Annotated in this window: 101 protein-coding genes and 1 tRNA gene (2 of these 102 running past the window's edge); 30 read left to right on the plus strand and 72 right to left on the minus strand. The window is 68.2% G+C overall.

Annotation, left to right across the window (positions count from 1 at the left end; all coding sequences use genetic code 11):
• The 5 genes from HNR24_RS04150 to HNR24_RS04170 form a co-directional block, all read right to left on the minus strand.
• Positions 1-171, minus strand: partial view of a shikimate kinase gene (locus tag HNR24_RS04150; protein ID WP_058889333.1) — the start only. It extends 387 nt beyond the left edge of the window; only the first 171 of its 558 coding nucleotides appear in the window; its start codon is at positions 169-171; the stop codon falls past the left edge of the window.
• Entirely contained in the window at positions 171-1,418 is a 1,248-nt protein-coding gene (aroC, locus tag HNR24_RS04155; RefSeq protein ID WP_182495094.1) for a chorismate synthase, read from the minus strand. The genes HNR24_RS04150 and aroC overlap by 1 nt, the downstream gene beginning before the upstream one ends.
• Before the next feature lie 8 nt (positions 1,419-1,426).
• Positions 1,427-2,449, minus strand: a complete 1,023-nt coding sequence (locus HNR24_RS04160; RefSeq protein ID WP_182495095.1) for a shikimate dehydrogenase family protein — start codon at positions 2,447-2,449, stop codon at positions 1,427-1,429.
• Positions 2,446-4,311: an endolytic transglycosylase MltG gene (locus HNR24_RS04165; protein ID WP_182495096.1), complete on the minus strand. Its 1,866-nt coding sequence runs from the start codon at positions 4,309-4,311 to the stop codon at positions 2,446-2,448. Before HNR24_RS04165 ends, HNR24_RS04160 begins: the two co-directional genes overlap by 4 nt.
• A 95-nt stretch (positions 4,312-4,406) precedes the next feature.
• Positions 4,407-5,837, minus strand: a complete 1,431-nt coding sequence (locus HNR24_RS04170; protein ID WP_058889337.1) for a DUF349 domain-containing protein — start codon at positions 5,835-5,837, stop codon at positions 4,407-4,409.
• 91 nt (positions 5,838-5,928) lie between these two features.
• Between HNR24_RS04170 and hisS the strand changes: the two genes are divergently transcribed.
• From hisS to HNR24_RS04185, 3 genes are all read left to right on the plus strand, one after another.
• A complete protein-coding gene (hisS, locus tag HNR24_RS04175) occupies positions 5,929-7,269 on the plus strand; it encodes a histidine--tRNA ligase (RefSeq protein WP_058889338.1) in 1,341 nt (446 codons plus the stop codon).
• 53 nt (positions 7,270-7,322) lie between these two features.
• Positions 7,323-9,167, plus strand: a complete 1,845-nt coding sequence (gene aspS, locus HNR24_RS04180) for an aspartate--tRNA ligase (protein ID WP_182495097.1) — start codon at positions 7,323-7,325, stop codon at positions 9,165-9,167.
• 67 nt (positions 9,168-9,234) lie between these two features.
• The gene (locus tag HNR24_RS04185) at positions 9,235-10,749 is read left to right on the plus strand and encodes a replication-associated recombination protein A (RefSeq protein ID WP_310735385.1); all 1,515 of its coding nucleotides are present in this window, start codon (positions 9,235-9,237) and stop codon (positions 10,747-10,749) included.
• A 234-nt stretch (positions 10,750-10,983) separates the two neighbouring features.
• On the opposite strand, the gene qcrB is transcribed toward HNR24_RS04185, so the two are convergent.
• From qcrB to ctaE, 4 genes are all read right to left on the minus strand, one after another.
• Positions 10,984-12,711: a cytochrome bc1 complex cytochrome b subunit gene (gene qcrB / locus HNR24_RS04190; RefSeq protein ID WP_058889341.1), complete on the minus strand. Its 1,728-nt coding sequence runs from the start codon at positions 12,709-12,711 to the stop codon at positions 10,984-10,986.
• A 5-nt stretch (positions 12,712-12,716) separates the two neighbouring features.
• The gene (gene qcrA, locus HNR24_RS04195; protein WP_058889342.1) at positions 12,717-13,769 is read right to left on the minus strand and encodes a cytochrome bc1 complex Rieske iron-sulfur subunit; all 1,053 of its coding nucleotides are present in this window, start codon (positions 13,767-13,769) and stop codon (positions 12,717-12,719) included.
• A 62-nt stretch (positions 13,770-13,831) separates the two neighbouring features.
• On the minus strand, positions 13,832-14,629 hold the full coding sequence (gene qcrC / locus HNR24_RS04200) for a cytochrome bc1 complex diheme cytochrome c subunit (protein ID WP_058889343.1): 798 nt from the start codon (positions 14,627-14,629) through the stop codon (positions 13,832-13,834).
• Between the two features lie 59 nt (positions 14,630-14,688).
• Positions 14,689-15,336: an aa3-type cytochrome oxidase subunit III gene (ctaE, locus tag HNR24_RS04205; RefSeq protein WP_058889344.1), complete on the minus strand. Its 648-nt coding sequence runs from the start codon at positions 15,334-15,336 to the stop codon at positions 14,689-14,691.
• A 200-nt stretch (positions 15,337-15,536) separates the two neighbouring features.
• Here ctaE and trpD point away from each other — a divergent pair, with 200 nt between their 5' ends.
• Entirely contained in the window at positions 15,537-16,619 is a 1,083-nt protein-coding gene (trpD, locus tag HNR24_RS04210) for an anthranilate phosphoribosyltransferase (RefSeq protein WP_058889345.1), read from the plus strand.
• A 36-nt stretch (positions 16,620-16,655) separates the two neighbouring features.
• Here the strand turns inward: trpD and def are convergent, their stop codons facing one another.
• From def to HNR24_RS04235, 5 genes are all read right to left on the minus strand, one after another.
• Entirely contained in the window at positions 16,656-17,279 is a 624-nt protein-coding gene (def, locus tag HNR24_RS04215) for a peptide deformylase (RefSeq protein WP_058889346.1), read from the minus strand.
• Positions 17,280-17,396: 117 nt separating this feature from the next.
• On the minus strand, positions 17,397-17,798 hold the full coding sequence (locus HNR24_RS04220) for a cytochrome c oxidase subunit 4 (RefSeq protein ID WP_182495098.1): 402 nt from the start codon (positions 17,796-17,798) through the stop codon (positions 17,397-17,399).
• A complete protein-coding gene (ctaD, locus tag HNR24_RS04225) occupies positions 17,798-19,522 on the minus strand; it encodes an aa3-type cytochrome oxidase subunit I (protein WP_058889348.1) in 1,725 nt (574 codons plus the stop codon). The genes HNR24_RS04220 and ctaD overlap by 1 nt, the downstream gene beginning before the upstream one ends.
• 2 nt (positions 19,523-19,524) lie before the next feature.
• Entirely contained in the window at positions 19,525-20,400 is an 876-nt protein-coding gene (gene ctaC, locus HNR24_RS04230) for an aa3-type cytochrome oxidase subunit II (RefSeq protein WP_058889349.1), read from the minus strand.
• A 424-nt stretch (positions 20,401-20,824) separates the two neighbouring features.
• Complete coding sequence (locus tag HNR24_RS04235; protein WP_058889350.1) at positions 20,825-21,241, minus strand: HesB/IscA family protein; 417 nt, start codon at positions 21,239-21,241, stop codon at positions 20,825-20,827.
• Between the two features lie 130 nt (positions 21,242-21,371).
• Between HNR24_RS04235 and HNR24_RS04240 the strand changes: the two genes are divergently transcribed.
• The gene (locus HNR24_RS04240) at positions 21,372-21,986 is read left to right on the plus strand and encodes a DUF3043 domain-containing protein (RefSeq protein ID WP_058889351.1); all 615 of its coding nucleotides are present in this window, start codon (positions 21,372-21,374) and stop codon (positions 21,984-21,986) included.
• Positions 21,987-22,134: 148 nt separating this feature from the next.
• On the opposite strand, the gene HNR24_RS04245 is transcribed toward HNR24_RS04240, so the two are convergent.
• The gene (locus HNR24_RS04245) at positions 22,135-23,208 is read right to left on the minus strand and encodes a quinone-dependent dihydroorotate dehydrogenase (RefSeq protein ID WP_182495100.1); all 1,074 of its coding nucleotides are present in this window, start codon (positions 23,206-23,208) and stop codon (positions 22,135-22,137) included.
• 54 nt (positions 23,209-23,262) lie between these two features.
• On the opposite strand from HNR24_RS04245, the gene HNR24_RS04250 reads away from it, so the two are divergent.
• On the plus strand, positions 23,263-24,366 hold the full coding sequence (locus HNR24_RS04250) for an alpha/beta hydrolase (RefSeq protein ID WP_182495101.1): 1,104 nt from the start codon (positions 23,263-23,265) through the stop codon (positions 24,364-24,366).
• Here HNR24_RS04250 and HNR24_RS04255 read toward each other — a convergent pair.
• From HNR24_RS04255 to hrcA, 9 genes are all read right to left on the minus strand, one after another.
• Positions 24,312-25,127, minus strand: coding sequence for an isoprenyl transferase (locus HNR24_RS04255; RefSeq protein ID WP_083504967.1), 816 nt, complete (start codon positions 25,125-25,127; stop codon positions 24,312-24,314). The two genes, HNR24_RS04250 and HNR24_RS04255, sit on opposite strands and share 55 nt — an antisense overlap.
• A 127-nt stretch (positions 25,128-25,254) precedes the next feature.
• Positions 25,255-26,001: a DNA repair protein RecO gene (gene recO / locus HNR24_RS04260; RefSeq protein ID WP_058889355.1), complete on the minus strand. Its 747-nt coding sequence runs from the start codon at positions 25,999-26,001 to the stop codon at positions 25,255-25,257.
• A 164-nt stretch (positions 26,002-26,165) separates the two neighbouring features.
• Positions 26,166-27,926, minus strand: a complete 1,761-nt coding sequence (leuA, locus tag HNR24_RS04265; protein ID WP_182495102.1) for a 2-isopropylmalate synthase — start codon at positions 27,924-27,926, stop codon at positions 26,166-26,168.
• A 312-nt stretch (positions 27,927-28,238) separates the two neighbouring features.
• A complete protein-coding gene (gene era, locus HNR24_RS04270) occupies positions 28,239-29,225 on the minus strand; it encodes a GTPase Era (RefSeq protein WP_375139260.1) in 987 nt (328 codons plus the stop codon).
• Between the two features lie 96 nt (positions 29,226-29,321).
• Positions 29,322-29,813, minus strand: a complete 492-nt coding sequence (gene ybeY / locus HNR24_RS04275) for an rRNA maturation RNase YbeY (protein ID WP_058889358.1) — start codon at positions 29,811-29,813, stop codon at positions 29,322-29,324.
• Positions 29,810-30,877 carry a PhoH family protein gene (locus HNR24_RS04280; protein WP_058889359.1) on the minus strand — a complete coding sequence of 356 codons (1,068 nt, stop codon included), beginning with the start codon at positions 30,875-30,877 and terminating at the stop codon, positions 29,810-29,812. Before HNR24_RS04280 ends, ybeY begins: the two co-directional genes overlap by 4 nt.
• 11 nt (positions 30,878-30,888) lie before the next feature.
• Positions 30,889-31,716 carry a 16S rRNA (uracil(1498)-N(3))-methyltransferase gene (locus tag HNR24_RS04285; protein ID WP_058889360.1) on the minus strand — a complete coding sequence of 276 codons (828 nt, stop codon included), beginning with the start codon at positions 31,714-31,716 and terminating at the stop codon, positions 30,889-30,891.
• 30 nt (positions 31,717-31,746) lie between these two features.
• Complete coding sequence (gene dnaJ / locus HNR24_RS04290; RefSeq protein WP_182495103.1) at positions 31,747-32,868, minus strand: molecular chaperone DnaJ; 1,122 nt, start codon at positions 32,866-32,868, stop codon at positions 31,747-31,749.
• Positions 32,869-32,880: 12 nt separating this feature from the next.
• On the minus strand, positions 32,881-33,906 hold the full coding sequence (gene hrcA / locus HNR24_RS04295; protein WP_058889362.1) for a heat-inducible transcriptional repressor HrcA: 1,026 nt from the start codon (positions 33,904-33,906) through the stop codon (positions 32,881-32,883).
• Positions 33,907-33,974: 68 nt separating this feature from the next.
• Between hrcA and HNR24_RS04300 the strand changes: the two genes are divergently transcribed.
• Entirely contained in the window at positions 33,975-34,865 is an 891-nt protein-coding gene (locus HNR24_RS04300; protein ID WP_058889363.1) for a DUF3097 domain-containing protein, read from the plus strand.
• Between the two features lie 223 nt (positions 34,866-35,088).
• Complete coding sequence (locus HNR24_RS04305) at positions 35,089-35,469, plus strand: DUF4870 domain-containing protein (RefSeq protein ID WP_083505006.1); 381 nt, start codon at positions 35,089-35,091, stop codon at positions 35,467-35,469.
• 57 nt (positions 35,470-35,526) lie between these two features.
• On the opposite strand, the gene hemW is transcribed toward HNR24_RS04305, so the two are convergent.
• From hemW to HNR24_RS04345, 8 genes are all read right to left on the minus strand, one after another.
• Positions 35,527-36,813, minus strand: a complete 1,287-nt coding sequence (hemW, locus tag HNR24_RS04310) for a radical SAM family heme chaperone HemW (RefSeq protein WP_182495104.1) — start codon at positions 36,811-36,813, stop codon at positions 35,527-35,529.
• 3 nt (positions 36,814-36,816) lie between these two features.
• Complete coding sequence (gene lepA / locus HNR24_RS04315; RefSeq protein WP_182495105.1) at positions 36,817-38,679, minus strand: translation elongation factor 4; 1,863 nt, start codon at positions 38,677-38,679, stop codon at positions 36,817-36,819.
• 184 nt (positions 38,680-38,863) lie between these two features.
• Positions 38,864-39,124: a 30S ribosomal protein S20 gene (gene rpsT / locus HNR24_RS04320; RefSeq protein ID WP_036475968.1), complete on the minus strand. Its 261-nt coding sequence runs from the start codon at positions 39,122-39,124 to the stop codon at positions 38,864-38,866.
• Positions 39,125-39,410: 286 nt separating this feature from the next.
• Positions 39,411-40,439 carry a DNA polymerase III subunit delta gene (gene holA / locus HNR24_RS04325; protein ID WP_058889367.1) on the minus strand — a complete coding sequence of 343 codons (1,029 nt, stop codon included), beginning with the start codon at positions 40,437-40,439 and terminating at the stop codon, positions 39,411-39,413.
• A 131-nt stretch (positions 40,440-40,570) separates the two neighbouring features.
• Complete coding sequence (locus HNR24_RS04330) at positions 40,571-40,768, minus strand: hypothetical protein (RefSeq protein ID WP_157075491.1); 198 nt, start codon at positions 40,766-40,768, stop codon at positions 40,571-40,573.
• A gap of 169 nt (positions 40,769-40,937) precedes the next feature.
• Positions 40,938-41,936, minus strand: a complete 999-nt coding sequence (locus HNR24_RS04335; protein WP_058889369.1) for a MaoC/PaaZ C-terminal domain-containing protein — start codon at positions 41,934-41,936, stop codon at positions 40,938-40,940.
• Between the two features lie 3 nt (positions 41,937-41,939).
• Positions 41,940-43,301: a 3-oxoacyl-ACP reductase gene (locus tag HNR24_RS04340; protein WP_058889370.1), complete on the minus strand. Its 1,362-nt coding sequence runs from the start codon at positions 43,299-43,301 to the stop codon at positions 41,940-41,942.
• Positions 43,302-43,308: 7 nt separating this feature from the next.
• Positions 43,309-44,601, minus strand: coding sequence for an acetyl-CoA C-acetyltransferase (locus HNR24_RS04345; protein ID WP_182495106.1), 1,293 nt, complete (start codon positions 44,599-44,601; stop codon positions 43,309-43,311).
• A gap of 196 nt (positions 44,602-44,797) precedes the next feature.
• Between HNR24_RS04345 and HNR24_RS04350 the strand changes: the two genes are divergently transcribed.
• From HNR24_RS04350 to HNR24_RS04360, 3 genes are all read left to right on the plus strand, one after another.
• Positions 44,798-46,861 carry an acyl-CoA dehydrogenase family protein gene (locus HNR24_RS04350; RefSeq protein ID WP_157075492.1) on the plus strand — a complete coding sequence of 688 codons (2,064 nt, stop codon included), beginning with the start codon at positions 44,798-44,800 and terminating at the stop codon, positions 46,859-46,861.
• Positions 46,862-46,969: 108 nt separating this feature from the next.
• Positions 46,970-49,672: an aminopeptidase N gene (pepN, locus tag HNR24_RS04355; protein WP_182495107.1), complete on the plus strand. Its 2,703-nt coding sequence runs from the start codon at positions 46,970-46,972 to the stop codon at positions 49,670-49,672.
• Between the two features lie 311 nt (positions 49,673-49,983).
• Complete coding sequence (locus tag HNR24_RS04360; RefSeq protein WP_182495108.1) at positions 49,984-51,015, plus strand: sugar-transfer associated ATP-grasp domain-containing protein; 1,032 nt, start codon at positions 49,984-49,986, stop codon at positions 51,013-51,015.
• A 21-nt stretch (positions 51,016-51,036) separates the two neighbouring features.
• Here the strand turns inward: HNR24_RS04360 and tatC are convergent, their stop codons facing one another.
• The 12 genes from tatC to HNR24_RS04420 form a co-directional block, all read right to left on the minus strand.
• Complete coding sequence (gene tatC, locus HNR24_RS04365) at positions 51,037-51,840, minus strand: twin-arginine translocase subunit TatC (RefSeq protein WP_246310383.1); 804 nt, start codon at positions 51,838-51,840, stop codon at positions 51,037-51,039.
• Between the two features lie 5 nt (positions 51,841-51,845).
• Complete coding sequence (tatA, locus tag HNR24_RS04370) at positions 51,846-52,160, minus strand: Sec-independent protein translocase subunit TatA (protein ID WP_058889375.1); 315 nt, start codon at positions 52,158-52,160, stop codon at positions 51,846-51,848.
• Between the two features lie 37 nt (positions 52,161-52,197).
• Positions 52,198-54,240: a helix-turn-helix transcriptional regulator gene (locus HNR24_RS04375; RefSeq protein ID WP_182495109.1), complete on the minus strand. Its 2,043-nt coding sequence runs from the start codon at positions 54,238-54,240 to the stop codon at positions 52,198-52,200.
• A gap of 9 nt (positions 54,241-54,249) precedes the next feature.
• Positions 54,250-54,654 (minus strand): FKBP-type peptidyl-prolyl cis-trans isomerase, encoded by a 405-nt coding sequence (locus HNR24_RS04380; RefSeq protein WP_058889377.1) that lies wholly within the window; start codon positions 54,652-54,654, stop codon positions 54,250-54,252.
• Positions 54,654-55,802, minus strand: a complete 1,149-nt coding sequence (locus HNR24_RS04385; protein ID WP_157075494.1) for an FKBP-type peptidyl-prolyl cis-trans isomerase — start codon at positions 55,800-55,802, stop codon at positions 54,654-54,656. The genes HNR24_RS04380 and HNR24_RS04385 overlap by 1 nt, the downstream gene beginning before the upstream one ends.
• 78 nt (positions 55,803-55,880) lie before the next feature.
• Positions 55,881-57,374, minus strand: a complete 1,494-nt coding sequence (pafA, locus tag HNR24_RS04390) for a Pup--protein ligase (RefSeq protein WP_179442180.1) — start codon at positions 57,372-57,374, stop codon at positions 55,881-55,883.
• A 6-nt stretch (positions 57,375-57,380) separates the two neighbouring features.
• Positions 57,381-57,578, minus strand: a complete 198-nt coding sequence (locus tag HNR24_RS04395) for a ubiquitin-like protein Pup (RefSeq protein ID WP_182495110.1) — start codon at positions 57,576-57,578, stop codon at positions 57,381-57,383.
• A gap of 43 nt (positions 57,579-57,621) precedes the next feature.
• The gene (gene dop / locus HNR24_RS04400) at positions 57,622-59,361 is read right to left on the minus strand and encodes a depupylase/deamidase Dop (RefSeq protein WP_182495111.1); all 1,740 of its coding nucleotides are present in this window, start codon (positions 59,359-59,361) and stop codon (positions 57,622-57,624) included.
• Entirely contained in the window at positions 59,358-61,277 is a 1,920-nt protein-coding gene (gene arc, locus HNR24_RS04405) for a proteasome ATPase (protein ID WP_310735387.1), read from the minus strand. The genes dop and arc overlap by 4 nt, the downstream gene beginning before the upstream one ends.
• Positions 61,270-62,274, minus strand: a complete 1,005-nt coding sequence (locus HNR24_RS04410; protein ID WP_182496089.1) for a tRNA (adenine-N1)-methyltransferase — start codon at positions 62,272-62,274, stop codon at positions 61,270-61,272. Before HNR24_RS04410 ends, arc begins: the two co-directional genes overlap by 8 nt.
• 179 nt (positions 62,275-62,453) lie before the next feature.
• Positions 62,454-63,212 carry a site-2 protease family protein gene (locus tag HNR24_RS04415; protein ID WP_182495112.1) on the minus strand — a complete coding sequence of 253 codons (759 nt, stop codon included), beginning with the start codon at positions 63,210-63,212 and terminating at the stop codon, positions 62,454-62,456.
• Positions 63,209-63,958, minus strand: a complete 750-nt coding sequence (locus HNR24_RS04420; RefSeq protein WP_259392402.1) for an HAD family hydrolase — start codon at positions 63,956-63,958, stop codon at positions 63,209-63,211. The genes HNR24_RS04415 and HNR24_RS04420 overlap by 4 nt, the downstream gene beginning before the upstream one ends.
• Before the next feature lie 52 nt (positions 63,959-64,010).
• Between HNR24_RS04420 and HNR24_RS04425 the strand changes: the two genes are divergently transcribed.
• Positions 64,011-64,994 (plus strand): PAC2 family protein, encoded by a 984-nt coding sequence (locus HNR24_RS04425; protein ID WP_232301809.1) that lies wholly within the window; start codon positions 64,011-64,013, stop codon positions 64,992-64,994.
• Positions 64,995-65,121: 127 nt separating this feature from the next.
• Here HNR24_RS04425 and mshC read toward each other — a convergent pair whose 3' ends face one another.
• The 3 genes from mshC to HNR24_RS04440 all read right to left on the minus strand — a co-directional run bounded on the left by mshC (position 65,122) and on the right by HNR24_RS04440 (position 67,886).
• Positions 65,122-66,492: a cysteine--1-D-myo-inosityl 2-amino-2-deoxy-alpha-D-glucopyranoside ligase gene (gene mshC / locus HNR24_RS04430; RefSeq protein WP_182495113.1), complete on the minus strand. Its 1,371-nt coding sequence runs from the start codon at positions 66,490-66,492 to the stop codon at positions 65,122-65,124.
• Positions 66,493-66,606: 114 nt separating this feature from the next.
• A complete protein-coding gene (locus HNR24_RS04435; protein WP_058889386.1) occupies positions 66,607-67,434 on the minus strand; it encodes an undecaprenyl-diphosphate phosphatase in 828 nt (275 codons plus the stop codon).
• A 143-nt stretch (positions 67,435-67,577) separates the two neighbouring features.
• The gene (locus HNR24_RS04440) at positions 67,578-67,886 is read right to left on the minus strand and encodes a primosomal protein (RefSeq protein WP_182495114.1); all 309 of its coding nucleotides are present in this window, start codon (positions 67,884-67,886) and stop codon (positions 67,578-67,580) included.
• A 143-nt stretch (positions 67,887-68,029) separates the two neighbouring features.
• On the opposite strand from HNR24_RS04440, the gene HNR24_RS04445 reads away from it, so the two are divergent.
• Both HNR24_RS04445 and HNR24_RS04450 read left to right on the plus strand, forming a co-directional pair.
• Complete coding sequence (locus HNR24_RS04445; RefSeq protein WP_058889504.1) at positions 68,030-68,248, plus strand: DUF5703 family protein; 219 nt, start codon at positions 68,030-68,032, stop codon at positions 68,246-68,248.
• Between the two features lie 70 nt (positions 68,249-68,318).
• Entirely contained in the window at positions 68,319-68,885 is a 567-nt protein-coding gene (locus HNR24_RS04450) for a P-loop NTPase family protein (protein WP_182495115.1), read from the plus strand.
• A 100-nt stretch (positions 68,886-68,985) separates the two neighbouring features.
• Here HNR24_RS04450 and HNR24_RS04455 read toward each other — a convergent pair whose 3' ends face one another.
• Together HNR24_RS04455 and HNR24_RS04460 are read right to left on the minus strand one after the other, a co-directional pair.
• Positions 68,986-70,146, minus strand: coding sequence for an acyl-CoA dehydrogenase family protein (locus tag HNR24_RS04455; protein ID WP_182495116.1), 1,161 nt, complete (start codon positions 70,144-70,146; stop codon positions 68,986-68,988).
• Between the two features lie 86 nt (positions 70,147-70,232).
• Positions 70,233-71,567, minus strand: coding sequence for a M20/M25/M40 family metallo-hydrolase (locus HNR24_RS04460; protein ID WP_182495117.1), 1,335 nt, complete (start codon positions 71,565-71,567; stop codon positions 70,233-70,235).
• A gap of 496 nt (positions 71,568-72,063) precedes the next feature.
• On the opposite strand from HNR24_RS04460, the gene HNR24_RS04465 reads away from it, so the two are divergent.
• The gene (locus HNR24_RS04465; RefSeq protein WP_310735388.1) at positions 72,064-72,633 is read left to right on the plus strand and encodes a YdeI/OmpD-associated family protein; all 570 of its coding nucleotides are present in this window, start codon (positions 72,064-72,066) and stop codon (positions 72,631-72,633) included.
• A 118-nt stretch (positions 72,634-72,751) separates the two neighbouring features.
• Positions 72,752-73,450, plus strand: a complete 699-nt coding sequence (locus HNR24_RS04470; RefSeq protein ID WP_182495118.1) for a hypothetical protein — start codon at positions 72,752-72,754, stop codon at positions 73,448-73,450.
• Between the two features lie 182 nt (positions 73,451-73,632).
• On the opposite strand, the gene HNR24_RS04475 is transcribed toward HNR24_RS04470, so the two are convergent.
• The 4 genes from HNR24_RS04475 to HNR24_RS04490 form a co-directional block, all read right to left on the minus strand.
• Positions 73,633-73,718, minus strand: a tRNA-Leu gene (locus tag HNR24_RS04475).
• A gap of 108 nt (positions 73,719-73,826) precedes the next feature.
• Entirely contained in the window at positions 73,827-74,918 is a 1,092-nt protein-coding gene (gene lplB / locus HNR24_RS04480; protein ID WP_182495119.1) for a lipoate-protein ligase small subunit, read from the minus strand.
• A 9-nt stretch (positions 74,919-74,927) separates the two neighbouring features.
• Positions 74,928-75,683 (minus strand): DUF3626 domain-containing protein, encoded by a 756-nt coding sequence (locus tag HNR24_RS04485; RefSeq protein WP_182495120.1) that lies wholly within the window; start codon positions 75,681-75,683, stop codon positions 74,928-74,930.
• Positions 75,680-76,222, minus strand: a complete 543-nt coding sequence (locus tag HNR24_RS04490; protein WP_182495121.1) for a GNAT family N-acetyltransferase — start codon at positions 76,220-76,222, stop codon at positions 75,680-75,682. Before HNR24_RS04490 ends, HNR24_RS04485 begins: the two co-directional genes overlap by 4 nt.
• Positions 76,223-76,485: 263 nt before the next feature.
• Between HNR24_RS04490 and HNR24_RS04495 the strand changes: the two genes are divergently transcribed.
• On the plus strand, positions 76,486-76,950 hold the full coding sequence (locus HNR24_RS04495; protein ID WP_182495122.1) for a hypothetical protein: 465 nt from the start codon (positions 76,486-76,488) through the stop codon (positions 76,948-76,950).
• Here HNR24_RS04495 and HNR24_RS04500 read toward each other — a convergent pair.
• The 6 genes from HNR24_RS04500 to HNR24_RS04525 form a co-directional block, all read right to left on the minus strand.
• Positions 76,947-77,417 (minus strand): hypothetical protein, encoded by a 471-nt coding sequence (locus HNR24_RS04500; protein ID WP_182495123.1) that lies wholly within the window; start codon positions 77,415-77,417, stop codon positions 76,947-76,949. The two genes, HNR24_RS04495 and HNR24_RS04500, sit on opposite strands and share 4 nt — an antisense overlap.
• A gap of 45 nt (positions 77,418-77,462) precedes the next feature.
• A complete protein-coding gene (locus HNR24_RS04505; protein ID WP_182495124.1) occupies positions 77,463-77,684 on the minus strand; it encodes a helix-turn-helix domain-containing protein in 222 nt (73 codons plus the stop codon).
• Complete coding sequence (locus HNR24_RS04510; protein ID WP_182495125.1) at positions 77,684-78,142, minus strand: DUF2975 domain-containing protein; 459 nt, start codon at positions 78,140-78,142, stop codon at positions 77,684-77,686. The genes HNR24_RS04505 and HNR24_RS04510 overlap by 1 nt, the downstream gene beginning before the upstream one ends.
• 175 nt (positions 78,143-78,317) lie before the next feature.
• On the minus strand, positions 78,318-78,575 hold the full coding sequence (locus tag HNR24_RS04515; protein ID WP_036474713.1) for a type B 50S ribosomal protein L31: 258 nt from the start codon (positions 78,573-78,575) through the stop codon (positions 78,318-78,320).
• A 168-nt stretch (positions 78,576-78,743) separates the two neighbouring features.
• Complete coding sequence (locus tag HNR24_RS04520) at positions 78,744-79,688, minus strand: sulfite exporter TauE/SafE family protein (RefSeq protein ID WP_182495126.1); 945 nt, start codon at positions 79,686-79,688, stop codon at positions 78,744-78,746.
• Entirely contained in the window at positions 79,688-80,512 is an 825-nt protein-coding gene (locus HNR24_RS04525; protein WP_058889403.1) for an ABC transporter ATP-binding protein, read from the minus strand. Before HNR24_RS04525 ends, HNR24_RS04520 begins: the two co-directional genes overlap by 1 nt.
• Before the next feature lie 48 nt (positions 80,513-80,560).
• On the opposite strand from HNR24_RS04525, the gene serB reads away from it, so the two are divergent.
• From serB to pgl, 7 genes are all read left to right on the plus strand, one after another.
• On the plus strand, positions 80,561-81,538 hold the full coding sequence (serB, locus tag HNR24_RS04530) for a phosphoserine phosphatase SerB (RefSeq protein WP_259392403.1): 978 nt from the start codon (positions 80,561-80,563) through the stop codon (positions 81,536-81,538).
• A gap of 237 nt (positions 81,539-81,775) precedes the next feature.
• Complete coding sequence (gene tkt, locus HNR24_RS04535; protein WP_182495127.1) at positions 81,776-83,887, plus strand: transketolase; 2,112 nt, start codon at positions 81,776-81,778, stop codon at positions 83,885-83,887.
• A 174-nt stretch (positions 83,888-84,061) separates the two neighbouring features.
• Positions 84,062-85,183: a transaldolase gene (tal, locus tag HNR24_RS04540; RefSeq protein WP_182495128.1), complete on the plus strand. Its 1,122-nt coding sequence runs from the start codon at positions 84,062-84,064 to the stop codon at positions 85,181-85,183.
• Between the two features lie 219 nt (positions 85,184-85,402).
• On the plus strand, positions 85,403-87,052 hold the full coding sequence (locus HNR24_RS04545) for a phosphoglucose isomerase-related protein (protein ID WP_182495129.1): 1,650 nt from the start codon (positions 85,403-85,405) through the stop codon (positions 87,050-87,052).
• Between the two features lie 179 nt (positions 87,053-87,231).
• On the plus strand, positions 87,232-88,701 hold the full coding sequence (gene zwf / locus HNR24_RS04550; RefSeq protein WP_220477358.1) for a glucose-6-phosphate dehydrogenase: 1,470 nt from the start codon (positions 87,232-87,234) through the stop codon (positions 88,699-88,701).
• A 13-nt stretch (positions 88,702-88,714) separates the two neighbouring features.
• Positions 88,715-89,674, plus strand: coding sequence for a glucose-6-phosphate dehydrogenase assembly protein OpcA (locus HNR24_RS04555; RefSeq protein ID WP_058889408.1), 960 nt, complete (start codon positions 88,715-88,717; stop codon positions 89,672-89,674).
• 56 nt (positions 89,675-89,730) lie between these two features.
• The gene (gene pgl / locus HNR24_RS04560) at positions 89,731-90,624 is read left to right on the plus strand and encodes a 6-phosphogluconolactonase (RefSeq protein WP_182495130.1); all 894 of its coding nucleotides are present in this window, start codon (positions 89,731-89,733) and stop codon (positions 90,622-90,624) included.
• 149 nt (positions 90,625-90,773) lie between these two features.
• On the opposite strand, the gene secG is transcribed toward pgl, so the two are convergent.
• The 11 genes from secG to uvrA form a co-directional block, all read right to left on the minus strand.
• Positions 90,774-91,025, minus strand: a complete 252-nt coding sequence (gene secG / locus HNR24_RS04565; protein WP_182495131.1) for a preprotein translocase subunit SecG — start codon at positions 91,023-91,025, stop codon at positions 90,774-90,776.
• Positions 91,026-91,107: 82 nt separating this feature from the next.
• Positions 91,108-91,932, minus strand: a complete 825-nt coding sequence (gene tpiA, locus HNR24_RS04570) for a triose-phosphate isomerase (RefSeq protein ID WP_182495132.1) — start codon at positions 91,930-91,932, stop codon at positions 91,108-91,110.
• Between the two features lie 78 nt (positions 91,933-92,010).
• Positions 92,011-93,237 carry a phosphoglycerate kinase gene (locus HNR24_RS04575; RefSeq protein ID WP_182495133.1) on the minus strand — a complete coding sequence of 409 codons (1,227 nt, stop codon included), beginning with the start codon at positions 93,235-93,237 and terminating at the stop codon, positions 92,011-92,013.
• Between the two features lie 225 nt (positions 93,238-93,462).
• Entirely contained in the window at positions 93,463-94,467 is a 1,005-nt protein-coding gene (gap, locus tag HNR24_RS04580; RefSeq protein ID WP_182495134.1) for a type I glyceraldehyde-3-phosphate dehydrogenase, read from the minus strand.
• Between the two features lie 273 nt (positions 94,468-94,740).
• Positions 94,741-95,364, minus strand: a complete 624-nt coding sequence (locus HNR24_RS04585) for a superoxide dismutase (RefSeq protein WP_058889413.1) — start codon at positions 95,362-95,364, stop codon at positions 94,741-94,743.
• A 243-nt stretch (positions 95,365-95,607) separates the two neighbouring features.
• On the minus strand, positions 95,608-96,588 hold the full coding sequence (gene whiA, locus HNR24_RS04590; RefSeq protein WP_179442156.1) for a DNA-binding protein WhiA: 981 nt from the start codon (positions 96,586-96,588) through the stop codon (positions 95,608-95,610).
• A gap of 108 nt (positions 96,589-96,696) precedes the next feature.
• Positions 96,697-97,725, minus strand: a complete 1,029-nt coding sequence (locus HNR24_RS04595; RefSeq protein WP_182495135.1) for a gluconeogenesis factor YvcK family protein — start codon at positions 97,723-97,725, stop codon at positions 96,697-96,699.
• A gap of 2 nt (positions 97,726-97,727) precedes the next feature.
• The gene (gene rapZ / locus HNR24_RS04600) at positions 97,728-98,621 is read right to left on the minus strand and encodes an RNase adapter RapZ (RefSeq protein ID WP_179442154.1); all 894 of its coding nucleotides are present in this window, start codon (positions 98,619-98,621) and stop codon (positions 97,728-97,730) included.
• 91 nt (positions 98,622-98,712) lie between these two features.
• On the minus strand, positions 98,713-100,806 hold the full coding sequence (uvrC, locus tag HNR24_RS04605) for an excinuclease ABC subunit UvrC (protein ID WP_182495136.1): 2,094 nt from the start codon (positions 100,804-100,806) through the stop codon (positions 98,713-98,715).
• Complete coding sequence (locus HNR24_RS04610; protein ID WP_182496094.1) at positions 100,799-101,473, minus strand: lysophospholipid acyltransferase family protein; 675 nt, start codon at positions 101,471-101,473, stop codon at positions 100,799-100,801. The genes uvrC and HNR24_RS04610 overlap by 8 nt, the downstream gene beginning before the upstream one ends.
• 114 nt (positions 101,474-101,587) lie before the next feature.
• Positions 101,588-104,491: an excinuclease ABC subunit UvrA gene (uvrA, locus tag HNR24_RS04615; RefSeq protein ID WP_310735455.1), complete on the minus strand. Its 2,904-nt coding sequence runs from the start codon at positions 104,489-104,491 to the stop codon at positions 101,588-101,590.
• Between the two features lie 291 nt (positions 104,492-104,782).
• Between uvrA and HNR24_RS04620 the strand changes: the two genes are divergently transcribed.
• From HNR24_RS04620 to HNR24_RS04640, 5 genes are all read left to right on the plus strand, one after another.
• Positions 104,783-106,312 carry an NCS1 family nucleobase:cation symporter-1 gene (locus tag HNR24_RS04620; protein ID WP_182495137.1) on the plus strand — a complete coding sequence of 510 codons (1,530 nt, stop codon included), beginning with the start codon at positions 104,783-104,785 and terminating at the stop codon, positions 106,310-106,312.
• Positions 106,313-106,503: 191 nt separating this feature from the next.
• Positions 106,504-107,340: an HAD hydrolase-like protein gene (locus HNR24_RS04625; protein ID WP_182495138.1), complete on the plus strand. Its 837-nt coding sequence runs from the start codon at positions 106,504-106,506 to the stop codon at positions 107,338-107,340.
• 5 nt (positions 107,341-107,345) lie between these two features.
• On the plus strand, positions 107,346-108,107 hold the full coding sequence (locus HNR24_RS04630; RefSeq protein WP_182495139.1) for an MBL fold metallo-hydrolase: 762 nt from the start codon (positions 107,346-107,348) through the stop codon (positions 108,105-108,107).
• A gap of 5 nt (positions 108,108-108,112) precedes the next feature.
• On the plus strand, positions 108,113-110,758 hold the full coding sequence (locus HNR24_RS04635) for a DEAD/DEAH box helicase (RefSeq protein WP_310735456.1): 2,646 nt from the start codon (positions 108,113-108,115) through the stop codon (positions 110,756-110,758).
• Positions 110,755-112,098 (plus strand): alpha/beta fold hydrolase, encoded by a 1,344-nt coding sequence (locus HNR24_RS04640; RefSeq protein WP_182495140.1) that lies wholly within the window; start codon positions 110,755-110,757, stop codon positions 112,096-112,098. Before HNR24_RS04635 ends, HNR24_RS04640 begins: the two co-directional genes overlap by 4 nt.
• Before the next feature lie 112 nt (positions 112,099-112,210).
• Here HNR24_RS04640 and HNR24_RS04645 read toward each other — a convergent pair whose 3' ends face one another.
• Entirely contained in the window at positions 112,211-113,413 is a 1,203-nt protein-coding gene (locus tag HNR24_RS04645) for a TerC family protein (protein WP_182495141.1), read from the minus strand.
• 174 nt (positions 113,414-113,587) lie between these two features.
• A complete protein-coding gene (gene rfbA, locus HNR24_RS04650; RefSeq protein ID WP_182495142.1) occupies positions 113,588-114,469 on the minus strand; it encodes a glucose-1-phosphate thymidylyltransferase RfbA in 882 nt (293 codons plus the stop codon).
• A gap of 114 nt (positions 114,470-114,583) precedes the next feature.
• Between rfbA and rfbB the strand changes: the two genes are divergently transcribed.
• Positions 114,584-114,847, plus strand: the beginning of a protein-coding gene (gene rfbB / locus HNR24_RS04655; RefSeq protein ID WP_182495143.1) for a dTDP-glucose 4,6-dehydratase. It continues 735 nt past the right edge of the window; 264 of the gene's 999 nt are visible here — the first part of the coding sequence; its start codon is at positions 114,584-114,586; the stop codon falls past the right edge of the window.

Raw genomic sequence — 114,847 nt, forward strand, 5'->3', positions numbered from 1 at the left:
GTACGCCGGGATGGCGCCGTGCCGGGCCACGAAGAAGTGGTCGCTGTCTACGTGGGGCCGGTGGAGCCTGCGCGCCAGGGCGGCGCCCACAGTGGACTTCCCCGAGCCCATGGGGCCGATCAGCACGATGTTGCGGCTCTCGCCGCGCTCGGCGGGTGCCGGTTGGCGCATCAGTCTTGCATCGCGGCGGGAGCCTGCAGCGGGTCTCCATCCGCGCCGGCGCCGGAGGGGTCGCCACCGAGTTCGGGAAGGTTCTCCAGGTAGCTGCGCAGATTGCGCTGGACCTCGGCCACCGAGTCCCCGCCGAACTTCTCCAGCACGGCCTCGGCGATGACCAGTGCCACCATGGCTTCTGCCACGACGCCGGCAGCGGGGACCGCGCAGACGTCGGAGCGCTGGTGGTGGGCGGTGGTGGCTTCCCCGGTGGCGGTGTCCACGGTGCGCAGGGCGCGCGGGACGGTGGCGATGGGCTTCATCCCGGCGCGGACCCGCAGCGGGCCGCCGATGCTCATGCCGCCCTCGATGCCGCCGGCGCGGTTGGAGGTGCGGGTGATCTGTCCGTGCTCATCCAGGGCGATCTCATCATGGGCGGCGGAGCCGCGGCGGCGGGTGGTCTCGAAGCCGTCGCCGACCTCGACCCCCTTGATCGCCTGGATGCCCATCAACGCTCCGGCCAGCCGGGAGTCCAGCCGGCGGTCCCAGTGCACGTAGCTGCCCAGCCCCGGCGGAAGCCCCTCCACGATCACTTCGACGACCCCGCCGAGGGTCTCCCCTGCGCGGTGGGCGTCGTCGACCTCGGCGACCATCCGCTCTGAGGTCTCGGCGTGGAAGCAGCGCAGCGGATCGGCGTCCAGGGCCTGGGCATCGAGTGCGCCGGGCAGCGGTGCGTCGGCCGGGATCTGCACCGGTCCGATCGCGGTGGTGTGCGAGACCGTGGTGATCCCCAGCTCGTCCAGGAAGGACTGGGCCGCGGCGCCGAGGGCCACGCGGGTGGCGGTCTCCCGCGCCGAGGCGCGCTCCAGGACCGGGCGGGCCTCCCCGAAGCCGTACTTCTGCATCCCGGCGTAGTCGGCGTGACCTGGGCGGGGACGGGTCAGCGGGGCGTTGCGAGCCAGGTTCTCCAGCTCGGCAGGATCCACCGGATCAGCCGACATCACCTTCTCCCATTTGGGCCACTCGGTGTTGCCGACCTCGATGGTCAGCGGGCCGCCGATGGTCACGCCGTGGCGCACCCCGGCCAGCAGCGCGACCTGGTCCTTCTCAAACTTCATCCGGGCACCACGCCCATAGCCCAGGCGGCGGCGGGCCAGCTTCTCCTGCACCGCCGCGGTGTCCAGCGTGACGCCGGCAGGAAGCCCTTCCAGGATTCCGACGAGGGATTTGCCGTGTGATTCTCCGGAGGTGAGCCAGCGCAACATGGGGTCCATCATAAACCGATGGAGCGCCGCATCTTCGCCACCATCTCGGCGTGGGACCCCGCTGAGAGCGCCTCGGCGGGGGTCGAGGTGCCGGAGCTGAACAGCTCGACCTGCCGCACCGCCTGGTGCAGCAGCATCACCAGACCGCTGACCACCTGGCCTCCGGCGGCCCCCCAGGCCTGCGCCAGCGCGGAGGGCCAGGGGTCGTAGGCGACGTCGAGCAGCGGCACCGGGTGTAAGAGTCGGGGAAGCGTGGCGGCGAGCTCGTCGGCGGCGCGCGGCGGCAGCGTGGAGACCACGGCCTGCAGACTTACATCGTCCGGATCCACTACGTCCGGATCCGCGACGTCGAGATTCGCGACGTCCGGATCCGCGACATCATGCCCCATCGGGTCCAGACCCGCCGCCTCGGCCGGCTCCCCCGGCTGCGCGGCGGGGACCAGGTCCCCCGGCAGGGCGGCGAGCTCGGAGACGCTGAACTGCAGACCCAGCGCCGCGGCGACCGGAGCCAGCTCCAGCGCGCGGGACCGTGAGCGTGCATAGCTGCGCACCTGGGTGAAGCCGAGTTCGGCGGCGGCGGCGAGTGCCGCGGTGGCGGTCGCCCCGGCTCCGATGATCCCGAAGGTGCCCGCCGACGACGGCCGCTGGTGCAGCCCGGCCTCACCCAGGGCCGCGACGATCCCGTCCACGTCGGTGTTGTCACCCAGCAGCAGCCCGGTGCTCTTCGGTGATGCCTCGCCGTTCGCCGCGGGGCGGTGGATGACCGTGTTGAGCACCCCGAGCGCGCGGACCCGGGCCGAGGGCCGGTCCACGACGCTGACCATGGCGGCCTTCAGCGGCATGGTCACCGACCATCCCATCCAGTCACCGGTGGCGCCCGCCCCACGCAGGAAATCCTGCAGGGACTCCTCGGGAACGTCGATGCGCCGGTACTCGGCGTCGAGCCCGAGGTGCTCATAGGCTGCGGCGTGCAGCACCGGGGAGAGTGAGTGGGCGATCGGGTGGCCCAGCACGGCGGCCTGAAGCGTCACGGAGCCGCGTTGTCCTGCGCGGGCTCCCCGTCGCAGATCCCTGGGTTGTCCTCGCAGTAGGCGTTGAACTCGTCCACGTAGCCCAGGTGCTCCTGGTAGTCCTCGGCGAACTTCGTCTCACCGGTCTCCAGGTCCACGGTGACCCAGTAGAAGTAGTCGTTCTCGTCCGGGTTCGCGGCGGCTTCCAGGGTCGCCATATTCGGAGCGGCCACCGGGCCGGGGGGCAGGCCTGGGTTCTGGTAGGTGTTGTATTCGTTGGATGCGTCGGCGCGCTCCTCCTCCGTGAAGTGCACGCTCTGGGTGCCGAGTCCGTAGATCACAGTGGCGTCGATCTGCAGCAGCCCATCGGTCTCGGAGTTGCCGGGATCCAACCGGTTCTCGATGATCCCGGCGATCTCCTCATAGTCTCCCGGCAGGCCCTCGGCGGTGAGCAGGGAGGCGACGATCACCGTGCGCCACTGCTCGTCCTCCTCGGTGATCCCGAGCTCCTCGAGCCGTTCGAAGGTGGTGTCCACCATCTGCTGCAGGATCTCCTGGGGCGCCGCCTCCAGGCTGGGCTGGTACTCCCCTGCCGCGAGGTATCCCTCGAGGGTCTCGGCCTCCTCGGGCAGGCCGTAGGCGCTGGGGTCATCGGCGGCGGCCCGGATGTCGCTCTCCGGGATCCCGGTCTGTGCGGCGATCGAGTTCAGCGCCGCGTCGATGCGGGTGTTGTCCTGCAGTGAGATGTAGTGCAGCGCCTCACCCTCTTCGAAGATCACTGCCAGAGCGTCGGCGGCCGGCATCTGTTCGCGCAGCTGGAACTCCCCGGGCTGCAGCTCGGGCGCGTCCTCAAGCTCTGCGAACGCGTCGTCGAAGGCGTCGTCGCTGGCGATGATCCCGGCCTCCAGCAGCCGGCTGCGCACCAGGGCGGGCCCGTCACCCTGCTCCACGGTGAACTCCACGACCTCCCCCGCCTGGGTCTCGAAGTCTTCTGGGCCGCCCCCGCCGAACAGGGACTGCAGCACCACCACGAAGCCGACCAGCAGCACCGCGAAGAGCCCGAAGGCCACGCTGAGGGTGAGGTTGCGGCGTCGACGCTTGCTGCGACGCTTCTCCAGCACCGCCTGAGTGGCGCCCCCCTCGACGGCGGAGACCGTCTGGTAGCCGCGGCCATGGGTGGAGGATGAGATCAGCAGCGGTGTGCCGTCGTCGTCGTGTTCGATGCGGGTGCCTTCGTAGTAGTCGTCCTCGAGCTCCTGCTCGTAGTCCTCCTCATAGTCATCCTCCAGCGGAAAGCCGGACTCGTCCTCGAGTGCCGCTTCGGAGTCCTCGTCGATCTCGTCCTCGGGGCGCACCTGGTCTGCGCCGGTCACCACCTGATCGAAGGGCTTGGAAGCTGAGGGAGCGAGGGTGCCGGGCGCGGGCTGTGCCGGAGCCGCATCCTCGGGGGTCTGCGGGGATCGGGGCGGGTGGGCTCGGTGCTGCGGGTCTTCACGCTCCAGCTTGCCCTGGGGCACGTCTTCCTGGTTGAAGATCACCGATTCCTGGCGTGGTGCGATGGCGGGGAGCCCGGTGCTGGGCAGATCAGAGGCGGGGCTGGAGGGGCTGCTGGCCGGGCGTGGGGCGGGCATGTTCTGGGACCCGGGGTTCGGCCTCGGCTCGGAACTGTGCGGGGTGTCCTGTGCGGGCACTTCAGGGTCCTCGGCGGCAGCCTCGGCGGAGGCGGCCGAGCGGGCGCGCACAGTGCGCAGCGTCTCATCCAGAGCGCGCTTCTGTGCGGCGCTCTGCCGCTCGCGCTGCGCAGCGAGTTCGCGGTCCCGCGCTTCGCGAATCTCGCGACGGCTGCGCGGGGCGACCGACTCATGCGGCTGTTGATCGCTCACGCGGGGGTCCTCACTGGATGTCGACGGCACAACGTCGGCGACCCACCTGCAAAGCCGAATGGGTCACCGAATCTTTGACGAGTGTAATCCATTCGTTACTTCAACATATCCCGCCAGCTTCTTCGGGCGTCCAATGCTTCTTTCGCTGCCGCAATCGATGCAGCGTCGCCGCTGGCCTGGGCGGTTTCCAATGCGGCCTCGAGTTCTGCAATAGCGTCGTCGAGCTGGGTGAGCATCGAATTCTGCCGTGCAATGGTCTCAGGATCGGTTTTGCGCCAGTGTGACTGCTCGGCGTCACGGAAGGCGTCCTGGACCCGTTTGAGCCGGTTCTCGGTGACCTTCATGTCCGCGCGCGGCACCCGCCCGGCCTCATCCCAGCGGTTGAGCAGACCCTGGTACTTCTCGCGGACAGCGTCCGGGTTCTCGATCGGCAGCAGCGCCTCGAACTCCTCCAGCAGCGCCAGCTTCACCGTGAGGTTCTCTGCGTACTCCGCGTCCGTCTGGGCGTTGGCCTGGTCCCGGGCGCCGAAGAACACATCTTGGGCGGCCCGAAAGCGGGCCCACTGCGCGTCGTCGGTCTTGCGAGCACCGCGGCCCAGCGCCTTCCAGTCGTCCATCAGCCGGTGGTAGGCCTTGGTGGTGGCGCCGTAGTCCTCGGAGTCCTTGAGCTTCTCGGCCTCGGCGATCAGCGCCTCCTTGGCAGTCTTGATGTCCCCGTGCTCCTTGTCCCGGGAGGCGAAGAAGGCGCGCCGGTTCTTCTCGAAGAGGTTCCGAGCGGCGCGGAACCGCTTCCAGAAGGGATCTTCCTGGGACTTGGTCAGCCGCGGCGGCTTCTTCTGCTCCGCCTTCCACGCCTCGAAGAGCTCGTTCATCCGCGCCTGGGCGCTCTTCCAGTGCTGAGTGCTCGGATCAGCCTCGGCCAGCTGTTCCACCTCGGCGACGATCTGCTCCCGGGTGGCCAGATGCGCGGCGAGCAGTGCCTCGGCCTCACGGCTCTCGGCTGCGGCGCGCTGATCGATCTCTGCGGAGATCTCCGTGGTGAGCAAGCTCAGAGCGGCGACGTCGCCGACCCAGGTGCCCTCGGTGAGTTCCTGGCGGATATGGCGAAGCGAGTCATGCAGCGCCTTGGCGGAGTCCGCACCGGCCGCGGCGCGGGCCCGCAGCAGCAGCGCCCGGTTGTAGAGCTCGTCGAACTTCCGGGTGAAGTAGTGCAGCGCCTCATCTGCGCTGGCCCCGGAGAACTGCCCGACGTAGGTCTCCCCGGGCTGAGCCTGAGAGGCCGCCGTCGAGGGCGCAACCTCGGTCTCCGAAGCAACGGGGACATCGGCAGCGCCGTCTGCCTGAGCCGGCGCGGGGACATCGGCAGCGCCGTCGGACTGAGCCGGCACGGGGACATCGGCAGCGCCGTCGGCCTCCGGCTGTGCAGGGGTCAGGGCGTAGACATGGCCTTCCTCGTCCACCCGGGCGAAGCGGCGGGCGTCATCGAGTGAGGTCTCATGGTGGTCGGGCTTGACTGCAGGACTCATGCCACCAGCCTACCGGAGCCGTTATGCTGAACGGGCCCGATTCCGGGCCGCCCATGACTCCCCCGACGATCCAAGGACTGCGCGCACACCCATGGCACGAACCACCTCTCTCTCCGGCTTCACCGAATGGCTCCCTGAGGAGCGCCTGGTGGAGCTGCACGTGCTGGACACGCTTCGTGAGGTGTTCGAACGCCACGGCTTCGCCTCCATCGAATCCCGGGCGGTGGAGACCATCGACACCCTGCTGCAGAAGGGTGAGATCGACAAGGAGATCTACGCGGTCTCCCGGCTCCAGGAGGAGGCAGGCCGGGACGCCCGGCTGGCGCTGCACTTCGACCTGACAGTGCCCTTCGCGCGCTACGTGGTGGAGAACGCCGGTCACCTCGACTTCCCGTTCCGGCGCTACCAGATTCAGAAGGTCTGGCGCGGTGAGCGCCCGCAGGATGGGCGCTACCGCGAGTTCACCCAGGCCGACATCGACCTGGTCGGCGACGGCGCGCTGCCCTTCCGCAGCGATGTCGAGATCGGCGTGGTGATGGCCAAGGGGCTCGAGGCGCTGCCGATCGGTGACTTCATGCTGCGGGTGAACAACCGCAAGCTCTCCGAGGGCTTCTATCGCTCCATCGGAGTCACCGACACCACCGCGGTGCTGCGCGCGATCGACAAGCTGGAGAAGATCGGGGCAGAGAAGGTCAGCGAGGAGCTGGTCTCCTCCGGCGCGGCCACTCCGGAACAGGCGCAGCAGGCGCTCACGCTCGCCGCGATCCGCGCCACCGACACCTCCTTCGTCGCCGCAGTGCGCGCACTGTTGGGCGAGAAGGAAGCCGATGAGCTGCTCGAGGCCGGACTGGCCGAGCTTGAAGAGGTCGTCGCGGAGCTCAACAAGCGGGTGCCTGGCCGGGTCACCGCTGATCTCTCGATCGCCCGCGGACTCGACTACTACACCGGCACGGTCTATGAGACGGTGCTCATCGGCCACGAGTCCCTGGGCTCGATCTGCTCCGGCGGCCGCTACGAATCACTGGCCTCCAAGGGCAAGCGCTCCTTCCCCGGGGTCGGGCTCTCCATCGGGGTGACCCGGCTGGTCTCGCGGATCCTGGCCGAGGGCGGGCTCTCCGCCAGCCGCAAGGTCCCAGCAGCGGTGTTCGTGGCGCTGCGCTCCGACGCCGACTGGGGTGCCGCCCAGGACGTCGCCGATGCGCTGCGCGCCCGAGGGATCAACGTCGAGGTCGCTCTGCAGGCGGAGAAGTTCGGCAAGCAGATTCGCCACGCTGATCGCCGCGGAATCCCCTACGTCTGGTTCACCGAGGACGACGGCGCCCACGAGGTCAAGGACATCCGCTCCGGCGACCAGACCTCCGCCGACCCCGAGAGCTGGGTCCCAGCGGCCCAGGACCTGCTCCCACGGATAGTAGAATCGGCCACCGACTGACTCCCCGGGCCGCTGGCCCGCATCCGAGCAACTGATCCCCCAGGAAGGACACCGTGCTTCGCACACACACCTCCGGCTCCCTCACCGCCGAGAACATAGGCCAGACCGTCACCCTCACCGGATGGGTGGCGCGACGCCGAGATCACGGCGGAGTGGCCTTCCTCGATCTGCGTGACTCCTCCGGCGTGGCCCAGGTCGTGGTGCGCGAGGAGGCCGACTTCGATCCGCTGCGCAACGAGTTCGTGCTGCAGGTGACCGGTTCCGTGGAACGCCGCCCGGCAGGCAACGAGAACCCTAACCTGCCCTCCGGTGAGGTCGAGGTCCTCGCCGAGACCGTCACCGTGCTCAACACCGCAGCGCCGCTTCCCTTCCAGATCGACGAGCATGTCGAGATCGGCGAGGAGGCGCGGCTGCGTCACCGCTACCTCGACATGCGCCGAGAGGGTCCACAGCGTGCGCTGCGACTGCGCTCGGAGGCGAACCGGGTGGCCCGTGAGCTGCTGCACGAGCAGACCTTCACCGAGATCGAGACCCCCACGCTGACCCGCTCCACACCTGAAGGGGCTCGCGACTTCCTGGTCCCGGCCCGCCTGGCTCCGGGCGCCTGGTACGCGCTGCCCCAGTCTCCGCAGCTGTTCAAGCAGCTGCTGCAGGTCGGCGGCTTCGAGAAGTACTACCAGCTCGCCCGCTGCTACCGCGACGAGGACTTCCGCGCCGACCGCCAGCCCGAGTTCACCCAGCTCGATATCGAAGCCAGCTTCGTGGACCAGGAGGACATCCTGGCTCTCTCTGAGGAGCTGGTGCGTCGGCTCTGGAAGCTCATCGACGTCGAGCTGCCCACGCAGATCCCGCACATCACCTACCACGAGGCGATGGCCCGCTACGGATCGGACAAGCCGGACCTGCGCTTCGACCTGGAGCTCACCGAGCTCACCGAGTACTTCAAGGACACCCCGTTCCGGGTCTTCAAGGCCCCCTACGTCGGTGCCGTGGTGATGCCCGGAGGCGCCTCCCAGCCCCGCCGGACCCTCGATGCCTGGCAGGAGTGGGCCAAGCAGCGCGGCGCCAAGGGCCTGGCCTATGTACTCATCGCCGAGGACGGCGAACTCGGCGGACCGGTGGCGAAGAACCTCTCGGACGCGGAGAAGGCCGGACTGGCCGCCGCCACCCGGGCCTCCCCCGGTGACTGCATCTTCTTCGCCGCCGGAGAGGTCTCCCCCTCCCGGGGACTCCTCGGTGCCGCCCGCAATGAGATCGCGCACCGTGTCGGGCTCATCGACGAATCAGCCTGGTCCTTCGTCTGGGTGGTCGACGCCCCGATGTTCGAACCCGCCGCCCAGGCCCAGGCCGCCGGCGACGTCGCAGTGGGCTCGGGTGCCTGGACCGCGGTGCACCACGCCTTCACCGCACCGAAGCCGGAGTTCGCCGAGAGCTTCGACACCGACCCGGCCTCCGCGCTGGCCAACGCCTATGACCTGGTCTGCAACGGCAACGAGATCGCGGGTGGCTCGCTGCGCGTCTATCGCCGCGACGTCCAGGAGCGGATCTTCAAGGTCATGGGGATCCCCGAGGATGAGGCCCAGGAGAAGTTCGGGTTCCTGCTCGATGCCTTCAAGTTCGGCGCTCCCCCGCACGGCGGCATCGCCTTCGGCTGGGACCGAGTGGTCTCGCTGCTCGCCGGTGAGGACTCGATCCGCGAAGTCATCGCCTTCCCCAAGTCCGGTGGCGGCTACGATCCGCTGACCGCGGCGCCTGCTCCGATCACCGCGCAGCAGCGCAAGGAGGCCGGGGTGGACGCCAAGCCGGAGCCGGCGGCGGACACCACGCCGCAGGGGAAGAACCAGGAGAAGAAGCAGGACAAGGGTGAGGCAGTGGCTGAGGGAAAGTCCCAGGGCTGAACCGCACCGGGTAATCTAGGACGGATTCCTTTCGAATCTATCTACGAACCCAGCTGAAGGAGGCGCAGTGGCCGATCCCACCACGGGGGACCTCTTCGCCTCCGACGACTTCGGTGACGACGACGCGCCCACCTCGCCCTCCACGGGTGAGGCGGGCGCGCGTCGTCGTCACACCCCGCTGGCGGTCAGGATGCGCCCGCGCACCCTGACTGAGGTCCTGGGCCAGCAGCATCTGCTGGAACAGGGGTCCCCGCTGCGGGTCCTCACCGAGGGCAACCGGGGCCCGGCCGGCGCCTCCTCGGTGATCCTCTACGGGCCCCCGGGCACGGGCAAGACCACACTGGCCCATGTGCTCGCCCGCGGCGCTTCGCGGAAGTTCGTGGAGCTCTCTGCCATTCGAGCCGGCGTCAAGGACGTCCGCCAGGTGATGGACCGCGCCCTGGAGGACCGGGACCTGCGCGGGCAGACCACGGTGCTCTTCCTCGATGAGATCCACCGGTTCAACAAGGCCCAGCAGGACGCCCTGCTGCCCGGAGTGGAGAACGGCTGGGTGATCCTGGTCGCGGCGACCACGGAGAACCCCTCCTTCTCGATCATCGCCCCGCTGCTCTCCCGCTCACTGATGCTCACCCTGCGCCCGCTGACCCAGGATGACCTCTCCGGGCTGATCACCCGAGCGCTTGAGGACACCCGAGGCCTGGACTCGGCCTTCGAGCTCGAGGACGCCGCGCGGGACCATATCCTGCGCATGGCCGGAGGTGACGCGCGCCGGGTGCTGACCACCCTGGAGGCCGCTGCCGCGGTGGCCATGGGCCGCTCCCCCGAGGATGCGACCGAGCCCGCCGCGAGAGCCCGCCACGAGACCCCCGAGGCTGCCGGGGAGGACACCTCCTCCGAGGGCGCCCTTCCCGAGACTGAGGCCCAGCCGGACTCCCCTGTGGTGATCACCGCCCGGGACGCCGAACAGGCCATGGACTTCGCCGTCCAGCGCTATGACCGGGACGGGGACCAGCACTATGACATCGTCTCGGCGTTCATCAAGTCGCTGCGCGGCTCGGACCCGGACGCGGCCCTGCACTACCTTGCCCGGATGGTGGTGGCCGGAGAAGATCCACGGTTCATCGCCCGCCGACTGGTCATCGCCGCAGGCGAGGAGGTCGGCATGGCCGACCCCACAGCGCTGCAGACCGCGATGGCCGCGGCAGACGCGGTGGCGCTCATCGGCATGCCCGAGGCGCGGATCCTGCTCGCCCAGGCCACGGTGCACATCGCCACCGCACCGAAGTCCAATGCCTCCTATAAGGCACTGGACGCCGCGATCGCCGATGTGCGGGCGGGCAGGTCTGGTGCGGTCCCGCTTCATCTGCGCGACGCACACTATGCCGGAGCGCAGCGGATGGGACATGGCAAGGGCTACGTCTACGCCCACGATGCCCCGCACCACGTCGCCGCCCAGCAGTATGTCCCCGATGAGCTGATCGGCGTGGACTACTACAAGCCCACGGGCAACGGAGCAGAGCGGGCCCTCGGCGAGCGTCTGGAGAAGCTGCGTTCGATCATCCGGGGCGCGCAGAAGGGCTAGCGGCCCCGCTACCGGCAACAGCTGAGCCAGGGTCCTGAACAAGGCTCCGGGGTCCGAGCTCCAGGCTCCCGGCTCCCGGCTCCCGGGTCTGGGTCCAGAGCCAGGGCGGCAAGCTCTGCCCCGGCAGCGCCGGGCACCACGAGAAAGCGGCCGCCTCCCGAGAGGGAGACGGCCGCTGTCTCATGCTCAGCCCTGGGTCAGCCCTGGCTGGGGCTGATCAGGACCTGCAGGTTCTCAGCGCTTCTTGGATTCGATCGCTCCGACCGAGCCGGCTGGCAGCTCGGCGGCGGTCTCGTGGTGATCGTGGGAGAGCGCCTCGAGGTACTCCTCCCGGCTCACCGGGGCCACCCGATCCTCGAAGAAGGTCCGGTTCAGTCGAACTCGGGACTTCTCCAGCAGGCCGACCTTGCCCTTGGCGTTCGGGCGGGCCGGGGTGACCTCGGGTGAGTCGTAGGAGACCAGGGTGTAGAGCTCGTAGTCGCTGACCCGGGTGTGCTTCTCGCGGAACTCACCGTGCGGCAGCATCTCGATCACGCCTGCCTCGTTGCCGTGCAGCACGATCTCGCGATCCTTGCGCTGCAGCGCCAGGCAGATCCGCTTGGTGATGATGAACGCCAGGATCGGGCCGGCGAAGAACAGCACCCGGAGCCAGATGATCACGTCGTTGAGCGAGAGCGCGAAGTGCGTGGCCATCAGGTCCGAGGACGCAGCACCCCACATCACCAGGTACCAGACCACCATGGCCACACCGAAGGCGGTGCGTCCGGGGACGTTGCGCGGTCGGTCGAGGATGTGGTGTTCCTTCTTGTCCCCGGTGATCCAGGCCTCGAGCCAGGGCCAGACGAAGATGCCCAGCAGCAGCACCGTGATCGGCAGCATCGGGATCAGCACCGGCAGCGCCACGCTGTTCCCGCCCCACGGCGTGGGTAGGACGAACTCCAGCGGGATGTCCCCGATATAGCCGGGCATCAGGCGCAGCACGCCGTCGAACCATCCGATGTACCAGTCGGGCTGGGTGCCGGCCTGGACCGGTGACGGATCGTAGGGCCCGTAGTTCCACAGCGCGTTGATCTGGAACGTGCCGGCGAGCAGCGCCAGCACACCGAAGACCACGAAGAAGAACCCGCCGGCCTTGGCTGCGTAGACCGGTCCCACCGGGTAGCCCACCACATTGCGCTCGGTGCGGCCCGGGCCGGGGTACTGGGTGTGCTTGTGAACGACCACCATGAACAGATGGACCGCGATCAGGATCAGGATCACTGCGGGAATGATGAAGATGTGCAGCGAGTACAGCCGCGGGATGACCTCGTCGCCGGGGAACTCCCCGCCGAAGAGGAAGAAGGAGATGTAGGTGCCGACCATCGGGATGGCCTTGAGCATGCCGTCGATGATCCGCAGACCGTTGCCGGAGAGGACCTCATCGGGCAGCGAGTAGCCGGTGAAGCCGGCGCCGAGACCGGCGACCAGCAGCGTGGCTCCGACGACCCAGTTCAGCTCACGGGGCTTGCGGAATGCGCCGGTGAAGAACACCCGGAGCATGTGGATCGACATCGCCATGACGAACATCAGCGCGCCCCAGTGGTGGAGCTGACGCATGAAGAGCCCGCCGCGCACATCGAAGGAGAGCTCGAGCGCCGTGGCGTAGGCGGTGGACATCTCCACGCCCTGCATCGGGGCGTAGGAGCCGTCGTACTGGGTGCTGGTCATCGAGGGATCGAACCAGAAGGTCAGGAATGCCCCGGAGATGACGGTGATGACGAAGCTGTAGAGCGCCACCTCACCGAACATGAACGTCCAGTGGTCGGGGAAGACCTTTCGGCCGAACTCCCGGACCATGCCGGTGCCGCCCACACGCTGATCGACGTAGTTCGCGATCTTTCCGGTGCGGGTCGCCGGCTGGTACTGGTCAACCTCGGAGTACTGCTCCTCGGTGTATTTGGATGCTAGAGACTGAGTGCTCATGAGATTTAGCCACGCTCCCAGTAGGTCGGGCCGACGGGTTCAGTGAAGTCGCTGCGCGCGATGAGGAAGCCCTCATCGTCCACCGTGATAGGAAGCTGGGGCAGCGGGCGGCCCGCCGGACCGAAGATGACCTTGAACTCCTCAGCGGCGTCAAAGGTCGACTGGTGGCAGGGGCACAGCAGGTGGTGGGTGTGGCGCTCGTAGAGCGCCACCGGGCAGCCCACATGTGTGCAGACCTTGGAGCAGGCGATGATTCCCTCGTACTTCCAGTCCTCACGGCCCGGAGTCACGTCCTGGAAGTCTTCTGGGTTCATCCGGATGAGCAGCACGACGGCCTTGGCCTTCTCGGCCAGGCGGTCGCCGTGCCCGGAGACCTCACGCAGGGTCTCGGGGACCACGTGGACAGCGGAGCCCACGGTGAGGTCGGAGGCGCGGATCGGGGTGCCGGTGGGGTCACGCACCAGGCGCACCCCTTCCTCCCAGAGCGAGTGACGCATCCGCTCGACGCCGAAGTCCTCGGAGCGATCCAGATCGCGGAAGACCACGACGGCGGGAAGCGGGGCCAGCAGCGCGGCACCGATGAGCGTGTTGCGCAGCAGCGGGCGACGCTTGATCTGGGTCTCGTCGACGATCTCGTTGACCGTCTGGGCAGCCTCGGCGCGCTCTGCCTCCTTGCGAAGCGGCTTGCGGTCCTCGATCACCTCGTGGTCGGGCATGAGCGCTCGGGCCCACTGCACGACGCCGAGTCCGATGCCGAGCATCGCGAAGGCCACGCCGATGCCGAGCAGGGTGTTCTGCAGCCGCAGCATCTGGAGGTCACCGTCGGTCACTCCGACCGCGAAGTAGCCGATGAAGAACATCACCGTGCCGATGATCGAGATCAGGAAGAGCGCGGAGACCTGCCGCTCAGCGCGCTTGGCGGCCTTCTCGTCCGCGTCTGTCAACCGCGGGCGGTGCGGGGGCAGGCCGGGATTGTCGATGGCATAGCCGCTCGACCTTCCGTCGCCTGCTTTGATGACGGCGCCCGAGTTCGGACCGCCGTTACCGTGCTCGCCCATATGGTTCTCGTCCTTTGCTTCAGTGTTGAGGTGTGTGGGTGCTTTTCAGCTGCCAGTGGGGTTCAGGAGGACCGTGAGGTCAGCCAGACCATGGAGCCGATCAGGAGGGCCAGGCCGAGGGTCCAGATGAGCAGACCTTCCGAGACCGGTCCCAGCGAGCCCAGCGAGAACCCGCCCGGCACGCCTTGAGATTCGTTGTTCTTCAGGAAGGCGATGATGTCGCGCTTGTCCTCAGGCGGGATGTTCGAGTCGTTGAACTCCGGCATGTTCTGCGGGCCGGTGACCATGGCCGAGTAGATGTGCCGTGCCTCCACGCCGTCCAGGGCAGGCGCGTACTTGCCCTCGGTCAGCGCGCCACCGGCAGCGGCAGCGTTGTGGCACATGGCGCAGTTGATCCGGAAGAGCTCGCCGCCACGGGCGATGTTGCCCTGCTCGACGTCGAGGTACTCCTCGGACGGAAGCGCAGGACCCGAGCCCAGGGATGCGACATAGGCGGAGAGCTGCATGGTCTGTTCGTCGTTGAACTGAGCCGGCTTCTTCTGGGCCTGCGGGCCGGACATCTGCATCGGCATGCGGCCGGTGCCGACCTGGAAGTCCACGGCGGCAGCGCCGGAGCCGATCAGCGAGGGTCCGGCGTCGGAGCCCTGTGCATTGATCCCGTGACAGGTCGCGCAGTTGGCCACGAAGAGGCGTTCGCCCTCCTCCACGTCTGAGGCGGAGTAGACGTCTGCAGTGTTGGTCGCCTGAGCCTCGTTGATGGAGGTCGCCGCGGCGTAGAGCCCTCCGGTGAGCAAGAGGCCCAGGAGGAGCAGCGCCACTGCCGCGAGCGGGTGGCGACGCTTCTGTGAGAGTGCCTTCACGTGCCGGTTCCTAACTTTTCGATGCGATACAAGCTGGTGTGCTTCAGCTGGTGCTGTGATCAGGCGAACAGCGGCAGCAGGTAGACGATGCCGAACAGCGCGATCCACACGACGTCGACGAAGTGCCAGTAGTACGAGACGACGACGGCGGCGTGAGCCTCCTTGTGGGTGAACTTCACGCTGAAGTACGCCCGCGCCACCACGTAGAGGAAGGCGATCAGACCGCCGATCACGTGAAGTCCGTGGAAGCCTGTGGTGATGTAGAAGGCCGAGCCGAAGGCGTTCGAGGAGACGGTGATCCCATGGGAGACCATCACGGCGAACTCATAGGTCTGACCACCGATGAAGATGGCGCCCATGATGAACGAGAGGATGTACCACTCGACCATGCCCCAGTGCTGGATCTGCAGTGCGCCCCCGGTGCGTCGCGGCTGGTGCCGCTCGGCGGCGAAGACACCGAACTGAGCCGTCACCGAGCTGGCAACCAGGATCACCGTGATCGTGGTGGCCAGTGGGATGTCCAGCTCGCTGGCACCCTCGGCGAACATCTCAGACTGCGTGGAACGCAGCGTGAAGAACATGGCGAACAGGCCGGCGAAGAACATGAGCTCGCTGGTGAGCCAGACCATGGTGCCCACGGACACCATGTTCGGACGGTTCGGCAGCGTGCGCGCCGGGGCGATGGGGGCTTGGGTTGCAGACGTCACGCATTCATTATGTCCTGAAACCCCAACGGTTTGCGACACCGATGACTCTTACGGCGTGGTTCCAGATCCTTGTCAGTGGGCGGATTCCGCGCCATTCCCAGGATCCGCCAAGGTGGAGCCGGTCAAAAAAGTCGACAATATTTCTACAGCGTGTCGAAATTGGACGGAACGACGGGCCGGTGGGCCGATAGTCTGGGGCTGTGAATCCCCAGAACACCGCCGCTGCACTCCCCCGTGCGACTCCCCTGCCCGCGAGCTGGCCCGAGCTGCTGGAGACCCTGCTCGGCGGCGAGCACCTCCCCTCGGAGACCTCCGCCTGGGCCATGGAGCAGCTGATGAGCGGGTCCCTGAGCGACGGGCAGATCGCCGCGTTCCTGGTGGCGCTGCGCGCCAAGGGCGAGGTCGCCGAGGAGCTGATCGGACTCAGCGCCACGATGCTGGACAAGGCCGTCCCGCTGAGCATTCCGGGTCCCACCTTGGACATCGTCGGCACCGGCGGGGACATGCTGGGCACCGTGAACATCTCGACCATGGCATCGCTGACCGCGGTGGGCGCAGGAGCCCGGGTCGTCAAACACGGCAACCGGGGCGCCTCCAGCACCGCCGGAGCCGCGGACGTGATCGAGGCGCTCGGGGTGGACCTGAGCATGAGCACCCAGGACGTCGCCCGCGCCGCCGAGGAGGTCGGGATCACCTTCCTCTTCGCGCAGAGCTTCCACCCCGCAATGCGCCATGTGGGACCGGTGCGTCGCCAGCTGGGCATCCGCACCGTGTTCAACTTCCTGGGCCCGCTCTCGAACCCGGCGCGGGTCACGGCCCAGGCGCTGGGCTGCGCGAGCCCCACCCTGGCACCCAGGATGGCAGAGGTTCTCGCCCTGCGAGGCACCCGCGGACTGGTGTTCCGTGGACGGGACGGCCGGGACAAGATCACTACCTCTGCCGCCACGGATCTCTGGGAGGTCCGCTCCGGAGAGGTCACCCACACCGTCCTGGAGCCCGAAGAGGTGGGCCTGCCCAGGGTCGCCGTTCAGGACCTGCGCGGCGGTTCCGGGACGCAGAACGCGCAGATCGTCCAGCGGATGCTCTCCGGGGAGCCAGGACCTGTCCGGGACGCCGTGGTGCTCAATGCCGCCGCCGGGCTCACCAGCCTCGATGAGCAGGCGGAGGGACCCTTGGTGGACCGGCTCGCCAGCAACATGCGCCGCGCCGAGGAGTCCATCGACTCCGGGGCCGCCGCAGAGGTGCTGCGCCGCTGGGTGGCGTTCAGCCGCAGTGTGAGCTGAGTCGCGCAGAATGCCTGGTGCCCTGAGCGCACAGGCTCAGGGGCTCTCCCGGGTCCCCACGGACTCCTCGGCAGCTTCAGACTCGTCATGGCCGAAGGGGTCCGGGTCGACTCCGGGAAGCCAGGTCAGACCGGGCTGATTCCAGCCCTCCTTCTTCACGACCTTCTTCCAGCGCCGAGCCCACTTGGGGTCCAGACGGTTGACGTAGAGGTAGCCGTCCAGGTGGTCGTATTCGTGCTGCAGGATGCGGGCGAACCAACCTGTGGCCTCGAACCGCAGCGGCTCGCCGTCGAGGTCCAGCCCGGTGATCTCCACATGCTCGCTGCGCTTGAGCGGGTAGTTGTATCCCGGTGCCGAGAGGCAGCCCTCTGACTCATCCTCGGGGTCCGCGGCCTCCTTGGAGACCTTGCCGATCAGGCGCAGCCGCGGGTTGATGATCACTCCCCGGGAGGGCTGATCACCGGAGTCGGCGAAGCTGTAGGTGAAGATGCGCAGTCCCACCCCGACCTGCGGCGCCGCCAGGCCGACGCCATGGGCGGCGTCCTGGGTCTCGACCATATCGGCCACGAGCTCACGGATGGAGTCATCGATCCTCTCCACCTCCTGCGCGCGTCGGTGCAGCACGGGTTCTCCGTGGATGGTGATGGGGCGGATCGTCATAGCAAGGATTCTACGCACCGCCAAGGTGCCCCGGGTACGCGAAAGCCCGCCGTGAGTCGATGCTCACAGCGGGCTTTCTCAGACCCTGGGATCAGTCGCTCGTTGCGAGCGGCCGGGTCAGTGCGCGTAGCGCTTGCGGTTGAACTCCAGCACCCAGCCGGTGACGAAGAACAGGCCCGGGATCAGCGCGATGAAGAACACCCACCAGTCGATGGCCAGGCCGAAGAACGCGAAGGCTGCGGAGAACCCGAGTCCAAGCGGCCACCAGCTCCACGGCGCGAACTCGCCGTAGTTGCCTGCCATGTGCTCGATCTCGCCCTCAGGGTTGTCCCCGTCGAGCACGTCGTGGTTCTTCGCGACCATCCGCAGGTAGAACCAGAGCATGAAGCCCATGCCGGCGGTGAGCAGCAGCAGCGGGAACCCGGCGAGGTCCGAGAATCCGCTCCAGAACCCGTAGACGAAGGCCACGATCAGGACGAAGACGCCCAGACCTAGGAACAAGCCGATATTTGCTTTCATCAGACGCCTTCCTTGTCCTGCTGATCCGCTGGACCGAAGATCTTCCCGGCAGGTGTCTGCAGGGTATGACGGTCAGCGAGCTCTGGGTGGTGCAGATCCAGCGCGGGGCGCTCGGAGCGGATCCGCGGCAGCGAGTAGAAGTTGTGCCGCGGCGGTGGGCAGGAGGTCGCCCACTCCAGGGAGCCTCCGAAGCCCCAGGGATCATCCACGAGCACCTTCTTGCCCTTGCGCGAGGTGATCCAGACGTTCCAGAAGAACGGGATCAGCGAGGCGCCCAGCAGCATCGAGAACACGGTGGAGAACTGGTTCATCATGGTGAACCCGTCTTCGACCATGTAGTCCGCGTAACGACGCGGCATGCCCATGACGCCGAGCCAGTGCTGGATCATGAAGGTGCCGTGGAAGCCGATGAAGAGCATCCAGAAGTTGATCTTGCCCAGACGCTCGTTGAGCATCTTGCCGGTCCACTTGGGCCACCAGAAGTAGAATCCGGCGAACATCGCGAAGACCACGGTGCCGAAGACCACGTAGTGGAAGTGCGCCACCACGAAGTAGGTGTCGGAGAGGTGGAAGTCCAGCGGCGGAGCGGCCAGGATGATGCCGGTGAGACCACCGAAGAGGAAGGTGACCAGGAAGCCCAGGCTCCAGAGCATCGGCGTCTCGAAGGTCAGCGATCCTCGCCACAGCGTGCCGATCCAGTTGAAGAACTTCACCCCTGTGGGCACCGCGATCAGCATGGTCATCAGCGCGAAGAACGGCAGCAGCACGGCACCGGTGACGTACATGTGGTGCGCCCACACGGTCACCGAGAGCGCAGCGATGGCGATCGTCGCGTAGACCAGGCCCTTATAGCCGAAGATCGGTTTGCGGCTGAACACCGGCAGGATCTCAGAGATGATGCCGAAGAACGGCAGGGCGATGATGTAGACCTCGGGGTGACCGAAGAACCAGAACAGGTGCTGCCAGAGGATCGCACCGCCAGCCTCGGGGTCGAAGATGTGACCGCCGAAGCGCCGGTCCAGGCCGAGCCCGAACAGTGCCGCCGCCAGGGGCGGGAAGGCCATCAGCACCAGGATCGAGGTGATCAGGGTGTTCCACACGAAGATCGGCATCCGCCACATGGTCATGCCAGGGGCGCGCATGCAGATGATGGTGGTGATGAAGTTCACGCCACCCATGATCGTGCCGAAGCCGGTCAGCGCCAGTCCGAACACCCAGAGGTCTCCACCGACTCCCGGTGAATATGTGGTGTCCGAAAGCGGTGCGTAGGCGAACCAGCCGAAGGAGGCCGCACCCTGGGGGGTGAGGAATCCGGCCATGGCCACGAGCGCGCCGAAGAGGAAGAACCAGAAGGCCAGCGCGTTCAGACGCGGGAAGGCCACATCTGGTGCCCCGATCTGCAGCGGCATGATCACGTTGGCGAAGCCGGCGAAGAGCGGCGTCGCAAACATCAGCAGCATCACGGTGCCGTGCATGGTGAAGAGCTGGTTGTACTGCTCCTTGGTCTGCAGCAGCTGCATGCCGGGCTCGAAGAGCTCGGCACGGATCAGCAGCGCCATCACGCCGCCCACGCAGAAGAACAGGAAGGAGGTGATCAGGTACATGTAGCCGATCACCTTGTGATCGGTGGTCGTCAGCCAGTTGACGACGACCTTCCCCTTGGAGCGGGGGACGACGCGCGAGACCTCACGCGATTCGTCGGCGGTGTATTCGAGGGTCGCCACAGTCAGTCGTCCCCTTCGGTTCCGGCCACGTTTTCGTGGAGGTTTGGATTGCGGTCGTACTCGTCACCGAGCTGACCCTCGGGCAGGGTCTGCAGGTAGTCGCGGAACTCTTCATCCGTGACCACCTCCACGTTGAAGAGCATCTCCGAGTGGTACTCGCCGCAGAGCTCGGCACACTTGCCGTCGAAGCTGCCCAGCTCCTGCGGGGTCAGGTGGATCTCATTGGTGCGCCCCGGCACCATGTCGCGCTTCTGCAGGAAGGCGGGGATCCAGAAGGAGTGGATGACGTCGCGAGCGTTGAGCTCGAAGGTCACGGGCTCATCCACCGGGAGGTAGAGGGTGGGCAGCGTCTCGCGCACGCCCTCTTCGCCGTCAAGCTCCGCCTGGACGCCGGCGAAGTAACGCTCTTCGCCTTCATAGTTGTAGTTGAAGTCCCAGGCCCACTGCTTGCCACGGACATCGATCACCAGGTTGGGATCCTCGTAGGGCTCATCGATCGAGCGCTGCACCTCATTGGTGTAGAAGAACAGCACGCCCACCATGACCAGCGGGACGATGGTGTACATGATCTCCAGCGGCACGTTGTACGCGATCTGGCGCGGGTAGCCGGTCTCACCCTTGCGGCGACGGTAGGCGATCATGCACCAGAGCATCAGCGCCCAGGTGATCAGCCCTACGATCAACGCTGCGATCCAGGAGTTGACCCACAGGTCGGTGATCTCGGCGGTGTTGCTGGTGGTGTCTCGGTTTCCCGGCAGCCAGCCCCTCGATGCTGGGTTCTCCCCGGAGCAGGCGCTGAGCGCCAGTGCCGCCACGCTGGCCAGTGCAGTAACTTTCAGTGCACGGCCTCGGCTGCCGGTTCGTTTATGCGAACTCACAGACGGCCCTTCCTCTATCTCGATGTGCGAATGTTGCACCCGTTCGTGGGCCGCTGGCCGCGCTGTGCGCAGAGTTCGGACCACCATGGACGCTTCGCGCTCAAGACTACTACGTCCTGTAGAGCACCGGGAGGACGGACACCCGCGCCGGTCGCATCTGATCTGCTTCTTCAACGGCGTCCGCAGGGTCCTAGAGACGAGAAAACTCCGCTTCTACCCCGTGTAGAAAACGGGGGAAGCGGAGTTTTGCTCGTATCAGACAGCGCCTAGATTCGCCGCCGATATGTCTGCTTTGTGACGCTGTGACTCCTCGGACCGTGCCGTGGTCCACGCCCTGACCAGCCGGGAATCCCGCAGCGCCTGATTCATTAGGCGGATACTTGAGAGGATTCCGGGTCGATCCTGAGGTGGATCGGCGGGTCGGTCAGTGGAAGGAGTCGCCGCAGGCGCAGGAACCGCCGGCGTTGGGGTTATCGATCGTGAACCCCTGCTTGGAGATGGAGTCCTCGAAGTCGATCTTCGCGCCCTCGAGGTAGGGCACGCTCATCTTGTCCACGACGACCTCGACGCCGCTGAAGTCCCGCAGCGCGTCGCCGTCGAGGACCCGCTCGTCGAAGTAGAGCTGATAGATCAGACCCGAGCAGCCTCCGGGCTGCACGGCCACACGCAGTCGCAGGTCCTCACGTCCCTCCTGCTGCAGCAGCGAGGAGACCTTCTGCGCTGCGGTCTCGCTGAGTTCGACCTGGTGGGTCTTGAAACCATCGACGGCGGAGCCGCCGATCTCCGCGGATTCGGTCTGGGCGGCGGATCCGGCGGCGGTGTCCTGGGTGGTGGTGCTCATGGCATACACCTCTCTCGTTGTAGCGGCAGGCCTGTGCTCTACGGTAACAACGCATGGGGCTGCGGGGTTCATTCCCGCACACGGAAACGCTGCCAGGCTTGGGGTCCATTATTCCCGCTACACTGGCGGGGTGCTAGGACGTAAGAAGAACAATGCCGAGAAGACCGCCCAAGCCGAAGCTGAGGCTGCGGCTGCCCGGGCCGAGGCCCAGAACACCAGGCGTCAGCCTGAGAAGAAGGGTGTGCCGACCCCGAAGCGCAGCCAGCAGCAGGCGGCCCGCAAGCGTCCCCTGGTGCAGAACGACCGCAAGGTCGCCCGTGCTGCTCAGCGGCAGCAGATGGCTGACCAGCGGGTGAAGATGCGCCGGGCGATGGAGACCGGTGAGGAGAAGTACCTCCCACCGCGTGACCGTGGACCGCAGCGCCGCTTCGTGCGTGACTACGTCGACGCCCGCTTCGGCATCGGTGAATGGATGCTCATCCTGGTGCTGGTGTTCCTCTTCGCCTCCTTCGTGATGAACGAGGAGATGCGCATCATCGTCAGCCAGATCCTGTGGCTCTTCGTGCTCGCGGTCCTGGTCGAGGCCGTCTGGGTCGGACGGCTGGTGCGCAAGAAGGTCGACGCGAAGTTCGGCGTGGAGAACCGGGAGCGAGGTCTGCCGTTCTACGCCGCGATGCGCGCGCTGCAGATCCGCCGGCTGCGCCTGCCCAAGCCTCAGGTGGCCCGCGGCCACTTCCCCGCCTGAGCAGCACCCCACCTGCTCAGCGGCTCTGCGCCGACTGAGCACCAGTCCGCTTCCACAACAGGGCCTCGCCAGAACGGCGGGGCCCTGTTCTGCATGCTCACATCCGCCGGCTCGCAGCAGTCACATCAGCCGCTTCGCAGGAGTCACCTCAGCCGCTCTGCAGGAGTTGGGCCAGGCGGTGGTTGATCCGGCGCACCCAGAACGGGCCTTGATAGACGAAGGCCGTGTAGCCCTGGACCAGGTCCGCGCCGAGCGCGAGCCGCTCCGCGACGTCGTCTCCTGAGGTCACTCCCCCGACCGAGATGATCGCTGTGGTGCGCGGCAGCGCGGCGCGCAGCCGGACCAGCACCTGCTTCGAGCGCTCTGCAAGCACCGGACCGCTGAGCCCGCCGGCCCCCGCGGCCTGAACCTGCTCGTCGTCACTGTGCAGACCCTCCCGGGAGATCGTCGTATTGGTGGCGATGACCCCGTCCAACCCCAGGTCGGTGACCAGGGCACCCACTGCGTCGACGTCGTCGTCGGCAAGGTCCGGGGCGATCTTCACCAGCAGCGGCACGTGGCGCTGCGCGGCGTCGTCGGCCGCTGCCCCGACCGCGCTCAGCAGCGGGCGCAGCGAGTCGATGTCCTGGAGTGCACGCAGCCCCGGAGTGTTCGGCGAGGACACGTTGACCACCAGATAATCCGCCACCGGCGCCAGCATCCGGGTGGAGACCAGATAGTCCTCGGTGGCGTTCTCCAGCGGGGTCAGTTTGGTCTTGCCGATGTTCACCCCGATCACCGGGGCGTGCCGGCGGTCGCGCTTCATCTGGGAGATCCGGTCTCGGATCTGCTCCAGCCGCGGGCGGACCGCCTCGGCGCCGTCGTTGTTGAAGCCCATCCGGTTGATCAGCGCGCGGTCCTTCACCAGACGGAACATCCGAGGGCTCGGATTCCCCGGCTGCGCGGCCGCGGTGACCGTGCCGATCTCGATGTGCCCGAAACCCATGGCGGCCAGCGGGAGCACGGAGGTGGCGCCCTTGTCGAAGCCCGCGGCCAGCCCGAACGGTGAGGGCCAGTCCAGTCCCAGGGCACGGACCCGCAGCGACTCCTCCGGGCGGCACAGCCGCTCCAGGACACGACCGGCACCGACCCGGTGACCGAGCCGCAGCCCGGACACGACCAGGTGATGGGCCTGCTCGGGATCGATCCGAGTGAAGACGGTCTGGAAGACGAAGCGGTACATGGCTCCCATCCTAGGATGCCGGCGCGCTCGGCGTTGCCTCATAGGATGGAGTCCATGGACGAACTGCTCGAGGACTCCCCGGTCGGGGTCTGGTCACCTGATCATCTGCCTGGCTGCAAGCGACTGACCCTGCCGCTGGGCGAGGATGATGAGGGCCCGGTGAGCGCGACTCTGGTGAGCTACTCACCAGACCCCGAGCAGCAGTCGGTCCAGGACGAGCGTCCCGGAGAGGCCGAGGCGGTCGCTGCGGCGGAGAACTCCCCCGCGGCGCCCGAGCACCCCCCGGAGCTGGCCCCGGTGCTGCACATCCACGGCTGGGCGGACTACTTCTACAACATCCCCATGGCTCGCCGCTGGCAGAGCTGGGGACGTCCCTTCTACGCCCTGGACCTGCGCAAATACGGTCGCAGCCTGCGAAGTTGGCAGACCCCGGGCTACGTCGATGACCTGGCCACCTACGACGCCGACATCGAGGCCGCGCTGGCAGAGATCCGTGCGCTGCACCCGGACGCCCCGGCACCGATTCTTCAGGCGCACTCCACCGGCGGTCTAGTCGCGGCGCTGTGGGCGCAGCGCAACCCCGGTGAGATCAGCGCGCTGGTGCTCAACAGCCCGTGGCTGGAGCTCTCCGGCGATGTGGCGGCGCGCACCGCCACCGAAGGGATCCTGGCACCGCTGGGCCAGTTCTCCCCCACCCGGGCGTTGAAGCTGCCCGCCATCGACAACTATTGGCAGACCCTCTCGGACCAGGCGCAGGGCGAGTGGACGCTGCACCCGCAGTGGCGCCCGCGCACCTCCTTCCCGATCCGGGTGGGGTGGATGCGGGCAGTGCTGGCCGGTCACCGCAGGGTCCACGAGGGACTGGGGCTGCAGCTGCCGATCCTGGTGCTGCTCTCCGGCGCCACCGCCTACCGGCGGCACTGGACCGAGGAGCTGCAGGAATCAGATTCCGTGCTCGATGTGGAGCTGCTGGCGCGGCGCTCGGTCAAGCTCGGGGATCAGGTCACGGTGGTCCGGGTGCACCGGGCGATCCACGACGTGTTCGCCTCAGAGGAGTCCGTGCGCACCCGTGCGCTGGACGAGGTGCACCGCTGGCTGCGGGCCTACGCCCCCGACGCCGAGCGCCCCAGCGAGAACCTGTCCACGGCCGCCCCGTAGCGGCGGTCCCGCCGGGCGTAGATCTCCACCGCCTCCCACAGCGTGGTGCGGTCCACGTCGGGCCAGAGCACGTCCATGAACACCAGCTCGGCGTAGGCGGACTGCCAGAGCAGGAAGTTCGAGATCCGCTGCTCCCCGGAGCTGCGCAGGAAGAGGTCGACGTCGGGAAGGTCGGGCTCGTCCAGGTGGGCTGCCACGGTCTTCTCGGTGATCTTCCGCGGGTCCATCCGGCCGGCGGCGACCTCGGCGGCGATCAGCTTCACCGCGTCGGTGATCTCCGCGCGGCCGCCGTAGTTCACACACATGGTCAGCGTGAACCGGGTGTTCCCAGCGGTGAGCTCCTCGGAGGTCTCCAGCTCCTTGATCACCGAGCGCCAGAGCCGACCAGGCTGTCCGTTCCAACGGATCCGCACGCCCCAGGAATGCAGCACGTCGCGCTGCCGGCGCAGCACCTCGCGGGAGTAGCCCATCAGGAACCGCACCTCATCGGGTGAGCGTTTCCAGTTCTCGGTGGAGAAGGCATAGACGCTGATGTGCTTCACGCCGATCTCGATGGCGCCGGCGATCACATCCATCAGCGCGGCCTCACCGGCTCGGTGACCTTCGGTGCGCGGGAGTCCGCGCTGATTCGCCCAGCGCCCGTTGCCGTCCATCACGATCCCGACGTGGTCCGGCACCAGCTCCGGGGGCAGCTGTGGTGCGGTGACGCCCTCGCGGTGCGGGGCTGGATCCTGATGACTCGACGAGGACATGGCCTTCATTCTTCCATGCCGCCCGGATCAGCGCGGTACGGCCGCGGCATCGGCCTCTCCGGCACGCTGGCCTCTCACACGGCCGGGTTCAGATCGATGCGGGTGCCGCGGGCGCGGGTCTGCGGGACGGGGCGGCTCAGAGACCCAGCGAGGTCAGTCTGCGCTCCAGGTGGTGCTGGGCGTAGCCGATCACCACGTTCGTCGCCTCATGCCGGATGTCGCTGCGGAAGGAGCGGGTCTGCTCCCAGTGGCCGTGCTGCAGCGCGTGCAGCAGCTCCACCGTGGCCGGGTCCAGGGTCCGGGTGCCCGGGGGGCGGCAGTCGACACAGACCGGTCCGCTGGCCGCCGGATGGAAGCCGGTGTGCGCGCCGGGTCTGCCGCAGGCCACGCAGGCGGTCCAGGTCACCGCCCAGCCCGCCGCGGAGAGGGCGCGCAGCAGGTAGGAGTTCAGCACGACGTCGGCCGGGTGCACCCCGCGGGCCAGCGCGGAGTACCCGCCGTGCAGCAGCCGGAACTGGGCGCCGCCGAAGCTGGGGTCTGACTCCACGTCCATCAGCCGTTCCGCGGTCTCGGCCATGGTGCTCGCCGCCATGTACTTCTCATAGTCGGCCACGATGGCCGGACCGTAGGTGTGCCGCGAGGTGGCCTGGGTGACGATGTCCAGGGAGCGGCCGTGGACGAACTGCACATCGGCCACCATGAACGGCTCGACCGTGGCGCCGAACTTCGAGGAGGTGCGACGCACTCCCTTCGCGACCGCCCGCACCAGCCCGTTCGCTGAGGTCAGCGCGGTGATGATGCGATCCGCCTCACCCAGGTTCTGGGTGCGCAGCACGATCGCGGCGTCCCGGTAGGAGCGGGACGCGAAGGTGGATCCGGCCATGCTGGCAGAGTACTACAGCGGCATGGGTGCAAGCCCGGAACTGCCCCGCGCCAGCCCGGAACTGCCCCGCGCCGGATTGGGACCGCGCCGGGACCAGGCCGCGCAACCTCGGCTCGGGACCGTCCGGGCCCGCGCTCAGAGCGGGCTCAGCCCACCAGGAGCCGTCACGCCACCGGGGCGGCGTCGCGCAGCGCGCGGTTCACCGCGGAGATCACGGCCTGCAGCGAGGCCAGGGTGGTGTTGTGATCCAGCCCCACGCCCCAGAGCACCCGCTCCCCGATCGCCAGCTCCACGAAGGACGCCGCCTGGGCGTCTCCGCCCTGGCTCATGGCGTGCTCGGTGTAGTCCAGCAGCCGCACGTCTACACCGTCTGCGGCGAGGATCTTCAGCAGCGCCGCGATGGGGCCGTTGGCGTGGGCGGACTGCGAGCTGGTGCGACCGCCGGCCTGCAGCTCCACCTCCATGTGGAAGACGCCGTCCGCGTTGGACGAGGTGTTGACCTCGTCCAGGCGGTAGTGCCCCCACTGGTGATCCGTGGTGTCCACGGGGAGGTACTCGTCCTGGAAGATCTGCCAGATCTCGTCTCCGGAGACCTCGCCGCCGCCGTCGTCGGCTCGGCGCTGGATGACTCCGGAGAACTCGACCTGGGTGCGGCGCGGAAGATCGATGCCGCGCTCGGCCTTGAGCAGGTAGGAGACCCCGCCCTTGCCGGACTGCGAGTTCACCCGGATGACCGCCTCGTAGCTGCGGCCGATGTCCTTGGGGTCGATCGGGAGGTAGGGCACGGCCCAGGTGATCTCCTCGCGGGAGGTGCCCGCCGCGCTGGCGCGGGCGTCCATATGCTCGAAGCCCTTCTTGATCGCGTCCTGGTGCGAGCCGGAGAACGCGGTGAACACCAGGTCTCCGCCGTAGGGGGAACGCTCCGGGACGCCCATCTGGTTGCAGTGCTCCACGGTGCTGCGGATCGTGCTCATGTCCCGGAAGTCCAGCTCCGGGTCCACTCCCTGGCTGAACAGGTTCATGCCCAGGGTGATCAGGTCGACGTTGCCGGTGCGCTCACCGTTGCCGAAGAGGCAGCCTTCGATCCGGTCAGCCCCGGCCATGTAGCCCAGTTCCGCGGCGGCCACGCCGGTGCCGCGGTCGTTGTGCGGGTGCAGCGAGAGCACGATCGACTCCCGGTTGCGCAGGTTCCGGTGCATCCATTCGATGGAGTCTGCGTAGACGTTCGGGGTGGCCATCTCCACGGTGGCCGGCAGGTTGATGATCACCGGCTTCTCAGGCGTGGCGCCGAAGACCTCGACCACCTCGTCCGAGATGTGCGCGGCGAAGTCGAGTTCAGTCCCGGTGAAGGACTCCGGAGAGTACTGGTAGACGATCTCGGTGGGCGTCTTGGAGGCGGCGTGCATCGCCTCCTCGTACTTCTTGCACAGCCGGGCACCCTGGGTGGCGATGTCCACGATTCCGTCCCGGTCGGCCTTGAAGACGACCTCGCGCTGGAGCACCGAGGTGGAGTTGTACAGGTGCACGATGGCGCGCGGCGCTCCGGCGATGGCTTCGAAGGTGCGCTCGATCAGCGCTTCGCGGGCCTGGGTGAGTACCTGGATGTAGACGTCATCGGGGATCTTGTCCTGCTCGATCAGCTGCCGGACGAAGTCGTAGTCGGTCTGGGAGGCCGAGGGGAACCCGACCTCGATCTCCTTGAACCCCATGTTCACCAGCAGTTCGAACATCCGGTGCTTGCGGTCCGGGGTCATCGGGTCGATCAGCGCCTGGTTTCCGTCCCGCAGGTCCACCGCGCACCAGCGCGGGGCGCTGCGGATGGTCTTGTCCGGCCAGGTGCGGTCCGGCAGCGAGACGGTGATCTGGTCCTCGAAGGGCACATACCGCTGGAAGGGCATCGGGGAGGTCTTCTGGAGCTTGCGCATGGGAGCTTCCTTGCTGTGGACGAGCTGAGGGCGAACGGTCGAGGCGGAGGAGCTCCGCAGCGGGGATTCGACCTGGAAGTGCTGCGCGGTGCTGGATCTACGAGCTGGACCGGATTCGGTGAGCTGGGATCAGGCGCGTGCGAGCTCTTCCCCGCTGCGGCGGAGAAGCTCTAGTAGTAGCGCTCGCTGGCGTATCGTCTGCACAACTCACAAACTAGCATGCGTCCCTGGCCTGTGCAGTGGGTCACCCTGATTCTCATCATGTGGACGATCCGCCCCGAGGGGGCAGGGCGTCGAGGCGCGCGCCGCGGGCTAGAAGCCGAGCCGCCCCAGCTTCTTGGGGTCGCGCTGCCACTCCTTGGTCACCTTCACGTGCAGGTCCAGGTACACCGGGGTGCCCAGCAGCTTGACGATGCCTTCCCGGGCGTCGGTGCCGATGGCCTTGAGCCGGGCGCCGCGCTTGCCGATGATGATCGCCTTCTGCGAGTCGCGCTCCACGTGGATGGAGACCCGCACGTCCAGCAGCGGCCGGTCTTCGGGGCGATCCTCGCGGGGCACCATCTCCTCGACCACTACCGCGATCGAGTGTGGCAGCTCGTCGCGGACATCTTCCAGGGCGGCCTCCCGGACCAGCTCCGCGACCATGACAGCCTCGGGCTCATCGGTGAGCTCGCCTTCGGGGTACAGCGGCGGAGACTTCGGCATCATCGCCGCGAGCTGCTCCACCACGACTTCGGTCTGCTCCCCCTCCACGGCGGAGACCGGGATGATCTCGGCGAAGCCGCCTGCCTGATTGCCCTCCTGGGCGAGGTGTTCCCGTCCGAGCTGGTCCACTGCCATGAGCTGCTCGGCGAGGTCTTCGCGGGAGACCTTGTCCACCTTGGTGACCAGCGCGATCACCCGCTTATGCGGGAGCTTGGTCAGCTGGGCGGCGATGAAGCGGTCACCGGGTCCGACCTTCTCATCGGCCGGGATGCAGAACCCGACGACGTCGACCTCGGAGAGGGTGTCGATGACCAGACCGTTGAGCCGCTTGCCCAGCAGGGTGCGCGGCCGGTGCAGCCCCGGGGTGTCGACCAGGACCAGCTGAAAGTCGCTGCGGTGCACGATCCCGCGGATGGTGTGCCGGGTGGTCTGCGGCTTCGAGGAGGTGATCGCCACCTTGTCCCCCACCAGGGCGTTGGTCAGCGTGGACTTTCCTGCGTTGGGCCGCCCGACCAGGCTGGCGAACCCTGCGCGGAAGTTCTCATCGAAGCTCGCGAAGCCCTTCTGCTGCGGCGGCATCTGTGCTGGGGTCATCGTGGGGTTCCGATCCTCTCCTGCGCCGGGGCCGCGGCTGCGGTCCGGTCGTCCTGCTGGGCTGTGCCTGGTGCGCTCTGCGTGGTGGCCTGGGTATCAGACCGTCGGCGTGGGGGCCGCGTGACCGAGGAACTCCTCCAGGAGCACCCGCTGCAGGGTGAACATCTCTTCGCGGTCGGCCGGCTCGGCGTGGTCGTGTCCGAGCAGGTGCAGCACTCCGTGGGTGGCCAGCAGCGCCAGCTCGGCGCTCAGCGGGTGCCCGTTGGCCTGCGCCTGCGTCGCCGCGACCGCGGGGCAGATCACGATGTCACCCAGCACGCCCTCGGTGACCGGGTCCTCAGCGGTGCCGGCGATCAGCTCGTCCATCGGGAAGCTCATCACATCGGTGGCGCCGGGGAGGTCCATCCAGTCCAGGTGCAGCCCCTCGATCGTGGCCTCGTCCACCAGTGTGATGGACAGCGCCACCGCTGGTCCCAGGTGCAGCCTGGCGTAGAGGAACCCGGTGAGGTCCAGCAGCTCGGCCAGGTGCTCTCCGGAGATCAGACCGGACCCGGAGCTGTCCTCCACGGTGACCTGGACCTCGGTCATCGTCGACCTCCGCGTCGGGTTCCCTGGGCGGGGGCCCGGTCCTGGTGGCGCTCATAGGCGTCCACGATCCGGCCGACCAGGGCGTGGCGGACCACGTCCTCGGAGCCGAAGCGGGCGATCTCGATGCCCTCGACGCCGTCGAGGATCTCGATCACGGTGCGCAGCCCGGAATCGGTGCCGCGCGGCAGGTCGACCTGGGTGATGTCCCCGGTGACCACGATCTTGGAGTTGAATCCGAGCCGGGTGAGGAACATCTTCATCTGCTCGGCGGTGGTGTTCTGCGCCTCATCCAGGATGATGAACGAATCATTCAGCGTGCGCCCGCGCATATACGCCAGCGGAGCCACCTCGATGATGCCGGACTCCATGAGCCGCGGGATGGAGTCCGGGTCGATCATGTCGTGCAGCGCGTCGTAGAGCGGGCGCAGGTAGGGGTCGATCTTGTCGTTGAGGCTGCCCGGCAGGAAGCCGAGCTTCTCTCCGGCCTCCACCGCGGGGCGGGTCAGGATGATCCGGTTGACCTCCCGGGCCTGCAGCGCCTGGACCGCCTTGGCCATAGCCAGGTAGGTCTTGCCGGTGCCGGCGGGTCCGATGCCGAAGACCACGGTGGACTCGTCGATGGTGTCCACGTAGCTCTGCTGGTTCTTGGTCTTGGGCCGGATGGTGCGGCCCCGGTGCGAGAGGATGTTCGTGGTCACGATCCGGGCCGAGTCCTGCGCGGCGTCGGCGCGCACCATGGTGGCGACCTGCTCGATGATCTCCTCGGTGACCGTGGTGCCGGAGGCGGCAAGGGTCTTGAGCTGGGTCAGGATCTCCACAATCCCGGTGACCTCCTCGGTGGGACCGCCCACCGTGATCAGCTGATCGCGCAGCCCGATCGAGGAAGCCGGGTAGATCCCCTGCAGGATCCGCAGCGCGAGATCCCCGGCGCCGAGGCTGCGGAACATGGTGTCGGCATCGGCGAAGTAGACCTGACGCTCGATGTTGCCCAGGGCGGCGGCGGTGGCGCCGCGGGCCGCTCCGGAGATGGTGGATGTGCTCGGGTTCTGCGAAGTCTCAGTCATTGATCCTCAGTCTATGCGCTCTCTTCGAGGGGACCAGCCCCGGTGTCCCAGTCCCAGCGCCCCAGGAGCAGCTGGGTGGCCGCCAGCGCCGCGGGGCCAGCGGTGGAGGAACGCAGCACGGTGGGTCCGAGCCGAGCGATCCGCGCGCGGGCCGCGGTGAGCAGCTCGATCTCGCGGTCGCTGATCCCGCCCTCCGGCCCGACCACCAGGTGCAGCTCCTGCAGCTGCTGCCCCGAGCTCTCCTGCCCCATACCGGCCTGCAGCGCGGCGATCGCCTCCGCCAGCGAGGTCTCCTGGGTCTCGTGCAGGACGACGACGCCGACCCCGGCGCCTGCGGACTCGACCGCGCGCAGGTAGGCCGCGGTGCTCTGCAGCGGACGGACCTCGGGAATGGTGGTGCGGCGGGTCTGTTTCGCCGCGGTGGTCACCGTGGCGACCCATTCCGCGTGCTTCTTGGCCTCGCGCCCGGCCTTCCAGCGCGCCACGGAGCGTTCCGCCTGCCAGGGGATCACCGTGTCCACGCCGAGCTCGGTGGCGGACTCCACGCCTTGGAGGTCACGGCGATCCTTGGCCAACGCCTGGACCAGCACCAGCCGGGGCAGCAGCACCGGCTCCTGGGTGACCGAGAGGATCTCCACCTGGAGCTGCCCGTCCCCGGCGGCGCGCACCAGGCCCTCGGCTCGGCGCCCCACGGTGTCGGAGAGCAGCACCGACTCCCCGGGCTGCAGCCGCATCACGGTGGCGGCGTGGTGACCCTCGCGCCCGGTGAGCGAGACCAGCTCGCCCACCCCGGCGGCGTCGAGCGCCCCCGGGGCGAGGTGGAACAGCGGTGCCGTCATCTCAGCCTGCGCATCTGATCGGCGTCATCCCTAGAGCGCGTCCCAGCGTTCGCGCAGCTTCGCGAAGACGCCGCGGTGCTCGGTGGTGGACTCCCCGCGCTCCTCGCCGCGTTCCACGGCGAGCTCGCGCAGCAGCGCAGCCTCGCGATCGGAGATCTTCGTGGGGGTCTCCACCTTCAGGTGCACCTTCAGCGCGCCGCGTCCGCCGCCGCGCAGATGGGTCACCCCGCGCTCCTTGAGCGTGAGCACCTCACCGGACTGGGTGCCCGGCTTCACGGTGAGCTCCTCGGCGCCGTCGAAGGTGTCCAGGGCGACCGTGGTGCCCAGGGCGGCGGCGGTCATCGGGATCGAGACGGTGGCGTGCAGGTCATTGCCGCGGCGGGTGAAGACCTCGTGCGGCTTGACCTCGACCTCGATGAACAGGTCACCGGAGGGACCGCCGGCCAGCCCGGCCTCGCCCTCGCCGGCCAGGTGGATCCGGTTGCCGCGGTCCACGCCTGCCGGGACCTTGACCTTCAGGGACTTCCGTTCGCGCACCCGGCCCTGGCCGTCGCACTCCTGGCAGGGGTCTTCGATGATGTTGCCGAAGCCGGCGCAGCGTGCGCAGGTCTGGGTCTGGATGACGGTGCCCAGGATGGACCGCATCGGACGCTGGACCTGGCCCTGACCGTGGCAGTCCGGGCAGGTGGTCGGCGAGGTGCCCTTGCGGGTGCAGGACCCGTCACAGACGGTGCAGGTGACCGCGGTCTCCAGCTCCACCTCCTTGGTGGTGCCGAAGACGGCGTCGCGCAGGTCGATCCGGACCCGGATCAGTGAGTCCTGACCGCGGCGGGTGCGTGAGGCGGGGCCGCCGCCTCCGCCGCCGAAGAAGGTCTCGAAGATGTCCCCGAAGCCGCCGAAGCCGCCGCCTGCTCCCCCGCCGGGGAATCCGGCGCGGCCGTTGGCGTCACCGGTGGCGTCGTAGTTCTGCCGCTTCTGCGGGTCCGAGAGCACCTCGTAGGCGTGGCCGAGCACCTTGAACTGCTCGGCGGCGTCCTCGGAGGGATTCACGTCGGGGTGAAGCTTGCGGGCCTGTTTGCGGTAGGCCTTCTTGATCTCTTCGGTGGACGCCGAGCGGCTGACGCCGAGCGCCTCGTAGTAGTCAGTCGTCATCTTCGTGGACGTTCACCCTTCGGAAAGAATTCGGGAGAGGTAACGCGCCATTGCGCGCACCGCGGACATGGTGGAGCCGTAATCCATGCGAGTCGGACCGACGACGCCGAGCTTGGCGCCCTCGGCTCCCACCTGGGAGCCGTACTGGGCTGCGACGACGGCGGTCTCCATCAGCGAATCATGGCTGGTCTCGTGACCGATACGGATGGAGAGGCCGCGCCGATCCTGCTCCATCTCTGTCAACAGCCGAAGCAGCACGACTTGTTCCTCGAGCGCCTCGAGGATAGGTCCGATGGAGGGACCCAGGTCGCGGCCCGACCTGGCGAGGTTAGCAGTCCCGGCCATGATGATGCGATCCACCCGGGAGGACTCCAGGATCGTCTCCACGGCCTGGGCGATGATCGCCATCGACGGGCGAAGCACCGGTTCCACCCTGCTGATCAAGGTGTCATTGGGCAGCGGCAGGGCCGAGATGGAGCGCTGGTGCAGCTCGGTGGAGAGGACCTGAGCGATCCGGTGCAGCGAATCATCACCGATCGCCTCGGCCAGGGTGACCATGCGCTGCTCGACCTTCCCGGAGGAGAGGATCACGATGGTCAGCACCTTGTGCGAGGACATCGAGACGACGTCGACGTGCCGGATCTTCGCCGTGGAACGCTGCGGGTGCTGCAGGACGGCGACCTGGTTGGTGAGCATCGCCAGAAGCCGCACGGTGTGCTCCAGCATCGCGTCGTGGTCGTCGGCGGTCTCCAGCAGGGTGTCCATGGCGCGGCGCTCGGCGGCTGAGAGCGGACGGACCTCGGTGATCTTGTCCACGAACCGCCGATAACCCAGGTCGGTGGGGATCCGGCCCGCTGAGGTGTGCGGAGCCGCGATCAGCCCCTCCTCCTCGAGGTGGGCCATGTCATTGCGGATCGTGGCGGGAGAGACCTCCAGGTCATGGCGCTCCACCAGGGCCCGGGATCCGACCGGCTCCCGGGTGTGGACATAGTCCTCCACGATGGCACGCAGGACCTGCAGTCGACGGGTGTCTGACATGTAAGTGTGGCGCCTCCTCACCATCTGGCACTCTTCGAGTACAAGTGCTAATTCTACAATGGGTGATCATGAGCGCTCCGCACCTTCCCGAATGGCGTCCCTCCTCCCCCTCGAGCTGGGGTGCCCAGGACCTGTCCCAGCTGCGCCAGAGCCAGCTGCGCAAGGTCTCCGCCATGCCCGCAGACCACGGCGTGGTGATCGAGGAGGTGGAGTCCGGCTGGGTCGGGGCGATCATCTCGGTGGAGGCCTCCGGCGGCGTCGCAGTGGTCAGTCTGGAGGATCGCCGCGGCAAGGTCCGCTCCTTCCCGCTGGGTCACGGATTCCTGCACGAGGGTCAGCCGGTGGAGCTGACTCCCCCCACTCCCCGCACCGCCGCGCCGAAGCCCACACGCACCGCCTCGGGCTCGGTGGCGGTCCACGACGCGCCAGCGCGGGTGGCTCGCGCCTCACGGATCTGGGTCGAGGGCACTCATGACGCGGAGCTGGTGGAGAAGGTCTGGGGCGAGGATCTGAGGATCGAGGGCATCGTGGTGGAGCCGCTGCACGGCGCCGATGACCTGCTCGGCGCCATCCGCGCGTTCCGGCCCGGTCCCCAGCGGCGCGTCGGAGTGCTGCTGGATCACCTGGTCCCGGGCTCCAAAGAGTCCCGCATCGCCCGCGAGGTCATGCAGCAGCAGGGCGCCCACGGCAATGTGGCGGTCCTGGGCCATCCCTACGTGGACGTCTGGCAGGCCGTGAAGCCACATCTGCTGGGCTTCACCCGCTGGCCGGACATCCCGCGCAGCCAGGACATCAAGGTCGGCACGCTGCAGGCGCTCGGCTGGCCGCACGCGAACCAGCGTGACATTGCCCACGGCTGGAAGCGGATCCTGGCCCAGGTCACCAGCTACGCCGACCTGGAACCCTCGCTGCTGGGACGCGTGGAGGAGCTCATCGACTTCGTCACCGTCGAACCCTGAGTCAGCTTCTGCCTAGTCGCCAGCCCCTGATTCTCATGCCCCGCGCAAGAGTCTGCCGAACCCGGTCCCCGACACGCCCGCGCGGCCGGTTCAATGTTCAGGCTCAGTCGATAGAATCGAGGCATAGGACAGCTCGGTGCTGTGTGAGCGGCGCCGCAATCATGGAGGTGCAGTGGCGCAGAATCAGAAGCCCCAGGGTGACCGCTCGAGCCAGGATGCTCGGATGGACTCCTCTGCAGGCCTGAGGGGCTCCTCCGCCGCCGCGGCACCGCTGACTCCCGCCGAGGATCGCCGCTGGGCGACGCTCTCGCACTTCGGGGCACTCATCGGCTGCCTGCCCTCCCTTGCGGTGTACCTGGTCTACCGCGACCGCGGCCCGTTCACCGCCCAGGAGTCCAAGGAAGCGCTGAACTTCACCCTGCCGCTGACCGTGGTCATGCTGGCCTGCTACATCCTTGCGCTGCTCCCGGCCATCGGCTGGGTCTTCGGGATCCTCGCCGTGCTGCTCTGGGTCTATATGACCCTCTCCGGGCTCGTCGCCGGGATCCAGTGCAATAAGGGCCGGCCCTACCGGTACCCGCTGAATCTCCGCCTCATCCACTGAGCACACCCGGCCGAGAGCCCCTGACTCAGGCGTGATCACCCCACGGGGCCGTCGGCCTCAGGGAGCGAGTCGGCGGGTGACTGCATCCGCCAGCAGCCGTCCGCGCAGGGTGAGCACCGCTCGCCCCTGCGGATACGCGGTGCCCGGCTGCGCCGCGGCGTCGTCGATGAGCCCGTCATGGACCAGGGACTGCACGCTCTTCGCGCTGATCTTCTCGCCCTGGCTGCGCCGAAGCTGCGGCAGCGCGTTGAACTCTGCCACGTCCAGTCCCTCGGCCAGCCGCAGCCGCAGCATCAGGTGCTCCAGGGTCTGGTCCTCATCGGCCAGCAGCTCCCGGCCATGGCCCGGGGTGGCGCCGCCGGAAAGACGCTGCGCGTAGGCGGCCGGGTGCTTCACGTTCCACCAGCGCAGGCCCGCCATATGCGAATGCGCACCGGGACCGGCGCCCCACCAGTCCGAGTCCAGCCAGTAGTTCAGGTTGTGCTCGGAGCGGGTGGCGCGGCTGGTGGAGAAGTTCGAGACCTCGTACCAGTCCAGCCCGGCGGCGCCGAGCACCTCATCGGTGATCAGGTACTTGTCCGCCTGGTCATCGGGGTCGATGTCGGGCAGCGCTCCGCGCTTGATCTTCGCCGCCATAGCGGTGCCCTCCTCGATGATCAGCGAGTAGGCCGAGATGTGGTCTGGCTGCAGCGCGACCGCGTGGTCCAGGCTGGCCCGCCAGTCCTCGAGGCTCTCCCCGGGCGTCCCGGAGATCAGATCCAGGCTGACCTGCAGGCCCGCGGCACGGGCGGCGTGGACGGCACGCTCCACGTTGGCCGGGTCATGAGTACGGTCCAGGGTCCCCAGCACATGCGGCACCGCGGACTGCATGCCCAAGCTGAGTCGGGTGAACCCGGCCTCGGCCAGGACCTGCGCGGTGGCCTCGGTGATGGTGTCAGGGTTCGCCTCGGTGGTGATCTCCGCGTCGACGCGGAAGCCGAAGAGCTCACGGGCACGGGTGAGGATCCGGGCCAGCTCCTCGGGAGGCAGCAGCGTAGGGGTGCCGCCGCCGAAGAACACCGTGGAGAACGGCCGTTCCGGGGCACCCATAGTGTCCAGCACCTCGCGGGCGAAGACCAGCTCCGAGATCAGCGTGTCCGGGTAGGTGACCTGCGAGGCCCCGGGACCGAGATCCTCAGCGGTGTAGGTGTTGAAGTCGCAGTAGCCGCAGCGCACGCTGCAGAACGGGATGTGCACGTAGAGGCCGAAGGGCACCTCGGCGCGTCCCGGCAGGGCCTGCTGCACAGCGGGCGGAAAGCCGCCGTCAGCGGGGACCGGGTCGCCCAGGGGAAGGGTGGAGGGCAAGGCCTACTTCTTCCCCGCCTTCTCCTTGCCGGCGTCCTCATCCGAGGACAGCGCGGCGATGAAGGCCTCCTGCGGGACCTCCACGGTGCCGACCATCTTCATCCGCTTCTTGCCCTCCTTCTGCTTCTCCAGCAGCTTGCGCTTGCGGCTGATGTCGCCGCCGTAGCACTTGGAGAGCACGTCCTTGCGGATCGCGCGGATGTTCTCACGCGCGATGATCCGGGAGCCGATCGCGGCCTGGATCGGGACCTCGAACTGCTGGCGCGGGATCAGCTCCTTGAGCCGGGAAGCCATCTTCACGCCGTAGGCGTACGCGGAGTCCCGGTGGGTGATCGCGGAGAACGCGTCCACCTGGTCGCCCTGGAGCAGGATGTCCACCTTCACCAGGTCCGCGGCCTGCTGGCCGACGCCCTGCCAGTTCAGCGAGGCGTAGCCCTTGGTGCGGGACTTCAGCTGGTCGAAGAAGTCGAACACGATCTCGGCCAGCGGCATCTTGTAGCGGATCTCCACACGCTCGGCGGAGAGGTAGTCCATGCCTTCCATGGTGCCGCGCCGGCACTGGCAGAGCTCCATGACCGGGCCGATGAACTCCGCGGGGACGATCACCGTGGCGTCCACGACCGGCTCACGGATCTCGGTGACCTTGCCCTCGGGGAACTCCGAGGGGTTGGTCACCCGGTGGATCTCGCCGTCCTCGGCGGTGACCTCGTAGACCACGTTGGGAGCGGTGGAGATCAGGTCGAGGTTGTACTCGGACTCCAGGCGCTCCCGGGTGATCTCCAGGTGCAGCAGGCCCAGGAAGCCCACGCGGAAGCCGAAGCCCAGCGCGGTGGAGGTCTCGGGCTCGAAGTTCAGGGCGGCGTCGTTGAGCTGCAGCTTCTCCAGCGCCTCGCGCAGCACCGGGAAGTCGGAGCCGTCCAGCGGGAAGAGCCCGGAGAAGACCATCGGTGAGGGGTCGTCGTAGCCGCCGATGATCTGCTCAGCAGGGCGGTTCTGCGAGGTGACGGTGTCACCGACCTTGGAGAGCCGGACGTCCTTGACCCCGGTGATCAGGTAGCCGACCTCGCCGACGCCGAGGCCCTTGGTGGCTTCGGGCTCCGGGGAGGAGACGCCGATCTCCAGGAGCTCGTGGGTGGCGCCGGTGGACATCATCTTGATCTTCTCGCGGTGTCCGAGCTTGCCGTCGACCACGCGCACGAAGGTGACCACGCCGCGGTAGGTGTCATAGACGGAGTCGAAGATCATCGCGCGGGCCGGAGCGTCGGCGTCGCCCTCTGGGGCGGGGATCTCAGCGACGATCCGGTCCAGCAGCTCTTCCACGCCGTCGCCGGTCTTGCCGGAGACGCGCAGCACGTCCTCGGGCTCACAGCCGATCAGGTAGGCGATCTCCTCGGCGTACTTCTCCGGCTGGGCCGAGGGCAGGTCGATCTTGTTCAGCACCGGGATGATCTTGAGGTCGTGCTCCATGGCCAGGTACAGGTTGGCCAGGGTCTGCGCCTCGATCCCCTGGGCGGCGTCGACCAGGAGCAGCGCGCCTTCGCAGGCGGCCAGCGAGCGGGAGACCTCATAGGAGAAGTCCACGTGCCCGGGGGTGTCGATCATGTGGAACGCGTAGGTCTGCCCGTCCAGTTCCCAGGGCATCCGCACCGCCTGGGACTTGATGGTGATGCCGCGGTCGCGCTCGATGGCCATCCGGTCCAGGTACTGGGCCTTCATGTCACGGGGCTGGACCACTCCGGTGAGCTGCAGCATCCGGTCTGCAAGCGTGGACTTGCCGTGGTCGATGTGCGCGATGATGCAGAAGTTCCTGATGACACTGGGGTCAGTGGCGGCGGGCACCTGCGAGCTGCGGGCCTTCGGTGACACGGTGGTGGGGGTCCTTTGCTTCGTCGAGACGCCGGGCGGTGTGGTGCACCTGGCACTTCATTGTTCCATGACTGCTGTTCCATGACTGCCTGGCGCGGTGGCGTATTGCGCAAACGGGGCCCCGCGCAGCGCGCAGGGCCCCGTTGCTCGCGCTCCAGGGAGCGGAGGTGTCAGAGAGTCAAGCTCAGAGAGCGTTGACGGTGGCGGCCAGACCGGACTTGCGGTTGGCGGCGTTGTTCTTGTGCAGAACACCCTTGGACACGGCCTTGTCCAGCTTGCGAGCGGCCTCGCGGTTGGCCGCGATCGCTGCGTCCTTGTCGCCGGCGGCAACAGCGTTGCGGACCTTCTTGATGGCGGTCCGCAGCTGGGACTTGACGCCCTGGTTGCGCTGGCGCGCCTTCTCGTTGGTGAGAATGCGCTTCTTCTGAGACTTGATGTTTGCCACGAGTTGTCTTTCTGTCTGAGGTCACTGGTCGTGAGGTACGTCCCTGTCGGTCGGCAGCAGACAAACTTCAGTGGCGTGGGGTTGCCATAGCGATTGCGCAGCCCTTTGAGGTAGAGGGCCCAGAACTGCGCGAGACTTGCTGCCGCAGGGGTTTGGGGCTCTTTCGAACCCTAGACACTGCCTATAGACGATAGCAGAGAAGCCGGACTCCAGCCAGCGCAGAGACCTGCCATCAGGCCCGTGTCCGGGCCCCTGACCGGGGCTGCAGGAAGGTTCGGGCAGGTGCTCAGCGACCCACCGAGGAGGCGATGGCGGTGATGGCACGTTCCACCGCGTACTCCGGGGTCCGTGAGGCTCCCTTGGCCTCGGCGTCGGCCCGGGCGATCGCCTCGATGGCCTCGGCTGCGCGCAGCGGGTGCCAGCGTCGGGCGGTCTCTGCGACCTGCTGCAGCTGCCAGGGCGCAGCACCCAGGGTGGAGGCCAGCGCGGCGGGGCTGCCGCGGTGGTCCACCAGCGCCGCGATATGCCGACCCTTGCGGGCCAGTGCGGCGGTGACCGCGATCGGTGAGACCCCGGTGGCGATGGCGTGACGGTAGAGCCGGGTGGCGGCCTCGCGGCGACCCTCGAAGGCGGCGTCGGCGACCTTGAACGCACTCGCCTCGACGCGGCCGCCGTGGTAGCGGTCCACGTCTTCCTCAGTGATGTCCCCGGAGATGTCTGCCATGAGCTGCTGGCAGGCTCCGCCGAGGTCCGAGAGCGTGGAACCCGCCGCAGCGACCAGCGCCCGGGCGCCGTCGGCGTGGATCTCGCGCCCCGCGGCGCGGAACTCACGACGCACGAAGTCGAGCTTCTCGTTGTCGTTCCGAGCCCCGGCACAGTCGACGACGACGGCGCGCTTGGCCAGCGCATCGAGCAGCTTCTTGCCCCGGTTGCCTCCGCTGTGCCGCAGCATCAGGGTCACATCCTCGGGCTTCTCCTCGAGGTAGGCCAGGGCGTCGGCGAGGAAGGTGTCATTCATCGCCGCAAGGTCCTCAGCCAGGACCAGCCGCGCCTCACCGAAGAGCGAGGGCGAGGTGAGCGTGAAGAGCTCACCAGGGGCCGCGTTGGCCACGTCGAGCCGGCTGAACTCCAGATCTGGGTGCTCGGCACGCAGGGCCTGTTTGATCCGGTCCAGCGCGCGGCTGGCGAGGTAGTCCTCGTTGCCCTTGAGCAGGATCAGCGGCGCCGGCTCCACGCCGCGGAAGTCCTGACCATCGGTCTTCTTTGCACCACGGCCGGCGCCGCCGCGCTGGGTGCCGGTCCGCTGTGAAGCCATGGGCTCATCCTAGCGGCCCGACGCAGCATCGATGACCCTGTGCACAACTCGGCAGAGGGTCCGCACGCACATCTGGCGCAGTGACGCTCAGGGGCCGAGGGCCTGGTGCTCAGGGGCCGAGCACCTGGTGCTCAAGGGCCGAAGAACAGGGTCGCCCCGAAGATCAGCGCGGCGTAGAGCGCCACACATCCGAACCCGGAGACAACCGCTGTGCCCAGGTATCCCCCGGCGGCGAAGCTGCCCGCCGACGCTGCCGCGAACACCACTGGCAGCAGCACCCGCAGCCCGGCGGGATCACCTTGGCCGCTGAGATCGAGAAGCGAGATCATCGATGCGACGCTGGCCAGGAGGAAGCCGACACCGAAGAGGAGACTCCCGCGCCTGATCAGTGGGCCAGGCTCTGCGGGAGTCTCTCTCATGGTGCTCGTCTCTGCTGGACTCGGGGGTGCTGGAGTCGGGGGTGCTTGACTCAGCAGTGTTCTGCTGAGCCGTGCTGGATCAGGGCAGCTGCAGCTCGGCGTCGAAGTGCCGCCGGGCCTTGCGCGGGTTCCACCCGGTAAAACGCATGGTGTTCGCTCCCTGCGGCTGTGCGGCGAAGGCCACGGTGCCGGGCAGGGTCACCGGAGCCTCGAAGCGGATCCACCAGCGGTGCCCGGCGTTCTCCGGCTCCCGTCCCTCCAGCATCCGTCCGGCCGAGTACATCCCATGCACGATCGCGGCGGGCATGCCCAGTGACTTGGCAGCGAGCTGGGACACGTGGATCGGGTTGTAGTCGCCTGAGACCGCGGCGTAGGCCCGGCCGGCATCCGAGCCCAGCCGCCAGGTGGCGGTCTTGGTCGGTGGGACGAAGGACTTCGGATCCTTGGAGCGGGCCACGGCGGTGGACCCGTTCTCCGTGGTCCCTGACGCCGCCGAGATCTCCGTGCCGAGCTGGGCGCCCTTGCTGAGGTAGGTCGAGACCGAGCGCCAGAGCACCGCGGACTCCGCTGTGCCGGCTGCTCCGAGGGCGGCCTGCGGGTCTGCCCCGGCTTCAAGGACGGTGACCTTGATGTCCACCTGGGTGCCGCGGCGGTGCGGACGGAGATTCTCGGCGCTCACCAGGATCTGCACGGGCTGACCCACGCGGACCGGACGCAGGTGCTCGACCTCGTTGGACACGTGCACCAGCCCGATCAGCGGCAGCGGGAACGCGTCCTGGCTCATCAGGGCCATCTGGACCGGGAACCCGATGATGTGGACCAGAACCGAGGGCAGCGAGGCGCGGTGGGCGCCGTCGAACGCCTCCCCGCCGAAGAGCCGACGGTAGCTCTCGGCCTCTTCCGCGCTGACCCCGGGATGCTGGGCCAGCAGGGTCTGCTTCGGCAGGGTGCGCGGTCCGGCGCCCTGGCGCAGCTTCGAGCGTGCGGCGCCCAGAGCGGCGCGCCCGTAGAGGCTGCTCAGGGAGGGCCTCTCGATCTCCGTGATCACAGATTCCGTATTCCGGGATTCAATCTCCATGGCTCAGGCCCCCACGAGATTCTGTCCACAGACCCGCAGGGTCAGCCCCGAGGTCCCGCCGGCCTGCGGTGAGGCCAGGAAGGAGATGGTCTCCGCCACGTCCACCGGCAGTCCTCCCTGGTTCAGCGAGTTCAGCCGCCGGGCGACCTCCCGGGTGGCGAAGGGGATCTTCGCCGTCATCTCGGTCTCGATGAAGCCCGGGGCGACGGCGTTGATGGTGCCGTGCCGGGCGGCCAGCTGATCGGCGGTCGCCGAGACCATGCCCATGACCCCGGCCTTGGAGGCGGCGTAGTTGGTCTGGCCGCGGTTCCCGGCGATCCCGGAGGTCGAGGCCAGCGAGATGATCCGCGGACCCATTGCTCCGCGAGCGTCGGAGTTGAACAGGTCCGAGGCCAGGAAGGCCCGGTTCATCCGCAGCTGCGACTCGATGTTCACCGCGATCACCGAGTTCCAGCGGGACTCGTCCATATTCGCCAGCAGCTTGTCCCGGGTGATCCCGGCGTTGTGCACCACGATGTCGAGCCGTCCATGGTGCTGCCGCGCGTGGCCGAGGATCCGTTCCCCCGCGTTCTCGGCGGTGATGTCCAGCTGCAGCGCGGTCCCGGAGACCTCATTGGCCACCGCGGCCAGCTGCTCGCCGGCCGCGGGGATGTCGACCAGGATCAGGGAGGCGCCGTCGCGGTGCAGCACCCGGGCGATGGACGCACCGATGCCGCGGGCGGCGCCGGTGACTACGGCGACCTGGCCCTGCAGCGGGCGGTCCCAGTTCTGCGGCAGTGCACCGTTGACGCTGTCCACCGAGATGAACTGACCCGAGACGAACGCGGAGCGTCCGGAGAGCAGGAAGCGCAGCGCCCCGGCGACACCCGGTGCGGAGGGGTCCAGCTCATCGGCGAGCACGATGCCGTTGGCGGTGCCCCCGGCTCGCATCTCGTGGGCCGTGGAGCGGGTCAGACCCTGGACTGCGCTGCGGGCGGCGCGGACGCTGGGGTCCGAGGTGCCCTGCGGGTCCCGGGCGACGGTGATCACCCGGCCGGAGGGCTTGAGCTGCTTGAGCAGCATCCCGATCTCCAGCACGGTCTCACTGAGGTCCGCAGGGCTGGACGCGGAGTCGAAGCAGGCGACGACGCCGGCCACCTTCTCCTTGGGCCCGAGGTTCCGGCGCACATCGAGATCCCAGCTGAGCAGCCGATCCGCGAGCGCCGAGGCGGCCTCGGAGCTGCCCAGCACCACGACGGGTCCGTCGATCAGCGGGCGGCCGGGCCGGTGCCGGCGCAGCTTCGCCGGCTGCGGCAGGCCCAGGTTCTTGGTCAGGGTGCGGCCGAAGCCGGTGTTGGCGAATTCCGTGTAGGTGTCTCGAGCCATGAAGCGTTCACCGCCCTTCGATGATCGCGGTGATGCCCTGGCCGCCGGCGGCGCAGACCGAGATGAAGCCGAGCTTGCCGGGCTTGCCGTGCAGCGCCTTGGCCAGTGAGGCGACGATCCGTCCACCGGTGGCCGCGAAGGGATGCCCGGCGGCGAGCGAGGAACCGTTGACGTTGAGCCGGCTGCGGTCGATGGTGCCCAGTGCGGAGTCCAGGCCGAGCTTGTTCTTGCAGAACTCCTCGGACTCCCAGGCCTTGATCTGGGCCAGCACGGTGGAGGCGAAGGCCTCGTGGATCTCCAGGTACTCGAAGTCGGAGAAGCTGAGGTTGTTGCGCTTGAGCATCCGGGCGGCGGCGTAGGCCGGTGCCATCAGCAGGCCTTCGGCGCCGTCGACGAAGTCCACTGCGCCCTCCTCGTAGTCGATGAAGTTCGCCAGCTTGGGCAGGTCGTGCTGGTCCGCCCATTCCTCGGAGCCCAGCAGCACCGCGGAGGCGCCGTCGGTCAGGGCGGTGGAGTTCGCCGCGGTCATGGTGGCCTCGGCGCCGAGGTCCTTGCCGAAGGCCGGGGAGAGCTTGCCCAGCTTCTCCAGGGTGGAGTCGGCGCGCATGTTGGTGTCGCGGCTGACGTTCTTGAACGGGGTGATCAGGTCGTCGAAGAAGCCGCGGTCATAGGCTGCGGCGAGATTCTTGTGGCTGGCCAGGGCGAGCTCGTCCTGCTCCGCGCGGGTGATGCCCCAGGCGTGGGCGGTGATCGCCATGTGCTCACCCATGGACATCCCGGTGCGCGGCTCGTTGACGCCGGGGGCCTGCGGGGCCAGGTGGGCCGGGCGGACCTTGGACAGCGCCTTGAGTCGCTGGCTGAGGGTCTTGGCCCGGTTGGCCTCCATCAGGATCCCGCGCAGCTCGTCGGTGACCACGATCGGGGCGTCAGAGATGGAGTCGACTCCCCCGGCGATGGCCGAGTCGATCTGGCCCAGCTTGATCTTGTTCGCCATCGAGCCGATCGCCTCCATGCCGGTGGCACATGCCATCTGCACGTCGAAGGCCGGGGTCTTGGGGTCCAGCGGGGTGCCCAGCACCGATTCGCGGGTGAGGTTGAAGTTCTTGGAGTGCTTCATCACGGCCCCGGCGGCGACGGTGCCGATCTGCTCCCTCTGCAGCCCGAAGCGGGCCACCAGGCCGTTCAGCGTGGAGGTGAGCATGTCCTGATTCCCGGCGGTGGCGTAGGCGGTGTGCGCCCGGGCGAAGGGGATGCGATTTCCACCGATGATGACGGCGTCGCGGATGTTCTGTGCACTCATGGAACTGACTCCTGGGTCGAGGGTTGCAACCCCCGGCGCGACTCCCGCTGGGTCAGCAGGTGCGCCGGGTCTTGCATTTGTTACTGGTCAGTATCATAGACTATTTTGTGTGCAGGATCACTGATCACCCCACACCGAAGAACCGGTGCCGATCACCCCGTGCGCCTGACGCTCAACACCAGTCTGAGGAGACCTCATGTCACACCACCCGGTCACCGACCCGATCGAGGCCATCGACCCCGCCGACTCCGCCCGCGTGGACAAGAAGGTGATGGAGGAGGTGCTGCTCGGTCACTGGGCAGAGACCCGGCGAGAGGCCCGGGAGCTGCTGAAGGACTCGGCGTTCCACAAGATAGAGGGCATGTCCAAGGAGGACCACCGCGAGCGGGTGTTCAAGCAGCTGGCGCTGCTGGTCGACGGCGGCGCCGTGCACCGGGCCTTCCCCACCGAGTTCGGCGGTCAGGACGCCCACGGGGCGAACATCGCCGCCTTCGAGGAACTGGTCACCGCGGACCCGTCGCTGCAGATCAAGGCCGGGGTCCAGTGGGGACTCTTCGCCGCCGCGGTGCTGCACCTGGGCTCGGAGGATCATCACCGTCGCTTCCTCCCCGCGACCATGGACCTCAGGGCCCCGGGCGCCTTCGCCATGACCGAGTTCGGCCACGGCTCCGACGTCGCCTCCATCGGCACCACCGCGACCTATGATCCGGCCACCGAAGAGTTCATCCTGCACACCCCGTTCCCCGCGGCCACCAAGCGCTACCTGGGCAATGCGGCGAACCACGCCAAGGACGCCGTCGTCTTCGCCCAGCTGATCACCAACGGGGTCAACCACGGGGTGCATTGCCTCTACACCAACATCCGCGGCGAGGACGGCAAGGCGCTGGAGGGCATCACGATCACCGATGAGGGCCAGAAGGGCGGCCTGAACGGGGTCGACAACGGCTGCTTCACCTTCAACCAGGTCCGGGTGCCCCGGACCAACCTGCTCAACCGCTACGGCGACGTCGCCGCCGACGGCACCTACAGCTCCCCGATCGACTCCCCCGGCCGGCGCTTCTTCACGATGCTCGGCACCCTGGTGCAGGGACGGGTCTCGCTCACCGGCGCTTCGGTGGCGGCCTCGAAGCTGGCGCTGATCGGTGCGATCACCTACGGCAACCAGCGCCGCCAGTTCAACGCCTCCTCCCCCATCGAGGAGGAGGTGCTGCTGGACTACCAGCTGCACCAGCGCCGGCTGCTTCCCCGCCTGGCCACCACCTTCGCGGCGAACTTCGCCCACGAGAACCTGCTGGTCAAGCTGGATGACGTGTTCTCCGGGAAGGACGATTCAGACGCCAACCGGCAGGAACTGGAGACCCTCGCCGCGGCGATCAAGTCGGTCACCACCTGGCACGCGCTGGACACCCTGCAGGAGGCCCGCGAGGCCTGCGGCGGTGCCGGGTTCATCTCGGAGAACCGGCTGGTCTCGCTGCGCGCCGACCTCGACGTCTATGTCACCTTCGAAGGGGACAACAACGTGCTGCTCCAGCTGGTGGCCAAGCGGCTGCTCAGCGACTACGCCGCCGAGTTCAAGGGCGCCGACTTCGGGGTGCTCTCGCGCTATGTGGCCAACCAGGCCCAGTCCACCGTGATGAACCGGTTCGGGCTGCGCCGTGCCGTGCAGTCCGTGCAGGACACCGGGGACGAGCGCCGCAGCGCGAACTGGTTCAAGCAGCCCGAGGTGCAGCGTCAGCTGCTCACCGAGCGTTCCCGGCAGATGGTCATCGACGTCGCCGGGGAGCTGCGCTCCGCCTCGAAGCTGCCCGCGGCGAAGCAGGCGGAGATCTTCAACGAACACCAGTACGAGATCATCAACGCCGCGAAGGCCCACGCGGACCTGCTGCTCTGGGAGTCCTTCACCGAGGCCCTGGAACGGGTCAGCGATCCCGGGACCAAGCAGATCATGACCTGGCTGCGCGACCTCTACGCGCTGACCAAGATCGAAGACACGCTGGACTGGTACCTGCTGCACGGTCGGATCTCCGCGCAGCGGGCCCGCACGCTGAGCCCCTATGTGAACCGGCTGCTGGCACGGCTGCGCCCGCACGCTCAGGACATCGTGGACTCCTTCGGCTACTCCCCCGAACACCTGCGCATGGAGATCACCTCCGGCACCGAGCAGCAGCGCCAGGATGAGTCCATGGAGTACTACCGCACGCTGCGGGCCTCTCCCGAGGCACCGGTGGAGGAGAAGCTGCTGCATTCGCGCCGGAAGTGAGCCGGGCGCGCGGGGATGGGCGGCTGGGCAGCTGATGGGCGGCTGAGCTCCCGGTGAGCGTCTGAGCCGCTGATGGGCGGCTGAGCAGGTGTCTGCTTGAATGGCAGGATGACTGCTCAGCTGCCCTTCCCCCGTGCCGATGTCGAGAACCTGACCCGCGAGGAGGCCGCCCGGCGCGGTGCCCTGCTGGAGGTCACGCACTACCGCGTCGAGGTGGATCTGCGCGGGGCCCCCGCCCCGGCAGCAGTGACCTACCCGGTGCAGACCTTGATCACGTTCTGCGCCGCCGAGGCCGGTGCCAGCACGTTCCTGGACCACCTGGGAGCCTCGGTGGAGTCCCTGGTGCTCAACGGTGTGGAGCTGGACGTGGCCAGCCACGTGGGGCCCGCCCGGATCCTGCTCCCGGAGCTGCAGGCGCAGAACACGGTGGAGATCCGGTCCACCTCGCGCTATTCCCGCTCCGGGGAGGGCCTGCACCGGTTCGTGGACCCGGTGGATGACCAGGTCTATCTCTACACCCAGTACGAGCCGGCCGACTCCCGCCGGGTGTTCCCGGTCTTCGAGCAGCCGGATCTCAAGGCCCGATTCAGCTTCTCGATCATCGGGCCCCAGGCCTGGCAGCTGCGCTCGAACAGCCCGGCGATCACCCGGGCGCCGCTGGAGACCGCGGAGACCACCACCGGTGACGACGCCGATGCTCACCGGCTGGTCCGGGTGGAGTTCGCTGAGACTCCCCGGATGTCTTCCTACATCACCGCGCTGCTGGCCGGTCCCTACCACCACGTGGAGGGCCGCTACCAGGGCGGGGTCCCGGGCGGAGAGACCCGCGAGGTGCCGCTGAGCGTGCTCTGCCGGGCATCCCTGGCCGAGCACTTCGACGCCGAAGCGCTGCTGGAGCTCACCCGCAGCGGGCTGGACTTCTTCCACGCCGAGTTCGCCTACCCCTACCCCTGGGGCAAGTACGACCAGGTCCTCGTCCCGGAGTACAACCTCGGCGCGATGGAGAACCCGGGACTGGTGACCTTCACCGAGAAGTACGTCTTCGACACCGCGGCCACCGACGCCCAGTATGAGACCCGGGCCAACACGCTGATGCATGAGATGGCGCATATGTGGTTCGGCGATCTGGTGACCATGCACTGGTGGGACGACCTGTGGCTCAAGGAGTCCTTCGCCGACTACATGGGCTCCCTGGCCGTGGACGAGGCCACCGACTGGGAGACCTCCTGGATCTCCTTCGCCAACGGGCGCAAGGCCTGGGCCTATGTGCAGGACCAGCTGCCCACCACGCACCCGATCGTCGCGGACATCGAGGACCTCGAGGCCGCCGACCAGAACTTCGACGGGATCACCTACGCCAAGGGCGCCTCGGTGCTCAAGCAGCTCGCCGCCTACGCCGGGCGGGAGGCCTTCCGGGAGGCCGCGCGGCGCTACTTCACCCGGCACGCCTTCGGCAACGCCTCACTGGGTGACTTCCTCGCCGTGTTGGAGGAGGTCACCGGGGCGAACATGGACGACTGGGCGCGGGCCTGGCTGCAGACCGCCGGGGTCCCGGTGCTCTCCGCCGAGCTCGACGAGTCCGGTCGTGTGCTGGTCCGCGAGAAGGGCATCGATCCGGCCACCGGTGAGTCGGTGTCCCGGCCGCATAAGATCCGCGTCGGTGTGCACCTGCTCGATCCCTCGAACGACACCCTGGTGCTGCACGCCGCCCAGGAGGTCTTTGTGGACCCGGCCGCGCCGAACGGCGTCACAGAGGTCCCCGAGCTCAGCGTCCCCGAGGGACACCCCCGGCTGCTGCTGCCCAATGAGGAAGATCTGACCTACGCCAAGCTCAGCCTGGACGCGGAGTCGGTGGCCGCGGTGCTGACCTATCCGGTGGCGGATCCGCTGGCGCGGGCCACCGTCTGGGCCGCGCTGTGGTCCATGGTGCGCGACGGCGAGCTGCCCGCCCGCCGGTTCCTGACCGCCGTGCAGGAGCTGGGCCTGGGCATCGAAGAGATCGTCGTCGTCCAGGGGCTGCTGCGCCAGTCGCTGACCGCGCTCCAGCGCTATACCCCGGCCGAGGACCGCGCCGGGCTGCAGCGGGACCTCGCGGCGACGCTCGCCGGGGAGCTGACCCGCCGCACCGGTGGGGACCACCAGCGAGCGATCGCCCGGTGCCTGGCCACGCTCTCACGCGAAGAAGGTTCGCAGCTGGAGCTGCTCGAGGCGCTGCTCGACGGCGCCGCCGAGGACCACGGGATCTCCGGGCTGGCGATCGACGAGGAGCTGCGCTGGGCGTTCCTGCAGGCCCTCGCCGCGCACGGCCGGGTGAGCCGGGAGCAGCTGGACGCGGAGCTGGCCGCCAAGACCACGGCCCGGGCGAAGATCGCACACCGGCTGGCCGCTGCGGCGCGTCCGGACCGGCGGATCAAGCAGGCCGCCTTCGGGCAGGCCCTGGCTGGGACCGACGACGCCGGCCAGGAGCTCTCCAACGATCACCTCACCGCCACCGTGGAAGGGTTCACCGTGGCCGGGGATCCGGAGACCGCGGCGGTGATCGAGCGGCACACCCCGGCGTACTTCGAGGCGCTGAGCGACGTGTGGGAGCGGATGAGTCAGGGCCAGGCCACCCGGGTGGTCTCCGGGCTCTACCCCGGAGCTCAGGACCTGGTTCCCGGGCAGGAGCCCGAGCAGCATCCCCTGGCGCAGCGCACCGAGGCCTGGCTCCAGGAGAACGGCGACGCCCCGGCCGCCCTGCGCCGGCTGCTGATCGAGGAGCACGATCAGCTGCTGCGCGGACTCCGCGCTCAGGCCGCAGCCCGGGGCTGAGCCGGGGCGGCCGGACAGGAGGCCGGGGCGGGGCTGGGCCGGCGCGCCCCGGGGCATTCCCCACCCTCCCTGGTTTGTCGCATCGCTATGCCATGTCCCATCGATATATCGCGCCAAAGCCATGGGACACGGCATAGGCATGCGACAGAGGGGGGCGGCCGGGCGGATTTGCGAGAGGGACTCCGGGAACCCTGGTCGGCGGAGCAGTGCCCTGTTAGATTGACGCCGGATGAACATACCGTGGGACAGCTGAACTCCGAGGAGCTGGCGTGAACCTGGATACGATTGAGCAGGCAGAGGATGGGTTGCGGATGAAAGTCCGCTCCCGTTTGAACAGTCGGACGGCGGCGAAGGTGCTCCGCTCGATCGAGACCGCCAAGGGCCCGCTTCCGAAGCAGCTCCAGTCCCAGGCCGATCAGTACGCCGTCGAGGTCCTCGGCTCCAAGAGCTATGCGCCCTGGCTCTATGTCTACTGCGCGGTGGCCGGCGAGTTCCGTCAGGGGTGGATCCCGGACAACTACTACATGTCGGTGGTCCTGCCAGCGATCGAAGGCCGCTATGGCGGGCTCTCCGACATGCGCTCGATGACCGCCTGCATCTTCGGGCAGGAGAAGGAGATCCCCGACTCCGGATACGTGGTCAAGGGCCAGCTGTACAACGCCTCCCTGGAACCGGTCGCGTCACTGCAGAAGTTCACTGACCTGGTCTTTGCCGGCGGTGAACAGGTGGCCTTCAAGGCTGACGCCAGCGATCGCGGCCGAGGCGTGCATATTTTGGACCGGGATCGCTTCCTCCAGACGGCCGCGGGTCTTCCCGACGGGGTGATCCAGCCGTTCATCGACCAGCATGAGGTCTTCGCGCAGGTCGCCGCCGGCTCCGTAGGGACGCTGCGGATGACGACTGTCCTGGAGCCTGACGGAAGGGCCTCCGTCAGGAGTGCCTATCTGCGGTTCGGACGGGACGCGGAGGACCACGTCGCATCAGAGTCGAACATCCGAGTGGTCCTGGACACGGCGACGGGCGCTTTCAGCCCGGTCGGATACTCGGTGGACTGGCTCGAGATCGACCGGCACCCTGACTCCGGCTTCGTCTTCGCCGGCCACCAGGTGCCCAGCTATGCCGCCTGCCGGGAAGCCGTGGAACGGCTGCATCGGCGCATACCGATGGTCCCCTCCATCGGGTGGGATCTGGCGGTGGCCCGCGACGGCTCGGTCCAGGTGCTGGAGTGGAACAGCGGGCACAACGACATCAAGTTCTCCGAGGCGACCTCGGGGCCATGCTTCCAGGGGCTGGGATGGGAACATCTGGGCCGGAACACCGCTGCCAGCCCGATCCTCGCCTGAGCCACGCGACGACGGCGCGGCTCAGTCGCGCAGCAGCTCGTCGATCTCGGCGTCGGTGGCGGCTTCGCGCTTGGCGCGGCGGCGGTCATTGAGCATGCACAGCAGGATCGCGATGCCGAAGAGCACAGTCAGCGGAAGGGCGAGGAAGAACATGCTCACCGCGTCGCCGCCGGGGGCCGCCAGTGCGGAGATCACGGCGATCAGCATGATCACACCGCGCCAGGCCTTGAGCACCTGCTTGCCGGTGACCAGTCCCATCATGTTGATCCCGACCAGCACCACCGGGATCACCATGGCGATCCCGAAGGCCAGGAACAGCGTCAGCACGAAGGAGAAGTAGACATCCGGGTTGATGACGTTGGAGGTGCCCTCCGGGTTCAGCGCCAGGAAGAAGCCCACCGCCTGGGGCAGCACGCTGTAGGCCGCGGCGATCCCGCCCAGGAACAAGGGCACCGAGGCGGCGATGAACCCGATGGCGTAGCGCTTCTCGGTCTTCTTCAGCCCGGGCATGATGAACGCCCAGATCTGATAGAGCCAGATCGGGGAGGAGATCACGATGCCCACGAAGAGTGAGAGCCGGATCATCAGATCCAGCGGGCCACCCACGGTGTTGAACGCGATCTCCGCGAGCTGACCCTCGGACTCGAAGGCCAGGATCGGCTCGGCGAGCACCTGGACCAGCCAGTCGTAGAGGAAGAATCCGGCGGTCGCCCCGAGCAGGATGCCGATGGCGGCCTTGATCAGGCGGTTGCGCAGCTCCCGGAGGTGATCCTTCAGCGCCATGGTGCGCTCGGGATCGCGCCGCCGCTTCTTCGAGGTGGCCATGCGGCTTAGCGGTGGTCTCCCCGCTGCTCCCGCTCAGTGCGGCGGGCCTGCTCGGCGGTGGGGTCATTGGAGTTGAGCACGCGGCCCTCGACCGGGGCACGCTCGTCCGTGCGGGGGTCTTCGCTGGGCTCGGCGGAGACGTCTGGGGCGTCCGGGTCGGTGGAGTTCCGCTTGGACTCCTCGCCCATGGTGCGCACCTCAGACCGGAAGATGCGCATCGACTGGCCCAGCGACTTGGCCAGCTTGGGCAGCTTCGGGGCCCCGAAGAGCAGGATGATCAGCAGCGCGATGATCGCGATCTGCCAGCCGGAGATATTCATGGCACAGGTCCTTTCCTTGAGGCCAATCGTACGCCACTCACTGCGTCAGGGCGGACAGCTCTTCGCGGGCCCGCGCCGTGATCTGCTCACGGATCTGGGCCGGCGCAAGTACGGTGAGATCCCCGCCGAGCTGCAGGCAGAGCCTGATCAGCGCCTCGCGGCTCTGGAACCAGGTGCTGATGAATCTCGTCCCGTCCGGCTGGGTGCGTTGCTTCCGCGGCGAGTAGCGATCCGCCAGCGCGGCGGCGGCTGGGGAGAAGCGCAGCACGACGTCGAACGCTCCGCTGTCCCGGGGCGGACGCGGCGGCTCCGCCGGGGCTTGGGCGAGCTGGCGTGCGGTCTCGCCGATCGGCTCCTGGGGCAGCGGTCGCTGTTCCCGGATCCGGGAGCTGAGGAAGTTCCGTGGCCCCTGGGCCACCCGGCACCAGGCCTGCAGGTAGGTGCGGGGACCGTCGAGATAGACGTGGGTGGGCTCGACCACCCGTTCGGTGATGGTCCCGGAGGCGTCCTCATAGCGCAGCGCCAGGCAGTAACCGCCTGACACAGCGGCCCGAAGCTCAGCGGTGGCCTCGCTGCCCACTCCGGCGCCGGCGGCGACCTTGGTCGCGGCCTCCTGCAGCCCCTCGGGCAGCACGGTGGTGATCTTCCGGCGCAGTGATTCGGCGGCGGAAACCCAGTCCTCGACGGGCCCACCAACGGTGCCGGAGGTATCGGTGCCGGCGGGCTCACCAGCGGTGCCAGAGGTGTCGGCCCCAGTGGTATCGGCGCCGGTGCGACTGGTCGCGGCGTCGCCGTAGGTGCTGGGGCTGGCCGCGCCGATCATGGTGTTCAGCGCGATCAGCAGCGAGAGGGCGCCCGGTTTGGTCAGTGTGAGCGGGCGCGCCAGCACCTCCCCGGTGCGCGCCGAGGGCATCGCCAGGGTGATCGGGGCATCCCGGGACAGGTACTCCTGGGTGAACGCGTCCAGGTTCAGCGGCGGGGACGGGTGGATGTCGATGAACTCGCCGAACTGGCCCGGGCCGAAGCTGCCCGACTGCTGGATCGAGAGCAGGTCCTTGAGCAGCTGCTTCGGTGTGATCTGATGCCGGGCGAGCAGCTCCGAGGGGCGGACCCCGTCGGCGCTGAGCAGGTAGGCCGCCATGGAGAGCACGCGTTCCACCTTGCGGTGGGCGGGATCAGCCCGGCGCGGCGCCCCGGTGGGAGCCAGCCGGGGAGGTTTCGGTGCGGGCCCCTGGTGGGCGGCGAGCACGCCGCGCAGCAGCCGGGCCGGGTCCTGATCGCCGGTGAGTCCCTGCAGCGCGGAGCTAGCATCGGCTGACTGAATCCCGGCCCGGTCGGCCTCGCTCAACGCCGGCGCCGGGCGCAGCGGGCTGATGACGCCGTGCACCCGATCCAATCGGAAGGTCCTGCGGGCGCCCCGGTCCAGGTCGTACCCGATGAGGTACCAGTGGCCGCGGGCGGCGAAGTCCAGCAGCACCACACGGCGCGGCGCGGGCTGGGCAGCTCCCCTGCCGGTGTAGTCGAAGCCGAGCACGGCCCGCGGCGGCAGGGCCGCCAGCTCGGTGAGCCGGTCGAACTCGTCGTCGCTGCCCAGGTTGAAGCTCAGCGCACCGCCGGCAGGTCCGGCCGCGGCGAAGACCGAGGACGACGCCTCGGCGGGCCCGGCAAGCGCCCAGCTGGCCTGATCCAGCCAGGATCGGGTGCGGCTTCCGGCCCAGAGCTGCCCGGCGCGGGAGAGCACCAGGGTCTCGGCCTGGCTCAGCGGCACCGGTGGCAGCCCGTAGTCCGCGGGATCGATCCGGTAGCGGTAGTCCTCCCGGTCTGTGGGAGGCTCCTCGATCGCGATGCCGCAGCTGCGCAGATGATCCTTGTCGCGGCTGAACAGCCGCTCCCAGGCGTCGGCGGACTGGCCTTCGGCCTGGGTGCGGTAGTGCTCGACCCGGTCCCGGATCTCCGCCTTGGTCAGCCCGCCGGCGCCGGCGTCGAGGATGCTCGCGGCCAGGGAGAAGGCCCGTGCCACGCCATAGTCGGCGTAGACGTCCTGCTCCGCCTCCTGCTCCTCGTCGATCTGTTCAGTCACCGAGCCGGATCAGGAGGCCTTGCGGACGCTGACCAGGTCCACCACGAAGATCAGGGTTTCGTTGGGTCCGATGGCGGCGCCGGCACCCTGCTCGCCGTAGGCCAGGTGCGGCGGGATCTCGAAGCGACGTCGAGCGCCCTCCTTCATCCCGATCAGTCCCTGGTCCCAGCCCTGGATGACCTGACCGATGCCGGCGGTGAAGTCCAGGGTCTGTCCGCGGTTCCAGGAGGCGTCGAACTCTTCGCCGGTGGACCAGGAGACTCCCACGTAGTGGCAGGAGATGGAGTCGCCGGGCTCTACGGCGTGTCCGCCGCCGGCGATGAGCTCCTCGATGACCAGTTCCTCGGGAGGGGTGTCGCCGGGGAAGTCCACCTCGGGGCGGGTGCGGTCATAGCTGCGCTGGCCGAAAGACATCAGTCGGTCTCCTCATCAGTTGCTTCGTCACTGTCTGCATCGTTGCTGTTCTCGGCACCCTCGCCGCCGGCGTCCTCGCCGCCTTCGGCGCCGTCAGCACCCTCGCCGCCACCCTGCTCGGCCTCCATCTGCTCGATCATCTCCTGGATCTCCTCCTCGGAGAGTTCGGGCTGACCGGACTGCGGGGCGGGCGCGGCGGCCTGAGGCGCCTCGGCGGAGGCGATCAGGTCGACGACGAAGATCAGGGTCTCCCCTGCCAGCTCATGCTCGGTGCCCTCTTCGGCGTCCTCTTCGCTCTCCCCGTAGCCGGACTCCGGTGGGATGACCAGCAGCACCCGGGAGCCGACCTGCTGACCCTCCAGGCCTTCGGCCCATCCGGGGACCAGGTTGCTCAGCGGGAAGCCGGCCGGCCCGGCGTCGTCCTCGTCCTCATCCTGGGGCCAGTTGGAGTCGAAGAGCTCGCCGTCGGACCACTTCCAGCCGGAGTAGCGCACCACGACCTGATCGTCGGCGGCCACCTCCTCGCCGTCGCCCTGGATGAGCACCTCGGTGCTGACCTCCTCGGGCGCGTCGCCCTCATTGCCGCCGAGCAGCTCCGGGAGCGTGCCCTCTTCGTTCTCGATCTCGGGCAGCTCGCCGTCCTGCTCCTGGACCTCGCCCTCGGCGAAGGCCGGTGACTGGCCCTCCACGCGCAGCACCAGCAGCGTGGCCTGGGCGCCGGTCTCGGCGTCGGCCGGCTCGAAGAGCGCGATCTCAGACCCGATGGTGAGGTCGGTGTCGGTGAGCGAGTCGTAGATGAACTCGCTCTGCTCCTGCATCTGCGGCAGGTAGATCATCGAGGGGTTGTCCTCGCTGAAGCTCTCCTCCTGGACCTCTCCGGTGGAGGGGTCCGCCACGGCGTGGGAGACCTCGAGGATCTGCTCCTCGTCGAGGTCCTCGCCGTCGCCGCGATCGAGCACCCGGGAGGCCTCCTCCTCGAGCTCGAGCGGACTGCGCAGGATGACCTCCGGGGAGCCCTCCTCGGTGAAGTGCAGGTCCACCCCGGAGAGTGCGTCGGTGTCGCCCAGCCCGTCGTCGGAGCACGCGGTGAGCAGCAGGACTGCTGGGACGGACAGAGCCACGCAGGTGCGGCGGAACGAAGAGTGCACGGTGTTTCCTTCAGCTTGAACGGCGAGGAGAGATGGTCTGGGCCTGACCAGCACTGTACAGGCCGGGTACCGGGTTCGTCAGATCAGCGGAGGCTCAGCAAGCTCCGGGGCGCGCCCCAGCTTGTAGCGTTCGCTGAGCGCCAGCGGGAGCTCCTGGGCGCGGCGTTCGGACAGGGTCTGCTCGCTCAGCGAAGCCACCCGGTCTCCGAGCCGATCCAGCAGGGCGTCCATCCGGGGATCCTCCGCGCTGAGCGGGTCCTTGAGCATCAGCGCCTCCAACGGCCGGTCCACCAGCTTGTGGTGCACCCAGTCCACGGTGTGCTCGGCGCCCAGCGCCCGGGCGGTGGAGAGGAAGCGTCCGCGCAGCGCCGCCCGGGTGGTGGCCGGCGGGTCGACGATCGCGCGTTGGATCCGCTCGGGTGCCAGCTGTGTGCTGACCCGCCCGTGGGCCGCCATCAGGTTGAACACCCCGCGAGTGGGGTGGACGTCGTGGTAGGCCATGTCGAGCTGTTCCAGCTTCGGGTGCCCCATGGGCAGGCTGCCGCGCTCGGCGACGTCGGTGAGCAGGCGCTTCTTGATCGCCCAGTCGATGTCGCGCTCGATCGGGGTGTGGTCGCCGCTGGAGACCGCCTGCAGGGTGCGCTCCCAGAGTTCGAAGATCTGCTCCACGCCCGCATGGTGCGCGCCGTTCTCACGGACGAAGCGGCGCGCCCGGTCCAGCAGCCGGGCCTGGATCTCCACGGCGGTCTGCAGGCCCCCGTTGCGGATCTTCACGGCGGCCTTCCCGGTGATGTCGTGGCTGATGTGCCGGATCGCCCCGATCGGGTTCTCCAGCTCGAAGTCTCCCACCGGAACCCCGGACTCGACCATCCGCAGCACCAGGTCGGTGGCGCCGTAGCGCAGCAGGCTGGTGGTCTCGGACATGTTGGAGTCGCCCACGATCACGTGCAGCCGGCGGTGCACCGCGGCGTCGGAATGCGGCTCGTCGCGGGTGTTGATGATCGGCCGGGAGCGGGTGGTGGCCGAGGAGATGCCCTCCCACATGTGGTCCGCCCGCTGGGAGAACGCGTAGTGCGCCGGGGACTCGTCCGTGGCCGGGACCAGCCGGCCGGCGCCGACCATGATCTGCCGCGTGACCAGGAAGGGCAGCAGGATCGTGGAGAGCCGCCGGAAATGGGTGGTGCGCGGGATCAGGTAGTTCTCGTGGCTGCCGTAGGAGTTGCCCTGGGAGTCCACGTTGTTCTTGAACAGGTAGACACTGCCGTCGAAGCCGTCCTCGGTCATCGCCGCCTCGGCGCGCTGCGCCAGGTCGTGCATGATCAGCTCACCGGCGCGGTCGGAGGCGATCAGGTCCAGCAGGTCGTCACATTCCGCGGTGGCGTACTCCGGGTGGGAGCCCACGTCGAGGTAGAGCCGGGAGGCGTTGGGGATGAAGACGTTCGAGCTTCTCCCCCAGCGCAGCACCGGGCGGAAGAGGTAGCGGGCCACCTCGTCCGGGGGCAGGCCACGGCGGGTGCGGCCGTGGTGGGTGATGCCGAACTCGGTCTCGACCCCGATGACGCGCCGATCCATGGGCGGCTACTCGCCGCCCTTCTGCACGTAGCCCTTGACGAACTCCTCGGCGTTGGACTCCAGCACCGAATCGATCTCATCGAGCAGGCTGTCGAGCTCCCCGGCGCGCTTCTGGGCCTGCGCGTTGCCGCCGACCGCCGCCTGATCGGGGGCCGCACCGTCGTCGTCTCCGCCCTGGGGGCGCTTCTGCGGTTGAGTGGACATGATCTCTCCTTCTCTGAGCCCTGCGGTTCAGCGACTCAGCAGTCTATTGACCCAGCAGCCGCTGGAGTCCGGTGATGAGGTCCTCAGGGCGCGCCGCGCTGCTAAGTGTATTCTCCGTCGCGGCGCGGGTCCCGGCGTAAGGATCCGGCAGTCCCAGACGCACCACCGGGGAGACCTCGTCGGCGCGCAGCAGGATCTGGTCCCAGCTGGCTCCGACGACGACGTCGGCGTGGCCGCTGATCAGCGCACCGCGCAGCCAGGCGCGGGTCTCCTCGGGCGGGTGCTCCGCGGCCCAGTCGATCTGGTCATCGGTGAAGAGCCGGCGCATCCGGCCGGCGCGGGCCAGCTTGTGGTAGAGCCCCTTCTCCGGGCGCAGGTCCGCGTACTGCAGATCCACCATGCCCAGCAGCGGAGCGTCCCAGGCCAGCCCGTCGCGGCGCCGGTAGGACTCGAGCAGGCTCAGCTTCGCGATCCAGTCCACCCGGTCCGCGGCGCGGTAGAGGTCCTGGTGAAGGTCCACCAGCAGCGCCTCCCAGGCCTCGAGGACCTCTGCGGTCTCGGCGTCGGGCACTGCCGGGCCTGCGGTGAGGCCGGTCTTCTCCCGTTCCCAGTCCAGGGCGGCCTGCAGGTAGAGCCGCTGGATCTGCACCGCGGTGAGCTCCCCGCGGGAGGTGGGCACCGTGGCGGTGAGCGTGGGGTCATGCGAGATGGTCTTCAGCGCCGCCACCGGATCGTTCAGGCTCAGCTCCGGGGCACGTCCGGATTCGATGAGGTCCAGCACCAGCGCGGTGCTGCCCACCCGCATCCAGGCGGAGTATTCGCTCATATTGGCGTCGCCGATGATCACGTGCAGCCGGCGGAACCGGTCGTGATCGGCGTGCGGCTCATCCCGAGTGTTGATGATCGGGCGGCGCACCGTGGTCTCCAGGCCGACCTGCTCTTCGAAGAAGTCCGCGCGCTGAGAGATCTGATACCCGGGCTGCGCGCTGGTCTGTCCGAGCCCCACCCGGCCGGCGCCGCAGAGGATCTGCCGGGTGGTGAAGAAGGGAAGCAGCCCGGCCACGAGCGCGTCGAAGTCCACGCTGCGCGGCACCAGGTAGTTCTCGTGGGCCCCGTAGGAGACCGACTTGTTGTCGGTGTTGTTCTTATACAGCAGCACCTGCGGGGCGTGCTGCTCCTGGCTGAGCCGGCGGGCGGCGGCGAGCGCGACCCGATCTCCGGCCACGTCGTAGAGCACCGCGCGGCGGGCTCCCACGGCCTCGGGCGCGGAGTACTCCGGGTGGGCGTGGTCGACGTAGAACCGGGCCCCGTTGCCCAGGACCAGGTTCATCAGCAGCTGCGGGGCGCCCTCCTCGGCCTGGAAGAACTCACCGCGCCAGTGCGGCGAGCCGGGGGCGTGGAAGGAACCGGCGGCATCGGCCGGGCTGGGGTCTCCCCCGCTGACGTTACCCAGCGCGTCACGGACCGGGCCCTGGCCGGGCTCCTGTTCGGTGGCGTGGGTCAGCGCGTCGTCGTGCTCCGCATGGCGCAGCGACTCACCGGTGTCTGTGAGCTGGGAGGGGTGCGCGGCGGAACGCGGCAGCACCCAGCCGCGCGCGTCCACCAGCGGGGATTCGGACTGGTAGTCCCATTCGGTGCCGGCCACCGCCCCGCCGCTCTCCGTGACGTGGGCCGCGTAGGCATTGACCAGCTCGATGGAGAGCGCCACGTGGCTGGCCCGGGGGTTGGCGGGAGCGTGGATCCCGTACTCGGTCTCCATCCCGATCAGCCGACGCACGCTCATCCGCGCACCTCGGCGTCCTGGGAGGATCGGGCGGCGTCGGCGGCTCCGGCGGCGTCCTCAGGCCCGGCTTCGGCTGCGACCTCAGGCCCGGCTCCGGCGTGGGCCGCGGCCTCCCCGGGCCGTTCGATCCGGACCACCGGGGAGGTGGAGGCCCCCACCACGCGGGCCCAGGCCTGCGGGTCTGCGGGGTTCACCAGGTCCTCCTGGTCGCGCAGCTCCTCCTCGGCCGCGGCGAGCAGGTGCTCACGCGTGAGGCCCTTCTGGCTCGGGTCGGTGCCGGCGCGCAGGAAGTCCTTGATCGCGGCCTTCTTCGCCCGGTCCACGATGTTGCTGAGCACCGCACCGGACATGAAGTCCGCGGCCTGGAAGCCGGTCTGACTGCCATCGGCGTGGATCAGGCGCAGCCGCGCCTGGGGGGTCGCCGGGAAGAGCCGGTCCAGCAGCGCGTCGACCAGAGCGGCGACGGCGGCGCTGCGGTCCCCGTGGGCGGTGAGCAGGTCTGGGTGCAGCGGGACCTCCGAGCCGAGGTGGATGCCCAGGATCTCCCCGGCGCCCTCGCGGCCGGGGCGCTGGACCCGGATCTTCACGTCCAGCCGGCCCGGGCGCAGGATGGCCGGGTCGATCATGTCTTCCCGGTTGGACGCGCCGATCACGATCACGTTCTCCAGGGACTCCACCCCGTCGATCTCGGCGAGCAGCTGCGGGACGATGGTGGTCTCCACATCGGAGGAGACCCCCGAGCCGCGGGTGCGGAACAGCGCTTCCATCTCATCGAAGAACACCACCACGGGCTGCCCGGCGGAGGCCCGCTCGCGGGCCCGGGAGAAGATCACCCGGATGTGCCGCTCGGTCTCGCCCACGTATTTGTTCAGCAGCTCCGGGCCCTTGATGTTCAGGAAGAAGGCGCCCTTCTCACCAGCCGGCTTCTCACTGGCCGCCGTGACGCCGGCGCCCGTCTCCCCGCGCGCGGGGAGGCCGCTGGAGGCCAGCGAGCTGGCCACCGCCTTGGCGATCATGGTCTTGCCGCAGCCAGGAGGCCCGTAGAGCAGGATCCCCTTGGGCGCGCGCAGCCCGTGCTCGCGGTAGAGGTCCGCGTGCAGGAAGGGCAGCTCCACGGCGTCGCGGATCGCTTCGATCTGCTCCGCCAGGCCGCCGATGTCGGAATAGGAGACATCCGGTGACTCCTCGAGCACCACGTCCTCGACCTCGGAGAGCGGCACGATCTCGGTGGCGGTCCCGGTGCGCAGGTCCACCATCACCGCGTCGCCCACGCGGGCGCTGTGCAGTCCTTCGCGCTGCGCGGCGGCGGTGGCGGCCTCGGTGAGGGTGACCACTCGTTCATCCTCGCCGCGGGAGATGATCACCAGCCGGGAGTCGGGCAGCACCTCCTTGACCCGGGCGAGCTCCCCGGTGCGTTCGGCGCCGAGGATCGCGACCACGGTGAAGTTCTCATTCAGCAGCACCTCATCCCCGGCCTGCAGCTGCTCCGGGCTGATCAGCGGGGACAGGCTGACCCGCAGCTTGCGCCCGGCCTGCAGGATGTCGACTCCGGCCACGGTTGCCGCCTCGATCTCGCGGCCCTCGGACTGGGGGTGCTCGGGCCGGTAGCCGATCACTGTGCCGAAGGTGAACGGCGCCTGTCCGTCGGCCTGCAGCGCGTTGCGCAGCTGGGAGATCTCGTTGCGGGTGGTCTCCAGCAGGTCAGCCATCCGCTGGTTGTTCCGCCCGGCGGTCTGCAGCTGCTCCTCGAGGGTCTTGGCGCGGCTGCGCATGGTGTCCAGCTGGCGGTGCGCCTGCTGAAGCCGCTGCAGCTGCTGCTGCGCCTCACGAGACTGGGCGGGACTGGACTGGGCAGGGCTGGACTGGGCGGGGCTGGACTGGGCGGTGTTGTCAGGATTGCCGGTCTGCTCACTCACGGGTGAACACCTCCTTGGCCTGGGCGGCGATCTTCTGTGAATAGCCCGCAGCCTTGCGGGCCTTCTTCCCGGAGACGGTGCGGGTCTTCAGGCTGGCCTCGTCCCAGACGGCCTCCGGGTCGTTGGCGGGCCAGGCGGCGCGGTCCTCCTCGCTGGCCACCGAGACCTTCTCCCGCTTCTTCAGCTGCAGCGGGGTCTGGTCATCGGCGAGTCGGCGGGCCGAGAGCAGGAACCCGGTGTGGGCGACCATCCGGTGGTCCGGGCGCACCGCGAGCCCGTCCAGATGCCAGGTGCGCAGCATGGTCTCGTGCGCCTCAGGCTCGGTGAAGCCCTGCGAGGCGCGGATCTCCTCGGCCAGGCGGGAGAGCTGGGTGACCGAGGCGACGTAGCTGACCCAGACCCCGCCTGGTGCCAGCACGGTCTTCACCGCGTCCAGACATTCCCAGGGGGCGAGCATGTCCAGCACCACCCGGTCAACGCTGCCGGGGGCCTCCACCGTGAGGACCTCCTCCTGCATGTCCCCGAGGTAGACCTCCCAGCCCGGGTGGGGCTCGCCGAAGAACGCCTCGACGTTGCCCACGGCGATCTCCTTGAAGTCGGCCCGGCGCTCATAGGAGTGCAGCACCCCGCTCTCCCCCACTGCGCGCAGCAGCGAGATGGACAGCGCGCCGGAGCCCACACCAGCCTCCACGACGCGCGCCCCGGGGAAGATGTCGGCGACCTGCACGATCTGCGCGGAGTCCTTCGGGTAGACCACGGTGGCCCCGCGCGGCATGGAGAGCACGAAGTCGTTCAGCAGCGGCCGCAGCACCTGGTACTCGTGGCCGGCGTCGTTGGCCACCAAGATGCCTTCGCTGGCACCGATGAGCAGATCATGGCGCAGCACCCCCTGATGGGTGTGCCATTCGCCGCCGGGCTGCAGGGTGATGGTGCTGGGCCGACCCTTGCGGTCGGTGAGCTGCACCCGCTGGCCCGCGCGCAGCGGACCTGAGCGCATATGCGCCCCGATGGGACCGGTGGGGGTTCTCGCCTGGGACTCGCCGGAGGTGCTGGAGGTCACTGAAACTCGCTCTCTGAGGTGCTGCGGCTCCGCCGCCCGTGATCCGGTGCGTGCGGACGTATCGTCTGGGTTCAGCCTATCCCCGTCAGGCCCTGGGCATCAGCGCGAGCTGAGTCTCAGCGGGCCCGGCCCAGCCGGGCGTTGGCCACCCGCACGGTCTCCGAGGCGCCCTGCCAGAGGAAGAAGCTGACCATCACGGTCACCACGACCACCACCAGGCTCACCTCCCGGGCTCCGGAGATCACCACTGCTGCCAGTCCTGCCAGCAGCAGGACGACGACGACGCGCCCGGCCCACCCGGCGGCGCGCATCCCGCGGTCCTGGTTGCCCGTGGCGGCCCAGACAGCGGACTCCACGATCCGCCCACCATCCAGCGGCAACCCGGGCAGCAGGTTGAAGATCCCGACGAAGAAGTTCACCAGCACGGTGACCTGGACCAGCATCGCGGTGACCCCGGTCAGCTCCAGCGCCCCGGAGAGGTAGAAGCCCAGGCCGGCGATGACCAGGTTGGCCGCGGGTCCGGCCAGGGAGACCGCGAGGGACTTCGCGGGGGTGGCGCGGTGGGCGAGGAACTCGGTGTGTCCGCCCCAGAGGTTCAGCTCGATCTCGGTGGTGGGCCAGCCGAAGGAGCGTGCGGCCAGGGCATGCGCCAGTTCGTGGGCCAGGACCGAGACCATCAGCAGCACGGCGTAGCCCAGCGCCACCAGGTAGGCCAGGGCGCCGAGCTCCGGGAAGATCCGCTGCACCTGAGGTCCGAAGAGCGCCACGATCGCGGCGCTGATCAGGAACCAGGAGGCGCGGAAGCGCACCGGAACCCCGGCGACCCGGATCAGCGTCATCGCCTTGCGCGACCTGCCCTTCGGACCTGGGGTCATCGGGGCAGGCGCCGCTCGAGATCCGCCGCGCTCACACCGGCCAGCCCGTCCAGCGTCTGCCAGCGGGCATCGGAGGGGATCGGGGTGTAGTGCGGGACCGCGAGGGTGACCAGCCCGGAGTCCGCCGCGGCGGTGACCCCGGGGACCGAGTCTTCGATGGCGATGCACCGGCTCATCTGCAGCGGCTCCCCGCTGCGCTGCGTGTGGTCATCGGACATGGTGCGGAAGGCCTGCAGGTAGGCCTCCGGGTCGGGCTTGCCGCGGCTGACCATGTCTCCGGTGACGAGGAACTCCAGTTGGCCCGCGGGCAGGGCCGCGACCACCGCCTCGGCCAGCGGCTTCTCGCTCATGGTGACCAGGGCGCAGCGCACCCCGGCGGCGTGCAGGTCTGCCAGCAGCTCCCGGGCGCCGGGACGCCAGGGCATCTCGGCGGCGGCTCGCGCGGCGACCCGGGTGATCAGGTGATCGATGATCTCGCGCACCGTCATGTCCACCCCGGCCTCGCGCAGCACCGTGGCGCTGTGGCTCAGCGCCTGCCCGACCAGGCTGTGCGCCTGCTCCTGGGACCAGGTGCCGCCGTGGGCCTCGACCAGGGCGCGCTCCTCGGCGATCCAATACGGCTCGGTGTCCACCAGGGTGCCGTCCATGTCCCAGAACACCGCCTGGAGCTCTCCGGAGAGCTCCTCGGAGGGGCGCGCGGCGTCCGCGGTCGAGGGCATGACAGTGGTGGAGGAGGTCGAAGGCATGGGCCCAATCGTACGCTTCCCGTGGGATCGCCACCGGGATAGTGTGAGAAGCGTGAGCGAAGAAACACCGTCTCAGGACTCCTCCCCCGAGGGCCCCGGCGATTCCCCGGAGGCCGGCGATCCCGCGCTGCCTGAGGGCTTCGCGCAGCGCTTCGCCGAGCACCTGAGGGCCAGCCAGACCGCCGCCGCCACCGGACGGGGCGAGGATCCACGGTCTCGGCCCACGGTGATGGTGCTGGCCTTCGAGGGCTGGAACGACGCCGGCGCCGCCGCCTCCTCCGCGGTGCGCGCGGTCGGGCAGGCCTGCGGGGCGGAGCTGATCGGCAAGGTCGAAGATGACGGATATTACGACTACCAGTTCTCGCGCCCGAAGGTGCGCTCCAACGGTGGGCACCGGGAGATCGTCTGGCCCTCCACCAAGATCTATCGCGCCCGACCGGCCCACGCCGCAGTGGACCTGCTGCTGGTCCACGGGGTGGAGCCGAGCTTCCGCTGGCAGGCCTTCACCGCGGACATCCTGACCCGGGCCGCCGAGAACGACGTCTCCGGGATCATCCTGGTGGGCGCGCTGCTCGCCGATGTCCCGCACACCCGTCCGATCCCGGCCTCGCTCTCCAGTGAGGATGTCGCGCTGCAGGAGATCCTGGACATCGACGAGCCCAGCTACGAGGGTCCCACCGGGATCGTCGGGGTGCTGGCGCATACCGCCGCGCAGGCCGGGCTGCCCGCGGTCTCGCTCTGGGCCGCGATTCCGCACTATGTGGGTCAGGCGCCCTCGCCGAAGGCGCAGCTGGCGATCATGCGTGAGCTGGAGGACCTGCTGGGTCTGACCCTGGATGAGAGCGAGGTGGTCGAGGACGCCGAGGCATGGGAGCGCGGCGTCGATGATCTCGCCGAGGAGGACACCGAGATCGCGGACTACGTCAAGCGTCTGGAAGAGGCCACGGACACCTCGAACCTTCCCGAGGCCAGCGGCGAGGCGATCGCCCAGGAGTTCGAGCGCTACCTGCGCCGTCGCAAGCGCCCGGAGAACTGAGCCCGACGAGACGCCGGAGGACCACGCCGCAGCGCCCGGTCTCCGAGCCGAGTTTCAGCGCCTGGTCTCAGCTTCACGTTCGCAGCGCCCGGCCTCAGCGCTAGGACCCAGCACTCGGCGCAGCTGCTCAGCCGGCGGTTTCCACCGAGCTGGCATGGACCCGCGGCGCTGCGGCGACGGCCTGGAGCTCGATGCCCAGCATCGCCTGGACCACGGCGATGACCCGGGTTCGGCTGGTGCCGCCGGCCAGCTGACCGCTGGCCCACATGTCCAAGGTGTCCAGCGCCGCGGGGGCGTTGAGGTTCTGCGACAGCGCGGAGTGCAGCGCGTACTGCAGGTCCTCAGGCACGGCGTCGGCGGTGCCGAGCTCCCCGTAGCCATCGGTCTCTGGGGCTTCGGCCAGAGCGGCGTTCCAGCGCTGCCAGCGCCGCGTGGCGGTCTCCAGCAGCTCCGGGGTGTAGCTCCAGTCCGCCCGGTAGTGGTGGCTCAGCAGCAGGGTGCGGATCACCTGCGGGTCCACGCCCTCGGCGCGCATCTGGGAGGAGAGCACCAGGTTGCCCTTGGACTTGGACATCTTCTCGCCGTCCAGCCCGACCATCCCGGCATGCAGGTAGGTCTCGGCCAGGGCCACGCCGTCGGCGGCGGTCGCGTGCGCGGCGCTGAACTCGTGGTGCGGGAAGCGCAGGTCCGAGCCGCCGCCCTGGACCATGAACGGGGCCGGGAGGTGGCGCCGGGCGATCACGGAGCATTCGATGTGCCAGCCGGGACGGCCGCGGCCCAGGCTCGCTCCGTCCCAGTGCGGCTCTCCGTTGCGGCGGGCCCGCCACAGCAGCGGGTCCAGCGGGTCGCGCTTGCCGAGTCGTTCCGGGTCCCCGCCGCGCTGCGGGAAGAGCTCTTCCATCTCGGCCCGGTCGTAGTTGCCGATGCTTCCCAGCGTCCAGGGCGTGGTGGCCTGTGCGGCGGCGATGTCGAAGTAGATGTCGAAGGATTCCTGCTCGCCGGGGGTGACACCCTCGGCGAGTTCCTCCATCGGCACCGGAACCGGGTACCCCATGCCGAGCTCGACCAGCGCGGCGACGTCCTGGGCGACCACCGGGATGGTCTCCACGGCGCCGAGGTAGGTGTTCGGGGCGATCACGCCCAGGGCGGCCATATCCTCGCGGAAGAGCTCGGTCTGCTCTTCGGCAAGTGAGGACCAGTCCACACCGGTGGCGGTGGCGCGTTCCAGCAGCGGATCGTCGATGTCGGTGACGTTCTGCACGTAGTTCACTTCCAGTCCTGCGGCGCGCCAATAGCGCACCAGCAGGTCGAACTGGATGTAGGTGTTCGCGTGCCCCAGGTGGGTGGCGTCATACGGGGTGATCCCGCAGACGTAGAGGGACCCCAAGCCGTCGGCGGACTTCACCGGAACCAGGGTGTCCGCCGAGGTGTCGTGCAGCTGCAGGTTCTCTGGCAGCGCAGGCAGGGAGGGAACATCCGGGGAGGTCCACGATTTCACGCGGCGGTCCTTTCACCAGTGGGTCAGCCAGCAGTCATCGAAGGATCCTCGGCGACCGCGCGGCCGCCGAGGCATCCCCTGCCGGGGAGGAAGTCGTTACTGAGGCAACGCCGGTCAGGCGTTGATGATTCCGAGCCCGAGCATCACATAGACGAAGAGGCCCAGCAGGATCCGGTAGTTCACGAACAAGGTGTAAGAGTTCGTGGAGACATATTTCAGGAACCAGCCGATGATCAGGTAGGCCACGAAGAACCCGACGGCGGTGGCGACCAGCGTCTGTCCCATCGTGTATGGGCCGGTCTGCTCGCCCAGCGAGCCGAAGAGCTTATAGAACCCGGAGCCGAAGACCGCGGGGATCGCCAGCAGGAAGGAATACCGGGCCGCGGCCTCCCGGGTGTAGCCCATGAGCAGCCCGGCGGTGATCGTGCCGCCGGAGCGGGAGACACCAGGGATCAGGGCCATGGCCTGGGCGAAGCCGAAGAGGATGCCGTCGCGGACGCTGAGCTCGTCCAGGGGTTTGCGCTGTTTGCCGTAGGCGTCGGCGAAGGCCAGCAGCACGCCGAAGACCACAAGCATGGTGGCGGTGAGCCAGAGCGTGCGGAAGACTGATTCGATCATGTCCTCGAGCAGCAGCCCGAGCACCACGATCGGGATGGTGCCGACGATGATCAGCCAGCCCATGCGCACATCGGCGTCGGAATGCGGCAGTTTGCCCAGGATCGCGGCGAACCAGGCCTTGAGGATCCGGACGATGTCGCGCCAGAAGTAGACCAGCACCGCCAGCTCCGTGCCGAGCTGGGTGATCGCGGTGAAGGCTGCGCCGGGGTCGGCTGCTCCCGGCAGGAACTCCCCCACAATCCGCAGATGCGCGGAGGATGAGATGGGGAGGAACTCTGTCAGGCCTTGCACCAGGCCAAGAATGATCGCTTCTATCCACTGCACAGGCCGAGCCTAGAGCATCCGAGGGCGCTTCCCGGTCACCGACAACGGTGGCGCGGATCACTCCACACTGTCAGTCGCCTGAGCGACCCCTGGGATTTGCCTGTCGATCCGTGGGCCTCCGGACGGGGCGGGGCTGGACGAGATCAGCGATCGTCGTCGTCTTCGTCCTCATAGATCTCTTCGTCACCGTCGAGGTCAGGCTCATCGTCGTCGTCGTCGTCGTCTTCGTCGAGGTCGTCCTCGTTGTCATCTTCGTCATAGAGATCCAGCGGGGTGACCTCGCCGCTGGCGGCGAAGAGCGCGTCCTCATAGGCCTCGAACGCATCGGAGATGTTGTAGAACGCGGACTCCACCGACGGATCCTCATCCCCGCGGCGGTTCAGCGAAGCGGAGAGATGCTCTTCGAGAGCGTTCGTCAGCGCGTTCAGTGCCACGCGAGGATCCATAGTCATAGGCTCACCGTACCAACGAGACACCACTTCAGTAAGTCTTGGTCTTGATCTCGGATTGAGACTCCGTCCGACGTAGGCTGGAGCCTCCCCACGAAAGTGAAGGTGAACCTCTGATGACCCAGCAGAACCGGTGGTCCCAGCCCATGGCCGAGCTCTACACCACGACCGACGACGCCGGCCCCACGTGGGAATACATGGTCATCACCTGCCAGCCGCGGGAGTCGTTGAAAGAGGTGCGGCGTCGGGTCACCGACCACGCGGAGTACGGCAAGTGGGAGCTTCGCCGCTCCATGATCTACACCGGCGGGCTGCGTCGCTATTGGCTGCGCCGCCGCGTGATGCGGGTCCAGCGGACGCTGTAGCCGATCCGGCGCGGCTCCCGACCCCGCGAGTTCGCCGCCCGCTGGATTCCGAGATGATTAGGCTGGCTCAGTGCCCACCTTGAGTTCTGCTGATCCCCTGCCGCCAGAGTGCGCGCGCATCGTCGTCGCAGGGACCTCGGGCGCAGGGAAGACCACCCTGGCCGAGAAGCTCGCGGCCTTGAGGAATCTCGAGCGTTTTGAGATGGACAACCTGCACTGGGGCCCCGGGTGGACGCAACGACCGACGTTTCTCGACGATGTCGCGGCGGCGGTCTCGCCCGAGGCATGGGTCACCGAGTGGCAGTACCGCGAGGTCCGGCCGATGTTGGCCCGACGCGCCCAAGCCATGATCTGGCTGGATTACTCCGTGCCGCGACGGATGTACTGGGTCACCCGCCGCACGCTGACCCGGCGAACGACTCGGCAGCCGATCTGGGATTCGGGCCTGCGTGAGGCACCGCTGCGCAGCATCTTCACCGAGAAGGACCACATCATCCGCTGGTCCTGGCGCACGCGTCGGTCCCTGGATCAGTTGCCGCAGGTCATCGAGCGGGAGTACCCGCATCTGCTGCTCTACCGCCTCAACTCACCGCGCGAGACCCAGCGCTGGCTGCGCACCATGGATCGGGCCGTCTGAGGTTGGTGGGCTGAGGTTGCAGGTCTGAGCTTGCGGGGCTGAGGTTGCAGGTCTGAGATTGCGGGGCTCAAGTTGCTGGGCGCGACACGGCCGGCCGGGCTCAGAGCGGGCCGAGGGTGTAGTTGGCCAGCGTCCGGTGGGCGGATTCGTCGTCGGAGGGGTGGTGGATCCCGGCGAGCGAGTCCCGGTAGAGCCGGCTGAGCTCGGACTCGCGGTGGTACTGCGCTCCCCCGCTGACCCCCAGGACCAGGTCCAGCACCTGCCGGGCCGTCCGGGTGGCGTTGGTGCGCAGCGCCGCGAGCCGGGGCGACCAGGAGGCTCCATGGTCGACGCCCGCCTCGATCTCTGTGGCGAGCCCGCGCAGCTGCGAGTCCAGGGAGAGCTGAGCCAGCTGCGCCTCGGCAAGCTTGTAGCGGGTGTCGGGATCCCGGTCCAGGGTCTCCCCGCTCAGCAGCGAGCTGCGCTTGGCCACCAGCTCCGCACCCAGGGTCAGCGCGCGATCTCCGATCCCGGTGTAGACCGCAGCGAGCAGGGTCAAGAAGGAGGAGAAGATCGCGAAGACCAGCGGGTCCGGGTTCGGGCCCACCGGGAGTCGCCGCACGATCCGCTCCGCCGGCACCCGGGCGCCCTCCAGAGCCGTGGCGTGGGACTGGGTGGCGCGCATCCCAAGGGTGTCCCAGTTCTCGATCGTGTGCCACCCCGTCGTCTCGCGTTCCAGGAACCCGAAGATCAGCGGGGTCTCGCCTTCTTCCCCGGTGGCGGCGGTGTCCTTGCCGAAGAGGCCCAGTCGGGTCCAGACCGGGGCCAGGGTGGTGAAGATCTTGGTCCCGGTGAAACTCACCGCGCCGTCGTCGTGGACCTCGGCCTGGGTGGTGGAGTCGAAGAGCACCGCGTCATTGCCGGCCTCAGAGATGCCGAAGGCGAAGATCTCCCCCGCCGCAGCCTCGGTGAGCACCTGCTCGAAGGCGGTGTGTCCACCGGCGACCATGCGGCGCGCCACCGAGACCCAGATCTGGTGCATGTTCACCGCGAGCGCGGTGGCCGGGGCAGCGGCTGCGAGCTTCCGCTGCGCGGCGACCAGGGTCGGGAAGTCCCAGCCGAGCCCGCCCTGCTCCGCCGGGACCATGGCGCGCAGGTAGCCCGCCTCGGTGAGCTCGGCGAGGTCCTCGTGGCAGAACTCGTTGCGGGCGTCGTAGCCGGGTGCACGGTCGGCGATGCGCGCCAGCAGCTCCGGGCTCAGCACGTCGGTGACGGGGTCCATGGGGCGCTCCTGCGGTGGGGTCTGGCGGTGGGGTCTGGCGGTGGGCTGTCACGGCGCGGTCGATCGGCGACGTGAAGGGGCGGCGCTTACTGGGCGGCGAGGAAGCGGTGCAGCACGCGCACCCCGAAGGTCAGCGCCTCCAGCGGGACCCGCTCGTCCACGCCGTGGAACATGCCGGTGAAGTCCATGTCAGCGGGCAGCTGCAACGGGGCGAAGCCGTATCCCGAGATCCCCAGCGAGGCCAGGTGCTTGTTGTCTGTGCCCCCGCCGAGCATGTAGGGAAGCACCACGGACTCAGGATCCTCGGCCTTCAGTGAGGCGACCATCTGCTCCACCAGCAGCCCGGAGAACGGGACCTCCAGGGAGGGTCCGCCGTTGAGCAGCTCGAAGCTGACCTTCTCCCCGGCGAGCTCCTTGAGCTTCGCGGCGACCTGCTCATCCTGCTCCGGCAGGGTGCGCGCGTCCACCAGCGCCGAGGCGGAGCCCGGGACCACGTTGTGCTTGTAGCCGCCCTCCAGCAAGGTCGGGTTCGAGGTGTTGCGCAGGGTCGCGGCGATGAACTTCGAAGCGCTGCCGGTGGCCTCGAGCAGCTTCGAGGGGTCCTTCTCATCAAAGGGGATCCCGGTGAGCTCGGAGAGCTGCTCCATCAGCGCCCGGGTGGTCTTGGTGTAATCCAGCGGCCACTCGTGCTCGCCGATCGCAGCCACGGCGGCACCGAGGCGGACCACGGGGTTGTCGTTGTGGACCGCCGAGCCGTGCCCGGCGGTGCCCGAGGCGGTCATCTTGGTCCAGTGCAGGCCCTTCTCGCCGGTCTGGATCAGGTAGGCGCGCTGTCCGGCGACGTCGGTGGAGAACCCGCCGACCTCGCTGATCGCCTCGGTGGCGCCGTCGAAGACCTCGGGGTGGTGCTTGACCATCCACTTGGCGCCGAAGTTGCCGTTGTCCTCCTCATCGGCGAAGAAGGCGAAGATCAGGTCCCGCTGGGGCTGGTGGCCCTCGCGGTGCATCCGCAGCATCGCGGCCAGGATCATCGCGTTCATATCCTTCATGTCCACGGCGCCGCGGCCCCAGATCATGCCGTCGCGGATCTCCGCCGCGAACGGGTCCACCTGCCAGTCCTGCGCCTGGGCGGGGACGACGTCGAGGTGCCCGTGCACCACCAGGGCGCCCAGCTCGGAGTTGCTGCCCTTCATGCGGGCCACCACCGAGGTGCGCCCGGGGGCGGACTCGTAGATCTCCGGTTCGAGACCGGCCTCGCGCATCACCGCGGCGCAGTAGTCAGCGGCTTCGCGCTCCCCGTTGGACCTGCCCTCGCCCCAGTTGGAGGTGTCGAAGCGGATCAGGTCCCGGCAGAAGTCGATGACTTCGGTCTCGGCTGCTGCTGCGGGATCTGCGGGGTTCGTGCCGGTCGCGGTGCTCACAGGGCGTCTCCTGGGGTCGGGGATCTTCTGGCACCAGCCTAGCGAGTCTGGCCTTCCCAGGCCCTGTTCAGGTTGCGTACCGGCTTTGGGGGTGTCCTCGGCTATGCTCCAGTCATGATCATCAGAACAGTCCTCATGTGGCTCGGCCGCAAAGCTTTCCGTATGGTGCGCAACCGCTCGGGTCGAAACCCAGGCAACCCCAGCGCAGGTACCGCCGGCTGAGCCTCCCCCGCTCTCTTTCGTTGAGGGGCGGATTCTCCGAGTAGTTTGACCCGAAATCGGGCTCAGATGCTCGCTGAATCCGCCCCTTAATGCGTGGGGGTGACGAATCGCGGCAGGGAGTCGGACAGGCAGTGCCGTGACACTGGGGCTGTCGCGGCGACCGCCGCTATCCTGAGCCCAGCGCGCGAACCCACCGGAGGCATCGGCTGGGCCGCGCGGAGCAGTCAGCTCACCAGGGGGTCTGAGATGGCCGATCCAGAGTCGGCGCCACGGGGTGCACGCCGAGACGCGGCAGCAGTGGCGTGAGTGGCTGCTCGCCCACCATGAGACGGCATCTTCGGTGTGGCTGGTCTCCTGGAAGAAGGTCACCGGCCGGCCAGCGGTGAGCTATGACGACGCCGTCTCCGAGGCGCTCGCCGTCGGGTGGGTCGACAGCAAGCCGCGCAAGCTCGACGAGGAACGTACGATGCTCTACTTCTCCCCTCGCAAGCCCGGCAGTGCGTGGTCCCGGCCGAACAAGCTCCGGGCGGAGCAGCTGCGCCGCAGCGGGGCGATGACCGAGGCCGGTGAGCGCGTCGTCGCCCGGGCGGTGGCATCTGGCGCGTGGACCCTGCTCGATCAGGTGGAGGACCTCATCGTGCCCGAGGACCTCGATGCGGCCTTGACGCGCAATCCGCCTGCCAGGGAGAACTGGGATCGGTTTCCGCCCTCCGTCCGCCGTGGGATCTTGGAATGGATCATCCAGGCCAGACGCCCTGCGACGCGTCAAGCGCGGGTCGAGGAGACTGCCCAACAGGCGGCCCTGAACCAGTGTGCAAATCAGTGGCGTCCCCCGCGCGGCTAAAAACTCCGGGCATCCGGGCCGAGAAACTCCGTGAAATAGTCAGAGAATCAGCTCCTCGAGAGCAGATCAATCGCCTATTTTTGTTCACAGAGGAATCAAAGATATGTAGTGTGAGTGGATGCTCACACGAACCTGGATGCCGCTTCTCTCCGCTGCGGGCGCCGCGCTGCTGCTCTCATCCTGCGCAGCTGAGGCCCCTGCCGCCGACGCACCTGAGGCCGAAGTCGCCGAAGCCGACGCGCAGACCGAAGCCACGGAGGCAGACGCCGTGGCGGCTGGCTCGACTGACGTCGAGGCTGGCGACTCGGGGGCTGAGACCTCGCCGAGCAGCCAGGACCCGGATGCGGAGTTTCGCGGCGGCCAGCAGATCATTGGCGGCGAGGACGGTGTGGAGTTCTTCTACATCGCTCCCGAGGACGACGACGGCATGGAGGTCGTCCATCTGTACTGCGATGACGATCAGGCGCTCGCTGAGAAGGCTGAGCACAATGCCGGCTCCCAGCCCGCCGGGTGGCCGCAGGACTGGGACGGCAGCGGAGCCATGCCGGACCCGCTGTGCCATCCGGACTACCTGCAGATCGATGAGTGGGAGCACCTGGAGTCGCACTCCGCATGCTGGGAGGGCATCGAAACCTCGACTCTGGTCAGGGCCGGGCAGTCCCAGGCCGAGATCGACACCGCACTCTGGGAGCAGTCCCAGGCCCGAGCCGACTGGGCGCCTAATCCCCCGGGCGGCAACTGTGCCGAGCAGTGGGCGCAGCACGACGGCGGTGACCCGGAAGACTACGCCGACCGAGGCAACGCCAACGACGGCTGAGCCGCCTCGCCTGAGTGGGGTGGCACCTCCTCCGCGTTGAGCGGCGGAATCTACGAGCATCTAGTCCCGAAAACCGCATCAAGCACTCGCAGAATCCGCCCCTCGACGCAGAGGGAAAGCAAAGACCCCGGCCGACTGGATTGCTCCATGTCAGACCGGGGTCTTTGCGTCGTTCTCAGATGTGCGCGGAAGGGGACTTGAACCCCTACCCTCTTATACGAGGACTAGCACCTCAAGCTAGCGCGTCTACCTATTCCGCCACCCGCGCATCTTGTCTTTGCCTCAAAGGCAACGACAAGAAACATTAGCACGGTGCTGAACGGGACCGCGAATCGAGCAGGCCACCACTCGCCGTCGGGCGCTGTGTCCGCCCAGATCAGGGGACTCTTGCGGTCCATTCTTTGGTGCTGAACTTCTCCTGCACCAGCTGCTCGGCGCGAGCCAGCTCCTCCGGGCGGATCTCCGCGATCCGGGCGCCGTACTTCGTCGCGAAGGTCTCCACGAAGGCGTCGAGTATCTCCTGACGCGGCAGCCCGGTCTGGCTGCGCAGCGGGTCGACTCGTTTGGCCGCGGAGGTGATTCCCTTATCGGAGATCTTCTCCCGGCCGATGCGCAGCACCTGGAGCATGTCGTCGGCGTTCATGTCATAGCTCATGGTCACGTGGTGCACCATGCCGCCGCTGGCCAGACGCTTCTGAGCGGCCCCGCCGATCTTGCCCTCGGTGGAGACGATGTCGTTGAGCGGCTTATAGGAGGCGGTGATCCCGATCGAGGTCAGCGCCTCCATCGCCCAGGCGTCGAGGAACGGGTAGGAATCGGCGAAGCTGAGCCCGTCCACCAGGGAGGCGGGCACCGAGAGCGAATAGGTGACGAAGCTGCCCTCGTCCATGTACATCGCTCCCCCGCCGGTGATCCGGCGGACCACCGTGGCGCCGAGCCGTTCGGCGGCCTCGGAGTCGACCTCGTTGGCCAGGGACTGGAATGACCCGATCACCACTGCGCGCCCGGAGTAGTCCCACATCCGCATCAGCGGGGGCCGGTTGCCGCGGCCCACCTCCTCGGTGAGCACCTGATCCAGCGCCACATGCATCTCCACGGGCAGCTGCACCGCGGGCATGACCTCCCAGTCGTGATCCTCCCAGCGGGTGGCATGACCCAGGGCGCGCCGCACGGCGGTGGCGATGGCATATTCATCGAAGCCGAACATCTGCGCCTGGGCGGGCAGCTTCGCGCGCACCGATTCGGCGATCTCCTCGCGGGTGGCCCGGGTCGGCAGCCCGACCAGCGCGGCATTGAGCGAGTCCAGTGCCTCATCGGGCTCGAGGAAGAAGTCGCCGTTGACCGAGGCGGCGGTGATCCGCGCATCCCGCGGGTGGGTGCCGGGGTCGAGGTCGGTGTGCAGGTCGACGACGACGAGCTTGCCGCCCACGACCTTGTACTCCCCGTGATGCTGATGCTTATCCGTCATGGGGCAATCCTATGGGTGACCGGGTGTCAGCCGACCAAACCGGGCGAGCAGGTGCCATACCCGCTTGACGGTGTTCGGATCGTGGTCACCGCTGTGGGCCGCCCTGGCCACCAGATCTGGGGTGATCACCTGCCCCAGGCCCCGTGCGAGCTGCGCCGGCGAAGCACCACGGTATCTCTCATCCAGGGACCCGGTGTTGAGCCTGAACCCGGGGTGATACTCCACGGCGCAGCCGAGCTCACTGGCAGCGTCTGCGACCGCGGTGGCCCGGTGGCAGGGGTCAAGCAGGATCGCCTCGACATCCTCTGCGAAGTCCAGACCCCCATGGATATGGGCTTCGACGTAGTCGTCCAGGTAGTCCTGCTGTGCAGCGTCGGCGAGCGCTCCGAGCCGGTGGAGAGCAGCGGCATGGACGACTTCCGACGGCTCGAACACGCTGTCGGGGAAACAGAAAGTTGCTCGGTCCATCACGTGGGGGCGAAGCCTCAGATGAGCGGAGCCGAATCGTGGTGAGCCGCCGTAGGCGTCGTCGTGTCTGTTCCACGCTCCATAGACGGGGCGAGAGGCGGGACCCAGGGAGTCGTATCTGCCGTTGAACAGGCGACTCTCCCATTCCCAGCGGTCACCGCCGCGATGTGCGCTCAGCCCACCGTTGCTGGTCCCGGTCTCGAACTGCGAGCGATACCTGCGGTCGCGGGCGATCGATTCGATGACCAGTCCCCCTCGGTAGGGCCAGTCGGGGTGGAACTGCAGCGTCAGCGTCACGGTGAGACCCCAGCCAGCTGAGGGTCAATGCTGGCAAATAAGAGCGAATCCGCTCGCTGCCCCCGGATGAGCACATGCGAACGCAGCAACGCTTCGCGCTGCATTCCGATCTTTCTCAGGACCCTCTGCGACGCGACATTCTCGGGCCGACAGGTCGCCTCCACCCGGAGAACACTGAGCTCCCGGTGCGCGAACCCCAGCACTGCCGCTGCGGCCTCGCTTGCATAGCCCTGACCCCAATGGGCCCGAGCCAGCACATAGCCCATCTCTGCGCGCCGGTGTACGGCACTGGTCACCGTCACAGAACACGCCCCCACGACGACGTCGTCTGCGGTGACTGCCCAGGTGAAAGAGTCTTGCGTCGGGGCGGAGGAGGCGGTGACCACGTCGCGGACGAAAGCCTCCGTCTGGGCCAGCGTGTTGGGACCCCAATCCATGTACTGGCATACCTGGGGATCGGCGGCGTAGTTGTGGACCGCGTCGACGTCGCTGGAAAGGAAGTCGCGCAGCACCAGACGCTTTGTGCTCAGCTCGGGCATCTGGTGATTCTACGAGGGTGGCTCACCGCTCCTGGCCGCAGAGATCAGATGCACGACCTCATGGATGTCGAACGTTCGGAAGTCGCCCTGCGCCTGCCCCTCGGCCTGCAGGTCCATTAAGGCTCCAGATCCAGAGCTCAAGACTTCGCATCGTGCCTGGTCACAAGGGACTAACAATCTTGCAGATCAGTTGCCTAGAGGAACAACAACATGACTACGGTGGAGTAACTTCATCTGATTCCTTGACCGCCGGAGACGCCCCGATGATGCCTCACCCCACCTTCTTCGCCGCCGCGATCGCCGCCAGCACGTTGGCGCTGACGAGCTGCGGCACCGCCGACGAAGAGCCAGATCCGGCGGCCTCCACTCCGGAGCAGTCACCCTCAGCACAGGAGCCAGCTTCTGGAGTCGCAGGAGAGGACGACGCCGGGAACAGCCACGAGAATCCAGAGGCCGAGACTCCTGCACCAGAGTCCGATCCCGAGCCCTCCGAGGACGGGGCATTGTCCGGTGATGACGACGCCGACCCGGATGAGGAAGCCGAGGAGGGCGACGAGCCTCAGCCTGAGCCTGAGCCTGAGGCATTCAACCCCGAAGAGTTCAGCCTCGAGGGAGTCCAGCAGGAAGTCGAGCCCGGCGACATCGCTGACCTCGGCGACTTCACCGCCGTGCGGCACGGCTTCCACGACGACCCCGCGCAAATCATCATCGACGTCGCCACACCCTAGGGGCTTTCTGCGCCGGTGAATCCCCCGAATGAGCGCAGCCCTCCACGCCTGAGCACTGGCGCGGTGAGCAGCACAGCCATAGAAGCTAGCAATCCGAACAGCATCGGTGGTCCACCGATATTCCCCACCCACCCGGCGTGAAGGAACACGCCGGCCGAGATCACCGCCATGACACCCAGCGACACCGTCATGATGTTGGCCCACCGACGCACTCGATCAGTCGTTGGTCTCTCGGCCGCGGTGGCCACGGTGTCGGCCACGGCGGCCGGGGCGGCATCGGTGTCCACGGCCGCAACCGTGAGAAGCCGCCAGGCGGCCACGACAGCCACCTCGAATCCACCGATCGCGACCGTCACGGCCGCCAGGTAGGGCATCTGGAGATGCGCGACCTGGGGGTAATCCGCAGCCAGGGACGCCGCCAAAGCCGGGACCAGGATCAGCTGGGCGATGAGCGCGCCGAGAAACAACCCTCCAAGAAGGATCCTCCACCCGAGGTGCTCTGACCTGGTCATCTACCGATCACTGCCCTCGGAGGGCTCTCGCCTCAGCAGATCACCAGGCTCACAATCGAGGGCTTCGCAGAGTGCCTCCAAGGTGGAGAACCGGACCGCCCGAGCGCGGTTGTTCTTCAGTATCGAGATGTTGGCGGGCGTGATGCCCACCCTCTCCGCCAACTCGCCCACCGACATCTGGCGTTCGGCGAGCATGACGTCGATGGCGACCCGGATGGCCATCAGACGACCCCCGCCAGTTCCGTGCGGTAGTCGATCGCCTGGACCAGCAGACTCCGCATGACCGCGAGAAGCAGCAGGAGCGAGACCCCCAGGGTCATGGCCCCGCCCAGTCCGAGCAAGGCCGGGGGCCCGCCGATCTGGACGATGAAGATTAGGTGCACGAAGACCCCCGCCGCCAGTGCCGTGGAGGCCATCAATGCCAGCAGGATGACATCGACCCATTTCAACGCGGCGGAATCGAAGATCCGATCCTTCGACACCATCGTCGCCAGCCGCCAGGTGGCGACCAGTCCGACTTGGACACCCACGATCGCGGCGATTGCGAGAGATGCGTAGGGCACCGTCAGCGGCGCAATCTCGGGGAACATCTCCCCCGCGCTTCGTGCATTGATCGGGATCGCGAGCTGCACGATGAAGCTTCCCAGCAGCAGAAGGCCCAGCGCAGTTCTGAGCCCCATTGAGTACACAGTAGACATATATTGATTATCAATCGATGCATGTTGTTAGTCAACATAATCGGCGCGGATGTTGGTCCGGCGTCGTCGGCATGACAAGACCCCGGAGACAGAAGTAGGGCCGCAGTCGAAGTGACTGCGGCCCTACTGAAGCGCTTGGAGCGAGAAGCTGTGTGCCTTACTTCTTGCCGCCGAAGCCCTTGAAGCGTGCGTTGAAGCGCTCGACGCGACCCTCGGAGTCCATGATGCGCTGCTTGCCCGTGTAGAACGGGTGCGAGGCTGCGGAGATCTCGACGTCGATGACCGGGTAGGTGTTGCCGTCTTCCCACTCCATGGTCTTCTTCGAGGAAGTGGTGGAGCGGGTGAGGATCTTCTCACCGGAGGCCAGATCGTTGAAGATGACCGGCTCGTACTTGGGGTGGATATCAGACTTCATGAATGTGTCCTTTTCATCTGCCGCTGGATTTTGCCAGAAGCGTGGAACTGAGGGTGGGCCGAGTTTGGACCAACACAGCACTATATCAAATCGACCTCACACCCGCCGGGCACCCCTCCCCCTCCTGGCTGGTTGAGTTTTCCGGCGGTTACGAAGTAGCCGGAAAACTCAACCACCCATGAAGAGGTTGCGCAGCATCACGAACAGCGCCACCAGGCCCAGGGTCACGATGACCAGGCGCAGCACCAGCGGCGAGAGCCGGCGACCCACCCAGGCTCCGATGAGTCCGCCCAGCGTGGAGCCCACGGCGATGATGCCCACCACGCCCCAGAGGATCACCCGCTCGTCCGGTTCACGCAGCAGGTAGTCCACCACCAGATAGCTGATCGCGGCGGTGAGGTTCACGACGGCGACCAGCAGGTTCTTCACCCCGTTGGCCTGCTGGATATTGGCCATCAGGAAGATGCCCAGGATGCCCATGAGCAGGATCCCCTGCGCGGCCACGAAGTAGCCGCCGTAGATGCCGGCGGCGAAGACCAGCAGCATCAGCACCAGGCTGACCGTGGGCATCGAGGGCTTGGCGGGCTTCGCCGCGGCAGCCTCGTCGGCGCCGCCATCCGCGCCAGCATCAGTGTCGGCCGCAGCCGGCTCCGCGCCGGGCTGGTCAGGCCGCTTCTCCTCTTCCCGGGCTGCAGCGCGCGCCCGGACCCAGGCGGAGAGCCGGGGCTGGGCGATCACGAAGGCGAGCGAGACCACGATCAGGATCGGGGCGACGCGGCCGAAGACCTCCTCGGGCAGGGTGATCAGCAGCACCGCGCCGATGACGCCGCCCAGCACGGAGGCCGGGACCAGTTTGATCAGCACCGACTTCACCTGCCGGATCTCACGCCGATACCCCCAGGCGCCGGTGAAGTTTCCGGCGATCAGGCCCATCGCGTTGGAGACCGTGGCGGAGACCGGGGGGATTCCCATGGCGACCAGCACCGGGAAGGTCACCAGGGTCCCGGAGCCCACCACGGTGTTGATCGCGCCGGCCCAGACGCCTGCCACCAGGATGAGCAGCAGGAATTCGATCCCGAGGCCGTGCAGTTCAAAGTCAGCGAGCGCCTCCATCAGCCACGAGCCTGCGACGACGCCGCGGCGGCAGCCCCGGTCGGCTTCTTGAACGCGGAGAAGCGCCCGTCGCGGTGGATCAGGTCAAGCTCGGTGTCGAAGGTCTTCGAGAGGTTCTCCGAGGTCATGGTCTCCTCGATCGGGCCTGCGGCGACGGTCTTGCCGTCACGCAGCAGCAGCACGTGGGTGAATCCGGGCGGGATCTCCTCCAGATGGTGGGTGACCAGCACCGTCGTCGGGGACTCCTCGCTGCTGACCAGCTCGCTGGTGCGCTCCACGAGCGCCTCACGTCCGCCCAGGTCCAGTCCGGCGCCGGGCTCGTCCAGGAGCAGCAGCTCCGGATCGGTCATCAGCGCCCGGGCGATCTGCACCCGCTTGCGCTCCCCCTCGGAGAGCGTCCCGAAGGGTCGGTCGAAGACCGTGCCCACGCCCCACTCGTTGAGCAGCGCGAACGCCCGGCGCTCATCGAGCTGCTCATACTCCTCGCGCCAACGTCCGGTGACTCCGTAGGCGGCGGTGACCACGACGTTCAGCGCGGTCTCCTGCATCGGGACCGTGGTGGTCAGCGAGTTGGAGCTGAATCCGATCAGCGGGCGCAGCTCGAAGACGTCGACGGCGCCGAGCTGCTCATCGAGGATCCGCGCCGTGCCGGTGGTCGGGAACAACCGTGCCGCGGCGATCTGGAGCAGGGTGGTCTTGCCGGCCCCGTTCGGCCCCAGGATCACCCAGCGCTCGTCCTCGTTCACCGTCCAGGAGACGTCGTTCAACAGGCTCTTGCGCCCTCGGCGCACGCTGACATTCTGGATATCGAGGACAGGACTCATGGCCCCAACACTATCGAACCCGATCAGGCGCTATAGGCTGAACACGCTATGACTGCGCACCCTGATCCTGATCTCCCCGGCCCCGATCTCCCACCCGGCACGGTGGCCATGTTGGCCGCCGCCGAGCTCGACGGACCACTGATCCGCTCGCTGACCCACGAGTTCTCTCGACGCGGCGTGGTCCACAGTGTGGAGCTGCGCCAGGTCCCACTGGCCGATGCCACCGAGGTGTCTGCGGTGCGCTGGTCCGTGACGCTGGATGACTCCGATGACTCCTTCGGCTCCCAGCTGGCGGTCTCGCTGCTCGAAGACGCCGCGCATCAGCTCAGCGACACGGTCACCCAGACGGTGCTGCCGGCCCCGCACCGCGCCCGGCTGCACGCGCAGGACGGCCGGCTGATGCTGCTGATGGACGTGGACTCCACGCTGATCGATCAGGAGGTGATCGAGCTGCTGGCCCGCGACGCCGGACGGGAGGCCGAGGTCGCCAAGGTCACCGAGCGTGCCATGCGTGGGGAGATCGACTTCGCCGCCTCGCTGCACCAGCGGGTCTCCGCGCTCACCGGGCTGCCGCAGAGCGTGATCGACTCGACCCTCGCCGCGGTCACCCCCACCCAGGGCGCCCGGGAGCTGCTGCAGGAGATGCGCCGGCGCGGCTGGCCCAGCTACGCCGTCTCCGGCGGATTCCTTCAGGTGCTCGCACCGCTGGCGGAGGATCTGGGGCTCACCGGCCACCACGCCAATGACCTGGCCATCTCGCCGCAGGGGACCCTGGAAGGGACCGTGCGGGGCGCCGTCGTCGACCGCGCGGCAAAGAAGGAGTATCTTGAACAGTGGTCGGCGTCACAGGGACTGCTCCCGCACAACGTCGTCGCGGTCGGCGATGGCGCCAATGACCTGGACATGATCACCGCCGCCGGAGTGGGCATCGCCTTCTGCGCCAAGCCCGCTCTGCGCGAGCAGGCGGACCTCGTGATCGACCACCGCTCCTTCGAGCTCATCTCGCTGGCCCTGGGGATGAGCTGAGCTGACCGGTTCGAAGGAGTGAAATACCCCTGCACCGTCGCAGGAGAGAACACGCAGCCGCGGCGAAGACGCCGCAGCCAGAGAACTCATACTCGCGATCATCACGCGTGAGCATCCAGCAATGCTCTGATGATCCGCCAGGAATAGCCTCTATCCCGGTAGGGTTGATCCTGCGCGGCACAACGATGTGCGCGGCCCTCGTTGTCCACACGTCCCTCACCATTTGGAGGAAACCTAGTGACCGATAATGCCGTATTCACCGATCTGGATAAGCGGGCAGTCGATACGCTGCGCGTACTTGCAGCCGACTCCGTGGAGAAGGTCGGCTCCGGCCACCCCGGCACCGCGATGTCGCTGGCTCCAGCCGCCTACCTGCTCTTCCAGAAGATGATGAAGCATGATCCCACTGACCCGCAGTGGATCGGCCGCGACCGCTTCATCCTCTCCCCCGGTCACACCTCGCTCACGCTCTACCTCCAGCTCTACTTCTCCGGCTACGGCCTCGAGGTCGAGGACCTGGCCGCGCTGCGCACCTGGGATTCGCTGACTCCGGGCCACCCCGAGTACGGACACACCCCCGGAGTGGAGATGACCACCGGCCCGCTGGGCCAGGGCCTGGCCTCCTCGGTCGGCTTCGCCTACGGGCAGCGCCGGATGCGCGGCCTGATGGACCCCGACGCGCCCGCCGGGGAGTCCCCCTTCGACCACACCATCTGGGTGATCGCCTCCGACGGCGACCTCCAGGAGGGCGTGACCTCCGAGGCCTCCTCGCTGGCGGGCCACCAGGAGCTGGGCAACCTCGTGGTGATCTGGGACGACAACAAGATCTCCATCGAAGATGACACCGACATCGCCTTCACCGAGGACGTCTCCGCCCGTTACGAGGCCTACGGCTGGCACGTGCAGCGCGTGGACTGGAAGAAGTCCGGTGACTACGACGAGGACATCGAGGAGCTGCACCGCGCGCTGGAGGCGGCCAAGGCCGAGACCTCCAAGCCCTCCCTGATCGCGCTGCGCACCGTGATCGGCTACCCCTCGCCCAAGAAGCAGAACACCGGCGGGATCCACGGCTCGAAGCTGGGCAACGACGAGCTGGTCGCGCTCAAGGAGCTGCTCGGCTTCGACACCGAGGCGCACTTCGCGGTGGAGGACGAGGTCCTCACCCACGCCCGCAAGATCCTCGAGCGCAGCGTGGAGACCCGGAAGGAATGGGACGGCAAGTTCGCCTCCTGGCGCGAGGCCAACCCGGAGCAGGCGACGCTGCTGGACCGGCTGACCGCCGGCGAGCTGCCCGAGGGCTGGGAGTCGAATCTCCCCGAGTTCCCCTCCGGTGAAGAGGTCGCCACCCGCTCCGCCTCCGGCAAGGTGCTCAACGGCATCGCCGAGGTGCTCCCCGAGCTCTGGGGCGGCTCCGCAGACCTCGCGGGATCGAACAACACGCTGCTCTCCGGCTACGACTCCTTCATCCCGGAGTCCCACTCCACCGAGAAGTTCTCCGGCAACCGCTATGGGCGCAACCTGCACTTCGGCATCCGGGAGCACGCCGCGGCCTCGATCACCAACGGCATCTCGCTCTCCACCCCGCTGCGCACCTATAACGGCACCTTCCTGATCTTCTCGGACTATCAGCGCCCCGCCATCCGGCTGGCCGCGCTGATGGGCACCGGATCGATCTTCGTGTGGACCCACGACTCGATCGGTCTGGGCGAGGACGGACCCACCCACCAGCCGGTGGAGCAGCTCGCCAGCCTGCGCGCCATCCCCAACCTGGACGTGATCCGCCCCGGGGATGCCAATGAGGTCGCCATCGCCTGGCGCGAGGTGCTGCGCCGCAATGATCGCCCCGCCGGTCTGGCGCTGACCCGCCAGAACATCCCGACCTACGCCCGCGGCACCGGGGCCGCCACCGCCACCGAGTTCGGCTCGGTGGAGGGCGCCGCCAAGGGCGCCTACGTGCTGGCCGAGGCGGTCAAGGACGGAGCCGTGGTGACCCCCGACGTCGTGCTGATCGGCACCGGCTCCGAGGTCCAGCTCGCCGTGGAAGCCCGCGAGGCGCTCACCGCTCAGGGCGTCGCCGCCCGCGTGGTGTCCATGACCTGCCGCGAGTGGTTCTTCGAGCAGGACGCCGCCTACCGCGAGTCGGTCATCCCGGCCGCCGTGAAGGCGCGCGTCTCCGTGGAGGCCGCGTCCTCCATGGGCTGGCGGGACATCGTCGGTGACGCCGGCCGGATCATCGGGCTGGATCACTTCGGGGCCTCTGCGGACTACAAGGTGCTCTACGAGCAGTTCGGCATCACCGCCGCCGCTGTCACCGAGGCCGCCCAGGAATCCATCGCCGCCGCCTCCTGAGGGCGGCTCTCCGGGGCACCCTCCACCGGGCGCCCCGAGGAGCACCCTCGCTGACCGAGACCACCCGGAGGCTCTGCCTCCGACCGGCCCTGCACAGGGCAGGCCCTCCACGGGCAGGGCCTCCGGGCGTCCGGCGCATCAGACTCATCCATCACCTGGCATCAGGAGAACACCATGACTGCAAACAAGAACACCCAGGCCCTCTCGGACCTCGGGGTCTCGATCTGGCTCGATGACCTCTCCCGGGAACGGCTGAACTCGGGCTCGCTGGCGAAGCTGATCGAGACGCACAACGTCGTCGGCGTCACCACCAACCCGACCATCTTCGAGTCCGCTCTGAAGGACGGCGAGGCCTATGAGGCGCAGCTGACCGAGCTGGCCGCCGCCGGAGCCGACGCCGAGCGGGCCGTCTTCGACATCACCACCGCCGATGTACGCGAGGCCTGCGACGTGTTCGCCGGGGTCTACGCGGCCACCGACGGGGTCGACGGCCGGGTCTCCATCGAGGTGGATCCCCGCCTGGCCCGCGACGCCGCCGGCACCATCGCCCAGGCCCGCGAGCTCTACAAGGCGGTGGACCGGGAGAACGTGCTGATCAAGATCCCCGCCACCGTGGAGGGCATCGAGGCGATCGCCGCCGTCACCGCCGAGGGCATCAGCGTCAACGTGACCCTGGTGTTCTCCCTGGAGCGCTACCGCGCAGTGATCAACGCGTTCATGCTCGGCCTGGAGAAGGCGCACTCGGACGGGATCGACATCTCGAAGATCCACTCCGTGGCCTCCTTCTTCGTCTCCCGCGTGGACGCCGAGATCGACAAGCGCCTCGAGCTCGCCGCCGAAGAGGGCAAGCCCGGCACCGAGAAGCTGAAGTCCCAGGCCGCCGTGGCCAACGCCCGGCTCGCACACCAGATCGCGGTGGAGACCTTCTCCTCCGAGCGCTGGCAGCTGCTCGCCGAGCGCGGCGGACGCCCGCAGCGGCTGCTGCTGGCCTCCACCGGCACCAAGGACCCGAACCTCTCGGACACCCTGTACGTGACCGAGCTGGCCGGCACCGACGTGGTCAACACCATGCCGGAGAAGACCCTGCTGGCCCTGGCCGATCACGGCGTGGTCGAGAAGGACACGCTCAGCGGCACCTACGTGGAGGCCAATAAGGTCCTCGACGGCATCTCCGCCGCCGGGATCAGCTACCGCGACGTCGTCGACACCCTGGAGACCGAAGGTCTGGAGAAGTTCGAGGTCTCCTGGAAGGGCCTGCTGGGCACCATCGACGATGGGCTCAAGCGCAACAGCTGAACCGTGCACGCCGGTCCGCCCGCGATCTGAGCGGACCGGCCGACTGTTCACCCCGTACGGTGCCCGGCCCGAGACGCCTCCGCCTCCACCCAGTGGAGCGCAGGCGGCTGGATCGGGCGCCGATCAGGGTCAACAGCCGTGTGAATCCCACCGGCCCCCTATAAGCGCAGATGCTGGCCAGGCTGAACCGAGGCGTTCGGCTGAGAAAGGAAGCACGTCATGAGCTCACTCTCCCTGACACTGTCCGGAGCGGCCCGTCAGGCCGCCGAACACCAGGTTCCCGGTCTGCTGGACCACGAATTCGCCTCCCGGCTGGCCGCGAAGGACCACACCCTCTGGGGCGTGGACGCCGAGGAGGAGGCCAGCAAGCGGCTGGGCTGGGTGGCGCTCTTCGAGGACTCCCGCGCACTGCTGCCGAAGATCGCCGCGCTGCGCGAGGAGCTCGCCGCCGAGGGCGTCACCCGGGTGGTGCTCGCCGGGATGGGCGGGTCCTCCCTGGCCCCAGAGGTCATCTGCGCCACCGCCGGGGTGGAGCTCACCGTCCTGGACTCCACCGACCCGCAGCATGTCGCCGCCGTCGTCGGGTCTGACATCGAGAAGACCGTGCTCGTGGTCTCCTCGAAGTCCGGCTCCACCGTGGAGACCGACTCGCAGCGCCTGATCGTGCAGCAGGCGATAACCGAGGCCGGGATCGACGCCGTGTCCCGCACCGTGATCGTCACCGACCCGGGCTCCCCGCTGGCCGAGTCCTCCGCCGAGGCCGGGGTCCGCGCGATCTTCGAAGCCGACCCCACCGTGGGCGGGCGCTACTCCGCGCTCACCGCCTTCGGCCTGGTCCCCTCCGGTCTGGCCGGGGCCGACCTGGAGTCCCTGCTCGACGACGCCGAGGAGACGCTCACGATCCTCGCCGAGGACGACGCCGACAACCCCGGTCTGCGCCTGGGTGCAGCCATCGGCGGCACCGTCCCGCTGCGCAACAAGCTGGTGCTCGTCGACGTGGGCTCCCCGCTGATCGGCCTGGGCGCCTGGATCGAGCAGCTGATCGCGGAGTCCACCGGAAAGAACGGCACCGGCCTGCTGCCGGTGATCGTCGCCGACGGCGAGCCGGAGCTGCACCGCGATGACGACGACGCACTGATCACCCAGATCATCGACGTCGAGGTCGAAGACGGCGCCTCGGTGGACAACGACGACGCCGACCTGGTCGTCAGCTCACACGGGGTGCGCACCGGCGGAAGCCTGGGCGCGCAGTTCATCCTCTGGGAGGTCGCCACCGTGGTCGCCGGGGCGCTGCTGAGCATCAACCCCTTCGACCAGCCCGATGTGGAGTCCGCCAAGACCGCCGCCCGCGGCCTTCTCGACGCGCCCGCCCCGGAGGCCGGTGACGCGGTGACCGACGGCGCGCTCTCCATCCGCACCCTCGGCGGCGGAGCACTGACCGAGGCGAACCCGACCGATCTGAGCCAGGCGCTGCAGGCGCTGGTGAAGGCCGTGCCGGAGGACGGCTACCTCGCGGTCACCGCCTACCTGGACCGCACCACCGAGACCCAGCTGGAAGCGATCCGCGCCCAGCTCTCCTCACTTGCCGGACGCCCGGTGACCTTCGGCTGGGGCCCGCGCTTCCTGCACTCCACCGGACAGTTCCACAAGGGCGGCCCGCACGTGGGCGCCTTCCTGCAGCTCACCGCCAGCTCCAGCACCGATGTGCAGGTCCCGGACCGGCCCTTCACGCTGGCCAAGCTGATCGCCGCGCAGGCCGAGGGCGACGCCCAGGTGCTCGCCGGGCATGACATGCCGGTGCTGCAGGTGCACCTGAACGACCGCACCGCCGGCCTGGCCCAGGTCATCGAGACCGTGGACGCCCTGTGAGCTCAGCACGCAGCACCTCCGCGCCCAGCTCCGGCGCCGGGGCCGGGGCCCAGCGCAGCGCCGGAGCACCGCGCAGCGCCGGGGCTCCGCGCAGCGTAGGGGCACCGCACAGCCGGCCCAGCAACCCGCTGCGCGACCCCCGCGACCGTCGCCTGAACCGGATCGCCGGACCCTCGGCGATGGTGATGTTCGGGGTCACCGGGGACCTGGCGCGCAAGAAGCTGCTCCCGGCGATCTACGACCTGGCCAACCGCGGGCTGCTGCCGCCGAGCTTCTCCCTGGTGGGCTTCGGCCGGCGGGACTGGACCCATGAGCAGTTCGCCGCGGAGGTCCTCGAGCAGGTCAAGGCCTCCGCGCGGACCCCCTTCGACCAGCAGGTCTGGGACCAGCTCTCCGACGGGCTGCGCTTCGTGACCACGACAGGCTTCGACGACGACGCCGCCTACGCCCGGCTCGGCGAGACCCTGGATGAGCTCGAGGAGTCCCGGGGCACCCGCGGCAACCACGCGTTCTACCTCTCGATCCCGCCGAACTCCTTCGAGATCGTCTGCCAGAAGCTCTCCTCTCATGGGCTCGCCGCCCCACAGGACACGGTGGAGGACCCCTGGAGCCGGGTGGTCATCGAGAAGCCCTTCGGCCATGATCTGGCCTCCGCCCGGGAGCTCAACGCCGTGGTGGAATCTGTGTTCCCCCCGGATGCGGTCTTCCGGATCGATCACTACCTGGGCAAGGAGACGGTGCAGAACCTGCTCGCGCTGCGCTTCGCGAACCAGCTCTTCGAACCGCTCTGGAACGCCCAGTACGTGGATCATGTGCAGATCACCATGGCCGAGGACATCGGCATCGGCGGCCGGGCCAGCTATTACGACGGCGTGGGCGCCGCCCGCGACGTGATCCAGAACCACCTGCTGCAGCTGCTCGCGCTGACCGCGATGGAGGAACCGATCTCCTTCGACGCCGCGCACCTGCGCGCCGAGAAGGAGAAGGTGCTCGCCGCCGTGCGGATCCCGGAGGACCTCGGGGCCGCCTCGGCCCGGGGCCAGTACACCTCCGGCTGGCAGGGCGGGGAGAAGGTCGTCGGGTTCCTCGACGAGGAGGGGTTCAACCCGGACTCCACCACGGAGACCTTCGCGGCGCTGAAGCTGGACATCAACACCCGCCGCTGGGCCGGGGCCCCGTTCTACCTGCGCGCCGGGAAGCGGCTGGGCCGCCGGGTCACCGAGATCGCGGTGATCTTCAAGCGCGCCCCGAACCTGCTCTTCCAGGACCACGATGACAAGGAGTTCGGCCAGAACGCCGTCGTCATCCGGGTCCAGCCCGATGAGGGGGCCACCATCCGGTTCGCCTCCAAGGTCCCGGGCACCCAGATGGAGGTCCGCGACGTCACCATGGACTTCGGCTATGGGCACGCCTTCACCGAGGACAGCCCGGAGGCCTATGAGCGGCTGATCCTCGATGTGCTGCTCGGGGAGCCCCCGCTGTTCCCGCGCCATGAGGAGGTCGAGCTCTCCTGGAAGATCCTGGACCCCTTCGAGGAGCACTGGGCCGCCCAGCAGGTCCAGCCCGAGCCCTATGCCCCGGGCGGCTGGGGGCCACCCTCTGCCCATGATCTGCTGGCCCGCGATGGCCGCACCTGGCGCAGGCCCTAGAAGGAGAACTCACGTGATCGTCGATATCGAGAACACCACCACCTCGAAGGTCTCCAAGAAGCTGCGCAAGCTGCGCGAGGACGGCGGCGTCGTCGCCCTGACCCGGGTGCTGACGCTGGTCATCCTGACCTCCAAGGACAACGCGGAGCCCGCGATCGCCGCGGCGAACCGGGCCTCCCGGGAGCACCCCTGCCGGATCATCGTGCTGGCCTCGGGCCGGGCCGCCGATGAGACCCGGCTCAACGCCCAGATCCGGGTCGGCGGGGACGCCGGCGCCTCGGAGGTGATCGTGCTGGAGGCCTCCGGGGAGCTCACCGAGCAGAACGAGGCGATGGTCTCCGCGCTGCTGCTCCCGGACGCCCCGATCGTGGCGTGGTGGGCCGATGAGCTGCCGGAGAACGTCAGCAGCACCCCGATCGGGAAGATCGCGCACCGCCGGATCACCGATTCCGCGATGGACCCGCGCCCGCTGGAAGCGCTGCAGCGGATCTCCGCGCACTACGCCGAGGGTGACACCGATCTGGCCTGGACCCGGCTGACGCATTGGCGGATCCACCTGGCCAGCATCTTGGACACCTTGGACCCGGCGGATCTGACCTCGGTGACCGTGGAGGCCGCCGCGGACCTGCCCAGCGCGGCGCTGCTCGCGGCCTGGCTGCAGCAGGCGCTTCAGATCCCGGTCAGCCTGGTCTCCACAGTGGCCCCGGCGGAGTCCGAGCTGCCACTGACGCTGACCGCGGTCACCTTCCACCGGGCCGAGGGAGATGTCAGTCTCTCCCGGCCGCGCGGGGAGGAGATCGCCGAGCTGCGCTCCGCCGACGGCCTGGTCCAGGGCGTGCCGCTGCCGGTGCGCACCCTGGAGGTGTGCCTGGCCGAGGAGCTGCGCCGGCTGGACTCCGATGAGGTCTTCGGCGAGGTGCTCACCCGGGCGCTGCCGGTCACCGATCTCACCGGCGCCTCGCCCGCGGCCTGACCCAGCGGTTAGGCTCGGGGAAAACGTGCAAGACGCTGCGGAAAGGTGCATCCCCCATGACAGATTCCCCCCAGGCCACTTCGGCTGAGTCCACCTCGTCCGAGTCGGCTTCGGCTGAGCCGACTTCGGCTGAGCCGGCTTCGGCTGAGCCCGCTTCGGCTGAGTCTGCGCTGGCGGCCCCGCGCACCGAGGTCTTCGCGGAGAAGGACCAGCTGGTCTCGGTGGTCGCGGAGCGGCTGCTCGCGGTGCTGGTCGACGCGGCGCGGGAGCACGGTGAGGCTCACGCGGTGCTCACCGGGGGCAGCGCGGGCATCGCGGTGCTGGCTCAGGTGGCCGAGCTGGTCGCCCGGCCCGGCACCGAGACCCCGTCCTGGCGCCAGGTGCACTTCTGGTGGGGCGATGAGCGGCTGCTGCCCAGCGATGACCCGGAGCGCAACGCCCAGCAGGCCCACACCGCGCTGCTCGATGCGCTGATCGCCGAGCACGGGCTGCCCGAGGAGAACGTGCACCGGATGCCGACCTCGGAGGACGCCGCAGACCCGGGAATCGGGGCCGAGATGTACGCCACCGAGCTGCAGGGCCATGCCGCTGACGGCAGCCAGGACGGCCTGGCGCTGCCCCGGTTCGACGTGCTGCTGCTCGGCGTCGGACCCGACGGGCACGTGGCCAGCCTGTTCCCCGGCAAAGCCGCGCTGGAGGTCACCGAGACGACGACCACGGGTGAGGACTCCTCCCCCAAGCCACCGCCGCAGCGGATCTCGCTGACCTTCCCGGCGATCCACAGCGCGCAGCGAGTCTGGATGGTGGTCTCCGGCGCGGACAAGGCCGAGGCCGCCGCCCAGGCACTGACCCCGGACACCGTGGTCGCGGAGATCCCCGCAGTGAACGCCCGCGGCACCCGGGAGACCATCTGGCACCTGGACCGGGCCGCCGCCTCCCAGCTCTCCTGACCTCCCCGCCCTTCCTGGGCAGTTGAGTTTTCCGGCTACTTCGTAACCGCCGGAAAACTCAACCACCCAGGATAGGTGGGATGGGATGCGAAGAGCCCCGCTCGACCGTGGTGGTCGGGCGGGGCTCTTTTCGCTGCGGGGGGGGGCGTTCAGATATCGGCGCCCAGCGGGACCATCAGGGCCAGGGCCACGATGATCAGGCCCCAGGTCACGGCCAAGGTGATGGTCAGCCGGTTCAGGTTGCGCTCTGCCACGCCGGAGGACCCCAGCGAGGAGGTCACGCCGCCGCCGAACATGTCAGACATGCCTCCGCCGCGGCCCTTGTGCAGCAGGATGAGCAGGATCAGCAGCAGGCTGATCAGTGCCAGGAGCACCTGAAGTGCGATGGTCAGTGCAGACACAGCGACCTTTCATGATGGAACGGGTGCGAAACGACTACCAGGATAGCCCGGATGGGGCCGAATCCTGGCTTCCGGAGTCAGCTCAGCCCTGCGCGCCGGTGTCGACGTGCTTCTCGAAGGAGGCGATCTTGCTGAACTCATCGGTGTCCAGGCTCGCTCCACCGACCAGGGCGCCGTCCACATCGGCGCCGCCGAGGATCGCAGCGACGTTCTTGGACTTCACGGAACCGCCGTAGAGCACCCGCACGGTGTCGGCGAACTCCTGGGAGTACAGCTCGGCGAGCTTGGCGCGGATCGCAGCGGACATCTCCTGGGCGTCCTCGGGCCCCGCCACCTTGCCGGTGCCGATCGCCCAGACCGGCTCGTAGGCGACGACGAGCTCGGCGAGCTCCTCGGCGCTGCGACCCACCAGGGCGCCTTCGAGCTGGGCCAGCGTGTGCGCGACGTGGTTCCCGGCCTCGCGGACCTCCAGGCCTTCCCCGACGCAGAGCACCGGGGCGAGCCCGTGGCGCAGCGCAGCGGAGAGCTTGGCGTTGAGCTGCTCATCGGTCTCGCCGTGGACCTCGCGGCGCTCGGAGTGTCCGATCAGCACCTGGGAGCAGCCCAGCTTCGCCAGAAAGGCCCCGGAGATGTCCCCGGTGTAGGCCCCGGAGTCCTGGTCGGAGAGGTCCTGGGCGCCGTAGTCGATGCCCAGCTTGTCCCCGGTGACCAGGGTCTGCACGCCGCGCAGATCGGTGAACGGCGGGAACACCGAGACCTGCACCCGGTCGTAGTCGTGGCCGGCGTCGTTCAGCGTCCAGGCCAGCTTCTGGACCAGCGCGATCGCTTCCATGTGGTCGATGTTCATCTTCCAGTTGCCCGCGATCAGCGGGCGGCGCACGAAGGCGCCGTTCTTCTGAGTAGTCATGGAGAGGGTGTCCCTTTCAACGGTGATGAGATCAGCAGGTCAGGCGAAGCAGCGGCGGTGGGACCGCCGAGCGGCGGGTCAGGACTCGAGGGCGTCGATGCCGGGCAGCGACTTGCCCTCGAGGTATTCCAGGCTGGCGCCGCCGCCGGTGGAGATGTGGCCGAAGCTGTCCTCGTCGAAGCCCAGCGCGCGCACGGCGGCGGCAGAGTCGCCGCCGCCCACCACGGTGAACGCCTCGGTGGTGGTCAGCGCCTCCGCCACGGCGGCGGTGCCCTTGGCGAAGGCCTCCATCTCGAACACGCCCATGGGCCCGTTCCAAAAGACCGTCTTGGCCTGGGCGATCTCGGCGGCGAAGGCCTGGGAAGTCTCGGGTCCGATGTCCAGGCCCAGCGCCTCGGCACCGTGCTTGCCGGACTCCAGGGCGTCCACCGGGAGCACCTCGACCTCGGCGTCGGCGGCGAAGGCCGAGGCCATCACGATGTCGGTGGGCAGCACGATCCGGCAGTTGTGCCGCTCGGCGGCCTGAAGGAAGCCGGTGACGGTGTCGAGCTTGTCGTTCTCCACCAGGGACTTCCCGATCCCGTGGCCCTGCGCCTTGAGGAAGGTGAAGACCATGCCGCCGCCGATCAGCAGCGTGTCGGCCCGGCTCATCAGGTTCTCGATCACGGCGAGCTTGTCAGAGACCTTGGACCCGCCGAGCACCACCGTGTAGGGGCGCTCCGGGGTCTCGGTCAGGCGCTTGAGCACCTGCAGCTCGTCGCGGACCAGATCGCCCTGGTAGGCGGGCAGCTTCGCGGTGATGTCAGCGACCGAGGCATGCGCGCGGTGCACCGCGCCGAAGGCGTCGTTGACGTAGGCGCCGTGTTCGCCGGTCAGCGCGGCGAGCTCGGCGGCAAGCTCGGCCCGCTCGGCGTCGTCCTTGGAGGTCTCGCGCGGGTCGAAGCGGACGTTCTCCAGCAGCAGGATCTGGCCCGGGGCCAGCGCGGCGGCGTGCTCCTGGGCGCTGGGGCCCACCAGGTCCTCGGCGCGCAGCACCTCGACCTCGCTGAGCTCGGCCATCCGGGCGGCCACCGGGGCGAGTGAGTACTTCGGCTCGGGCTCGCCCTTCGGGCGTCCCAGGTGCGCGGTGACCAGCACCCGGGCGCCGGCGGCGGCGAGCTTCTCGAGCACCGGCAGCGAGGCGCGGATGCGGCCGTCGTCGGTGACCACACCATCCTTCAGCGGCACGTTGAGGTCGGAGCGGACGAGCACGCGGCGGCCGTCCAGGGCTTCGGCGAGCAGGGCGTCAAGGGTGGCTGCAGTCATGTGTTCAGGGTACCAATCGCTGGAAGGGAGAAACATGGGGCGGTGCGGCTGAGCAGGCGCTCCGGCCGGGAGCCGACGACGACGGCGCTGGGGCCCGCCGCCCGGGGACAGACCGGGTCCGCCGACAGGACCGACGACGACGGCGCCGGCCAGTGCCGCACGGCAGAAGCCCCGGTCTCGACGAGGGTTCGTCGAGCCGGGGCCTCTGCGTTCACGCGTGCTGGATCAGCGGCCGACGTGCGCGGTCATGTCCACCAGGCGGGAGGAGTAGCCGTACTCGTTGTCGTACCAGCCGAAGACCTTCACGGTCTTGCCGATGACCTTGGTCAGCGGTGCGTCGAAGATCGTGGAGTGCGGGTCACCGACGATGTCGGAGGAGACCAGCGGATCCTCGTTGTAGGACAGGATGCCCTTGAGCGGGCCTTCGGCGGCCTTCTTGAAGGCGGCGTTGACCTGCTCGGCGGTCACGCCCTCCTTCTCGATGGCCACGGTGAGGTCGGTGCCCGAGCCGGTGATGACCGGGACGCGGAGGGCGTAGCCGTCAAGCTTGCCGTCCACCTCGGGGATGACCTGGCCGATGGCGGCGGCCGCACCGGTGGAGGTCGGGACCATGTTCACGCCGGCGGCGCGGGCACGGCGGGCGTCTCTGTGCGGGGCGTCGTGCAGACGCTGATCACCGGTGTAGGCGTGGACCGTGGTCATCAGGCCCTCGACGAGACCGAACTCGTCGTTGAGCACCTTGACCATCGGAGCCAGGCAGTTGGTGGTGCAGGAGGCGTTGGAGACCACGGTGTGCTTCTGCGCATCGAAGGTGTCCTCGTTGATGCCCATGACCAGGGTCGCGTCGACGCCCTTGCCGGGGGCCGAGACGATGACCTTCTTGGCGCCGGCGTCGAGGTGCTTGCCGGCGGTCTCCTTGGTGGTGAAGAAACCGGTGCACTCCAGGACGACATCGACCTCCAGGTCGCCCCAGGGCAGGTTCGCCGGGTCCTTGTCCGAGAAGAGCTTGATCCGGCGATCACCGGCGACCAGGGTGTCCCCGTCCAGGGAGACGTCCTTGGGGTAACGGCCCATGACAGAGTCGTACTTGGTCAGGTTCACCAGCTGCGCCGGCTCGGTGAGGTCGTTGATCGCCACGAGCTCGAGGTCGGTGCGTCCGGTGTTCTCCAGCACCCGCAGCACGTTGCGGCCGATACGTCCAAAACCATTGATCGCGATTTTTGTCGCCATGGAGGTTCCTCTCTTGACAGGGGGACCGCAGTTCCTGCGGGCCTTCGAGGCGTTCTTGTCCAGCCAGCCCAGGGAGCTTGCCCGGCGAGGGCGAAAAGCCCGTAGACACACGTTGGGGATCAGCAGCTCGACCGTAGTCGAACCGCTGACCCCCAACGACATCGTTGTACATCAGGCTGTCTGCAGAACGCGATTTTCAGTTTTCTCGTACATCATTCAACCATGTCGGCAGGCCGGTGCCCAACATTCTGGGCCCGGTTCTCCCAGGGCGAATCAGGGCGTGATCAGCTGCGAGGCGCCCGAGCGGGCGGCGGCCAGGCGGGCCGAGACGTCGTTCCAGTTGATGATGTTCCAGAACGCCTTCACGTAGTCCGGCTTCACGTTCTGGTAGTCCAGGTAGAAGGCGTGCTCCCACATGTCCAGCATCAGCAGCGGGATGGTGCCCACGGGCACGCCGTTCTGCTGGTCGTAGAACTGCTCGATGACCACGTTGCCACCGATGGGCTCGTAGGCGAGGATCGCCCAGCCGGAGCCCTGGATGGTCAGGGCGGCCTGGGTGAACTGCTGCTGGAAGGCCTCGAAGGAGCCGAAGAACTCGTCGATGGCGGCTGCCAGCTCACCCTCGGGGCGCTCCTGGCCCTCTGGGGAGAGGTTCTTCCAGAAGATCGAGTGGTTGGTGTGCCCACCGAGGTTGAACTGCAGATCCTTCAGCAGCTTCGGCGTGGTGGCGTAGTCGCCCTTCTCGCGGGCCTCGGCCAGCTTCTCCAGCGCGGTGTTGGCGCCGGTGACGTAGGTCTGGTGGTGCTTGGAGTGGTGCAGCTCCATGATGCGAGCCGAGATGTGCGGCTCCAGCGCGGAGTAGTCGTAGTCCAGTTCGGGAAGTGTGAAGTCAGTCAAGATGTCCTCCTAGACACAGGGGTTTGCCGAGGCCAGCTGCACCTCGGCTCGGTCCTCATCCTATGCCGTGAGCCGGGCACCAGAAAGGGGGATGACCGCGATGACCTGCGGTGTTCACCACGGGAGGAACTCCGCGCAGGCGACGCTGTGAGCTGTGCCTCAGCGGTCAGGATCGCCGCCCGGCGATGCGGCCGGACAGTGCTTCCGGACAGTGCTTCCGGACAGAGCTATCCCCCGGAGGGCTCAGCCTTCGAGCATGTCCGGGGTGACGCTGGACTCGGTGCCGGGGATCTTCAGCTCCGAGGCCTTCTTATCCGCCATGGCCAGGAGTCGCCGGATCCGCCCGGCAATGGCGTCCTTGGTCATCGGCGGGTCCGCCAGCCGGCCCAGCTCGTCGAGGGAGGCCTGCTTATGCGCCAGCCGCAGCTCCCCGGCGTACTTCAGGTGCTCCGGGGCGTCCTCGGCGAGGATCTCCAGGGCGCGGTGCACCCGGGCGCCCGCGGCCACGGCGGCCTGGGCGGAGCGGCGCAGGTTGGCGTCGTCGAAGTTTGCCAGCCGGTTCGCGGTGGCGCGGACCTCCTTGCGCATCCGGCGCTCCTCCCAGACCAGCAGGGTCTGGTGCGCCCCCATCAGGGTGAGCAGCTTGGCGATGGAGTCGCCGTCGCGGATCACCACCCGGTCCACGCTGCGCACCTCCCGGGCCTTCGCGGGGATGCCGAGTCGGCGGGCGGAGCCGACCAGGGCCAGTGCGGCCTCGGGGCCGGGGCAGGTGACCTCCAGGGCGGAGGACCGACCGGGTTCAGTCAGCGATCCGTGGGCCAGGAACGCGCCGCGCCAGGCGGAGACGGCGTCGGCCATGGATCCGTTGACCACCACGGAGGGCAGTCCGCGCACCGGGCGGCCGCGGGCGTCGAGCAGACCGGTCTGCCGGGCCAGCGCCTCGCCGTCGCGGACCACGCGCACCACATAGCGGGAGCCGCGCTTGAGCCCGTTGCCGGAGACCACGATGACCTCGGGGTTCTGCCCGTAGACCTCGGTGACGGTGGTCTTCAGCCGCCGCGCGGTGGCGGCGTGGTCCAGCTCGGCCTCGATCACGATCCGGCCAGAGATGATGTGCAGTCCCCCGGCGAAGCGGAGCATGGCCGAGACTTCGGCCTTGCGCTCCGATGTGGTCTTCACCTGGTGGCGGGAGAGCTCTTCTTTGACCGATTCGGTCAGCGCCATATGTGTTGTCCTCTGGTCTTCGTGTGATGCAGCTCGGCCATCGTACCCAACACCCCTGAGCGGATTTCGGCCCTGCGGTGCCGGGGCCCGGCTTCCGGGCGTCTGGGGTCAGTCGTTGAAGACCTCGCTGAACGCGATGGCTAGCCGGAGCGGATCGTGGACCTCGGGCTGACCAGCCTTGGCGACGTCGTGATACCGCACCTCAGCGCCGATCAACGCGGCGGCCTCGGCGAACTCCTCGCGCTCCTGAGCCGGCACGGACAGCGGGTCGGCGATGATCCGATGCACGTGCATGCCTGGGGCGTAGTGATGAAGAACTCGCAGATGTTCCGCCGGGCTCATCCCGGCGGTCTCGTCGGTGTGGGGTGTGAGGTTCATCACGATACACCGGCGGGCCTCGGTCTCATAGAGAGCGTCCCGCAGCTCGGGCAGCAGCAGGTGCGGCAGCACCGAGGTGTACCAGGAGCCGGGTCCCAGGACCACCCAGTCGCTGAGCTCGATCGCAGTCAGCGCCTCCGCACAGGCGGGCGCCTCGGCGGGGTGCAGCTGGACGTCGCGGAGCCGGCCCAGGCTGCCGGCGTGGGCCAGGGCCACCTGTGAGGAGAGCCGGCCACCGGTCGCAGCGGGGAGCTCGGCGTCGGACCCGGTCTGGTCCGCCATGGGTTCCACGGTCCCGGACATGGTCAGCGGCTGACGGGACATCGGGAGCACCTGGCCGCGGGCGCCCAGCAGGGTCCCGGCCCAGCGCAGCCCCTCCACGGAGTCACCGATCAGCTCCCAGAGCGCGACGATGAGCAGGTTGCCCATCGCGTGGTCATCCAGGCTGCCGGTGACGCCCTCGCGGGAGCGGAACCGGTGCTGCATTACCTGAGCCCAGGTGCGGCCCCATTCGGTGTCATCGCACAGCGCGGCCAGCGCCATCCGCAGGTCGCCCGGTGGCAGCACGTCCATGTCTTCGCGGAGCCGGCCGGAGGAGCCGCCGTCGTCGGCCACGGTGACGATCGCGGTGAGGTGTTCTGCGGCGATGACCCGCAGCGCCGAGAGCGTGGCGGAGAGCCCGTGGCCCCCGCCCAATGCGGAGACCCGGAAGGACCCACGGGAGGCACCCGGCGGCTGGGGCAGCGAGATCTGGCTCATGCTCACTCACGTCCCAGGTCACGGTGGATCGTGTTCACCGTGACGTTGGGCAACTGATCCAGGCGGCGGGCAAGCTCCTCGGAGACCGCTACCGAGCGGTGCTTGCCGCCGGTGCAGCCCACCGCGATGTTGGCGTAATGCTTGTTCTCCCGCCGGTAGCCCTCGATGACGGGACGCAGGGACTCCACATAGTTCTCCAGGAAGTCCCCTGTGCCCTCGTTGCCCAGCACGTACTCGCTGACCTGGGAGTCCAGGCCGGTGTAGGGGCGCAGCTCGGGCACCCAGTGCGGGTTGGGGATGAAGCGCATGTCGGCGATGAAGTTCGCGTCGGCCGGGACCCCGTATTTGAAGCCGAAGCTCATCACGTTCAGCCGCAGCTGCACGGGTCCGTCGTCGTTGAAGATCTCGATGATCTCCCGGGCCAGCCCGTGGACGTTGAGGTCGGTGGTGTCCAGCACGATCTCTGCGGCGGCCTTGACGTCCTTGAGCAGCTCGCGCTCGGCGGTGATCCCGTCCAGGATCCGGCCGGAGCCCTGCAGCGGGTGCGGGCGGCGGCCCTGTTCGAACCGGCGGACCAGCAGCTCATCGGAGGAGTCCAGGAACAGCATCCGGTAGGTCACGCCGGTGGCCTTGAGCTGGTTCAGCGCGCCGAGCATATTGGAGAACAGCGCCCGGGTGCGGACATCGATCACCACGGCGAGCTTCTCCATGGAGCCTGGGTGCCGGGAGATCAGGTCGATCATGGTGGTGATCAGCTCCGGCGGGAGCCCCTCGACCACGTACCAGCCCAGGTCTTCCAGGGCGTGGGCTGCCGTGGTGCGGCCGGCACCGGACATGCCGGTGACGATCAGAAGTTCGTTCTCGGGCGGCTTCACCGGGGTCAGACCACTATCCATGCTCAAACCCTATCTGGCCGCCGGGAATCCGGTGAAGCCTCGGTTCAGGCCAGGGTTCAGACCCGGTTGAGCACCGAGTTCGGTGCCGAGTTCAGGCCGAGTCCGACGACGCCGCCGCCTCGGCTCCCCCGGCGTCGGCGCCCGCCGTGACTTCATCTCCCCCGGCCTCGGCCGCCGACTCAGCGCCCGCAGCCTCACCCTTCCCCGCCGCCTCGGCGTGGAGGTGGTCCAGGATCTTCTGCGCGGTGTCCTTGCCCAGGCCGGGGACCTCGATGATCTCCTCCAGGCTGGCCTTCTTCAGGTTTGCCACGGAGCCGAAGTGCGCGACGACGGCGGCGCGGCGGCTCGGCCCCAGGCCCGGGACCTCATCCAGCGCGGAGGCGGTCATCTGCTTGGACCGCTTGGAGCGGTGGTAGGCGATCGCGAACCGGTGGGCCTCATCGCGGATCCGCTGCAGCATGTAGAGCGCCTCGGAGGAGCGTGGGAGCACCAGCGGGAAGTCGTCCCCGGGCAGCCAGACCTCCTCGAGCCGCTTGGCCAGCCCGACCACAGGCAGGTCGGTGATCCCGAGGTCATCCAGGGCCTGCCGGGCCACGTTGACCTGCGGCTGGCCGCCGTCGACCACCACCAGGCTGGGCGGGTAGGCGAAGCGCTCTGCCTCCCGCTCCACCACAGTGGAGTCCTTGGTCTTGGTCTGATCCTCTGCTGCGGGTTCCGCCAGCTCAGACCCTTCAGCCACCTCCGGAACCGCGGCCTCGGATTCCGCCTGGTCCTTCAGGTGCCGGGCGAACCGGCGGCTGATGACGTCGTACATCGCCGAGGTGTCATCCCGGGCGGCCTCGCCCTTGATCGAGAACCGCCGATAGTCGCGCTTCTTCGCGAGCCCATCCTCCAGCACCACCATGGAGGCGACCACGTTGGTCCCGGAGGTGTGCGAGATGTCGAAGCATTCGATGCGCAGCAGCGGCTCTGCGGCGCCGAGCGCCTCCTGCAGGTCGCGCAGCGCAGCCGAGCGGGTGGTGATGTCGGAGTTGCGGCGGGCCTTGTGCAGCGCCAGTGCCTGGGAGGCGTTCTCCTGCACGGTGCCCAGCAGGGAGGCCTTGTCTCCGCGCTGCGGCACGCGCAGGCTGATCTGCGCCCGTCCGGCGCCGGAGTCGCTGCGCAGCTGGCGCAGCCAGGCGGTCATCTCCTCGGCGTTCTCCGGCAGCGCCGGGACCAGCACCTCGGGCGGGATCCGTTCGGTGTCGGCCATGGAGCCATAGACCTGCATCAGCAGCTGCTCCACCATCGCGCCGGCGTCGGTGTCCTCCACCTTCTCCACCACCCAGCCGCGCTGGCCGCGGATCCGGCCCTGCCGGACGTGGAAGACCTGGGCGGCGGCTTCGAGCTCATCCTCGGCGAAGGCAAAGACGTCGGCCTCGGTGTCCTCGGAGAGCACCACGGCGTTGCGTTCGAAGACCCGGCGGATCGCCTCGAGGTCATCGCGGTGCCGGCCGGCGTCCTCGTAGCGCAGCTCCGCCACGGCGGCCTTCATCTGGTTCTCGATCCGCTTCACGTGCGGGCCGGGGCGCCCGGCCATCACCTCGCAGAACTCCTCGGCGAGCTTGCGGTGATCTTCTTCGCTGATCTCCCCCACGCAGGGCGCGGCGCATTTGCCGATGTAGCCCAGCAGGCAGGGCCGCCCGGAGGCCTTGGCGCGTTTGAAGACACCGGCGGAGCAGCTGCGCACCGGGAAGACCCGCAGCATGGTGTCCACGGTCTCCCGGATGGCTTTGGCGGGGTAGAACGGCCCGAAGTACTTCACCCCGGGCTTCTTGTCCCCGCGCATCACCTGCACCCGCGGGTACTTCTCGTTCATGGTGACCGCGAGGTAGGGGTAGGACTTGTCGTCGCGGTACATGATGTTGAACCGGGGCGAGTGCTGCTTGATCCAGGTGTACTCCAGCTGAATGGCTTCGAGCTCGGAGCCGACCACGGTCCATTCCACGCTGGAGGCGGCGTGGACCATGGCGTAGGTCTTCGGGTGCAGCGTGGCGACCCGGGCGAAGTAGGAGTTCAGCCGGGCGCGCAGGTTCTTGGCCTTGCCCACGTAGACCACCCGGCCGTGTGGGTCGATGAAGCGGTAGACCCCGGGGTTGGTGGGGATCTCTCCGGTGCGAGGACGGTAGGAGGAGGGCTCAGCCATCGGCCTCGGCGGGCGGCGCGTTGTAGCGGGCCACCCGTTCCTGACCGCTGAGCCCGGCGATCGCGTCCATGATCTGCTCGGTGGCGGCTCGGCGCGCCGGCAGCGGGTGCTTCTTGCCCTGTTTGGGGAACTGCAGCGGCTCCCCTACGTGCATCTCGAACTTGGTGGGCCGGATCATCCGGGAGTCCGGCTTCTGCAGCGCCTCGGTGCCGCGCAGCCCGACCGGGACCACTGGCAGTCCGGTGGCGACGGCGAGCCAGCCGACCCCGTTCTTGCCGCGGTAGAGCCGGCCGTCCCGGCTGCGGGTGCCCTCCGGGTAGATCCCGACGCCGTGGCCGGCTTCAGCGATCGTGCCCAGGTGGAACAGCGCCTCCACGGAGGCGGACTGGCGCTGCCGCTCCACCGGGACCGAGCCCACGGATTCGAAGAACAGCTTCATGGCGCGGCCCTTGACGCCGGTCTGGTTGAAGTATTCGGCCTTCGCGAAGAAGCTCACGGTGCGCGGGAACAGCGCCTGGATCAGCACCGAGTCCAGGAAGGAGAGGTGGTTCGAGGCGACGATGAACCCGCCCTCGACCGGGGTGTTCTCCAGACCGGTGAGCACCGGGCGGCAGGAGAGCTTCACGGCGATCTCGAAGGCCTTGCGGACGGCGTCGTTGGTGGCGATGCGCTCCGACTCCTGCGCCTCGGGGGTGGTGCTCACCTGGTGCCTCCGCTTACTCGCTGCTCCGCGACGTCGTCCTGCGCTGTGATCTGGGGGCCAGCCTGTGAACTGGCCCACTCACTTTAGCAGTGCGGCAAGGAAAGCGCCGGTATGGGAGCCGGTCTTCTCTGCCGTGGCGGCCACCTTCTCCGGGGTGCCCTGGGCGACGACGAGCCCGCCGCCGCTGCCCCCTTCGGGGCCCAGGTCGATCACCCAGTCCGAGGACTTGATCACGTCGAGGTTGTGCTCGATGGTGATCACGCTGTTGCCCTTCTCCACCAGACCCTGCAGCACCTGGAGCAACTTGCGGATGTCCTCGAAGTGCAGCCCGGTGGTGGGCTCGTCCAGGACGTAGACGCTGCGCCCGTTGGAGCGGCGCTGCAGCTCCGAGGCCAGCTTCACGCGCTGCGCCTCACCGCCGGAGAGCGTGGTGGCGGACTGGCCCAGGCGCACGTAGCCCAGGCCCACTTCGACCAGGGTGTTCAGGTGCCGGGCGATCGGCGCGAAGGCGGCGAAAAACTCGGCGGCCTCCTCGATCGGCATGTCGAGGACCTCGGCGATGTTCTTGTTCTTGTACTTCACCTCGAGGGTCTCCCGGTTGTACCGGGCGCCGTGGCAGACCTCGCAGGGCACGTAGACATCCGGCAGGAAGTTCATCTCGATCTTCAGCGTGCCGTCGCCGGAGCAGGACTCGCAGCGTCCGCCCTTGATGTTGAAGGAGAACCGACCCGGCTGGTAGCCGCGGGTCTTGGACTCCGGGGCCTGGGCGAAGAGCTTGCGGACGTGGTCGAAGACCCCGGTGTAGGTGGCCGGGTTGGAGCGCGGGGTGCGCCCGATCGGTGACTGGTCCACGTGGATCACCTTGTCCAGGTGATCGTCGATGCCTTCGATCCGGCGGTGCCGGCCGGGGACCTGCTTGGCGCCGTTGAGCTTATTCGCCAGGGACTTGTAGAGGATCTCGTTGATCAGCGTGGACTTGCCCGAGCCGGAGACCCCGGTGACCGAGAGGAAGATCCCCAGCGGGATCTCCACGGAGACCTTGTCCAGGTTATTCTCCTGGGCCTCGACCACCTTGAGCATCCGGGACTTGTCCACCTTGCGGCGCTGGGCGGGCACCGGGATGCTGCGCCGGCCGGCGAGGTAGTCCCCGGTGATGGAGTGCTGATTATCGCGCAGGCCCTGCACGGAACCGGAGTGCACGATCTCTCCGCCGCGCTCCCCCGCGCCGGGCCCGATGTCCACGATCCAGTCCGCCTCGGCGATGGTGTCCTCATCGTGTTCCACCACGATCAGCGTGTTCCCGAGGTCGCGCAGCCGGGTGAGGGTCTGGATCAGCCGGGCGTTGTCCCGCTGGTGCAGCCCGATGGAGGGCTCGTCCAGGACGTAGAGCACCCCGACCAGCCCGGAGCCGATCTGGGTGGCGAGCCGGATGCGCTGGGCCTCACCGCCGGAGAGCGTGCCGGCGGCGCGCTCCAGGTTCAGGTAGCTCAGGCCGACGTCGAGCAGGAAGTTCAGCCGGGCCAGGATCTCCTTGAGCACCTGATCGGCGATGGTGGCGTCGCGGGCGGAGAGCGTGATCCCGGCGAAGAACTCGGCGCACTCGTCCAGCGGCAGCCGGGCGATCTCCGCGATGGAGGCGCCCTGCACGGTGACCGCGAGCGCGGCCGGGTTCAACCGCTGGCCGTTGCACGCCGGGCAGGGGATCTGGCGCATGTACTGCTCGTAGCGGTCCCGGGCGTTGTCGGACTCCACCTCCAGGTGCTTCCGGGAGATGTAGGAGAGCACGCCTTCGAAGCCGGTGGAGTAGGTGCGCTCCCGGCCGAAGCGGTTGCGGTACTGCACCACGACCTTGTGGTTGCGCCCGTGCAGCAGCGCCTTCTGCGCCTTCTTCGGCAGCTCCTTCCAGGCCGTGCGCACCGAGAAGTCCAGCTCCTTGGCCAAGGCGGTGATCAGGCGCAGCCAGTAGTCCTTGGACGCCTTGCCCAGCGCCCAGGGGGCGATGGCGCCGTCTTCCAGGGAAAGCGTGTCATCGGGGATCACCAGGTCGGTGTCCACCTCCAGGCTGGACCCGATGCCGGAGCAGACCTCACAGGCGCCGAAGGGGTTGTTGAAGGAGAAGGAGCGCGGCTCGATCTCGTCGAGGGCGAGCGGGTGCTCGTTGGGGCAGGCCAGGTTCTCCGAGAAGGGACGCTGCTTGGGTCCGGTGAGGCCCTCGGGGACCCGATCGTTGATCGCCTGACCGTCCTCGTCGAGGTCCACCAGGTCGATGACCAGGCGCCCGCCGGCGAGCTTCAGCGCGGTCTCCACCGAGTCGGTGAGCCGCTGGCGCATGCCCTCGCGGATCACCAGCCGGTCGATCACCACCTCGATGTGGTGCTTATAGGTCTTCTCCAGGGCGGGCGGTTCGCTGAGCTGGATGATCTCCCCGTCCACGATGGCGCGGGAGAAGCCCTCGGAGGCGAGGTCGCGGAAGAGGTCCTTGAACTCGCCCTTGCGGCCGCGGACCACCGGGGCCAGCACCTGGAAGCGGGTCTGTTCCGGGAAGCCGAGGACCTGGTCCACGATCTGCTGCGGGGTCTGCCGTTCGATCTTCTCACCGCAGGTGGGACAGTGCGGGACCCCGATCCGGGCCCAGAGCAGACGCAGGTAGTCGTGGATCTCGGTGACCGTGCCCACGGTGGAGCGCGGGTTCTTGGAGGTGGACTTCTGATCGATGGACACCGCCGGGGAGAGCCCCTCGATGAAGTCGATGTCCGGCTTGTCCACCCGGCCCAGGAACTGCCGGGCGTAGGCGGAGAGGGACTCCACGTAGCGGCGCTGGCCCTCGGCGAAGATGGTGTCGAAGGCGAGCGAGGACTTCCCGGAGCCGGAGAGCCCGGTGAACACGATGAAGGAGTTCCGCGGCAGCTCCACGGTGACGTCCTTGAGGTTGTGCTCCCGTGCGCCTTGGACCACGATCCGGTCCGCCTCGGCGCGGCCGATGGTGCCGTTGCTGGCGGACTTCTCCCGCGCACCTTCGGCGTAGTAGTCGTCCACGGACTCGATGATGGCGGTTTCGCCTGCTCGCTCTGACACGTCGTTCAGTGTAGAACCCTCAGCGGGTTCGAACAAACGTTCGAAGCGAGAGCCGGGTGGGCGCCCCGGGAGTTTCAGCCACGTAAAACCTGCGTTTCATTCGTTGCATCGGACCTCAAACGGTGATGCGCAACGTTTCACCGGGGCTAGTCTCGCTGTGATTCACCCTCCCCGAGCCGCCGTCATACGGAGATCACAGTGACCCAGACAGCCCGCAGCTCCCAGCAGCCGCCTGCCACCCAGCCCTCGACCAACCCGCCTTCTGCCACCCCTACTTCGACCACCCAGCCCGCAGCCCCGCACCCCTCCCTGCACAATAAGGACCTCGGACCCGTCGGGCCGGAGCAGAAGCGCTGGGGCTGGTTCGAGATCTTCAACGTCTGGACCAATGATGTGCAGTCCCTGGCCGGCTACACCCTGGCCGCCTCGCTCTTCATCGGCGCCGGGATCAACGGCTGGTTCGTCTTCGCCGCGATCATACTGGCCGGGGTCTTCGTGAACTGGCTGGTCAACCTCTCCGGCGCACCGAGTGTGCGGCACGGCGTCCCCTATGCGGTGATGGCCCGTCCCTCGATGGGCGTGCTCGGCGCCCGGTTCCCGGCGATGGTCCGCGGCGTGGTGGCGATCTTCTGGTACGGCGCGCAGACCTACTTCGCCTCGACCGCGGTGGCGCTGGCGTTCAACGCCGCCCTGGGCAGCCCGCAGACCGGGACCTTCCTGGGCCTGGATGTGATCGGCTGGGTCTCCTATGTGATCGTCGCGCTGATCCAGGTGTGGCTGTTCACTCGCGGGATCGAGACCATCGCGAAGTTCCTGAACTTCGCCGGACCCGCGGTCTACGTGGTGATGACGGTGCTGCTGGTGCTGATCTGGGTCCGCGCCGGGTCTGACCTGCTGCCCGCAGTGGGCACCATCTTCAGCAACCAGGACGTCACCGGCTGGGCCGCGATCTCCGCCTTCGTCGGCGTGGTCGGCACCATGGTGGCCTATTTCGCCGCGGTGATCATCAACTTCGGGGACTTCTCCCGGTTCTCCAAGACCGAACGCTCCATGCGGCTGGGCAACTTCACCGGGCTGCCGCTCTCGCTGGCGTTCTTCACGTTCCTCTCCCTGTTCATCACCGCCGGGGCCTATGTGGTGTTCCAGGGCGGGACCGGAGAGCCGCTGGACAACCCGACCGACATCATCGCGCAGACCGAATCCGTGGCCCTTGCGCTGATCGCGGCGGTGACCTTCCTGCTGGCCACCGTGGGCATCAACCTGGTGGCCAACTTCATCCCGCCGGCCTATGACCTGGCGAACCTGGCCCCGCAGAGGATCAGCTTCCGCACCGGGGGCTACATCACCGCGGTGATCGGGTTCATCATCGGCGCCCTGTGGGTCGCGGTGATCGAACAGATCGGGCTGCCCACCTTCGTGGACACGCTCGGGGCGCTGCTGGCACCGCTCTATGGGGTGCTGATCGTGGATTACTACATCATCCGGCGCAGCCAGATCTCCACCCCGGACCTGTTCAGCATGGACCCGGCCGGGCCTTACTACTACACCCTGGGCTGGAACCTGCGCGCCATCGCAGCCTTCGGCATCGCGGCGATCTTCGCGGTGCTCACGGTCTGGGTGCCGGCACTGGCAGCCCTGGCTGGCTTCGCCTGGATCATCGGCGCGGCCCTGGGCGGGCTGTTCTACTGGCTGGTGATGCGCAGCCAGACCGCGGCGGCTCCCCGCTGACGCCACCCTCCCCGTTGAGGGGCGGATTCTGCGGGCATCTCATGCGGTTCTCAGGCCCAACTACTCGCAGTTTCCGCCCCTCAACATAGGAGGGTTCCGCCCCTCAACATCGGCGGATTCCGCCACTGGACGCGGAGTGGTGTTCATCACGACGACGACGGCGCGTCACGGGCCCATGTCACAATGGCGCCGTGAACCTTGACTCTGCCACCGCCCCCGCTGCCCTCCGCCCCACCGAGAATGCGGTCGCAGCACCCGAGATCCGGGCGGTGCTCTTCGACCTGGACGGCACCCTGGTGGACCCGGCCGGGGCGATCACCAGCTGCCTCTCTCACGCCCTGGGCGTGCATGGGATCGAGATCCCGGAGCAGGCGGTGCTGGACTCCTTCGTGGGCCCGCCGCTGGCCGACTCCCTGGCGAGTCTGCCCGGGGTCACCCAGGCGCTGATCCCCTCGATCGTAGAGGTCTACCGGCAGCGCTACCTCGACGAGGGCATGCAGGCCAGCCGGGTCTACCCGGGGATCGAGGAGCTGCTGGGCACGCTGAACGCCGCCGGAGTGGTCTGTGCGGTGGCCACCTCGAAGCCCACCGGGCTAGCCGAGCGGCTGCTGAGCATCCAGGGCATCCGGGAACATTTCGCCGCGGTGCAGGGCTCCGCGGAGGATGAGTCCATCCCCCACGCCGGGAAGGGCCCGATCCTCGGCGCCGCCCTGGCGGAGATCGGCCTGGACCCGGCCCGTGGTCCGCTCGCCGAGATCGCCCCGCAGGCCCGGGTGGTGATGGTCGGCGACCGGATCTTCGACGTGGACGGCGCCGCCGAGCATGGCCTGGACTGCATCGGGGTGCGCTGGGGATACGCCCCCTCCGGCGAGCTGGAGACCGCTGGAGCCAAACCGATCGTGAGCACCGCTGAGCGCCTGGAGGAGGCTCTGGTCTCGGCTGGGATCCTGGTCCCCGCCAAGCAGCTGGCCTATGCACCGGGATACGTTCGTTTCGTGGCCCCTAGGAGTCGCCAGACCATAGACTGATCCCTATGGCTTCTGACAGTTCCCTGCTCTACGACCTCCCCGCGATCACGCTGCGTCGCATCTCGGTCTCCGAGATGAACAACAACGTGTATCTGCTCACCGCGAAGAAGTCTGGGGTCCAGGTGCTGATCGACGCCGCCGACGACGCCGGGGCCATCCGCAGCCTGCTGGCCTCCGCCGCCGCAGACACCCCCTGCCCGCTGCAGCTCTCCGCGGTGCTCACCACGCATTCGCACTGGGATCACATCCGGGCACTCGAGGAGCTGCTGGCAGCACCTGCCGGCCCCGGCGCGCCCACTGAGAGCGCAGAGGGAAACGCAGAGGCCACCGACTCCCCCGCCCGCGCAGGGACCGGCGAGCGCCCCGCCGCGCGGCCGGAGTCCGCCGCCGGAGCTGAGGACGCCGTGAGCATCGAGTCCGAGAAGAACGTGACCATCGACCGGCGGCTGCGCCACGGCGACACGGTCTCCTATGACGGGATCGCCTTGAACGTGATCCACCTGCGCGGGCACACCCCGGGTTCGGTGGCCTTCGTCTACCCGGTGGAGGACGGCCCCACCCACATCTTCACCGGGGACTCGCTCTTCCCCGGCGGAGTCGGCAAGACCTGGTCGGAGGCGGACTTCAGCTCCCTGATCGACGACGTCGAGGCCCGGCTCTTCGACGTCTATGAGGATGACACCATCATCCACCCCGGCCACGGGGACCCCACCACGCTGGGCGCCGAACGCGCTTCGCTCCCCGCCTGGCGGGAACGCGGCTGGTGAGCCCGGTGACCGCCGCCAAGCGGCTGCACAAACTCGAACTCACTGAGGGCGCCGCCCCCGGAGCCGAAGAGCTCTACGCGGCCTTCGAATCCTGGACCGAGACGCAGGGGCTCAGCCTCTACCCGGCCCAGCAGGACGCCATCTTAGAACTCGCCGACGGCCAGCACGTCATCATGGCCACTCCCACCGGGTCCGGGAAGTCCATGGTCGCCACCGCGGCGCACTTCTTCGCACTCTCCCGCGGGGAGCGCAGCGTCTACACCGCACCGATCAAGGCGCTGGTCTCGGAGAAGTTCTTCTCCCTAGTGGAGATCTTCGGGGCCGAGAACGTCGGCATGGTCACCGGTGACTCCGCGGTCAACGCGAGTGCCCCGATCATCTGCTGCACCGCGGAGATCCTGGCCAATGAGGCGCTGCGCGATGGCCGGGACGCCAATGTGGGCCCGGTGATCATGGACGAGTTCCACTTCTACGCCGATCCGCAGCGTGGCTGGGCCTGGCAGGTCCCGCTGCTGGAGCTCACCGGCCGCGCCGAGCAGGGCTCTTCGGGACAGGGCACCTCTGGCAGCCGGGCCCAGTTCCTGCTGATGTCCGCCACGCTGGGTGACACCTCCCGCTTCGAGGAGCGGCTCAGTGCCGGGACCGGGCGCGACGTCGTCACGGTCTCGAGCGCGGAGCGTCCGGTGCCGCTGAGCTATGAGTACTCCACCACCGCGCTGCAGACCAAGCTCGAGGAGCTGGTCAGCACCCATCAGGCCCCGGTCTACGTGGTGCACTTCTCCCAGCGTGAGGCGGCCGAGCGCGCCGTCGGCCTGGCTTCACTGAACGTGGTCTCCAAGGAGGAGCGTGAGCTGATCCGGGTGAAGCTGGAGACCTTCCGCTTCGCCAAAGGCTTCGGCAAGACGCTGAACCGGCTGCTGCGCGCCGGGATCGGGGTGCACCACGCCGGGATGCTGCCCAAATACCGCCGGCTGGTGGAGCAGCTCGCCCAGCAGGGTCTGCTGAAGGTGATCTGCGGGACCGACACCCTCGGCGTCGGGATCAACGTGCCGATCCGCACCGTGCTGCTGACCGCGCTGAGCAAATACGACGGCACCCGCACCCGGCAGCTCAACGCCCGGGAGTTCCATCAGATCGCCGGTCGCGCCGGCCGGGCCGGGTTCGACACCCACGGCACCGTGGTGGTCCAGGCCCCGGAGCATGTGATCGAGAACGAGGCCGCGATCCAGAAAGCCCGGGCCAAGCACGGTGAGGATGAGAAGAAGGTCTCCCAGGCGATCCGCTCCGCTGGGAAGAAGAAGCCCCGTGAGGGCTTCGTCTCCTGGAGTGAGAAGACCTTCGAGCGGATCATCGCGGCCACCCCGGAGCCGATGGTCTCTCGGATGCAGGTCAGCTACTCGATGGTGCTGCACCTGCTGGAGCGGCCCGAGGATCCGATCCGGGCGATGCGCCGGATGATCCTGGCCGCGGATGAGACCCCGGCCCGGAAGGCGCAGCTGCAGCGGCAGGCGCTGCAGATCCTGCGCGAGCTGCTCACCGCCGGGGTGCTCGAGCGCCTGGAACGTCCCGATAAGGACGGCCGGACCGTGGACCTGACCCTGGACCTGCAGGACAACTTCGCCCTGAACCAGCCGCTGGCGCCGTTCGCGGTGGCCGCGGTGGAGCTGCTGGACACCGAGTCCGAGTCCTACGCCCACGATGTGATCAGCGTGATCGAATCCATCCTGGAGACCCCGCACCAGATCACCGGCGCCCAGGTGAAGCAGCTGAAGTCGGAGAAGATCGGCGAGCTCAAGGCCGAGGGGGTGGACTATGTGGAGCGGATGCGGATCCTCGATGAGCTCACCCACCCGCAGCCGCTCGCCGAGCTGCTGAACCAGCAGTTCGAGATCTACCGCAGCGGGGCGCCCTGGGTCTCGGACCATGTGCTGCAGCCGAAGTCGGTGGTCCGGGACATGCTGGAGCGCGCCTTCGACTTCACCACCATGGTGAATCACTACCAGATCGCCCGGTCCGAGGGGGTGCTGCTGCGCTACCTCTCCGACGCCTATAAGGCGCTGCGCCAGACTGTCCCGGAGAACCGGCTCACCGAGGAGCTCGAGGACCTGCTGGCCTGGCTGGGCGAGGTGGTCCGGCAGACCGACAGCTCACTCCTGGAGGAATGGGAACGGCTGCAGGCCGGGGATGACCCGGAGAAGCTGGCCGAGCTCGCCGCCATGGAGGAGGACATCTCCGCGCTGGATCACCCGGACCGGGTCACCGCGAACCCCCGGGCATTCAAGGTGATGGTGCGCAACGCACTATTCCTGCGCGCGGAGCTCTTCGCCCAGGAGAAGGAGGCCAAGCTCGCCGAGCTCGACGCCGAGCACGGCTGGGACGCCGACCGGTGGGGCCAGGCGCTGGACGCCTACTTCAACACCTACGAGGACCTCTACACCGACGCCCAGTCCCGCGGGCCCTCCCTGGTGCGCCTGGACACCGCCCCGAAGGACACCCCGGACCCGCAGCGCCGCTACTGGCGCGCCGTGCAGGTCCTGGATGACCCGGACGGCCACCACGACTGGGGCATCCACGCCTGGATCGACCTCACCGCCTCGGATGAGTCCGGAGCGCCCGCGGTGATCATGGACCGGGTCGGGGAACTCGGATGAGCCCGGCAGGCGCGCACACCGCAGGCGCCACCGCCACGCTGATCGACGGCACCCAGATCACCGATCACTGGCTCCAGGTGCCGCTGGTTCACCCAACGGATCGCCGAGCGTCCGACGGCGAAGCGATCCGGATCTACGCCCGGGAGTTCGTCGCCGCCGAAGCCGCCGCGCAGGGCCGGGAACACGTGGAGTCCCTCCCCTGGCTGCTGTTCCTGCAAGGTGGACCTGGCGGCAAGGGCAGCCGCCCGGCGAAGCTCGGCGGCTGGATGGCCGAGGCGGGAACGAAGTTCCGGATCCTGATGCTGGATCAGCGCGGCACCGGGCTCTCCACCCCGCTGACCCGGCACTCCCTGGCCGCCCGGGGTGATGCCGCCGCCCAGGCGGCGCATATGCGCCATTACCGCGCCGATTCGATCGTCGCCGACGCCGAGGCCTTCCGCCGGGCACTCGGGGTGGAGTCCTGGAGCGTGCTGGGGCAGAGCTTCGGCGGGTTCACCACGCTGAGCTACCTCTCCTTCGCCCCGGAGTCCCTGGACCGGGCGCTGATCACCGGAGGCCTGGCCCCGCTGAGCGGGCACGCAGACCGGGTCTACCGGGCCACCTACGCGAAGATGCGCGCTCGCAACGCCGAGCACTTCACCCGGTTCCCGCAGGACCGGGAGATCCTGGACGCGGTGTTCGCGCACCTGCGCACCCGCCAGGTGCGGCTGCTGGACGGCTCGCTGCTCACCCCGGCCAGGCTGCAGCTGATCGGGATGCTGCTGGGTGGGAACACCCGCGCCGATTCGCTGCATTACCTGCTGGAGGAGGCCTTCACCGGGCCCGAGCGCACGCAGCTCTCGGACACGTTCCTCGCCGCGGTGGGCCAGCAGCTCTCCTTCGCCGGGAACCCGATGTACGCGGTGATGCATGAATCCATCTACGGCCAGCCTGTGGCGCTGACCGAGGGCCGCGGTGACACCGGCTGGGCCGCCCAGCGGGTGGGCGCGGAGTTCCCCGAGTTCAGCGCGGAGGCCACCTCTCCCCTGCTGCTGGGTGAGATGATCCTGCGCGAGCACCTGCTGTTGGATCCGACGCTGGTTGACCTGGTGGAGGCCGCGGACCTGTTGGCCGGCGTCGAGGACTGGGCGCCGCTCTATGACCTGGAGCAGCTGCGCCGGAACCATGTGCCCACTGCGGCGGCGCTCTACACCGATGATGTCTACGTGGCGCGGGAGCTGTCCTGGGAGACCGCCGAGGTGGTCGCCGGGATCAGCGTCTGGGAGACCAACGAGTTCCACCACGACGGCCTGGGCGATGACGGCGCCCGGGTCTTCTCGGAGCTGCTGCAACGCACCTGACGCGCGCGCTACAGGCGTCACCGCTCCTGATGCGCACAGAACCGGCCGGGCCCGCTGATCTGAGATCGGCGGGGCCCGGCCGGTTCATGTCGTGTTAGGCAGTGGGATCAGGTCACTTGACCCCGGTGCGCAGCCCGCGGGCCTTCTCCAGCAGCGCCACGTAGTTGCCGCGATGCTCGATCAGGTCCGCCTGGTACTTCTCCGGCACCTGGGCCACCTTGGCGGACCAGTAGTCGGACTTCTCGGCGGTCTTGATCAGGCTGAACTCGCGATCCTCGGGAGCCTTCTCGGAGAGGTCCACGTAGCGCTGGTTGTACTTCTCGGCGTTCTGAATGGCCCGCAGTGCGCGGCCCTTCGGGGCCATCAGCGAGGCGATCACGGTGACGATCAGCACCCCGACGATGACCATCAGGGACAGGCCGGTCTCGATCTCCACCACCGAGACGTCTTCGCCGCCGTTGATGAAGGGCAGGTTGTTCTCGTGCAGGGCGTGGATCATCAGCTTCACACCGATGAAGCCCAGGATGAGCGCCAGGCCGTAGGAGAGGTAGATGAGCCGGTCCAGCAGGCCGTCGATCAGGAAGTAGAGCTGGCGCAGCCCCATCAGGGAGAACGCGGTGGCGGCGAAGACGATGAACGGCTCCTGGGTGAGCCCGTAGATGGCCGGGATGGAGTCCACGGCGAAGAGCAGGTCGGTGCCGCCGATGGCGAGCATGACCAGCAGCATCGGGGTGAACATGCGCTTGCCGTCGATGCGGGTGGTCAGCTTGTCACCGTGGAAGTCATCGGTGGTGTTCAGGTGTTTGCGGGCGAAGCGGATGATGAAGTTGTCCGCCTCGTCTCCCCCGGAGTCCCCGGCGAGTTCCTTCTTCAGCAGCTGCCCGGCCGTCATCAGCAGGATGATGCCGAAAAGGTAGAAGACGTCGCTCCACAGGCTGATCAACCCGGCGCCGATGAAGATGAACCCGCTGCGCGCAATCAGCGCGAAGACGATGCCGAAAAGCAGGACCTTCTGCTGGTACTCACGCGGGACGTTGAAACTGCCCATGATGACCAGGAACACGAAGAGGTTGTCCACCGAGAGCGCCTTCTCGGTGACGTAGCCGGCGTAGTACTCGGTGGCCATCTCCGGGTGGCCCAGGGCGAAGAACCCCAGGCCAAAGAGCAGCGCGACGCCCACGTAGAAGGCGGACCAGAGGGCCGCCTCCTTGATGGTGGGGGTGTGCGCCTTGCGCACGTGGAAGACGAAGTCGAAGAGCAGCAGGCCGATGATCAGCGCAAGCGTGACAGTCCAGACCAGTGGGGAGATCTCCATGAAGGAGCCTTTCGCGAAGGAGGGTACAGCGATGTCATCGCGAGTCTTTCCGCCTGAGTCCAGGCCTCTGTGTCCGGCGAGGCGACGCTGCCCCACGTGCTGACGACCACAGTGTTAGGGATACTCCCCCACGCTTGGATGATGTTACACCTGTTACGGCCGTTGTCCGCGAGCTCAGAACGCGAGTCCATCGGCGCGTTGCATGAGGTACTGACCGTAATCAGTCTTCTTCAGTGCCTCCCCTGCGGCCCTCAGCTGCTCACGAGTCAGCCATCCCTGCTGCCAGCCGATCTCCTCCAAGCACGCGATCTTCAGCCCCTGTCGGTGCTCTACGGTCTGGACGTACTGACCGGCTTCGATCAGGCTGTCGTGCGTGCCGGTGTCCAGCCACGCAAACCCGCGTCCAAGGCGCTCCACGGTCAGAGTTCCGCGTTCGAGGTACTCGTTGTTGACGCTCGTGATCTCGAGTTCACCACGCGGAGAGGGCTTGACCCGCTTTGCGATCTCGACGACGTCGTTGTCATAGAAGTACAGCCCGGTCACCGCATAGGGAGACTTCGGCGAGCGAGGCTTCTCCTCAATGGAGAGTGCGCGGCCGTGCTTATCGAACTCCACCACTCCGAAGCGCTCTGGATCCTTCACGAGATAACCGAAGACTGTGGCGCCTTGTTCACGGGCCGAGGCCCGCGCGAGCTGCTCAGAGAAATGCTGTCCGTGGAAGATGTTGTCCCCAAGGACGAGGCACACCGGGTCTTTGCCGATGAAGTCTTCCCCGATGAGAAAGGCTTGCGCCAGTCCGTCGGGGCTGGGCTGCACTGCATACTCAAACCGCACCCCGAACTCTTCGCCACTGCCGAGCAGCTTTTCGTACTGAGGCAAGTCATCGGGGCTCGAAATGATAAGAATGTCCCGAATACCCGCCAGCATCAGAACTGATACCGGGTGGTAGATCATCGGTTTGTCGTACACCGGTAGCAGCTGTTTCGAGACGCCCCTGGTCACCGGGTGCAGCCTGGTTCCCGAGCCTCCAGCGAGAATTATCCCCTTGCGAGCCATATTGCGTTACGTCCCCTAGTAATCGCCGTGAGAATCAACAGTCCACATACTACTTCGGCCGACCGTCGATGTGTTGGACCAAAGACCTGCCGTGCGCCCCATAGGGTGGAGGGCATGAGCACACTTCTGGTCACCGGCGGAGCCGGGTTCATAGGGTCAAACTTCGTCCATTACGTCGTGGAGCACACGAACCACCGTGTGGCAGTTCTCGACAAAATGACTTACGCAAGCTCCCGGTCCTCTCTTGAGGGGCTTCCGTCGGAGCGTCTGGAACTCGTCGTCGGAGATATCGCAGACGTCGATCTCGTAGGTGAGCTCGTAGCATCCTCCGACGCGGTGGTGCACTACGCGGCAGAGACTCACAACGACAACTCGCTA

Origin of the sequence: Nesterenkonia sandarakina (genome assembly GCF_014138825.1) — a bacterium.
GTDB classification, from domain to species: domain Bacteria; phylum Actinomycetota; class Actinomycetes; order Actinomycetales; family Micrococcaceae; genus Nesterenkonia; species Nesterenkonia sandarakina.

Coding starts and splice junctions, on each gene's coding strand:
- def (WP_058889346.1), bottom strand. CDS start 17,279: ATGACGATCCGCCCCATCACCATCCACGGAGAACCCGTGCTGCACCGA.
- HNR24_RS04645 (WP_182495141.1), bottom strand. CDS start 113,413: ATGGAGATCTCCCCACTGGTCTGGACTGTCACGCTTGCGCTGATCATC.
- rfbA (WP_182495142.1), bottom strand. CDS start 114,469: ATGGCTCGCAAGGGGATAATTCTCGCTGGAGGCTCGGGAACCAGGCTG.
- hrcA (WP_058889362.1), bottom strand. CDS start 33,906: ATGTCAGACACCCGTCGACTGCAGGTCCTGCGTGCCATCGTGGAGGAC.
- HNR24_RS04250 (WP_182495101.1), top strand. CDS start 23,263: ATGGACGAACTGCTCGAGGACTCCCCGGTCGGGGTCTGGTCACCTGAT.
- HNR24_RS04350 (WP_157075492.1), top strand. CDS start 44,798: ATGTCACACCACCCGGTCACCGACCCGATCGAGGCCATCGACCCCGCC.
- pafA (WP_179442180.1), bottom strand. CDS start 57,374: ATGGATCGGCGCGTCATCGGGGTCGAGACCGAGTTCGGCATCACCCAC.
- HNR24_RS04345 (WP_182495106.1), bottom strand. CDS start 44,601: ATGAGTGCACAGAACATCCGCGACGCCGTCATCATCGGTGGAAATCGC.
- HNR24_RS04335 (WP_058889369.1), bottom strand. CDS start 41,936: ATGGAGATTGAATCCCGGAATACGGAATCTGTGATCACGGAGATCGAG.
- HNR24_RS04440 (WP_182495114.1), bottom strand. CDS start 67,886: ATGACTATGGATCCTCGCGTGGCACTGAACGCGCTGACGAACGCTCTC.
- HNR24_RS04170 (WP_058889337.1), bottom strand. CDS start 5,837: ATGAGTCCTGCAGTCAAGCCCGACCACCATGAGACCTCACTCGATGAC.
- qcrB (WP_058889341.1), bottom strand. CDS start 12,711: ATGAGCACTCAGTCTCTAGCATCCAAATACACCGAGGAGCAGTACTCC.
- pepN (WP_182495107.1), top strand. CDS start 46,970: ATGACTGCTCAGCTGCCCTTCCCCCGTGCCGATGTCGAGAACCTGACC.
- era (WP_375139260.1), bottom strand. CDS start 29,225: ATGACCCCAGCACAGATGCCGCCGCAGCAGAAGGGCTTCGCGAGCTTC.
- HNR24_RS04510 (WP_182495125.1), bottom strand. CDS start 78,142: ATGGGGCTCAGAACTGCGCTGGGCCTTCTGCTGCTGGGAAGCTTCATC.
- HNR24_RS04470 (WP_182495118.1), top strand. CDS start 72,752: ATGCTCACACGAACCTGGATGCCGCTTCTCTCCGCTGCGGGCGCCGCG.
- HNR24_RS04515 (WP_036474713.1), bottom strand. CDS start 78,575: ATGAAGTCTGATATCCACCCCAAGTACGAGCCGGTCATCTTCAACGAT.
- rapZ (WP_179442154.1), bottom strand. CDS start 98,621: ATGGATAGTGGTCTGACCCCGGTGAAGCCGCCCGAGAACGAACTTCTG.
- dop (WP_182495111.1), bottom strand. CDS start 59,361: ATGAGCGTGCGTCGGCTGATCGGGATGGAGACCGAGTACGGGATCCAC.
- HNR24_RS04330 (WP_157075491.1), bottom strand. CDS start 40,768: ATGATCTCGCTTCTCGATCTCAGCGGCCAAGGTGATCCCGCCGGGCTG.
- HNR24_RS04445 (WP_058889504.1), top strand. CDS start 68,030: ATGGCCGAGCTCTACACCACGACCGACGACGCCGGCCCCACGTGGGAA.
- HNR24_RS04235 (WP_058889350.1), bottom strand. CDS start 21,241: ATGAGCACCACCACCCAGGACACCGCCGCCGGATCCGCCGCCCAGACC.
- uvrC (WP_182495136.1), bottom strand. CDS start 100,806: ATGGCTGAGCCCTCCTCCTACCGTCCTCGCACCGGAGAGATCCCCACC.
- HNR24_RS04640 (WP_182495140.1), top strand. CDS start 110,755: ATGAGCCCGGCAGGCGCGCACACCGCAGGCGCCACCGCCACGCTGATC.
- HNR24_RS04395 (WP_182495110.1), bottom strand. CDS start 57,578: ATGTCCACTCAACCGCAGAAGCGCCCCCAGGGCGGAGACGACGACGGT.
- whiA (WP_179442156.1), bottom strand. CDS start 96,588: ATGGCGCTGACCGAATCGGTCAAAGAAGAGCTCTCCCGCCACCAGGTG.
- HNR24_RS04520 (WP_182495126.1), bottom strand. CDS start 79,688: ATGGAGGCGCTCGCTGACTTTGAACTGCACGGCCTCGGGATCGAATTC.
- HNR24_RS04455 (WP_182495116.1), bottom strand. CDS start 70,146: ATGGACCCCGTCACCGACGTGCTGAGCCCGGAGCTGCTGGCGCGCATC.
- HNR24_RS04255 (WP_083504967.1), bottom strand. CDS start 25,127: ATGAAGGCCATGTCCTCGTCGAGTCATCAGGATCCAGCCCCGCACCGC.
- HNR24_RS04575 (WP_182495133.1), bottom strand. CDS start 93,237: ATGACTGCAGCCACCCTTGACGCCCTGCTCGCCGAAGCCCTGGACGGC.
- tatC (WP_246310383.1), bottom strand. CDS start 51,840: ATGGCCACCTCGAAGAAGCGGCGGCGCGATCCCGAGCGCACCATGGCG.
- HNR24_RS04420 (WP_259392402.1), bottom strand. CDS start 63,958: ATGCCTTCGACCTCCTCCACCACTGTCATGCCCTCGACCGCGGACGCC.
- HNR24_RS04280 (WP_058889359.1), bottom strand. CDS start 30,877: ATGACTGAGACTTCGCAGAACCCGAGCACATCCACCATCTCCGGAGCG.
- HNR24_RS04300 (WP_058889363.1), top strand. CDS start 33,975: ATGAGCGCTCCGCACCTTCCCGAATGGCGTCCCTCCTCCCCCTCGAGC.
- HNR24_RS04360 (WP_182495108.1), top strand. CDS start 49,984: ATGAAAGTCCGCTCCCGTTTGAACAGTCGGACGGCGGCGAAGGTGCTC.
- tatA (WP_058889375.1), bottom strand. CDS start 52,160: ATGAATATCTCCGGCTGGCAGATCGCGATCATCGCGCTGCTGATCATC.
- HNR24_RS04595 (WP_182495135.1), bottom strand. CDS start 97,725: ATGAGCCAGATCTCGCTGCCCCAGCCGCCGGGTGCCTCCCGTGGGTCC.
- recO (WP_058889355.1), bottom strand. CDS start 26,001: ATGGCCGGATCCACCTTCGCGTCCCGCTCCTACCGGGACGCCGCGATC.
- HNR24_RS04245 (WP_182495100.1), bottom strand. CDS start 23,208: ATGTACCGCTTCGTCTTCCAGACCGTCTTCACTCGGATCGATCCCGAG.
- hisS (WP_058889338.1), top strand. CDS start 5,929: ATGGCACGAACCACCTCTCTCTCCGGCTTCACCGAATGGCTCCCTGAG.
- tal (WP_182495128.1), top strand. CDS start 84,062: ATGACTGCAAACAAGAACACCCAGGCCCTCTCGGACCTCGGGGTCTCG.
- leuA (WP_182495102.1), bottom strand. CDS start 27,926: ATGCGCAAGCTCCAGAAGACCTCCCCGATGCCCTTCCAGCGGTATGTG.
- tpiA (WP_182495132.1), bottom strand. CDS start 91,932: ATGACTACTCAGAAGAACGGCGCCTTCGTGCGCCGCCCGCTGATCGCG.
- HNR24_RS04495 (WP_182495122.1), top strand. CDS start 76,486: ATGATGCCTCACCCCACCTTCTTCGCCGCCGCGATCGCCGCCAGCACG.
- aroC (WP_182495094.1), bottom strand. CDS start 1,418: ATGTTGCGCTGGCTCACCTCCGGAGAATCACACGGCAAATCCCTCGTC.
- dnaJ (WP_182495103.1), bottom strand. CDS start 32,868: ATGACGACTGACTACTACGAGGCGCTCGGCGTCAGCCGCTCGGCGTCC.
- ybeY (WP_058889358.1), bottom strand. CDS start 29,813: ATGACCGAGGTCCAGGTCACCGTGGAGGACAGCTCCGGGTCCGGTCTG.
- serB (WP_259392403.1), top strand. CDS start 80,561: ATGACTGCGCACCCTGATCCTGATCTCCCCGGCCCCGATCTCCCACCC.
- lplB (WP_182495119.1), bottom strand. CDS start 74,918: ATGACGGATAAGCATCAGCATCACGGGGAGTACAAGGTCGTGGGCGGC.
- HNR24_RS04545 (WP_182495129.1), top strand. CDS start 85,403: ATGAGCTCACTCTCCCTGACACTGTCCGGAGCGGCCCGTCAGGCCGCC.
- HNR24_RS04380 (WP_058889377.1), bottom strand. CDS start 54,654: ATGTCTTTCGGCCAGCGCAGCTATGACCGCACCCGCCCCGAGGTGGAC.
- HNR24_RS04285 (WP_058889360.1), bottom strand. CDS start 31,716: ATGACGGCACCGCTGTTCCACCTCGCCCCGGGGGCGCTCGACGCCGCC.
- HNR24_RS04490 (WP_182495121.1), bottom strand. CDS start 76,222: ATGCCCGAGCTGAGCACAAAGCGTCTGGTGCTGCGCGACTTCCTTTCC.
- HNR24_RS04410 (WP_182496089.1), bottom strand. CDS start 62,274: ATGCGCTCAGGTCCGCTGCGCGCGGGCCAGCGGGTGCAGCTCACCGAC.
- holA (WP_058889367.1), bottom strand. CDS start 40,439: ATGGCTTCACAGCGGACCGGCACCCAGCGCGGCGGCGCCGGCCGTGGT.
- HNR24_RS04340 (WP_058889370.1), bottom strand. CDS start 43,301: ATGGCTCGAGACACCTACACGGAATTCGCCAACACCGGCTTCGGCCGC.
- HNR24_RS04505 (WP_182495124.1), bottom strand. CDS start 77,684: ATGGCCATCCGGGTCGCCATCGACGTCATGCTCGCCGAACGCCAGATG.
- HNR24_RS04630 (WP_182495139.1), top strand. CDS start 107,346: ATGGCTTCTGACAGTTCCCTGCTCTACGACCTCCCCGCGATCACGCTG.
- HNR24_RS04525 (WP_058889403.1), bottom strand. CDS start 80,512: ATGAGTCCTGTCCTCGATATCCAGAATGTCAGCGTGCGCCGAGGGCGC.
- HNR24_RS04415 (WP_182495112.1), bottom strand. CDS start 63,212: ATGACCCCAGGTCCGAAGGGCAGGTCGCGCAAGGCGATGACGCTGATC.
- pgl (WP_182495130.1), top strand. CDS start 89,731: ATGACAGATTCCCCCCAGGCCACTTCGGCTGAGTCCACCTCGTCCGAG.
- gap (WP_182495134.1), bottom strand. CDS start 94,467: ATGGCGACAAAAATCGCGATCAATGGTTTTGGACGTATCGGCCGCAAC.
- qcrA (WP_058889342.1), bottom strand. CDS start 13,769: ATGGGCGAGCACGGTAACGGCGGTCCGAACTCGGGCGCCGTCATCAAA.
- zwf (WP_220477358.1), top strand. CDS start 87,232: ATGGTGATGTTCGGGGTCACCGGGGACCTGGCGCGCAAGAAGCTGCTC.
- HNR24_RS04220 (WP_182495098.1), bottom strand. CDS start 17,798: ATGAAAGCAAATATCGGCTTGTTCCTAGGTCTGGGCGTCTTCGTCCTG.
- HNR24_RS04305 (WP_083505006.1), top strand. CDS start 35,089: ATGGACTCCTCTGCAGGCCTGAGGGGCTCCTCCGCCGCCGCGGCACCG.